The sequence below is a fragment of the Rhizobium sp. CFBP 8752 genome, from assembly GCF_014842035.1.
Classification (GTDB): domain Bacteria; phylum Pseudomonadota; class Alphaproteobacteria; order Rhizobiales; family Rhizobiaceae; genus Neorhizobium; species Neorhizobium soli.
The window spans coordinates 1919464-2034806 of record NZ_JACYUZ010000001.1; the positions used below are offsets into that span (position 1 = coordinate 1919464).

The 115343-nt window shown below is 59.9% G+C and carries 106 protein-coding genes and 6 tRNA genes (1 of these 112 running past the window's edge); 31 read left to right on the forward strand and 81 right to left on the reverse strand.

The window, feature by feature from the left end; translation table 11 throughout:
* The 26 genes from IFT59_RS09245 to IFT59_RS09370 all read right to left on the reverse strand — a co-directional run.
* Window positions 1-627, reverse strand: the 5' portion of a protein-coding gene (locus tag IFT59_RS09245; protein WP_062580269.1) for an adenylate kinase. It extends 24 nt beyond the left edge of the window; the window shows 627 of its 651 coding nt (coding positions 1-627); the start codon lies at window positions 625-627; the stop codon falls past the left edge of the window.
* Entirely contained in the window at window positions 624-1964 is a 1341-nt protein-coding gene (gene secY, locus IFT59_RS09250; RefSeq protein WP_062457722.1) for a preprotein translocase subunit SecY, read from the reverse strand. Before secY ends, IFT59_RS09245 begins: the two co-directional genes overlap by 4 nt.
* Before the next feature lie 230 nt (window positions 1965-2194).
* The gene (gene rplO, locus IFT59_RS09255; protein WP_062457725.1) at window positions 2195-2674 is read right to left on the reverse strand and encodes a 50S ribosomal protein L15; all 480 of its coding nucleotides are present in this window, start codon (window positions 2672-2674) and stop codon (window positions 2195-2197) included.
* 16 nt (window positions 2675-2690) lie between these two features.
* Window positions 2691-2900, reverse strand: coding sequence for a 50S ribosomal protein L30 (gene rpmD / locus IFT59_RS09260; protein ID WP_062457727.1), 210 nt, complete (start codon window positions 2898-2900; stop codon window positions 2691-2693).
* 14 nt (window positions 2901-2914) lie between these two features.
* Window positions 2915-3484, reverse strand: coding sequence for a 30S ribosomal protein S5 (rpsE, locus tag IFT59_RS09265; RefSeq protein ID WP_062457730.1), 570 nt, complete (start codon window positions 3482-3484; stop codon window positions 2915-2917).
* A gap of 125 nt (window positions 3485-3609) precedes the next feature.
* Window positions 3610-3972: a 50S ribosomal protein L18 gene (gene rplR, locus IFT59_RS09270; protein ID WP_062457734.1), complete on the reverse strand. Its 363-nt coding sequence runs from the start codon at window positions 3970-3972 to the stop codon at window positions 3610-3612.
* Between the two features lie 12 nt (window positions 3973-3984).
* The gene (rplF, locus tag IFT59_RS09275; protein ID WP_062457738.1) at window positions 3985-4518 is read right to left on the reverse strand and encodes a 50S ribosomal protein L6; all 534 of its coding nucleotides are present in this window, start codon (window positions 4516-4518) and stop codon (window positions 3985-3987) included.
* A 42-nt stretch (window positions 4519-4560) separates the two neighbouring features.
* Entirely contained in the window at window positions 4561-4959 is a 399-nt protein-coding gene (gene rpsH / locus IFT59_RS09280) for a 30S ribosomal protein S8 (RefSeq protein WP_062457741.1), read from the reverse strand.
* Between the two features lie 12 nt (window positions 4960-4971).
* Window positions 4972-5277: a 30S ribosomal protein S14 gene (gene rpsN, locus IFT59_RS09285; protein WP_062457744.1), complete on the reverse strand. Its 306-nt coding sequence runs from the start codon at window positions 5275-5277 to the stop codon at window positions 4972-4974.
* Between the two features lie 33 nt (window positions 5278-5310).
* The gene (gene rplE, locus IFT59_RS09290; RefSeq protein WP_062457747.1) at window positions 5311-5868 is read right to left on the reverse strand and encodes a 50S ribosomal protein L5; all 558 of its coding nucleotides are present in this window, start codon (window positions 5866-5868) and stop codon (window positions 5311-5313) included.
* A complete protein-coding gene (rplX, locus tag IFT59_RS09295) occupies window positions 5861-6169 on the reverse strand; it encodes a 50S ribosomal protein L24 (RefSeq protein WP_062457750.1) in 309 nt (102 codons plus the stop codon). The genes rplE and rplX overlap by 8 nt, the downstream gene beginning before the upstream one ends.
* Before the next feature lie 12 nt (window positions 6170-6181).
* The gene (rplN, locus tag IFT59_RS09300) at window positions 6182-6550 is read right to left on the reverse strand and encodes a 50S ribosomal protein L14 (protein ID WP_052638136.1); all 369 of its coding nucleotides are present in this window, start codon (window positions 6548-6550) and stop codon (window positions 6182-6184) included.
* A gap of 236 nt (window positions 6551-6786) precedes the next feature.
* A complete protein-coding gene (gene rpsQ, locus IFT59_RS09305) occupies window positions 6787-7023 on the reverse strand; it encodes a 30S ribosomal protein S17 (protein ID WP_062457753.1) in 237 nt (78 codons plus the stop codon).
* A gap of 12 nt (window positions 7024-7035) precedes the next feature.
* Entirely contained in the window at window positions 7036-7236 is a 201-nt protein-coding gene (gene rpmC / locus IFT59_RS09310; RefSeq protein WP_007770142.1) for a 50S ribosomal protein L29, read from the reverse strand.
* A 12-nt stretch (window positions 7237-7248) separates the two neighbouring features.
* Window positions 7249-7662 carry a 50S ribosomal protein L16 gene (gene rplP / locus IFT59_RS09315; protein WP_062457756.1) on the reverse strand — a complete coding sequence of 138 codons (414 nt, stop codon included), beginning with the start codon at window positions 7660-7662 and terminating at the stop codon, window positions 7249-7251.
* Window positions 7663-7700: 38 nt separating this feature from the next.
* Entirely contained in the window at window positions 7701-8438 is a 738-nt protein-coding gene (gene rpsC, locus IFT59_RS09320; protein WP_062457759.1) for a 30S ribosomal protein S3, read from the reverse strand.
* Complete coding sequence (gene rplV / locus IFT59_RS09325) at window positions 8438-8827, reverse strand: 50S ribosomal protein L22 (protein WP_062457763.1); 390 nt, start codon at window positions 8825-8827, stop codon at window positions 8438-8440. The genes rpsC and rplV overlap by 1 nt, the downstream gene beginning before the upstream one ends.
* Window positions 8828-8829: 2 nt before the next feature.
* A complete protein-coding gene (gene rpsS / locus IFT59_RS09330; RefSeq protein WP_062457765.1) occupies window positions 8830-9108 on the reverse strand; it encodes a 30S ribosomal protein S19 in 279 nt (92 codons plus the stop codon).
* Window positions 9109-9124: 16 nt separating this feature from the next.
* A complete protein-coding gene (rplB, locus tag IFT59_RS09335; protein WP_062457768.1) occupies window positions 9125-9958 on the reverse strand; it encodes a 50S ribosomal protein L2 in 834 nt (277 codons plus the stop codon).
* A gap of 11 nt (window positions 9959-9969) precedes the next feature.
* Complete coding sequence (locus tag IFT59_RS09340; protein ID WP_062457771.1) at window positions 9970-10263, reverse strand: 50S ribosomal protein L23; 294 nt, start codon at window positions 10261-10263, stop codon at window positions 9970-9972.
* Window positions 10260-10880 (reverse strand): 50S ribosomal protein L4, encoded by a 621-nt coding sequence (gene rplD / locus IFT59_RS09345; RefSeq protein ID WP_062457774.1) that lies wholly within the window; start codon window positions 10878-10880, stop codon window positions 10260-10262. The genes IFT59_RS09340 and rplD overlap by 4 nt, the downstream gene beginning before the upstream one ends.
* A gap of 14 nt (window positions 10881-10894) precedes the next feature.
* Window positions 10895-11536 (reverse strand): 50S ribosomal protein L3, encoded by a 642-nt coding sequence (gene rplC / locus IFT59_RS09350; protein ID WP_062580268.1) that lies wholly within the window; start codon window positions 11534-11536, stop codon window positions 10895-10897.
* Window positions 11537-11573: 37 nt separating this feature from the next.
* Entirely contained in the window at window positions 11574-11882 is a 309-nt protein-coding gene (rpsJ, locus tag IFT59_RS09355) for a 30S ribosomal protein S10 (protein ID WP_003547547.1), read from the reverse strand.
* A gap of 312 nt (window positions 11883-12194) precedes the next feature.
* On the reverse strand, window positions 12195-13370 hold the full coding sequence (gene tuf, locus IFT59_RS09360; RefSeq protein WP_092662037.1) for an elongation factor Tu: 1176 nt from the start codon (window positions 13368-13370) through the stop codon (window positions 12195-12197).
* Between the two features lie 342 nt (window positions 13371-13712).
* A tRNA-Gly gene (locus IFT59_RS09365) sits at window positions 13713-13786 on the reverse strand.
* 26 nt (window positions 13787-13812) lie between these two features.
* A tRNA-Tyr gene (locus IFT59_RS09370) sits at window positions 13813-13897 on the reverse strand.
* A 202-nt stretch (window positions 13898-14099) separates the two neighbouring features.
* Here IFT59_RS09370 and IFT59_RS09375 point away from each other — a divergent pair.
* From IFT59_RS09375 to cysQ, 3 genes are all read left to right on the forward strand, one after another.
* A complete protein-coding gene (locus IFT59_RS09375; protein ID WP_092662035.1) occupies window positions 14100-14987 on the forward strand; it encodes a TrmH family RNA methyltransferase in 888 nt (295 codons plus the stop codon).
* A 102-nt stretch (window positions 14988-15089) separates the two neighbouring features.
* The gene (locus tag IFT59_RS09380; RefSeq protein ID WP_113167067.1) at window positions 15090-15791 is read left to right on the forward strand and encodes a DUF982 domain-containing protein; all 702 of its coding nucleotides are present in this window, start codon (window positions 15090-15092) and stop codon (window positions 15789-15791) included.
* Window positions 15792-15853: 62 nt separating this feature from the next.
* Window positions 15854-16651 carry a 3'(2'),5'-bisphosphate nucleotidase CysQ gene (gene cysQ / locus IFT59_RS09385; protein WP_174196008.1) on the forward strand — a complete coding sequence of 266 codons (798 nt, stop codon included), beginning with the start codon at window positions 15854-15856 and terminating at the stop codon, window positions 16649-16651.
* 72 nt (window positions 16652-16723) lie between these two features.
* On the opposite strand, the gene IFT59_RS09390 is transcribed toward cysQ, so the two are convergent.
* Complete coding sequence (locus IFT59_RS09390; RefSeq protein WP_192086683.1) at window positions 16724-17761, reverse strand: calcium-binding protein; 1038 nt, start codon at window positions 17759-17761, stop codon at window positions 16724-16726.
* A 249-nt stretch (window positions 17762-18010) separates the two neighbouring features.
* Between IFT59_RS09390 and IFT59_RS09395 the strand changes: the two genes are divergently transcribed.
* Window positions 18011-18538 carry a DUF4142 domain-containing protein gene (locus IFT59_RS09395; protein WP_062453178.1) on the forward strand — a complete coding sequence of 176 codons (528 nt, stop codon included), beginning with the start codon at window positions 18011-18013 and terminating at the stop codon, window positions 18536-18538.
* Between the two features lie 191 nt (window positions 18539-18729).
* Here IFT59_RS09395 and IFT59_RS09400 read toward each other — a convergent pair whose 3' ends face one another.
* A complete protein-coding gene (locus IFT59_RS09400; RefSeq protein ID WP_139283848.1) occupies window positions 18730-19014 on the reverse strand; it encodes a hypothetical protein in 285 nt (94 codons plus the stop codon).
* 168 nt (window positions 19015-19182) lie between these two features.
* Window positions 19183-19258: transfer RNA gene (locus IFT59_RS09405), tRNA-Thr, on the reverse strand.
* A gap of 260 nt (window positions 19259-19518) precedes the next feature.
* Here IFT59_RS09405 and IFT59_RS09410 point away from each other — a divergent pair.
* Window positions 19519-20292, forward strand: coding sequence for an NAD kinase (locus IFT59_RS09410; protein ID WP_062580078.1), 774 nt, complete (start codon window positions 19519-19521; stop codon window positions 20290-20292).
* A 73-nt stretch (window positions 20293-20365) separates the two neighbouring features.
* On the opposite strand, the gene prfB is transcribed toward IFT59_RS09410, so the two are convergent.
* From prfB to IFT59_RS09425, 3 genes are all read right to left on the reverse strand, one after another.
* A protein-coding gene (prfB, locus tag IFT59_RS09415; RefSeq protein WP_192086684.1) for a peptide chain release factor 2 occupies window positions 20366-21494 on the reverse strand; the annotation gives its coding sequence in 2 pieces (ribosomal slippage) (window positions 20366-21424 and window positions 21426-21494; 1128 coding nt in all).
* 121 nt (window positions 21495-21615) lie between these two features.
* A complete protein-coding gene (locus tag IFT59_RS09420; RefSeq protein WP_192086685.1) occupies window positions 21616-24093 on the reverse strand; it encodes a penicillin-binding protein 1A in 2478 nt (825 codons plus the stop codon).
* A 265-nt stretch (window positions 24094-24358) separates the two neighbouring features.
* Window positions 24359-25522, reverse strand: coding sequence for an N-acetylmuramoyl-L-alanine amidase (locus IFT59_RS09425; protein ID WP_192086686.1), 1164 nt, complete (start codon window positions 25520-25522; stop codon window positions 24359-24361).
* 760 nt (window positions 25523-26282) lie between these two features.
* On the opposite strand from IFT59_RS09425, the gene IFT59_RS09430 reads away from it, so the two are divergent.
* From IFT59_RS09430 to aat, 6 genes are all read left to right on the forward strand, one after another.
* Entirely contained in the window at window positions 26283-29369 is a 3087-nt protein-coding gene (locus IFT59_RS09430; RefSeq protein ID WP_192086687.1) for an Rne/Rng family ribonuclease, read from the forward strand.
* Between the two features lie 305 nt (window positions 29370-29674).
* Entirely contained in the window at window positions 29675-30445 is a 771-nt protein-coding gene (locus IFT59_RS09435; protein WP_062580069.1) for a DsbA family protein, read from the forward strand.
* A gap of 144 nt (window positions 30446-30589) precedes the next feature.
* The gene (aroQ, locus tag IFT59_RS09440; protein ID WP_062580067.1) at window positions 30590-31027 is read left to right on the forward strand and encodes a type II 3-dehydroquinate dehydratase; all 438 of its coding nucleotides are present in this window, start codon (window positions 30590-30592) and stop codon (window positions 31025-31027) included.
* A gap of 27 nt (window positions 31028-31054) precedes the next feature.
* Window positions 31055-31516: an acetyl-CoA carboxylase biotin carboxyl carrier protein gene (gene accB, locus IFT59_RS09445; protein WP_062453187.1), complete on the forward strand. Its 462-nt coding sequence runs from the start codon at window positions 31055-31057 to the stop codon at window positions 31514-31516.
* A gap of 9 nt (window positions 31517-31525) precedes the next feature.
* On the forward strand, window positions 31526-32872 hold the full coding sequence (gene accC / locus IFT59_RS09450) for an acetyl-CoA carboxylase biotin carboxylase subunit (RefSeq protein WP_062580065.1): 1347 nt from the start codon (window positions 31526-31528) through the stop codon (window positions 32870-32872).
* Window positions 32873-32977: 105 nt separating this feature from the next.
* Window positions 32978-33595, forward strand: coding sequence for a leucyl/phenylalanyl-tRNA--protein transferase (gene aat, locus IFT59_RS09455; RefSeq protein WP_192086688.1), 618 nt, complete (start codon window positions 32978-32980; stop codon window positions 33593-33595).
* Window positions 33596-33616: 21 nt separating this feature from the next.
* Here aat and IFT59_RS09460 read toward each other — a convergent pair whose 3' ends face one another.
* From IFT59_RS09460 to gatB, 5 genes are all read right to left on the reverse strand, one after another.
* On the reverse strand, window positions 33617-34048 hold the full coding sequence (locus tag IFT59_RS09460) for a DUF2155 domain-containing protein (RefSeq protein ID WP_192086689.1): 432 nt from the start codon (window positions 34046-34048) through the stop codon (window positions 33617-33619).
* Between the two features lie 86 nt (window positions 34049-34134).
* Entirely contained in the window at window positions 34135-34533 is a 399-nt protein-coding gene (locus tag IFT59_RS09465) for an NADH:ubiquinone oxidoreductase subunit NDUFA12 (protein WP_192086690.1), read from the reverse strand.
* Window positions 34534-34635: 102 nt separating this feature from the next.
* Complete coding sequence (locus IFT59_RS09470) at window positions 34636-35097, reverse strand: GNAT family N-acetyltransferase (RefSeq protein WP_192086691.1); 462 nt, start codon at window positions 35095-35097, stop codon at window positions 34636-34638.
* A 25-nt stretch (window positions 35098-35122) separates the two neighbouring features.
* The gene (locus IFT59_RS09475) at window positions 35123-35629 is read right to left on the reverse strand and encodes a GNAT family N-acetyltransferase (protein ID WP_192086692.1); all 507 of its coding nucleotides are present in this window, start codon (window positions 35627-35629) and stop codon (window positions 35123-35125) included.
* A 4-nt stretch (window positions 35630-35633) separates the two neighbouring features.
* Window positions 35634-37136: an Asp-tRNA(Asn)/Glu-tRNA(Gln) amidotransferase subunit GatB gene (gene gatB / locus IFT59_RS09480; RefSeq protein WP_192086693.1), complete on the reverse strand. Its 1503-nt coding sequence runs from the start codon at window positions 37134-37136 to the stop codon at window positions 35634-35636.
* A gap of 145 nt (window positions 37137-37281) precedes the next feature.
* On the opposite strand from gatB, the gene IFT59_RS09485 reads away from it, so the two are divergent.
* Window positions 37282-37605 (forward strand): DUF1294 domain-containing protein, encoded by a 324-nt coding sequence (locus tag IFT59_RS09485; protein WP_192086694.1) that lies wholly within the window; start codon window positions 37282-37284, stop codon window positions 37603-37605.
* Here the strand turns inward: IFT59_RS09485 and IFT59_RS09490 are convergent.
* The 4 genes from IFT59_RS09490 to IFT59_RS09505 form a co-directional block, all read right to left on the reverse strand.
* The gene (locus IFT59_RS09490) at window positions 37602-38111 is read right to left on the reverse strand and encodes a GNAT family N-acetyltransferase (RefSeq protein WP_192086695.1); all 510 of its coding nucleotides are present in this window, start codon (window positions 38109-38111) and stop codon (window positions 37602-37604) included. The two genes, IFT59_RS09485 and IFT59_RS09490, sit on opposite strands and share 4 nt — an antisense overlap.
* A 92-nt stretch (window positions 38112-38203) precedes the next feature.
* A complete protein-coding gene (gene gatA / locus IFT59_RS09495) occupies window positions 38204-39685 on the reverse strand; it encodes an Asp-tRNA(Asn)/Glu-tRNA(Gln) amidotransferase subunit GatA (protein ID WP_174196001.1) in 1482 nt (493 codons plus the stop codon).
* A gap of 57 nt (window positions 39686-39742) precedes the next feature.
* Complete coding sequence (gene gatC / locus IFT59_RS09500) at window positions 39743-40030, reverse strand: Asp-tRNA(Asn)/Glu-tRNA(Gln) amidotransferase subunit GatC (protein ID WP_062453197.1); 288 nt, start codon at window positions 40028-40030, stop codon at window positions 39743-39745.
* A 105-nt stretch (window positions 40031-40135) separates the two neighbouring features.
* Complete coding sequence (locus IFT59_RS09505; protein WP_192086696.1) at window positions 40136-40840, reverse strand: metal-dependent hydrolase; 705 nt, start codon at window positions 40838-40840, stop codon at window positions 40136-40138.
* A 330-nt stretch (window positions 40841-41170) separates the two neighbouring features.
* Between IFT59_RS09505 and IFT59_RS09510 the strand changes: the two genes are divergently transcribed.
* The gene (locus IFT59_RS09510) at window positions 41171-41470 is read left to right on the forward strand and encodes an alkylphosphonate utilization protein (RefSeq protein ID WP_062453199.1); all 300 of its coding nucleotides are present in this window, start codon (window positions 41171-41173) and stop codon (window positions 41468-41470) included.
* 9 nt (window positions 41471-41479) lie between these two features.
* Window positions 41480-41974, forward strand: coding sequence for a Holliday junction resolvase RuvX (gene ruvX / locus IFT59_RS09515; RefSeq protein WP_092662016.1), 495 nt, complete (start codon window positions 41480-41482; stop codon window positions 41972-41974).
* Here ruvX and IFT59_RS09520 read toward each other — a convergent pair.
* The gene (locus IFT59_RS09520; RefSeq protein WP_062453201.1) at window positions 41911-42243 is read right to left on the reverse strand and encodes a DUF6105 family protein; all 333 of its coding nucleotides are present in this window, start codon (window positions 42241-42243) and stop codon (window positions 41911-41913) included. The genes ruvX and IFT59_RS09520 overlap by 64 nt on opposite strands.
* Window positions 42240-42419: a hypothetical protein gene (locus IFT59_RS23280; RefSeq protein ID WP_062453202.1), complete on the reverse strand. Its 180-nt coding sequence runs from the start codon at window positions 42417-42419 to the stop codon at window positions 42240-42242. Before IFT59_RS23280 ends, IFT59_RS09520 begins: the two co-directional genes overlap by 4 nt.
* On the opposite strand from IFT59_RS23280, the gene IFT59_RS09530 reads away from it, so the two are divergent.
* The gene (locus IFT59_RS09530) at window positions 42370-42507 is read left to right on the forward strand and encodes a hypothetical protein (protein WP_156461817.1); all 138 of its coding nucleotides are present in this window, start codon (window positions 42370-42372) and stop codon (window positions 42505-42507) included. The genes IFT59_RS23280 and IFT59_RS09530 overlap by 50 nt on opposite strands.
* Window positions 42508-42541: 34 nt before the next feature.
* On the opposite strand, the gene IFT59_RS09535 is transcribed toward IFT59_RS09530, so the two are convergent.
* Together IFT59_RS09535 and IFT59_RS09540 are read right to left on the reverse strand one after the other, a co-directional pair.
* Window positions 42542-43198 (reverse strand): TetR/AcrR family transcriptional regulator, encoded by a 657-nt coding sequence (locus tag IFT59_RS09535; protein WP_092662014.1) that lies wholly within the window; start codon window positions 43196-43198, stop codon window positions 42542-42544.
* A gap of 202 nt (window positions 43199-43400) precedes the next feature.
* On the reverse strand, window positions 43401-45053 hold the full coding sequence (locus tag IFT59_RS09540; protein ID WP_092662012.1) for an acyl-CoA dehydrogenase family protein: 1653 nt from the start codon (window positions 45051-45053) through the stop codon (window positions 43401-43403).
* A 191-nt stretch (window positions 45054-45244) separates the two neighbouring features.
* On the opposite strand from IFT59_RS09540, the gene IFT59_RS09545 reads away from it, so the two are divergent.
* From IFT59_RS09545 to dprA, 4 genes are all read left to right on the forward strand, one after another.
* Window positions 45245-46183, forward strand: a complete 939-nt coding sequence (locus tag IFT59_RS09545) for an aspartate carbamoyltransferase catalytic subunit (RefSeq protein WP_062453206.1) — start codon at window positions 45245-45247, stop codon at window positions 46181-46183.
* 8 nt (window positions 46184-46191) lie between these two features.
* The gene (locus tag IFT59_RS09550) at window positions 46192-47484 is read left to right on the forward strand and encodes a dihydroorotase (RefSeq protein ID WP_062580256.1); all 1293 of its coding nucleotides are present in this window, start codon (window positions 46192-46194) and stop codon (window positions 47482-47484) included.
* Window positions 47485-47568: 84 nt separating this feature from the next.
* Window positions 47569-48189, forward strand: coding sequence for a glycerol-3-phosphate 1-O-acyltransferase PlsY (plsY, locus tag IFT59_RS09555; protein WP_192086697.1), 621 nt, complete (start codon window positions 47569-47571; stop codon window positions 48187-48189).
* 18 nt (window positions 48190-48207) lie between these two features.
* Window positions 48208-49350, forward strand: coding sequence for a DNA-processing protein DprA (gene dprA / locus IFT59_RS09560; protein WP_192086698.1), 1143 nt, complete (start codon window positions 48208-48210; stop codon window positions 49348-49350).
* Here dprA and IFT59_RS09565 read toward each other — a convergent pair.
* Window positions 49330-49533, reverse strand: coding sequence for a hypothetical protein (locus IFT59_RS09565; protein ID WP_062453210.1), 204 nt, complete (start codon window positions 49531-49533; stop codon window positions 49330-49332). The two genes, dprA and IFT59_RS09565, sit on opposite strands and share 21 nt — an antisense overlap.
* Before the next feature lie 245 nt (window positions 49534-49778).
* On the opposite strand from IFT59_RS09565, the gene topA reads away from it, so the two are divergent.
* From topA to rpmG, 5 genes are all read left to right on the forward strand, one after another.
* The gene (gene topA / locus IFT59_RS09570; RefSeq protein ID WP_192086699.1) at window positions 49779-52508 is read left to right on the forward strand and encodes a type I DNA topoisomerase; all 2730 of its coding nucleotides are present in this window, start codon (window positions 49779-49781) and stop codon (window positions 52506-52508) included.
* Window positions 52505-54868, forward strand: a complete 2364-nt coding sequence (rnr, locus tag IFT59_RS09575) for a ribonuclease R (protein WP_192086700.1) — start codon at window positions 52505-52507, stop codon at window positions 54866-54868. The genes topA and rnr overlap by 4 nt, the downstream gene beginning before the upstream one ends.
* Window positions 54869-54870: 2 nt before the next feature.
* On the forward strand, window positions 54871-55326 hold the full coding sequence (locus IFT59_RS09580) for a DUF983 domain-containing protein (protein WP_113167085.1): 456 nt from the start codon (window positions 54871-54873) through the stop codon (window positions 55324-55326).
* An 86-nt stretch (window positions 55327-55412) separates the two neighbouring features.
* A complete protein-coding gene (locus IFT59_RS09585; RefSeq protein ID WP_062580028.1) occupies window positions 55413-56597 on the forward strand; it encodes an MFS transporter in 1185 nt (394 codons plus the stop codon).
* Between the two features lie 89 nt (window positions 56598-56686).
* Complete coding sequence (rpmG, locus tag IFT59_RS09590; RefSeq protein WP_007626161.1) at window positions 56687-56854, forward strand: 50S ribosomal protein L33; 168 nt, start codon at window positions 56687-56689, stop codon at window positions 56852-56854.
* A 756-nt stretch (window positions 56855-57610) separates the two neighbouring features.
* On the opposite strand, the gene IFT59_RS09595 is transcribed toward rpmG, so the two are convergent.
* On the reverse strand, window positions 57611-58990 hold the full coding sequence (locus IFT59_RS09595; RefSeq protein WP_062453214.1) for a PleD family two-component system response regulator: 1380 nt from the start codon (window positions 58988-58990) through the stop codon (window positions 57611-57613).
* A 14-nt stretch (window positions 58991-59004) separates the two neighbouring features.
* A complete protein-coding gene (locus IFT59_RS09600; RefSeq protein WP_062453215.1) occupies window positions 59005-59376 on the reverse strand; it encodes a response regulator in 372 nt (123 codons plus the stop codon).
* Between the two features lie 133 nt (window positions 59377-59509).
* Between IFT59_RS09600 and IFT59_RS09605 the strand changes: the two genes are divergently transcribed.
* The 4 genes from IFT59_RS09605 to IFT59_RS09620 all read left to right on the forward strand — a co-directional run bounded on the left by IFT59_RS09605 (window position 59510) and on the right by IFT59_RS09620 (window position 63356).
* Entirely contained in the window at window positions 59510-59818 is a 309-nt protein-coding gene (locus IFT59_RS09605; RefSeq protein WP_062453216.1) for a DUF3572 domain-containing protein, read from the forward strand.
* A gap of 1 nt (window position 59819) precedes the next feature.
* Complete coding sequence (locus IFT59_RS09610; protein ID WP_192086701.1) at window positions 59820-60500, forward strand: hypothetical protein; 681 nt, start codon at window positions 59820-59822, stop codon at window positions 60498-60500.
* Between the two features lie 80 nt (window positions 60501-60580).
* Window positions 60581-61873: a DNA polymerase IV gene (locus IFT59_RS09615; RefSeq protein WP_192086702.1), complete on the forward strand. Its 1293-nt coding sequence runs from the start codon at window positions 60581-60583 to the stop codon at window positions 61871-61873.
* A gap of 118 nt (window positions 61874-61991) precedes the next feature.
* Window positions 61992-63356 carry a L,D-transpeptidase family protein gene (locus IFT59_RS09620; RefSeq protein ID WP_192086703.1) on the forward strand — a complete coding sequence of 455 codons (1365 nt, stop codon included), beginning with the start codon at window positions 61992-61994 and terminating at the stop codon, window positions 63354-63356.
* A gap of 21 nt (window positions 63357-63377) precedes the next feature.
* On the opposite strand, the gene dnaE is transcribed toward IFT59_RS09620, so the two are convergent.
* The 24 genes from dnaE to IFT59_RS09740 all read right to left on the reverse strand — a co-directional run bounded on the left by dnaE (window position 63378) and on the right by IFT59_RS09740 (window position 90408).
* Window positions 63378-66869, reverse strand: a complete 3492-nt coding sequence (gene dnaE, locus IFT59_RS09625; protein ID WP_092661998.1) for a DNA polymerase III subunit alpha — start codon at window positions 66867-66869, stop codon at window positions 63378-63380.
* 511 nt (window positions 66870-67380) lie between these two features.
* Window positions 67381-68070, reverse strand: a complete 690-nt coding sequence (locus IFT59_RS09630) for an ABC transporter ATP-binding protein (RefSeq protein WP_062453220.1) — start codon at window positions 68068-68070, stop codon at window positions 67381-67383.
* 6 nt (window positions 68071-68076) lie between these two features.
* A complete protein-coding gene (locus tag IFT59_RS09635; protein WP_062453221.1) occupies window positions 68077-69384 on the reverse strand; it encodes a lipoprotein-releasing ABC transporter permease subunit in 1308 nt (435 codons plus the stop codon).
* Between the two features lie 107 nt (window positions 69385-69491).
* Window positions 69492-70814 (reverse strand): proline--tRNA ligase, encoded by a 1323-nt coding sequence (gene proS, locus IFT59_RS09640; RefSeq protein WP_192086704.1) that lies wholly within the window; start codon window positions 70812-70814, stop codon window positions 69492-69494.
* Window positions 70815-71344: 530 nt separating this feature from the next.
* Window positions 71345-71614, reverse strand: a complete 270-nt coding sequence (locus tag IFT59_RS09645; RefSeq protein WP_192086705.1) for a DUF1467 family protein — start codon at window positions 71612-71614, stop codon at window positions 71345-71347.
* Between the two features lie 219 nt (window positions 71615-71833).
* A complete protein-coding gene (locus IFT59_RS09650; RefSeq protein WP_192086706.1) occupies window positions 71834-73501 on the reverse strand; it encodes a ribonuclease J in 1668 nt (555 codons plus the stop codon).
* An 8-nt stretch (window positions 73502-73509) separates the two neighbouring features.
* Window positions 73510-74280: a biotin--[acetyl-CoA-carboxylase] ligase gene (locus IFT59_RS09655; RefSeq protein WP_192086707.1), complete on the reverse strand. Its 771-nt coding sequence runs from the start codon at window positions 74278-74280 to the stop codon at window positions 73510-73512.
* A 2-nt stretch (window positions 74281-74282) separates the two neighbouring features.
* Window positions 74283-75725, reverse strand: coding sequence for an NADH-quinone oxidoreductase subunit NuoN (gene nuoN, locus IFT59_RS09660; RefSeq protein WP_062580011.1), 1443 nt, complete (start codon window positions 75723-75725; stop codon window positions 74283-74285).
* 18 nt (window positions 75726-75743) lie between these two features.
* Window positions 75744-77255 carry an NADH-quinone oxidoreductase subunit M gene (locus IFT59_RS09665; protein ID WP_192086708.1) on the reverse strand — a complete coding sequence of 504 codons (1512 nt, stop codon included), beginning with the start codon at window positions 77253-77255 and terminating at the stop codon, window positions 75744-75746.
* Entirely contained in the window at window positions 77255-79255 is a 2001-nt protein-coding gene (gene nuoL, locus IFT59_RS09670; protein ID WP_192086709.1) for an NADH-quinone oxidoreductase subunit L, read from the reverse strand. Before nuoL ends, IFT59_RS09665 begins: the two co-directional genes overlap by 1 nt.
* Before the next feature lie 7 nt (window positions 79256-79262).
* The gene (gene nuoK / locus IFT59_RS09675; protein ID WP_062453229.1) at window positions 79263-79571 is read right to left on the reverse strand and encodes an NADH-quinone oxidoreductase subunit NuoK; all 309 of its coding nucleotides are present in this window, start codon (window positions 79569-79571) and stop codon (window positions 79263-79265) included.
* A 27-nt stretch (window positions 79572-79598) separates the two neighbouring features.
* Window positions 79599-80213, reverse strand: coding sequence for an NADH-quinone oxidoreductase subunit J (locus IFT59_RS09680; RefSeq protein ID WP_092661988.1), 615 nt, complete (start codon window positions 80211-80213; stop codon window positions 79599-79601).
* Between the two features lie 139 nt (window positions 80214-80352).
* Window positions 80353-80841 (reverse strand): NADH-quinone oxidoreductase subunit NuoI, encoded by a 489-nt coding sequence (nuoI, locus tag IFT59_RS09685; protein ID WP_062580005.1) that lies wholly within the window; start codon window positions 80839-80841, stop codon window positions 80353-80355.
* Between the two features lie 39 nt (window positions 80842-80880).
* Complete coding sequence (gene nuoH / locus IFT59_RS09690) at window positions 80881-81924, reverse strand: NADH-quinone oxidoreductase subunit NuoH (RefSeq protein ID WP_062454722.1); 1044 nt, start codon at window positions 81922-81924, stop codon at window positions 80881-80883.
* Between the two features lie 7 nt (window positions 81925-81931).
* Window positions 81932-84013, reverse strand: coding sequence for an NADH-quinone oxidoreductase subunit NuoG (gene nuoG, locus IFT59_RS09695; protein WP_192086710.1), 2082 nt, complete (start codon window positions 84011-84013; stop codon window positions 81932-81934).
* A gap of 232 nt (window positions 84014-84245) precedes the next feature.
* A complete protein-coding gene (gene nuoF / locus IFT59_RS09700; protein WP_113111038.1) occupies window positions 84246-85550 on the reverse strand; it encodes an NADH-quinone oxidoreductase subunit NuoF in 1305 nt (434 codons plus the stop codon).
* A 91-nt stretch (window positions 85551-85641) separates the two neighbouring features.
* On the reverse strand, window positions 85642-86574 hold the full coding sequence (gene nuoE / locus IFT59_RS09705) for an NADH-quinone oxidoreductase subunit NuoE (RefSeq protein ID WP_082476136.1): 933 nt from the start codon (window positions 86572-86574) through the stop codon (window positions 85642-85644).
* Window positions 86575-86589: 15 nt separating this feature from the next.
* On the reverse strand, window positions 86590-86838 hold the full coding sequence (locus tag IFT59_RS09710; RefSeq protein ID WP_062453234.1) for a hypothetical protein: 249 nt from the start codon (window positions 86836-86838) through the stop codon (window positions 86590-86592).
* Window positions 86838-88028: an NADH-quinone oxidoreductase subunit D gene (locus tag IFT59_RS09715; RefSeq protein WP_062453235.1), complete on the reverse strand. Its 1191-nt coding sequence runs from the start codon at window positions 88026-88028 to the stop codon at window positions 86838-86840. The genes IFT59_RS09710 and IFT59_RS09715 overlap by 1 nt, the downstream gene beginning before the upstream one ends.
* Before the next feature lie 234 nt (window positions 88029-88262).
* Entirely contained in the window at window positions 88263-88865 is a 603-nt protein-coding gene (locus tag IFT59_RS09720) for an NADH-quinone oxidoreductase subunit C (protein WP_184654921.1), read from the reverse strand.
* A gap of 18 nt (window positions 88866-88883) precedes the next feature.
* Complete coding sequence (locus IFT59_RS09725) at window positions 88884-89465, reverse strand: NuoB/complex I 20 kDa subunit family protein (RefSeq protein ID WP_062453236.1); 582 nt, start codon at window positions 89463-89465, stop codon at window positions 88884-88886.
* Window positions 89456-89821, reverse strand: coding sequence for an NADH-quinone oxidoreductase subunit A (locus IFT59_RS09730; RefSeq protein WP_062453237.1), 366 nt, complete (start codon window positions 89819-89821; stop codon window positions 89456-89458). The genes IFT59_RS09725 and IFT59_RS09730 overlap by 10 nt, the downstream gene beginning before the upstream one ends.
* A gap of 375 nt (window positions 89822-90196) precedes the next feature.
* Window positions 90197-90273 (reverse strand) — tRNA-Asp (locus IFT59_RS09735).
* Window positions 90274-90331: 58 nt separating this feature from the next.
* Window positions 90332-90408: transfer RNA gene (locus tag IFT59_RS09740), tRNA-Asp, on the reverse strand.
* A gap of 279 nt (window positions 90409-90687) precedes the next feature.
* Here IFT59_RS09740 and IFT59_RS09745 point away from each other — a divergent pair.
* A tRNA-Val gene (locus tag IFT59_RS09745) sits at window positions 90688-90763 on the forward strand.
* Between the two features lie 997 nt (window positions 90764-91760).
* Window positions 91761-92552 (forward strand): metallophosphoesterase family protein, encoded by a 792-nt coding sequence (locus IFT59_RS09750; protein WP_192086711.1) that lies wholly within the window; start codon window positions 91761-91763, stop codon window positions 92550-92552.
* On the opposite strand, the gene IFT59_RS09755 is transcribed toward IFT59_RS09750, so the two are convergent.
* From IFT59_RS09755 to IFT59_RS09765, 3 genes are read right to left on the reverse strand one after another with little or no spacing between them, the layout of a single operon-like run.
* Entirely contained in the window at window positions 92549-93322 is a 774-nt protein-coding gene (locus IFT59_RS09755; protein ID WP_192086712.1) for an SDR family oxidoreductase, read from the reverse strand. The two genes, IFT59_RS09750 and IFT59_RS09755, sit on opposite strands and share 4 nt — an antisense overlap.
* Window positions 93323-93338: 16 nt before the next feature.
* Complete coding sequence (locus tag IFT59_RS09760; RefSeq protein WP_062453239.1) at window positions 93339-94772, reverse strand: aminotransferase class I/II-fold pyridoxal phosphate-dependent enzyme; 1434 nt, start codon at window positions 94770-94772, stop codon at window positions 93339-93341.
* Window positions 94769-102205, reverse strand: coding sequence for a type I polyketide synthase (locus IFT59_RS09765; RefSeq protein WP_192086713.1), 7437 nt, complete (start codon window positions 102203-102205; stop codon window positions 94769-94771). Before IFT59_RS09765 ends, IFT59_RS09760 begins: the two co-directional genes overlap by 4 nt.
* 441 nt (window positions 102206-102646) lie before the next feature.
* On the opposite strand from IFT59_RS09765, the gene IFT59_RS09770 reads away from it, so the two are divergent.
* Complete coding sequence (locus IFT59_RS09770) at window positions 102647-103495, forward strand: DUF6030 family protein (RefSeq protein WP_192086714.1); 849 nt, start codon at window positions 102647-102649, stop codon at window positions 103493-103495.
* A gap of 26 nt (window positions 103496-103521) precedes the next feature.
* Here IFT59_RS09770 and IFT59_RS09775 read toward each other — a convergent pair whose 3' ends face one another.
* From IFT59_RS09775 to clpX, 6 genes are all read right to left on the reverse strand, one after another.
* Window positions 103522-106965, reverse strand: coding sequence for an ATP-binding protein (locus IFT59_RS09775; RefSeq protein ID WP_192086715.1), 3444 nt, complete (start codon window positions 106963-106965; stop codon window positions 103522-103524).
* Between the two features lie 4 nt (window positions 106966-106969).
* The gene (locus IFT59_RS09780) at window positions 106970-108205 is read right to left on the reverse strand and encodes a metallophosphoesterase family protein (protein WP_192086716.1); all 1236 of its coding nucleotides are present in this window, start codon (window positions 108203-108205) and stop codon (window positions 106970-106972) included.
* 106 nt (window positions 108206-108311) lie between these two features.
* A complete protein-coding gene (locus IFT59_RS09785) occupies window positions 108312-110501 on the reverse strand; it encodes an esterase-like activity of phytase family protein (protein WP_192086717.1) in 2190 nt (729 codons plus the stop codon).
* Window positions 110502-110692: 191 nt separating this feature from the next.
* On the reverse strand, window positions 110693-110968 hold the full coding sequence (gene hupB / locus IFT59_RS09790) for a DNA-binding protein HupB (protein ID WP_062453245.1): 276 nt from the start codon (window positions 110966-110968) through the stop codon (window positions 110693-110695).
* Window positions 110969-111154: 186 nt separating this feature from the next.
* Window positions 111155-113575: an endopeptidase La gene (gene lon, locus IFT59_RS09795; RefSeq protein WP_192086718.1), complete on the reverse strand. Its 2421-nt coding sequence runs from the start codon at window positions 113573-113575 to the stop codon at window positions 111155-111157.
* 441 nt (window positions 113576-114016) lie between these two features.
* Window positions 114017-115294, reverse strand: a complete 1278-nt coding sequence (clpX, locus tag IFT59_RS09800) for an ATP-dependent Clp protease ATP-binding subunit ClpX (protein WP_062453247.1) — start codon at window positions 115292-115294, stop codon at window positions 114017-114019.
* Between the last annotated feature and the right edge of the window lie 49 nt (window positions 115295-115343).

The window sequence follows — 115343 nt, forward strand, 5'->3', positions numbered from 1 at the left end:
GATATCGGCCGTGACAGTATCCATCTCGGCCATGCCATCGACAACCTTGAGCTTGCCTTTGGCATAGTAGTAACCAATGAGCGGCGAGGTTTCCTTGTAGTAAACCTCGAGACGCTTGGTCATGGTCTCGGCGTTGTCGTCCGGCCGACGCTTGAAGTGGGTCGAGCCACACTTGTCGCACGTGCCCTCCGACGAAGGCTTCTTATCCGAGTCGTGGTAGACCGTCCCGCACTGGGCGCAGGAATAGCGACCGGAGACGCGACGGACAAGCTCCTTATCGTCGACGCGAAGTTCAATCACGACGGAAAGATCGAGCCCCTTGGCAGACAGCATCGCCTCAGTGGCGTCCGCCTGCACGAGCGTGCGGGGAAAACCGTCAAGGATGAAACCGTTCGCACAGTCGGGCGCGTCTATGCGCTCGGAGACGATCGCGTTGACGATCTCGTCAGAGACGAGGTTGCCCGCATCCATGACTGCCTTGGCGCGCTTGCCGACTTCGGTCTCAGCTGCCACGGCTGCCCGCAGCATATCACCAGTGGAGAGCTGCGGAATGCCATGCTTCTCCACGATCCGCTGGGCTTGGGTCCCCTTGCCCGCGCCCGGCGGTCCTAAAAGAATCAGTCTCATCGTCCCCTCTTTCCACCGCGTAGTTTCGACTTCTTGATCAATCCCTCATACTGCTGCGCGATGAGGTGTCCCTGGATCTGCGCAACCGTATCAAGGGTTACACTGACCACGATCAAAAGCGAAGTACCACCAAGGGCTAACGGAACGCCCGTTCTGGCCACCAGGAATTCGGGAAGAATGCAGACCACGACGAGATAGATAGCGCCGACGACCGTGATTCGGGTCAGGACGTAATCGATATATTCCGCGGTACGCTCGCCGGGACGGATGCCGGGAATGAAACCGCCGTGCTTCTTCAGGTTATCAGCCGTATCCTTCGGGTTGAAGACGATGGCCGTGTAGAAGAAGGCGAAGAACGCGATCAGCATGGCGTAGAACAGCATAAACAGCGGCTGGCCGTGGCCAAGAGCTGCAATGATCCCCGTTGCCCAATCTGGCAGCTGTGAATTGCCGGCAAAGCCCGCAGCCGTTGCCGGCAGAAGCAGAAGCGAGGATGCAAAGATTGCCGGAATAACGCCCGCTGTATTGAGCTTCAGCGGAAGGTGCGAGGTATCGCCCTGGAACATGCGGTTGCCGACCTGACGCTTCGGATACTGGATCAAAAGCCGACGCTGGGCGCGTTCAACAAACACGATCAGCGCAATGACGGCGATCGCGACGATGATAACGGTGAGAATCAGAGCCGTCGGCAGAGCGCCGGTACGACCGAGTTCCATTGTGTTGGCGAGCGCGCCCGGAAGACCTGCGGCAATACCGGCAAAGATGATCAGCGAAATACCGTTGCCGATACCGCGCGAGGTGATCTGCTCACCAAGCCACATCAGGAACATCGTGCCGCCAAGCAGCGTGACGACCGTTGAGAGCGTGAAGAACCAGCCCGGGTTGGACACGATGCCCTGACCGCTCGAAAGGCCGGCAGCGATGCCGTAGGCCTGAAGCGCGCCGAGAATCACGGTGCCGTAGCGAGTGTACTGGTTGATGATCTTGCGACCCGCCTCGCCTTCCTTCTTCAGGTTCTCGAGCGACGGGACGACCGAAGTCATCAGCTGCACGATAATCGAAGCGGAAATGTAAGGCATGATGCCGAGGGCGAAGATCGCCATGCGCTCGACAGCACCGCCGGAGAACATGTTGAAGAGGCCGAGAATGCCACCCGACTGACCGCTAAAGGCCTGCGCATAGGCTTCAGGGTTGAGGCCTGGCAGCGGAATATGCGTGCCCAAGCGATAGACAAGAAGCGCTGCCAGCGTGAACCACAGGCGTTTCTTGAGATCTTCCGCCTTGGCGAAAGTTTTGAAATTCAGATTTGAGGCCAGTTGTTCAGCTGCAGAAGCCATGCAATTCTCCGCCCGACCCATCCCCCGGCGGCATGTGCCTTCCGGAACGCAGTCTTGATTCTGTTTTCAGAAAGCTGGGGGCGCGAGATGCTGTCGCAATCGCCTGCCTCACCCATTTTTCCGTCTGATCCCGGTAGCTGACCGGCCGGACTGCCTTGGGGATCGTGAGGCTCACATATGGACATAAAATCACCCGGTGTGAAGCTCACACCGGGTTATTTTCAAACGATTTATTCAGCGGCTGTTTCAGCAACCACGAGCAGCTTGATCGAGCCGCCCGACTTTTCGATCTTTTCGACGGCAGCCTTGGAGGCACCGGCGACTTCGATCGAAACCTTGGTTGTCAGTTCGCCGCCGGACAGGACGCGAACGCCGTCCTTGAGGCGACGGATGACGCCGGCAGCCTTGAGAGCTGCTGCGTCGACAGTCGCGTTTGCGTCGAGCTTGCCAGCATCGATCGCAGTCTGGATACGGCCGAGCGATACGGTTGCGTATTCAGATGCGAAGATGTTGTTGAAGCCGCGCTTCGGAAGACGACGGTAGATTGGCATCTGACCGCCTTCGAAGCCGTTGATCGAAACGCCTGAACGGGCCTTCTGACCCTTGACGCCGCGTCCACCGGTCTTGCCCTTGCCGGAACCGATACCGCGACCAACGCGGATACGGTCCTTCGAAGAGCCTTCGTTGTCCTTGATCTCATTCAGTTTCATGGTCAATTCCTCCGTCTCACTTCTCTTCGACGACGCGAACGAGATGCTGGACAGCACGGATCATGCCACGAACGGAAGGAGTATCTTCCAGAGTGCTGGTCCGATGCATCTTGTTGAGGCCAAGACCGATCAGCGTCGCGCGCTGTTCGGCCGGGCGGCGGATTGGGCTGCCGATCTGCTGAACGGTAACCGTCTTTGCTTCAGTCTTCTGCGTAGCCTTAGCCATGGTTCAGACTCCTCTTATTCTTCCGACGCATTGCCGGAAGCGGCGCGGCGCGACTGCAGGGTGGCATACTTGAGGCCACGCTGAGCTGCTACGTCCTTCGGATGCACCTGGTGCTTCAGAGCGTCGAACGTTGCGCGAACCATGTTGTATGGGTTCGACGAACCAGTCGACTTCGCAACAACGTCATGGACGCCGAGCGTTTCGAATACAGCGCGCATCGGGCCGCCGGCGATGATACCGGTACCAGCCTTGGCCGAGCGCAGCAGAACCTTGCCGGCGCCGTGACGACCATTGACGTCGTGATGCAGCGTACGGCCGTCACGCAGCGGTACGAAGATCAGATCGCGCTTTGCAGATTCGGTTGCCTTGCGGATGGCTTCCGGCACTTCGCGTGCCTTGCCATGACCGAAGCCAACGCGACCCTTCTGGTCGCCGACGACGACGAGAGCAGCAAAACCGAAACGACGGCCGCCCTTGACGACCTTGGCGACGCGGTTGATCGCGACCAGCTTGTCGACGAATTCGCTATCGCGTTCTTCGCGGTTCTGGCGATCGTTGCCCGAACCTCTTCTTTCCTGTGCCATTGTCCTTTTCCTTTTTCTTTTGCGGGTGGAACGGCAGGTTGAGATTATCCGGCGTACCGGACGTGATGCGGTAAAACCGCAAATCGCCCGGCCTCCCCTTCTTCAGGCAGACCGGGCGAAATTTCTTAGAAGCTCAGGCCGCCTTCGCGGGCAGCTTCAGCAAGAGCCTTGATGCGGCCGTGGTAGATGAAGGCGCCGCGGTCGAACACGACTTCCGTCACGCCAGCCTTGGCAGCGCGCTCTGCAACCAACTTGCCAACGGCAGCAGCTGCTGCAACGTCCGCACCGGTCTTCAGCGACTTGCGCAGATCGACGTCGAGCGTGGAAGCGGCTGCAAGCGTGCGGCCGGCCACGTCGTCGATGACCTGAACGTAGATGTTTTTCGAGGAGCGGTGAACCGACAGACGCGGACGGCCATTTGCGACCTTCTTGATCTGACGGCGAACACGGCTCGCACGCTTTGTGAGTGCTTCTTTTCTGGTAGCCATGATCCCGCGTCCTTACTTCTTCTTGCCTTCCTTGCGGACGATCCGTTCCTCAGCGTACTTGACGCCTTTGCCCTTGTAGGGCTCTGGACCGCGGTATTCGCGGATTTCCGCTGCTACCTGACCGACCTGCTGTTTATTAATGCCGGAGACGATGATTTCCGTCGGCTTCGGCACGGCAATGGTGATGCCTTCCGGGGTCTGATAGACCACGTCGTGGCTGAAGCCGAGAGCCAGCTGCAGGTTCTTGCCCTGCAGCGACGCGCGGTAACCAACGCCGTTGATTTCAAGCTTGCGCTCGAAACCGTCCTTCACACCCTTCAGGATGTTTTCGATCATCGTGCGGGACATGCCCCACTTCGAACGAGCATCCTTGGAATCGTTGACCGGAGTCACCGAAATGGCATTGTCTTTGATTTCAAGCTTGATTTCGTCGTTAGCGACGAAGAAAAGCTCGCCCTTCGGGCCCTTGGCAGTGACTTTCTGGCCATCAACCGAGGCCGTGATCCCTGCAGGAACCTGAACGGGCTTTTTACCGATACGAGACATTATTCAATCCTGTCTGTTCGCTAGGGAGATCCTTGCGCAGTCTTAGAAGACCGAGCAAAGAACCTCGCCGCCTACGTTCTGTTCGCGAGCCTGGTGATCGGCCATCACGCCCTTCGGAGTCGAAAGGATGGTGATGCCGAGGCCGTTCGCGACCTGAGGGATGGACTTGACCGAGACATAAACTCGGCGGCCCGGCTTGGACACGCGGCCGATCTCACGGATCACCGACGCGCCTTCGTAGTACTTCAGTTCGATTTCGATCTCGGCCTTGCCGTTGCCGAAATCGGTTTCAGTGTAACCGCGGATGTAGCCTTCAGCCTGCAGCACGTCGAGAACGCGAACGCGCAGCCTGGAGGCTGGCGTCGAAACGGTCGACTTGCGGCGGGAAGCGCCGTTGCGGATACGTGTGAGCATATCGCCCAAGGGATCAGTCATGGTCATCTAACGATCTCCTTACCAGCTCGACTTGACGATGCCCGGCACTTTGCCGAGGCTGCCGAGTTCGCGAAGTGCAATACGCGACATCTTAAGCTTGCGATAGAAAGCGCGTGGGCGACCGGTGACTTCGCAACGGTTGCGGATACGCGTCTTCGAGCCATCGCGCGGCAGAGAAGCGAGCTTGATAGTTGCCTTGAACCGCTCTTCGATCGGAAGTTCCTGGTTCATGATGGTCGCCTTCAATACAGCACGCTTGGCTGCATGGTCCGCGACGGTCTTGCGGCGGCGCTTGTTCTTTTCAACTGCGCTGGTTTTCGCCATATCGGAGTTCCTTTTAAACGCTCGTCGTTACGGTTACTGGCGGAACGGGAAGTTGAACTCTTTCAGGAGAGCCCGTGCTTCGTCGTCGTTGGTAGCCGTCGTGCAAACGATGATGTCCATGCCCCACATCTGATCAACCTTGTCGTAGTTGATCTCCGGGAACACAATGTGTTCCTTGATGCCCATGGCGAAGTTGCCACGGCCGTCAAAGGACTTCGGGTTCAGGCCGCGAAAGTCGCGAACGCGCGGAAGCGCGATGTTGACCAGTCGATCCATGAATTCGTACATGCGGGCGCCGCGAAGCGTAACCTTGGCACCGATCGGCATGAATTCGCGAACCTTGAAGCCCGCGATGGAATTCCGTGCCTTGGTGATAACCGGCTTCTGGCCGGCGATCGCTGCGAGATCGGCTGCTGCAACCGTTGGCTTCTTGCTGTCGGCAGTTGCTTCGCCCACACCCATGTTGATGACGATCTTGTCCAGCTTGGGGATCATCATGTCGTTGGAGTAGGAAAACTGCTCCTTTAGCGCGGCGCGGATGCGGGAAACGTATTCCGCCTTGAGCCGCGGCTCATACTTGGACTCAGCCATCGATCACATCTCCCGTACGCTTGGCGACACGCACCTTCTTACCGTCGACGACCGAGAAACCAACGCGAGTTGGCTTACCGTCTTTCGCGGCAACCGCGATGTTCGACAGATGGATGGACGCTTCCTTGTTGATGATGCCAGCTTCCTGCGTCTGCGACTGACGCTGGTGGCGCTTCACCATATTGATGCCGCGAACGACCGCACGGTCTTCCTTCGGCATAACCTGGATTACTTCACCGGTGCGGCCCTTGTCCTTGCCGGTCAGTACGACGACGTTGTCGCCCTTCTTGATCTTCTGCATATCTCTCGCTCCTTACAGAACTTCAGGAGCCAGCGAGATGATCTTCATGTGGTTCTTGGCGCGAAGTTCGCGCGGAACCGGTCCGAAGATACGGGTGCCGATCGGCTCTTTCTTGTTGTCGATGAGGACCGCTGCGTTGTTGTCGAAGCGGATGACGCTGCCGTCGGCGCGACGGATGTCCTTGGCGGTACGCACAACCACCGCCTTCATCACGTCACCCTTCTTCACGCGGCCGCGCGGAATAGCTTCCTTGATCGAAACGACGATAACGTCGCCGATCGAAGCGTACTTGCGCTTGGAGCCGCCCAGCACCTTGATGCACATGACACGACGTGCGCCGGAATTATCCGCCACGTCGAGGTTTGTTTGCATCTGAATCATGTCAGGTCGCCTTTTTCTAATGACCAACTATCCGCGCGCATGAATACGAACGGCGCTGGCTATGAACACATTTTCAGTATGCGCGGGATCGGTCTTGCCAAGGTGGTTTCCCTAAGTGGGACCTTCCGTGCGCTGAAAGCAAAAGAACGCTCGTTTCCGAGCGTTCTACGCCAGTGGCGTGCTTCTTACAGGATTCTGTGTCCGACGCAAGGGCCTGACGCAAAATCCTGAAGTCTTTAAGCCTGGGCGTTGATAACCGTCCAGGTCTTGTCTTTGGAGATCGGGGCGCATTCCTGAATGGAAACTACGTCACCAACCTTGAACTGGTTGTTTTCGTCATGGGCCTTGTACTTCTTGGACCGGCGAACGGTCTTCTGAAGCAAAGGGTGAGCGAAGCGGCGCTCGACGCGGACAACAACGGTCTTCTCGTTCTTGTCGGAAACGACTACGCCCTGCAGAATGCGTTTCGGCATATTATTCTTCCTTTAGGCCTTGGCTTCTGCCGCCTTCTGGCGGGCAATGGTTTTCACGCGAGCGATATCCTTGCGGACCTCGGTGATGCGCGAGGATTTCTCGAGCTGGCCGGTGGCCTTCTGGAAGCGCAGGTTGAACTGCTCCTTCTTCAGGTCAGCAAGCTTGTCCTTGAGCTGGTCGGCGGTCAGGCCGCGTACGTCTTCGGCTTTCATCGTGCCTTCTCCTTAATCTGCGATGCGCTGTACGAAGCGCGTCGTGACCGAGAGCTTGGCAGACCCGAGGCGAAGTGCCTCGCGCGCGATCTCTTCCGAAACGCCGTCGATCTCGAACATGATACGACCAGGCTTGACCTTGCAAGCCCAGTATTCGACAGAACCCTTACCCTTACCCATGCGCACTTCGGTCGGCTTTGCCGTGACCGGTACGTCTGGGAATACGCGGATCCATACACGACCCGCACGCTTCATGTAACGTGTGATCGCGCGGCGAGCCGCTTCGATCTCACGTGCGTTGACGCGGTTAGGTTCCTGAGCCTTCAAACCGAATTCGCCGAATGCGAGGTCGAAGCCACCCTTGGCAACGCCCTTGATGCGGCCCTTGAACTGCTTGCGGAACTTGGTACGCTTTGGCTGCAACATTTTATTACTTCTCCGAGCTTATCTTTCGCCAGCGCTAATCAAGCGTTTTCACGTTCGCGGCGACGGTCGCCACGATCGCCACGCTCACGGCTTGCCGGACCCTGCGCATCGCCTTCCAGCGCGCGACGTTCCGACGCCATCGGATCGTGCTCAAGGATTTCGCCCTTGAAGATCCAGACCTTGATGCCGCAGATACCGAATGCGGTTTCGGCTTCAGCCGTACCGTAGTCGATGTCGGCGCGCAGTGTGTGCAACGGCACGCGGCCTTCGCGGTACCATTCGGTACGAGCGATTTCCGCGCCACCGAGACGGCCGGCGCAAGTGATCTTGATGCCTTCGGCGCCAAGACGCATGGCAGACTGAACAGCACGCTTCATCGCACGGCGGAAAGCCACGCGGCGTTCGAGCTGCTGGGCGATCGACTGAGCAACGAGCGTTGCGTCGACTTCCGGCTTGCGCACTTCAACGATGTTGAGGTGCGTTTCGGAGTTGGTCATCGTGGAGATCTTCTTGCGAAGCTTCTCGATGTCCGCACCCTTCTTGCCGATGATCAGACCCGGGCGAGCCGAGTGGATCGTGACGCGGCACTTCTTGTGCGGACGCTCGATAACCACCTTGGCGATGCCGGCCTGCTTCAGCTCGGACATCAGGTATGCGCGGATCTTCAGGTCTTCATGAAGCAGCTGGCCGTATTCGGCGTTGTCGGCGAACCAACGGCTGTCCCATGTACGGTTGATGCCGAGGCGAAAACCGATAGGATTGATTTTCTGACCCATTATGCGGCCTCCCCTTTTTCCTCGACTTCGCGAACGACGATCGTCAGATGCGCGAACGGCTTTTCGATCCGCGATGCACGGCCACGGCCGCGAGCGTGGAAACGCTTCATCGTGATCGACTTGCCGACGTAGGCTTCCGCTACGATCAGCGTGTCGACGTCGAGGTCATGGTTGTTTTCGGCGTTGGCGATAGCAGACTCGAGAGTCTTCTTCACCGTGCCTGCGATGCGCTTGCGGGAGAACTCGAGTTCTGCCAGAGCGCGTTCAACCTTCTTGCCGCGGATCATGGCGGCAACCAGGTTTAGCTTCTGCGGGCTGACGCGAAGCGTACGGGCGACTGCCTGTGCTTCGTTGTCCTTCAGCCGGCGTTCGGTCTTTGCCTTCGCCATGATTACTTCCTCTTCGCCTTCTTGTCCGCGCCGTGACCGTAATAGGTCCGGGTGGGAGCGAATTCACCAAACTTGTGTCCGACCATGTCTTCGTTGACGCTGACCGGCACGTGCTTGTTGCCGTTGTAGACGCCGAACGTCAAACCGACAAACTGCGGCAAGATCGTGGACCGACGGGTCCACATCTTGATCACTTCACTGCGTCCGCCTTCGCGCACCTTCTCAGCCTTCTTGAGAAGATAGCCGTCAACAAACGGACCTTTCCAAACTGAACGAGCCATTTAACGACTTCCTCTCTTACTTCTTGACGTGGCGCGAGCGCATGATGAACTTGTCCGTGGACTTGTTCGAACGCGTGCGCTTGCCCTTGGTGGGCTTGCCCCACGGGGACACCGGATGGCGTCCGCCAGAGGTACGGCCTTCACCACCGCCGTGTGGGTGGTCGACCGGGTTCATGACAACGCCGCGGTTATGCGGACGCTTGCCACGCCATACGGTACGACCGGCCTTGCCGTCGTTGATGTTGCCGTGATCGGGGTTGGAGACAGCACCGATCGACGCCAGGCACGAGCCTGGGACGAGACGCTGTTCACCAGAGTTGAGGCGCAGGATCGCCATGCCGGCATCGCGGCCGACGAGCTGCACATAGGTGCCGGCGGAGCGAGCAATCTGACCGCCCTTGCCTGGCTTCATTTCGACGTTGTGAACGATCGAACCAACCGGGATGAACTGCAGCGGCATGGTGTTGCCGGGCTTCACGTCGACAGCCTTCGAGGAAGCGATGACCTTGTCGCCTGCAGCAAGACGCTGCGGAGCGATGATGTAGGCCTGTTCGCCGTCCGTGTAGGTGACGAGCGCGATGAACGCGGTACGGTTAGGGTCGTATTCCAGACGCTCGACCGTGCCTTCAATGTCGAACTTGCGACGCTTGAAGTCGACCAGGCGATAGGTACGCTTGTGACCACCGCCGATGAAGCGGGCAGTGATACGACCGTTGTTGTTGCGACCACCGCTCTTGGACAGACCTTCAGTCAGCGACTTGAGGGGCTTGCCCTTCCAGAGGCCCGAACGGTCGACGATAACCAGCTGACGCTGGCTCGGGGTCGTCGGATTATAGCTTTTCAGTGCCATTTTTCTTTACCTCAGAGACCGGTGGAGATGTCGATCGTCTGACCTTCGGCCAGGGTTACGACAGCCTTCTTGACGTCCTTCTGCTTGCCGATGAAGCCCTTGAAGCGCTTCACCTTGCCCTTGCGGACCAGCGTATTGACGGCAGTGACCTTCACACCGAAGAGAGCTTCTACGGCAGCCTTGATTTCCGGCTTCGAAGCAGTCTTGGCAACGTTGAAGACGATCTGGTTATACTCGGAAACCAGTGTCGACTTTTCGGTGATCGAAGGAGATACGATCACATCATAGTGGCGAATGTCGGTCACTTGAAACGCTCCTCGAGGGCTTCAACCGCAGCCTTGGAAAGCACGAGCTTACCGCGACGCAGGATGTCGTAAACATTGATGCCCTGCACCGGCAGAACGTCCACATTCGGGATGTTCTGGGCTGCGAGCTTGAAGTTGCTGTCGAGCTCAGCACCGCCGATGAACAGCACGTTGGTGAGGCCGAGCGATGCGAACGTACCGACGAGAGCCTTGGTCTTTGCTTCAGAAGCAACCAGGTTGTCGATGACGATCAGATCTTCAGACTTCAGCTTTGCAGACAGGGCGTGACGCAGAGCAAGAGCGCGAACCTTCTTAGGAAGGTCATGCTCGTGGCTGCGGACGACCGGGCCGTGTGCACGACCACCACCACGGAACTGCGGAGCGCGAGCCGAATGGTGACGAGCGCGGCCCGTACCCTTCTGCTTGAACATCTTCGCACCGGTGCGAGCAATCTCGGAACGGCTCTTGGTCTTGTGCGTGCCCTGCTGCTTCTTAGCGAGCTGGTAACGCACCATGCGTGCGAGGATATCCTCGCGTGGGTCGAGGCCGAAAATCGCGTCCGACAGGGAAACCTGGCCGGCGTCTTTTCCCTCGAGGGTCTTGACGTTGAATTCCATAATAGCTGGCTCCCTTACTTCGCGGCCGACTTGACGGCGTCGCGAACTTCAATCCAGGCGCCCTTGGAGCCGGGAACGGCACCCTTGACGAGGATCAGTCCGCGGTCTTCATCCGTCGAGACGATTTCGAGGTTCTGCGTGGTGATACGCGTCTGGCCCATGTGACCAGCCATGCGCTTGCCCTTCCAGACCTTGCCCGGATCCTGGTTGTTACCAGTCGAACCGTGCGAACGGTGCGACACGGAAACACCGTGGGTCGCCCGCAGACCACCGAAGTTATGGCGCTTCATAGCACCGGCAAAACCCTTACCGATCGAAGTGCCGGTGACATCCACCAGCTGACCAGCAGCAAAATGATCGGCCTTCAGCTCAGTGCCAACGTCGATCAGATTTTCTTCGGAAACGCGAAACTCAACGAGCTTCGACTTCGGCTCGACGTTAGCGATGGCGAAGTTGCCACGCATAGCCTTGGAGGTGTTCTTTACCTTGGCGACGCCAGCACCGAGCTGAACGGCAACATAGCCATTCTTCTCAACAGTGCGCTGTGCGACGACCTGGCAGCTCTCCAGCCGCAAAACGGTAACCGGGATGTGCTCACCAGCGTCGTTATAGACGCGGGTCATTCCCACTTTCTGTGCAATTACACCCGAACGCATCGGTTCAATCCTTCTCACTCAGCTCGAGACATAAGCCTCAGAGCTTGATCTCAACATCGACACCTGCGGCGAGGTCGAGCTTCATCAGCGCGTCCACGGTCTGTGGTGTCGGGTCTACGATATCGAGAAGGCGCTTGTGTGTGCGCATCTCGAACTGCTCGCGGCTTTTCTTGTCGATGTGGGGGGACCGGTTAACCGTAAACTTCTCGATGCGAGTCGGAAGCGGAACGGGGCCCCGGACGCTTGCGCCGGTGCGCTTCGCCGTCGACACGATCTCACGCGTCGAAGCGTCGAGAATGCGGTGATCGAACGCCTTCAGGCGAATGCGGATATTTTGGCCGTTCATTCGACGTTATCCTTGTTTCTTGTTTCCACGTGCCAACGTTACAGCACGAGTTGTTCGTTATCCTAAGGCGGGACCACCAGTGTCAAAGATCGAACGGGTGCGCTAACAGCGGCAGTCCGTTCTCGTCTCCAGGCCGAAGGCCCACCTTAATGTCTTTGGCAATTGCCTGCCTCGATAAAACGAAGCAAGGCGCAAATAGCGCTCGCGCGCCATTTGCTACATTTTCATGTCATAAGCAAGTCAGCAGGGCCAACTTGCTTAAAAAAAGTGAACCGGGCGGGACCCGAAGAACCCGCCCTGCCCTCTGATTTGTTACTCGATGATCGAGGCAACGATGCCGGCGCCGACGGTACGACCGCCTTCGCGGATCGCGAAGCGCAGCTTTTCTTCCATCGCGATCGGAACGATCAGCTCGACTTCAACGGTGACGTTGTCGCCTGGCATAACCATTTCCGTGCCTTCAGGAAGCGAAACGATACCGGTCACGTCCGTTGTACGGAAGTAGAACTGAGGACGGTAGTTCGTGAAGAACGGCGTATGACGGCCGCCTTCTTCCTTGGTCAGGATGTAGGCTTCTGCCATGAACTTCTTGTGCGGCTTAACCGAACCCGGCTTGCACAGGATCTGGCCACGCTCGACGCCGTCACGCTGTACGCCACGGATCAGAGCGCCGATGTTGTCGCCGGCCTGGCCCTGGTCGAGCAGCTTGCGGAACATTTCGACGCCGGTAACAGTCGTCTTGGTCGTGGCGCGGATGCCGACGATTTCGACTTCTTCACCAACCTTGACGATGCCACGCTCGACGCGACCGGTCACGACCGTACCACGGCCCGAGATCGAGAACACGTCTTCGATCGGCAGCAGGAACGGCTGGTCGATCGGACGCTCAGGCGTCGGGATGTAGGCGTCGACAGCTGCCATCAGTTCGCGAACGGCGTCTTCGCCGATCTTCTTGTTCGAATCTTCAAGAGCGGCCAGAGCCGAACCCTTGACGATCGGAATGTCGTCGCCCGGGAAGTCGTAGGACGACAGAAGTTCGCGGACTTCAAGTTCGACGAGCTCGAGAAGCTCTTCGTCGTCAACCTGGTCAACCTTGTTGAGGAACACGACGATTGCCGGAACGCCAACCTGACGAGCAAGCAGGATGTGCTCGCGGGTCTGTGGCATCGGGCCGTCGGCAGCCGAGCAAACCAGGATCGCGCCGTCCATCTGCGCTGCACCGGTGATCATGTTCTTAACGTAGTCGGCGTGGCCGGGGCAGTCGACGTGTGCGTAGTGGCGGTTTGGCGTTTCGTATTCGACGTGTGCCGTCGAAATGGTGATGCCGCGGGCCTTCTCTTCAGGAGCAGCGTCGATCTGGTCGTAGGCCTTGAATTCGCCGAAGTACTTCGTGATCGCCGCAGTCAGCGACGTCTTGCCGTGGTCGACGTGACCGATCGTGCCAATGTTGACGTGAGGCTTATTGCGCTCAAACTTGCTCTTTGCCATTGAATGCTTCCTGTGAACATAAGAGGTTGACCCGGCGACCGGGTTTGGTGTCGCCGTTTAAGGCTTTCCCAAGGATTGCGCAAGACATAATTACGCCGCCGCCCCGTACAAGGGGCAGGCCGAAAGATGGCGCTCTATCTGCCTGTATTTCAAGGCCTCGGCGTGTCGCCCTCCCCGTCTGCCGGAAGTATGGTCGCCGCAGAGATGGTGATGGCCTGATACGTAATCCTGACGTCCGATCCGGTTTTTGCGCGTGCCGCACGTGATCAACACGAGCACAAATCGACGCGATGTTTGAATGGATCAAACCGGTCGAATATAGAAATCATTTGTCCGGGATATTGGAGCGGGTAGCGGGAATCGAACCCGCGTATTCAGCTTGGAAGGCTGCTGCTCTACCATTGAGCTATACCCGCGGGGGTGGTCCGATCTCGAAGACGAATGGTGGAGAGAGTTGGATTTGAACCAACGTAGGCGTAGCCAACGGATTTACAGTCCGTCCCCTTTAACCACTCGGGCATCTCTCCATTCGTCTGGATCGTTAGACCAAGTCTGCTGACCGTCTGGCTTGCCGCCCCTCGGTCTGCGCCGCGTATATGACGGCCTCATGTCCGTCTGTCAACACGACCTCTTTGAAAAAAGGAGGAAAAAATTGGATATCGTCATGACATCCGACGAAGGCTCGAGCGGAGGGCTTTGCCGAAACCGCGCTCCTCGATATAAGGCAGCATGAGCACAAAAGATCCTAAAGACAAAACCGCCCGCGACACCCATTACGCGACGCTTCGCCGGAATGTTCGCGATACCAAGCGCGAACGCGGCGAGATCCCGACGCCGCAGCAGGGCCGCGTCAAATCCAACAAGGGCGCCAAGGATTGGACGCCACCGCAGCTGCAGCCGGAACAGGTGCTGCTCTACGGTCTCCATACGGTTCGGGCTGCGATCCAGAACCCGGAGCGCAAGCTGATCAAGCTTTCGGTGACACAAAACGCCTTTATGCGACTGGAGATCGGCGAATCGAGCGAGCTGTCTTTTCCTGTCGAGTTCGTCTCGCCGCAGGATATCGACAAGGTGCTGGGTCCCGAGGCGATCCACCAGGGCGTGATGCTGGAAACGCGGCCCCTGCCCGTACGCCGGCTTGAAGCCCTTAAAGAGAGCCCGCTTCTCCTGGTACTCGACCAGGTAACGGATCCTCATAACGTCGGTGCCGTCATGCGATCGGCCGTAGCGTTCGGCGCAGGCGCTCTCATCACCACTCAGAGACATAGCCCGACCGAGTCAGGCGTGCTGGCAAAATCCGCGTCCGGCGCACTGGAACTCATCCCGTATATCCAGATCACCAACCTCGCCGACGCACTGGAATCGATTCACAAGCTTGGTTTCCAGACGATCGGGCTTGATTCGGAAGGTCCTGCCCCGCTGGAAGGCACGTTCTCCGGTGAGCGGATTGCTTTGGTCCTCGGATCCGAGGGCAAGGGCTTGCGCCAGAAGACCCGCGAAACGGTGAATGCGTTGGCCCGGCTCGACATGCCCGGCGAGATCAAGTCGCTCAACGTCTCGAATGCCGCAGCGATTGCTCTTTACGCGACAAGGCAGCATCTCCTGAAGATCTCCTGAAATCACATCAGCGGCCTGACGAAAACCGTCGAGCCGCTGCGCTCCATCCTGGCGCAAGCTTTATATGAGTATCTCCTAATTATCTTAAATGGGAGAGCTTGGATGGATCGCGGGACCTGGAAGCAACCTGTCATCCTGGAAATCTTCGGCCAACCGGGGCCGATCATCGTGCAAGGCACGCTGGATGCCGCTCTTATGCTGCTCAGCGGATGGCCGGCCGCACGCACAGAAGCGCATATGGCGGCGGTGATGGCGTGCCGCGACGTGCTGACGGGCCGAAGCGTCGCGGCCCTTGCCCGCGCCGATTTCATTGAGGCTGCACTCGAGGCCGGCTTCCATGTTCAACCGCAAACGTTTCTTGCCGATATCGATGCCGAACCAATCAAAGACGTCCCGGCCTCACTTGCGACCCTGCCGATCTCGCCGGACCGCCTCGCCCCCCTCGCACCGTTCCGGCGCCGCCTCAGTAAGTCGCCCCGCTTACGCGGGCTTACCCTTGCTTATACCGAACCCGATGCTGGCGGATCCGATTCACTCCCGTCATATCACCACCCGGTGATTAGCTGGAGCGAGCCGCATTCCGCGGCATCGGGGGCTGGGCCGGCCAGCCCACACACACCCTGCATGCGCGAATTATTGGCAGAGCTCTCGCGGACGATCGGCATGATTGCACGGCTCGGCGCCCGACGCGCCGCGGGCGTGCTGCGGCCCCAGCTTCGCCACGGAGCATCGGATCTTCCGGCCGCGGCGGATGCGCACCTTGGCAATTCCTGGGCCGTCGGTCGTCAGCAACCAATGGCATAGGCACGGTGATGTAGAGGCGAGACGAGCTTGCGCTGCTGAAGGCAAGGCAGTAGATCGTCTTCATGATGAGTATGCTTTCCATATTCGAGACGATCGCGCTCGATGCAGGCCGCACGATTCTTGAGATCCGTGGCCGTGGCGCTCATACCCACTACAAGCCTGACCACTCGCCGGTGACGGAGGCTGACGAAGCCGCGGAAGCGATCATTCTCGAAGCGCTTGCGCAGCATTGGCCGGCGATCCCCGCGGTTGCAGAAGAAGCCGTCGCCGCCGGGCAGATCCCCGATATTTCCGGTGGTCGTTTCTTCCTGATCGACCCGCTTGACGGCACACGTGAATTCATCAACGGCCGCGATGACTTCACCGTCAATATTGCGCTGATCGAAAATGCCCTTCCGACCGTTGGTATCGTGTATGCTCCGGCGCTCAACGTCGGCTATGGCGGCGCACAGAACAAAGCGTCCAAGCTCGCGATCGCCCCCGATTTCACCATCGAAAACCGTCAGGCGATCCGCGCCCGCGTCATGCCACGGCGACCCATCGCCTGTGCCAGCCGGTCCCACCGAACTGTCGAAACGGATGATTTCCTGGCGCAATACGGCGACCTCGAAACCCTTTCCGTCGGTTCATCGCTGAAATTCGGTCTGCTGGCGGAAGGTGCCGCCGACATTTATCCGCGGTTCGGCCGGACGATGGAGTGGGACACGGCAGCCGGAGATGCGGTCCTGCGCGCCGCCGGTGGCAAGACCTGCGCTATCGACGGACAGCCGCTCCGGTACGGCAAGGTCGGTCGATCGGATGAGACTGATTTCGCCAATGGCGACTTCATCGCGACCGGTGCATCGGTTGAAGTCCTGTAGTTTTCCAAATTCTCTCGACCACGAAAAAAGGCGCCTCCTTTCAGAAGCGCCTTCCTAAGACAGCTCGATATCTCAGAGGAAGAAATCGCTGTCGTACATTTTGGTTTGGCCCGCGATCTTGATCTGGAAGTCGGCATAACCGTCGCCGTTCACATCGCCTGAGACGATGCCGCCGCTAAAGCGCAACTCGCCCGCCTCGCCCGAAAAGCCTTTCGAACCGATGAAATCGAAGGACTGATTGCCGCCGAAGGTCGTATCCGCATCGATCGACCGGAGATCGATATAATCGTCTTCGGCGCGGCTGAAGTCCTGGATGATGTCGCGGCTGCTGTTTGCCTTGGAGTCTGCGATCGAGGTGAACACGAACGTATCGGCGCCCGATCCACCATAGAGATGGTCGTTGCCGGATCCGCCGTAAAGCTTGTCGTTGCCGCTTCCACCGTAGAGGTCGTCGTTACCGGCGCCGCCGTAGAGCGTGTCATTACCGCCCTTGCCGTCGATCAAGTCGTTTCCATCATCGCCCCAAAGCTTGTTTGCGCCGGATGAGCCGTAGATCTTGTCGCTCGCACCGGTCGCGATGGCATTCTCGATGCTGACGAGCGTCTCTTTGTAACTGGTTCCGAGCGTCTGCGCCGAACCCTTGCCGAGATCGATGGCGACGCCGAGACCGGCCAGATCATCATCCTCGTCCTGCGTCTCATAGCTGATCGTATCGGTCCCCGAGCCACCGTTGAAATAGTTGCGATAGCCGACCGAGAAGAAGGCGTCATTGCCCGTCTCGCCGTAATAGTCGCTGTGATAGGTGGAGACTTCGAAAGAGTCGTTGCCGCTGCCGGCATAGACGACATCATAGAGCTTGCTCGACGTCGAGAACCCTGTTGCGACGTAGCTGTCGTTGCCGGAGCCGAGATCGATCTTGTTGCCGCCTTCGAAGGAATTTTGCACCAAATCGTCGTCAGCGCCTGCATAGACCGTGTTGAAACCACCGTATTTGCCAACGAGGTTGAGGAAGATCCGGTCGTCGCCGCCATAGGTGTAGACGGTGAGATCAGAATCGTAATCATCCTGGTAGACGGTGTTGTCGTAATCGTTGCCGTAGAATGTGGGCATCCGTTTCCTCCGGTCCGCTCCTGGCATGAGAATCGCCGCGGATTGCTGTGCTTATGCTAGACTACGAATCCTGACGGAATCCGTAATATCCCGTTGTCTGCCATTCAGGTTCGTTAACGCGCAATGGCCGCCTTCGTCATCCCCTCGCTTCGACGCTTTATCTCAATCAGATGAAGTACCACGTTGAAAAATCTTTGCGGAACCTCTTTGATTTCCATGGGTTGGTAGGGCTCACAGGAGATACCGACCATGAAAAAAACAATTCTCACCGCAGCATTTCTCATGACCGCAACGGCAGCTTTCGCGCAGTCGGCTGCAGAAAGCACCGGCGCAAACTCGGTTCTGGGTCGCGCTCCGACCACCGCAGACTTTATCATGCAGGCGTCTGCGAGCGGTATGTACGAGATCGAGTCGAGCAAGCTCGCGCTGACCAAGGGCGACGACGCCACCAAGAAATTTGCGCAGCAGATGATTACAGACCATGAAAAGGCTTCTGCCGAACTCAAGGCGCTGATCGACAGCGGCAAGGTTCAGGGCAATCCTGTCACGGCATTGACCGAAGATGACAAGGAAGATGTCGACGAGCTGGCAAAGCTTGAAGGCGCCGATTTCATCGAGGAATATTTCGACGATCAGGTCGAAGCACATGAAGACGCGGTAGACCTCTTCAAGCGCTACGCTGAAGAAGGTGAAAATGCCGATCTGAAGGCCTTTGCCGCGAAGACACTTCCGGCCCTCGAGCATCACTACAAGATGGCACAGGACATGGATAAGTAAGAACTACCCTTCCACAACTGCCATACGCTAAAGAGACAGCCGCCTGATTCTTCGAGGCGGCTTTTTCTGTTGCTTCGCCCTCAGACCCAACGCCCGGGAGGTCGTTGGAAGCTTACTGAGCAGCGAACCGTCAAACGGATGGTTTTGAAAACGCGAGATAGCGACGCACGAAGGATGCATTGACGTTTCCGTCAGGCCTCAACCGCTGCGTCACGCTTCTTCTTGCCGTCCAATAACTGAGCGAAGAGTTCGGCCTGTCTTTCGGTTGCTGCTCGGATCGCATTGAGCTGCAAAAGCATGCTGCCAAACGCTGCGACGAGCACAGAGCCGATGAAGGCGGGTGCCGCCCAAGGCAGTGCTGCCAAGAGCGCGAGCAGGGCATAGGACCCCTGCCCGGCGCTGGCCATCAGCGCCACGAGGGCGCAGACCACCAGAACGATCCCGATCCAGCCAATCCACATCAAGACTTTTCCCATCAGTCTCCCCTTAAATTTAAGAGATCCTGACAGAGCGCATTCCATGTTGCAAGGATTGGCCGGCACGAGAAGAGATGCCGGAAAGACAACGGAGCGACGTGCGTCACACCCTGCTCTCCTCAGCCCGAGAAAAGCATGATCAACCGATCAAAATGAATGGGATAGAAGTGGTGCCCCCGACAAGGTTCGAACTCGTGACCCCCTGATTACAAATCAGGTGCTCTACCAACTGAGCTACAAGGGCACTTCTGGGGGTGGAATTACCAGATTCTGATTTCGTGTAAAGCGAAAATTCCGTTGATCGCGATAAACACTTTCGAGAAACGAGATACTCGTGGTCTACCCGCAGCCGGAATGGCTGACGAAGTACCGACGCTGCACGGAAGCGGCTTGTTCGTCCTGTCGTTTCTCCTATAGCTACCTGCTGGAAGCCGTATGTTGACGATGCGGTGTTTCAGACCTGTATCCCTGGGCGCATGTCCGCGTCACACCAAAGGCCTTCCCATGTCGATCGCGACCGAAAAGCTCGCATTCATCGCCTCAACGGCACCCGATGCCGAGGCAGCGTTTGACGAGCTGACCCGGCTTTATGGAAACGTTCCCCTGGTGGAGGCCGACGTGGTCGTGGCCTTGGGTGGTGACGGGCTCATGCTGCAAACGCTGCACGAGACCATGCATATCGGCAAAAGGGTCTACGGCATGAACCGAGGCTCGGTCGGCTTTCTGATGAACGATTTCGAAACGGTCGATCTTCCCGACCGAATCGCGCGTGCCGTCGAAAACGAGTTTCACCCGCTAAAGATGACGGCGACCGATGCCTGGGGTGCGATATCCCACTCGCTCGCGATCAACGAGGTCTACCTGTTCCGCCAATCCTATCAGGCCGCGAAGCTGAAGGTGGTGGTCGATGGGCACACAAGGCTGGAGGAACTGATCTGCGACGGCCTGATGGTCGCGACGCCTGCCGGCTCCACCGCCTACAATCTGTCGGCGCACGGGCCGATCCTGCCGCTGGAGGCGCCGCTTCTGGCGATGACGCCCGTCAGTGCGTTTCGTCCGCGTCGCTGGCGCGGTGCGCTTTTGCCAAACCGTGTCTGCGTCGACATCGAGATTCTCGAGCCGGAAAAGCGACCGGTCAACGCGGTCGCCGACAATACCGAGGTGAAATCCGTCATCCATATCCGCATCGCGCAATCGACTGAATTGACGGCACGGCTTCTATCGGATCCCGACCATTCCTGGTCTGACCGGATCTTGGCCGAGCAGTTCAACGACTGACAACCACCCCCAAGAAACGAAAACGGCCGGATCGCGAGATCCGGCCGTTTGTGATTCGTGATGCGTCCAAACCTTACTCGGCGTCGGCGCCAAGATCGGGCTTGCCGCTGATGCGGTGTGCAAGGGCTGCTTCCATAAACTCGTTGAGTTCGCCGTCGAGAACGTCGCTGGGTGCCGTGCTTTCGACACCGGTGCGCAGGTCCTTCACCAGCTGGTATGGCTGCAGAACGTAGGAGCGGATCTGGTGGCCCCAGCCGATGTCGCTCTTCGAAGCGGCTTCCGCATTGGCGGCCGCTTCGCGCTTCATCAGTTCCGCTTCGTACATACGGGCGCGCAGCATGTCCCACGCCTTGGCGCGGTTCTTGTGCTGCGAGCGTTCCTGCTGGCAGGCGACGACGATACCGGACGGAATGTGCGTGATACGCACGGCCGAGTCGGTAGTGTTGACGTGCTGCCCGCCGGCACCCGACGAACGATAGGTGTCGATGCGGCAATCGCTCTCGTTGATCTCGATGTTGATCGAGTCGTCGACCACAGGATAGACCCAGATCGACGAGAACGACGTGTGGCGGCGTGCCGCGCTGTCGTAGGGCGAAATGCGCACCAGGCGATGGACGCCCGACTCGGTCTTCAACCAGCCGAACGCATTGTGTCCCTTGACGAGTATGGTCGCGGACTTGATGCCGGCCTCTTCGCCATCGTGCACTTCCAAGAGCTCGACCTTGTAGCCCTGGCGCTCGGCCCAGCGGGTGTACATCCGCAGCAGAATGTTCGCCCAGTCCTGGCTTTCCGTGCCACCGGCACCGGAATGCACTTCGACATAGGTATCGTTGCTGTCTGCCTCGCCCGAAAGCATCGCCTCCACCTGCCGGCGGTTGGCTTCGGTGCGCAACGTCTTCAGCGCTTCCTCGGCCTCCTTGACGATCGATTCGTCGCCCTCGTCTTCACCCATCGCGATGAGCTCGATATTGTCGTTGAGCTGCTGATCGAGTGCTTTCACGCCGCTGATGCTGTCATCCAGATGCTGGCGCTCGCGCATCAGCTTCTGCGCTTCGGAGGCGTCGTTCCAGAGGTTTGGATCCTCTGCCTTGTCGTTCAACCAGTCCAGTCGTCTTACCGCCTGGTCCCAGTCAAAGATGCCTCCTCAGCAGGCTTATGGCCTGCTTGATTTCGTCGGTTACGTTGATGATTTCCGCGCGCATGGCGTAATGCTTCTCTCGTCTTTTCGTTGTTGACCGAAGTTGCGGTGGACATAGTTGCGCCGGCCCCGGAAGTAAACCCCGGGCCGGCGCGACGATGTCCCAGAGGACGGCAGTATGAGGATCAAAACAGGCCGGAGGCACCGGACGTGATGGCCTGCTGTGCCTGTGGCGAGGAGTCCAGGATCTGGTCCTGCGTCATGTATTCGCCGCCACCGATGACCTGGAAGACATCGGCCGGGCCGGTGCCGGGCTTGAAGGCTTCGGTGATCGTATCCGGCTCGCCTTCCATGGCCATCATGCCCGTCTTGCGGTTGACAGCGACGAACTGCATGCCTTCCGGCACCAGGAATTTTTCAGCCGGCATATGCTTTGCCGCCGCTTCGATGAACTGACCGAAGATCGGCGCTGCAAGTCCGCCACCCGTGCTGCCGCGTCCGAGCGGACCCGGTGTGTCGAAGCCGATGTAAAGACCGGCCACGATGTTCGGCGTAAAGCCGACGAACCAGGCGTCCTTCTCGTCATTGGTCGTTCCGGTCTTGCCGGCGACCGGACGGTCGGTCAGATGGATCTTGCCGGCCGCGCTGCCGCGCTGCACGACGCCTTCCATCATCGACGTGATCTGGTAGGCGGTCATCGGATCGAGAACCTGCTCGCGGTTGTCGGCCAGAACCGGCTCTTCCTGGTTCGCCCAGCTGTTGGCGTTGCAGCCTTCGCAGGTGCGCTCTTCATGACGGAAGATGGTCTTGCCGTAACGGTCCTGGATGCGGTCGATCACGGTCGGCTTGATCTGCTTGCCGCCGTTGGCGATGACCGCATAGGCAGATACCATCCGCATCACGGTCGTTTCGCCGGAACCGAGCGACATGGCGAGAACCGGCAGCATCTTGTCGTAGATGCCGAAGCGTTCGGCATATTCGGCGACCAGTTCCATGCCCATGTCCTGCGCCAGGCGGACAGTCATCTGGTTGCGCGACTTTTCGATGCCGGTGCGCAGCGTTGCCGGGCCGTTGCCGTCCTTGTCACCGTAGTTCGACGGGCGCCAGACCTGGCCCCCAGTGACAATCTCGATCGGCGCATCAAGCACAACCGATGCCGGGGTGTAGCCGTTGTCGAGCGCTGCAGAATAGACGAAGGGCTTGAACGACGAACCCGGCTGACGCATCGCTTGGGTGGCGCGGTTAAATTCCGACTGTGCATAGGAGAAGCCGCCGACCATGGCGAGAACGCGGCCGGTATTCGGGTCCATCGCGACAAAGCCGCCCTGGACCTTCGGAGGCTGACGCAGCCGGAAGGTCTTGGCTTCTTCATTGATCGGCTCGACATAGACGACGTCGCCCGGGCTCAGCACGCCATCGGGACCTTTCGCCGTCCTGCGAGAACCCTTTGCGTCGCGATAGGCCCATTTCATGGCGTCCGCGGGGATTGTTCCCGTCACGCGCTCTTCGGTCACCTTGCCGCCACCATCGGCAGCGGGGCGCAAACCGATCTCGGCGGACTTGGCGGACGCGCTGATCACGACGGCAAGCTGCCATTCCGGGACATCGCGCAGGTCAGGCGCCTTGCCGTCGGTGATCGCCTTGGCAAGCGAGACACCCCAATCGGGTGAAATGTCGACCGTGGTCACCGGGCCCTGAAAACCGCGGCGTTCATCGTAATCAAGAAGCCCGTTCTGCAGCGCGGCGCGCGCAGCAAGCTGAAGCTCGGGATTAATCGAGGTGCGGACGGACAGGCCACCTTCATAGAGCGACTTGTCGCCATAACGGCCAATGATCTGGCGACGCACCTCTTCGGAGAAATAGTCGGACGCGAACAGGTGCGTACCACTCCGGCGCTGCTTGACACCAAGCGGCTGGGTCTTGGCATCGTCGGCGTCCATCTGGGTAATGTAGCCGTTTTCGGCCATGCGATCGACAACCCAGTTGCGGCGATCAAGCGCTGCCTGCTGATGGCGGAACGGATGATAGTTGTTGGGGCCCTTCGGCAGCGCCGCGAGATAGGCTGCTTCCGCCGTCGTCAGTTCCGTCACCGACTTGTCGAAATAGGTCAGCGCCGCACCGGCGATGCCATAGGAGTTAAGGCCGAAGAAGATCTCGTTGAGGTAGAGCTCGAGGATCTTGTCCTTCGAGTAGGCCTGTTCGATGCGGAACGACAGGATCGCTTCCTTGACCTTGCGGTCCATCGTCTGGTCTGCCGACAGAAGGAAGTTCTTTGCCACCTGCTGGGTGATCGTAGACGCACCTTCCGGACGACGGCCTGAGCCGAAGTTCTGGAGATTGTTCACAACCGCGCGGCCAAGGCCGAAGATATCGACGCCGGGATGGTTGTAGAAATTCTTGTCTTCGGCAGACAGGAAGGCCGCCTTGACCCGGTCGGGGATAGCCTGGATGGGGAGGAACAAGCGACGCTCGCGCGCATATTCCGTGACCAGTGCACCGTTGCCGGCGTGGACACGTGTGGCAACCGGAGGCTCATAGGCAGCAAGGACCGCATAATCGGGCAAATCCTTGGATACACCATTCAAATAGATGGCAACCGCTGCAGCAACGCCCAGAAAAAGGACGCAGGCCATTCCAAAGAAGTATCCAATCAATCTGATCATGTCGAAGCTACCGTTCGGCTTTCGGGTTGCTGCGCAAGGCGCAACATCGCATGGTTCTCGGCGTTTTGCACGGTGATTACGCCAGCGCAAGGCGTCGAGGATAAAAGGCGCGTTATCCGCCCTGCCTCGTGCAGCAGGTGTAACCGTCTGAATGTGCGTAAAATAGGGCTTCAACCAAGGTATTTCCGCAACTTAGCTTGTATACGGGGATATTCCCGGGCCGTTGTTGCACGTCAGCCACGCCGCATGCGACGCAGCACTCCCCTCACCCGCCGTTGGCGACAGAGTGACCGCGATACCGATCGACGGCTGCGGCAATCAGGTCTGCAATCCGGTTGCGCCAGTTCTGATCGAGCAGAAGTTTTTCGTCTTCCTGATTGGACAGAAAACCCAGCTCGAGCAGGACGGAGGGAATATCCGGCGCCCGCAGCACCTGGAAGCTTGCCTGCCGATGCGGGTTGTTGATGAGCCCGATCTGCCCCTCGAACGACTTGACGACATTGTCCGCCATGGCGATCGAGAAGGCCTGGGTCTCGCGCCGCGTCAGGTCGAGAAGGATATCCGCCACGTCCGACGGTCCGTTCTGAATGCTGTAGCCGGCGAGCTGGTCAGAAAAGTTTTCTCGCGCCGCAAGGTTCTCCGCCATCCGGTCCGATGCCTTGTCGGAGAGGGTATAGACGGTGGCACCGCGGATATCCTTTTGCGTCAGCGTATCGGCGTGAAGGGATATGAAAAGGTCGGCGCGATGTTCCCGCGCCGTCGCCACCCGCTCGGACAGCGAGAGAAACGTGTCGTCGTCACGCGTCAGAAATGCCTTCACGCCGGATAGCCGGTTCAGGCGCTCGGCAAGCGTCTTTGCGAAATCGAGGGTGATGACCTTTTCCTGCGTCTTCGTCGTCAACGCAGTCGCGCCGGCATCAATCCCGCCATGGCCTGCATCAACCGCAACGGTGAAAACGCCGTCGTCGGCCATCAGTGGCGTCGGCTCCGAGTCAGTTTGCGTCGTGGCGCGCCAGTCCTGGCCTTTCAGGAGAACGGCAAACTCTTCCTTCGAGACGACCTCGGCATCGAGGACGAGACGCCACATGCCGTTCTCCCCCGGCCGAACATCCGCTGTCGAGAGCTTCACTGGCCGGTTGGTGGTCAGCACGATCCGGGCGCTCTGTTCATCCATGGTGCCGAAGCGGATATCCTTGAACAGACCGCGCGGCGATAGATCTTCGGGCGGAAACCCGAAGGCGGTCGCCGAGAGGTCGACAATCACGCGTTCGGGGCCGCCAACATAGTGCACTGAAAACTCAGGCTTCGATTCGAAGTCGATGACAATGCGGCTGCGTGCCGCGTCGCCGGCAATGCGGGCTCCGAATGCGAGGATTGGCTTCGTGGTTGCCGCCATCGCAGGCGCCAACGCTGCCCCAGCAAGCAACATGACCAAACCAAAAGCGATTCGCCTTACGACACCGGTTGCACCGGTCGCGAAATCGTATCTGGACGTCTCATGTGATACACGCAACGCACCCGTCGGTTTGCCCACCCTCACATAAGTCCCCTAACCTGACTTCGCACATTCGGAATGCAGCAACGGCAGCCGCTGCAGCCGCATGTTTTTAACATAGCAATTTCATGCAGATCGGATGCGAATCATCTCGTCCGCCCGTTGTTTTTGCATAGAATGGCAATTCGATCGACAATATGGCAAAGGCGGCTTTTCCCTTGCTATTGTGACAGATAAACCATACAACGCGAGCGAAGGTTGAAGTGTTGACGGGATAGTCTGCCGATAGGCTGCCAGCTGATAATGATCTGGCGCCATGGACCGACAGACATCCGCCGTCGCTACGCTTCATCCTGATACACGATCCGCCCGGCGGTGGCCGGAAACATATCGGGTGGCATGCCACCCACCGCTCCATCGAGCAAATCTCATTGGAGCAAATTCATCGGGCCCCGTTTGGGGCCTATGGTAAAGTCATTCTCGTTTGGTTTTTGATGGCGCGGCACAATTTTCAGAACCGGGAGAGATCAGGGACGCCTTTGGCTCCGTCTTCTTTCCGGTTGCCCGCACAATCCCACCCGACGGGATCCTTTTTATCCGGCGGAACGACCATTTCGCATGACAAGCCTGTTGTCGGGGAAATCCTCGCGGCAGGCTTTTGTGCATTTGCTCGGCGCCGAGGAGCAGAATTTACATGGCAGACAAAATGCTTATCGACGCGTCTCACGAAGAGGAGACGCGGGTAGTCGTTGTACGCGGCAACCGTATCGAAGAATTCGATTTTGAATCGGAACACAAGAAACAGATCCGGGGCAATATCTATCTGGCCAAAGTGACGCGCGTTGAGCCGTCGCTACAGGCCGCGTTCGTCGATTACGGTGGCAACCGCCACGGCTTCCTGGCTTTTGCGGAAATCCACCCCGACTATTACCAGATACCGCTGGCCGACCGGCAGGCGCTGATGCAGCAGGAAGCTGAAGACCAGCGCCGCATTGCGGAAGCTGATTCGGCGGATCCTGGCGATCCGGTGGTCGATCTCTCCCAGCAGGACCAGCCGGATGTCGGCATCGTCCCTGTCAACGCCGTAGAAGAACCGGTTGAAGCTGCAGTTGAAGACGCTCCAGCTCCCGAGGACGCACCGGTTGCAGACGTGGCCGAGAAGAAGGCCAAGCCGAAGCGCACCCGCTCGCGCAAGAAGGTTGTCGAGCCGACTGCGGAAGATGCGCCAGCTACTGAAACTGTCTCCGAAGAAGAAGCGCCCTCCTCCGACGAAAACCCGTCTTCCGACGACGAGGGTTCAAAGCCCGGCGAGATGGCGGCAATGGTCGACACCGATTCGATTTCCGAGGATGCCGGTGGGCGTGGCGGGAACGACGACGATGATGATGGTGACGACGACGATCACCACGAGAAGGAAGAGATCGAATCCGTTGGCGCCGAAGACGCCATGGAAGAGGTTCCGGATCGCATCCAGCGCAAGCCGCGCAAGCAGTATCGCATCCAGGAAGTCATCAAGCGTCGCCAGATCCTGCTCGTGCAGGTCGCCAAGGAAGAGCGCGGCAACAAGGGCGCAGCTCTCACGACCTATCTGTCGCTCGCAGGCCGCTACTCGGTTCTGATGCCGAACACGGCACGTGGCGGCGGCATTTCCCGCAAGATCACCCAGCCGACGGACCGCAAGCGTCTGAAGGAAGTCGCTCGCGAGCTCGACGTGCCGCAGGGCATGGGCGTGATCCTGCGCACCGCCGGTGCCAACCGCACCCGCGTCGAAATCAAGCGCGACTTCGAGTATCTGATGCGCCTCTGGGAGAACGTCCGTACGCTGACGCTCGCCTCGACCGCACCTTGCCTCGTTTACGAGGAAGGTTCGCTGATCAAGCGCTCGATCCGCGACCTTTATAATAAGGACATCAACGAGGTCATCGTCTCCGGCGAAGAAGGCTATCGTGAAGCGAAAGACTTCATGAAGATGCTGATGCCGAGCCATGCCAAGGTGGTTCAGCCCTACCGCGACCTTCACCCGATCTTTTCCCGTTCGGGCATCGAGGCACAGCTCGACCGCATGCTGCAGCCGCAGGTGACGCTGAAGTCCGGTGGCTATCTGATCATTAACCAGACCGAAGCTCTGGTTGCGGTGGACGTGAACTCCGGTCGCTCGACCCGCGAACATTCGATCGAAGACACAGCACTCCAGACGAACCTTGAAGCTGCCGAAGAAGTGGCTCGCCAGCTTCGCCTGCGCGACCTTGCCGGTCTGATCGTCATCGACTTCATCGACATGGAAGAAAAGCGCAACAACCGCGCTGTCGAGAAGAAGCTGAAGGATTGCCTCAAGAACGACCGCGCCCGCATCCAGGTCGGCCGTATCTCGCATTTCGGTCTGCTCGAAATGTCGCGCCAGCGTATCCGCGCATCGGTTCTCGAATCGACCACGCAGATCTGCTCGCATTGCGGCGGCACAGGTCATGTGCGCTCGCAGTCGTCGGTTGCGCTTCATGTTCTGCGCGGCGTCGAGGAATACCTGCTTAAGAACACCACGCATGACATCACCGTGCGGACCACGCCTGACATCGCGCTGTTCCTGCTGAACCACAAGCGCGGCAGCGTGGTGGATTACGAGAACCGCTTCGGTGTGTCGATCTTCATCGAATCCGACGTCACCATCGGTTCGAACCACTTTGCAATCGATCGCGGCGAAGCCGTCGAGAACCCGGTCAAGATCGAAAGCCTGATGCAGTTTGCCGCGATCCCCGTTGAGGACGAGGACGACGACATCATCATCGAGGTTGATGAAGAGGAAGAAGACGAGGAGATCGTCGCTGCCGCGCCTGCCGCCAAGCAGGACCGCGAGCGGACCGAAGGCGATGATCAGAACGGCCGCAAGCGCAAGCGTCGCCGGCGTCGTCGCAACCGCAACGGCGAGAAGAATGGCGAAGGCCAGACGCTCGACGCGGCAAGCGATGCCGAATCGGGTGCCGATGACGAAGAAGATGAAGACGGCGACGAGAACGAAGCAGTTGCTGCCGACGGAACTGCGCCTGTCGCAGACGGCGACGACTCGGATGAGAACTCGCGCCGCAAGCGCCGTCGTCGCGGCAAGCGTGGCGGACGCCGCAACCGGACCGAAGACGGTCAGGAGCTGAACGCGTCCGACGACGAGACCCAAACCGCAGACGCTGGTGACGGTTCCGAAGCCGGTCCGGCCGAGATGGTCGCTGCTGACGCGGGTGCTGATGTCGGTTCTGAAACCGAAGCTGCGCCAGTTGACGTTGCTGCAGCGCCGGTCGAGCCTGCGCCCAAGCCACGCCGTTCGCGCCGTGGCAAGGCGTCTTCTAAGACGGAAGAGGTTTCGTCCGAAGTTGAGGCTGTTGCCGAACCTGATGCCGTCGTCGAGACTGCTGCCGAAGCTCCGGCTCCTGCCCCGGTCGAACTTCCGGTGGAAGCTCCGGTCGCAGCGATCGTCGAACAGGTCGATGCAGCCCTTGGCGAACAGACACCTGCCGAGGCCCCTGAAGCTACGCCGGCCGCTGAAGCCTCACCTGTCGCAGAAGCCCCGCAGACCGAAGAAGCCGCGCCGGTCGCAGAGCCTGCTCCACAGGCTGTCGCTGCCGATGATGCGGACGACTCGAAGCCTGCCCGCGCCAACCGCGCCTCCAACATCTCTTCGTCCAGCGAAGCGGTGGTGAAGAGCTCCGATCCTGCCAAGGCAGCGACCGAGAGCGACGGCGATCCGGCCAAGCCCAAAAAGGGCGGCTGGTGGCAAAAGCGCGGCTTCTTTTGAGCCGTAACCCATCCTAGAAATCGAAACGGCCGCGTCTGACGCGGCCGTTTTTTTGTCTGCGGCATGTCCTCAGAAAATGATTCAAGTCGCTTGCTGATTGATTCCGGAAACGGATCTAAGGCTCTGATTGCAAGTGCTTTTTGTACCGCCTGCCCTGCGGAGTCGGCCACTGTTGCGCAGTCCCGGGCACCCCTGCCGTTTTTACTCTATCGCCTCGCGCCACGCTGGCTTAGTTTTGGCGCAAACAGACATGATGGTGCGGCGTTTCGCGCGAAGCCACGCCCAACAGACCGACGAGGAAACGAATGACCCGCCTTCTCAACCCGATACTGAAGACGCTTGCTGCCGGTTCGATGCTGGCCGCAACGGCGTTTGCCGTTCCGGCCTTTGCCCTGGATGACCAGCAGAAGAAGGAGATGGGCGAATTCATCCGGGAATATCTTATCCAGAACCCGGAAGTGATGATCGAGGTCCAGAACGCGCTGGAGGCCAAGCAGCAGAACCAGCGCGTCGACCAGTCCACCAAGGCGGTCGCGGCCAACAAGGAGGCGATCTTTGCCTCCCCCACCGACATCACGCTTGGCAATCCGAAGGGCGACGTCACGGTCGTTGAATTCTTCGATTACAATTGCGGCTACTGCAAGCATGCGCTGGCCGACATGGACACCATTCTCAAGAAGGACAAGAACGTCCGCTTCGTGCTGAAGGAATTCCCGATCCTCGGCCCGGACTCGATTGCCGCGCACAAGGTTGCCAATGCGGTGCGTCTGGTCGCCCCGACAAAGTATGCCGAGTTCCACCGCACGCTGCTCGGCAGCCGCGAGCACGCGTCCGAAGAGACCGCGCTCTCTGTCGCCACCGCGCTTGGGATCGACGGAGCAGCACTGCGGAAGTCGATGAAGGACAATCCCAACGACGATCTCGTACGCCAGGCCTATCAGTTGGCCACCGCGATCGGCATCACCGGCACGCCGACTTATGTTGTCGGAGACGAGGCCGTGTTCGGTGCTGTTGGCCTCGATACGATCGAGGAAAAGGTCGCCAATGTGCGCGCTTGCGGAAAGGCCAGCTGCTGACGGCCGAGATTTCGAGCGGGATGCTGCATTCTTGCCCGTTCGCCGGTGGATGCATGGCGTTTAGGCGCGTCAGGGGCTTTCCCTTGCCGTCCCAGCGGTTTATACGTGGCCGCTGAATTCTGGGTGGAACAAATAGTTATCTCGATGAGCAAACCGATTTTCGTCCTCAACGGTCCCAACCTCAACATGTTGGGAAAACGCGAACCTGGCATCTACGGCGGCAAGACCTTGGCCGATGTCGAGCAGGAATGTGCGGCCGTTGCTGCCGAACTCGGACTGACTGTCGAGTTTCGCCAGAGCAATCACGAGGGCGTGCTCATTGATTGGATGCATGAGGCCGGCGAGCGGGCTTCCGCTGTCGCCATCAATGCCGGCGCCTTTACCCATACCTCGATCGCCCTTCACGATGCGATCAAGGCCATTTCCGTACCGGTGGTGGAACTTCATATCTCGAATGTGCATGCGCGGGAGGAATTCCGCCACCATTCCATGATTGCACCGGCCTGCAAGGGCATCATCTGCGGGTTCGGCACGCAGAGCTACGTGCTCGCGCTGCACGCCTTGAAGACCACCATCGCCTGACAACATAACAAAACAGTAGGGTTTGCCATGTCTGAGAAGAAAGCCGGTATCGACAAGGGACTGATCCGCGATCTCGCGAACATCCTCAACGACACCGATCTCACCGAGATCGAAGTTGAGCAGGATGACCTGCGCATCCGTGTTTCACGCGCAGGCACTCCCCAGTACGTTCAGGCTCCGATTGCAGCCGCGCCTGCCCTCGCGGCCGCCCCTGCCGCCGCTGCAGCACCCGCTGCCGTAGCCGGCCCGGACCTCAAGAACGCGCTCACCGCTCCGATGGTTGGCACCGTCTACCTTGCACCTGCTCCCGGTTCACGCAACTTCGTAGAAGTCGGCGCGACCGTGAAGGAAGGCCAGACCCTCGTCATCATCGAAGCCATGAAGACGATGAACCAGATCCCCTCGCCGAAGTCCGGCAAGGTTACGGAAATCCTGGTCACAGACGGGCAGCCTGTCGAATATGGCCAGCCGCTCGTCATCATCGAGTAAGGCGATCTCATGATCTCGAAAATCCTCATAGCCAACCGCGGCGAGATTGCACTTCGCGTCCTTCGCGCCTGCAAGGAACTCGGCATCGCGACCGTCGCCGTTCACTCGACGGCCGATTCGGATGCGATGCATGTGCGCCTCGCCGACGAGAGCGTCTGCATCGGCCCGCCGCCTTCGCGTGACAGCTATCTGAACATCCACCAGATTGTTGCCGCCTGCGAGATCACCGGTGCCGACGCCGTTCATCCCGGTTACGGCTTCCTGTCCGAGAACGCCAAGTTCGCAGACATTCTGGAAGCACACGGCATCACCTTCATTGGACCGACCGCCGAGCACATCCGCCTGATGGGCGACAAGATCACTGCCAAGAAGACAGCAGTGGAGCTTGGCATTCCGGTCGTTCCCGGTTCGCCCGGCGAAGTTCTGCCTGAGAACGCGCTCGAAATTGCCCGCGAAATCGGTTTCCCGGTGCTGATCAAGGCGACCGCCGGCGGCGGTGGCCGCGGCATGAAGGTGGCAAAGACCGAGGCCGAGCTCGAGGAGGCCGTGTCCACGGCCCGTTCCGAAGCGCTCGCAGCTTTCGGCAACGATGCCGTCTACATGGAAAAGTATCTCGGCAAGCCGCGGCATATCGAGATCCAGGTCGTCGGCGATGGCGAAGGCAATGCCATTCATTTGGGTGAACGCGACTGCTCGCTGCAGCGCCGCCACCAGAAGGTCTGGGAAGAGGCCAATTCGCCGGCACTCGATGTCGAACAGCGCATGAAGATCGGTCAGATCTGCGCCGACGCCATGAAGAAGATGAAGTATCGCGGCGCCGGTACGGTCGAATTCCTCTACGAAAACGGCGAGTTCTATTTCATCGAAATGAACACCCGTCTCCAGGTCGAGCATCCGATCACCGAAGCGATCACCAATATCGATCTGGTGCACGAGCAGATTCGCGTTGCCTCCGGAAACGGCCTGTCCGTGACCCAGGAAGAGATCCAGTTCCAGGGTCATGCGATCGAGTGCCGCATCAATGCCGAGGATCCACGGACCTTCGTTCCCTCGCCTGGCACGATCACGCATTTCCACGCTCCCGGCGGTCTCGGCGTTCGCGTCGATTCGGGTGCTTATGCCGGCTACAAGATCCCGCCTTACTATGACAGCCTGATCGGCAAGCTCATCGTGCATGGACGCACCCGCGCCGAATGCATGATGCGCCTTCGCCGTGTGCTGGACGAGTTCGTCGTGGATGGCATCAAGACCACACTTCCCCTCTTCCAGGAACTGGTGGACAATCCGGATATCTTGAGCGGCAACTACGATATTCACTGGCTGGAGAACCACCTGGCCGGCGACAAGTCTCACTAGACGCTACCTACCGGATCCACACGATCCGTTAGCGGTTCATAAGATGCTATCGACCATTCCGCGCCAGATGTGGCGCGGAATGTGATGGCCGGATCAAGGAGACCGATGGCAGGGCGTCGTGGCAAATATTACCCGGCAATAACCCCGGAAATTCTGTTGCGAGCCTATTCCATCGGGCTTTTCCCGATGGCGGAAGCCGCCGATGACCCGGAGATATTCTGGGTCGATCCCGAGATGCGGGGTATCCTGCCGCTCGACGCTTTCCACGTCTCCAAGAGCCTGCAGAAGACGGTCCGCAGAAAACCCTTCGACATCCGTTTCGACACCAACTTCGAGGGCGTCATCGCGCTCTGTGCGCAGCCGGCCGATGACCGGCCGAGCACCTGGATCAACGAAACCATCCGCAAGCTCTATCGCGAACTCCACCGCATGGGTCACGCCCACAGTGTCGAGGCTTACGATGGCGACGAACTCGTCGGCGGGCTCTACGGTGTTTCGCTGGGCGCTGCCTTCTTCGGCGAAAGCATGTTCTCCCGCCGCACCGATGCCTCCAAGATTTGCCTGGTGCATCTGGTCGAACGGATGAAGGCCAAGGGGTTCGTGCTGCTCGACACGCAGTTCACCACCGAACATCTGAAAACGTTCGGCGCGATCGACCTTCCCAAGGATGACTATCTCAAGCTGCTGCACGCAGCCGTCAACTCACCGCATCTGGAATTCTGATCAGTCTGGGAATCTTGAATTTCAGTTGGTGGCGCGGGCCGGCGCCGGCACGTCGGAGCTTTGCTTGCAGCCGGTCAGCCAGATATCGTAGATCGGGTGCTCGACGGCGTTGAGGCCTGGGCTGTCTGCGAACATCCAGCCGGTGAAGATGCGGCGGATCTTGCGGTCGAGGGTGATCTCGTCGACCTCGATAAACCCGTCGATCTTCTGGGCTTCCGTCTCGTCGCGGGAGTAGCAGACCTTCGGCGTCACCTGGAGTGCGCCATACTGCACCGTCTCGTTGAGATAAACGTCGAATGTGGTGATGCGACCGGTGATCTTATCGATGCCGTTAAAGACGGCGACGGGATTTTCGATCCGCGCAGCCGAGGCATTTCCCCCTGCCAGAACCGCGACGACGGCCAGAACGACGCCAATCGATCGTGTGCGTAGGGAAAGCTTGGTGCGTGTCATAATTGGTCCCGTCTCGAAAAGGCGTCCTTGGAATGCCCGGTCGAGGACTAGATGTGGAATATGGCTAAAACAGGTGCCAGTCAGGCTCAGTTACCGGGTGTCCAGGCGTCATAGTCGCCGGTTACTCGTGGACGTTCGCCATTGGCCGACAGCGAACCCTGAGGGCGGTATGCAAGCGCCGAGCCGGTCAGATTCGGCTTGTGCGCCTTCTCCCATTCGCGCGCCTTGTAGTCTTCCTTCGACGGAGGCGTATCGGTGCGGTAATGCATCCAGCCGTGCCAGCCCGGTGGAATAGCGGAGGCTTCGGCGTAATCCTTGTAGATCACCCAGCGCTTCGGCTTACCCCAGGAGGTCATCGGGCCTTCGAAATAGACGTTGCCCAATTCATCATCGCCCACCTTCTCGCCATGGCGCCATGTAAAGAAACGCGTGCCCATGGTTTGGCCGTTCCACCAGGTGAAGATCTGCAGCAGGAGATTTTTCATGGGCTTGTCCATAGGATTGGCAAACAGGTGACCAGTCGAACTGGCTCCACCGCTTATGCCGCCAGAGAGCGGTGATGTCCAGCATTTCCGAGATTTCGAGCTCTATTTGAACTTCATCTTGAAGCCTGCATGGCTCTTGGCAAAACCCAGCCGCTCGTAGAAGCGATGGGCATCCGTGCGCGCCGCATTGGAGGTCAGTTGCACAAGCCGGCACTCGCGCCGCTTTGCCTCTTCGATCGCGTAACCGATCATCTGCGCGCCAATGCCCTGCCCGCGCATGTCGGGTCTCGTCTGCACGGCTTCGATGATCATCGAGAGCGATCCGCGGCCGGTCAGCGTTCGGTTGAAGAGGATCTGGAACGTGCCGACCACGTCCCCGTCCCGTTCGACGACGAACAGCTGCTCGTTCTGGGAGGCATCGATCATGTTGAAGGCGCGCAGGTAATCATCGTAGGCGTCCGCATCGGTCGTATCGCCGTGACCACCGACATCGTCGGCAGCAAACATTGCGATCAGTTGGGAGAGGTCCGATTCGCGAGCCCTGCGAATGATGATACCGTCCATGCTACCCTCCCCTGATCCACGCCGTCTATTGCGACAGAAGCCGCTTTTCCATGATGATCGCTGGCAGGCCGGAATTCGGCGCACCCCATTCCTCCATACGATCGACCTCGGCAAAGCCGAGACGTTGGTAGAAGGAGGCGGCGCGCACATTCGGCAGCGACACCTCGACCCGCATGATTTCCGCATCCGGGAAGCAGGTCTCGATTTCGGCAAACAGATCCCGACCAATGCCGTCATTCTGGCAGGCCGGCGCGACGTAGAGCTGATGCAGCATCACGGTCTTTGCCATCTTCGGGTAGACCGCGGCGTAAGCGATGCCGCCGATCTTGCTTCCATCGTCGGCGACGAGAAACTCGCCATCCTTCTTGATCAGGCGCGTGCGGATGGCGACCGGCGAATGCCAGTTCCGCACCATCTTCTCGACGGCGTCTGCACCGTAGAACGGGTCGTAGGACTGATGAAACGTCTCGTCGAGAAGGGCGCGGATCTTCTCCACGTCCTCGTCGCCCGCTGTGCGAATGAAATAGACCAACAGGTTAGTCCTCGATGCCCAGCTTGGCCTTGACCAGAGCCTGGACGGCCTGCGGGTTTGCCTTGCCGCCGGTCGACTTCATCACCTGTCCCACGAACCAGCCGGCAAGCGTCGGCTTGGCCAGCACCTTGGCGACCTGATCGGGATTGGCGGCGATAATGTCGTCCACGGCTTTTTCGATGGCGCCGGTGTCGGTCACCTGCTTCATACCGCGGCTCTCGACGATCTCAGCCGGGTCACCGCCTTCGGAAAAGACGATCTCGAACAGGTCCTTGGCGATCTTGCCGGAGATGACTTCCGACTTGATCAGATCGATGATGCCGCCGAGCTGGGCTGGGGAAACCGGAGTCTCTTCAATGCCTTTGCCCGCTTTGTTCAAGGCGCCCAGCAAGTCGTTGATGACCCAGTTTGCCGCCATCTTGCCGTCGCGGCCCTCAGCCACGGCTTCGTAGTAATCGGCGATCGCCTTCTCAGACACCAGAACCGAGGCGTCATAGATCGAAAGGCCAAGTTCAGCCACGAAGCGAGCCTTCTTGTCGTCAGGCAGTTCCGGCAGGTCCTTGGCAAGCTCTGCGACGAACGCGTCGTCGAAGACGAGCGGCAGCAGGTCCGGATCCGGGAAATAGCGGTAGTCATGCGCATCTTCCTTGGAGCGCATCGACCGCGTTTCGCCCTTGCCCGGATCGAAGAGGCGGGTCTCCTGGTCGATCGAGCCGCCGTCCTCGAGGATGGCGATCTGGCGACGCGCTTCGTATTCGATCGACTGGCCGATGAAGCGGATAGAATTGACGTTCTTGATTTCGCAGCGTGTGCCGAAACCTTCGCCCGGACGGCGCACAGAGACGTTGACGTCGGCGCGCATCGAACCTTCGTCCATGTTGCCGTCGCAGGTGCCGAGATAGCGCACGATCGAGCGCAGCTTCGTCATATAGGCCTTCGCCTCATCGGAAGAGCGCATGTCCGGCTTCGAGACGATCTCCATCAGAGCTACGCCGGACCGGTTGAGATCCACATAGGACATGGTCGGGTGCTGGTCATGCATCGACTTGCCGGCATCCTGCTCCAGATGCAGGCGCTCGATGCCGATCTCGATATCCTCGAACTGGCCCTGGCGGTCGGGGCCGAGCGAGATGACGATCTGGCCTTCGCCGACGATCGGATCCTTGAACTGCGAGATCTGGTAGCCCTGCGGAAGATCCGGATAGAAATAGTTCTTGCGGTCGAAGATCGAACGGTTGTTGATCTGCGCCTTCAGGCCAAGGCCTGTGCGGACAGCCTGGCGCACGCATTCCTCGTTGATCACGGGCAGCATGCCGGGCATTGCCGCATCGACCAGCGAGACGTTGGCATTGGCAGGCTTGCCGAACTCGGTCGAAGCGCCGGAGAACAGTTTCGAATTGGAGAGAACCTGGGCGTGCACCTCCATGCCGATGATCACTTCCCAATCGCCAGTGGCGCCGGGAATGAAGCGTTTCGGATCGGGCGTGCGGACGTCAACTAGGGTCATCTTATGCTCGTTCGGGCTTAGTTTCGAAGTGCTTTGTGGGTAGAGCAAATGTTGGCGAGGTGCAAGCGTAGGCCAAGGCTTGCCGGGTGAAACATCTGATACCACTGAGGATGAATCTTAACCGGAGCGCAGTTAGCTGGGGTTCATGACCCTCAACCTTGCGCTGACACTTCTCGTTCTCTGCATCCTCTTCAACGCAGTCGTCTTTTCCGTCTACTGGATCGACAAGCGGGCCGCCAGGAATGGACGCTGGCGGGTCAGCGAAACCACGCTCCTCCTGCTTGCATTTGCCGGCGGAAGTCTGGGCGCCGTGGCGGCTCAGCGCATGTTGCGTCACAAGACGCACAAGGAGCCGTTCAGGACCATCCTTGCAGCCATCGTCACGCTGCATGTCTGCATGGGTGTCGTGCTGATCCTTGCGGTGTCCGGAATGCTGGCATCGATCTGGACGCTGCTCGTCGGCGTTTAAAAATTCGGCCCGTAGGTGCCCGGATCGTCGGATACGAGTTGCTTGGACAGTCCCATCGACTGGATGTCGCGATCGATCTTCGGCTGATAGGCGCTCGAAAGCCAATGGACGCTGTATCCCTGCTTTTCGAAGAAACCGACTGCCCCATCGTTCTGCGCATGGGTCTCGACCCGCGACTTATCGAACCCGCGACGAACGATATCGGCCTCGATATCGGCGAGCAGCGCCTTGCCGAGCCCCTGCCCCTCAAACTGCGGATCGATCCAGAAGTCGGTGATCAGGTCGTCGCGATTCTCGCAGGCCGCCCAGCCGGCGACCGTGCCGTGCGCCTCGATCACGAGAATCGTCAGCCAGGACGAGGAAACGAAGTCGCGGAATGCGGCAAGCGCACTTTCGCGCATGCTGGACGGATCGCCAACGGCGCCCATCGCTTTTTCCCAGCTGAGCAAGCCGATCTGAACTAGCGCGGCTTCGTCGTCCTGGCGTGCGTTGCGAATGACTGCCATGGAGTCTCCTGTCTCAGGAACAGTAGATCATCGGCGTGCGATTCGGGCTAGAACCGCACTGGGTTGGCAGATGCCGGACAGCCGACCTGCCGCTACCACCATTTCGCAGGCGTGAACTTGCCTGCCGCCTGTTCGATCACGTGCGCTGTGCGGAACAGGGTTTCCTCGTCGAACGGCTTACCGATCAGCTGCAGGCCAAGCGGCAGGCCCTTCTTGTCGAGACCGGCCGGTACGGCGATGCCGGGAAGGCCTGCCATGTTGACCGTCACGGTGAAGATGTCGTTCAGGTACATCGCGACCGGATCGGCAGCGAGTGCCTCGTCGGCAATGCCGAAGGCAGACGACGGTGTCGCTGGTGTCAGGATGGCGTCGACACCGGCATGGAAGCAGAGTTCGAAATCGCGCTTGATCAGCGTGCGGACTTTTTGCGCCTGCAGGTAGTAGGCGTCGTAATAGCCGGCCGAAAGAACGTAGGTGCCGATCATGATGCGGCGCTTGACCTCAGTACCGAAGCCGGCAGCACGGGTCTTCTCGTACATGTCGGAAATGTCCTTGCCGTCGACGCGCAGGCCGTAGCGAACGCCGTCATAGCGGGCAAGGTTGGACGAGGCTTCAGCGGGCGCCACGATGTAATAGGCAGGCAGCGCGTATTTCGTGTGCGGCAGCGAGATATCGACGATCTCGGCACCGGCATCCTTCAGGAAGGCAATGCCCTTCTGCCACAGGGCCTCGATGTCTTCAGGCATGCCGTCGACGCGATATTCCTTCGGAATGCCGATCTTCATGCCCTTGACCGACTGGCCGAGCGCCTTCTCGTAATCCGGAATAGGCAGATCGACCGAGGTCGTGTCCTTGCGGTCGACGCTTGCCATCGACTTCAGCATGATCGCGGCATCACGCACGTCGCGTGCAATGGGGCCGGCCTGATCGAGCGAAGATGCAAACGCGACAGTGCCCCAGCGCGAGCAGCGGCCATAGGTGGGCTTGATGCCGACGGTGCCGGTAAAGGCGGCCGGCTGGCGGATCGAGCCGCCGGTATCGGTCGCGGTCGCACCGGCGCAAAGATGCGCGGCGACGGCAGCGGCTGAACCGCCCGAGGAGCCGCCCGGAACCAGCTGAGTGTTCGAGCCTTCGGCTTTCCAGGGATTGACCACCGGTCCGTAATGCGAGGTCTCGTTGGAGGAGCCCATGGCGAACTCGTCCATGTTGAGCTTGCCAAGCATGACGGCGCCGTCATCCCACAGGTTCTGAGTGACGGTCGATTCGTATTCGGGCTTGAACCCGTCGAGTATATGGCTGCAGGCCTGGGTGTGGACGCCTTTGGTGGCAAACAGATCCTTGATGCCGAGCGGAATACCTTCCAGCGCCCCGACTTGACCCGAAGCCCGACGGGCATCGGATGCCCCGGCCATCTCCAGCGCCATCTCGGGCGTAACGGTGATGTAGGCGTTCAGGACGGAATTTGCAGCGTCGATGGCGCCGAGATAGGCGTTCGTCAGATCGACGGAAGTGAATTCCTTCGATGCCAGTTTGTCGCGGGCTTCGGCAATGGTCAGGCTGGTCAGGTCGGTCATGATTTTTCGTGCTCTCGAAAGGCTAAAACGGGTCGGCGGCGCTTGGGCTAAAGCGGCTTATTCGACGACCTTCGGCACCATGAAGAAATTGCGGTCGGTTGCCGGCGCGTTGGCGACGATATCGTCTGCCTTGTTGCCGTCGGTGACGACGTCGGCGCGCAACCGCATTTCCATCGGCATCACCGAGGTCATAGGCTCGACGCCTGTGACATCGACTTCCGAGAGTTGTTCGACGAAATCGATGATCCCGTTCAATTCGCCAACCATGCGATTGGCCTCATCCTCCGTAACCGCAATACGGGCGAGGCGCGCGACGCGCTTGACGGTGGCGAGATCGACGGACATGGCAGGGCTCCGGTGGTAAAATTCACCTTCGCTATAATGGCCATGCCCGTCCTTCGCAACAGGCAGGGCGCCGGTTTCCTGGCGCGCCTTAACTGAAATGCCCGTTCAGCAGGTCAGCGTCACGCCGACGCCCGGCACCTCGACGGCGGTGCGGCTGCCTTCCATGCCCTTGACGAACTTGTCGGGTGTCTGCTCGATGATCGGGAACGTGCCGTAGTGGCAGGGAATGGCGTGCTTGAAATCGAAGAAGCGCTGGCAGGCAACGGCTGCGACAGCACCGCCCATGGTGAAGCGGTCGCCGATCGACACGATGCCGATATCCGGCTGGTGCAACTCGTTGATGAGTCCCATGTCGGTAAAGATATCCGTATCACCCATGTGCAGAACCGACATCTCGTCGTCGAAATGCAGCATCAGTCCGTTCGCGGAACCGAGCGAGTGGGACACGCCGAGCTCGTCGATCTGGCCGGACGAATGGAGCGCCTGTGTGAAGGTCGCGGTGAAGCCCTCGAAGCCGACTGTGCCGCCGGTATTGCCCATCTCGAGCTTCTCGACGCCTTTTCCACCCAGCCAGGAAGCAAGATCGGCGTTGGCCAGAACGATGGCGCCCTTTTCCTTGGCGATCGCGACCGTATCACCGACATGATCACCATGACCGTGGGTGAGAAGGATATGCGTGACACCTTCGGTCACGTCTTTCAGATCCTGGCCGGCAAAGGTCGGGCTATGGGTCAGGAACGGGTCGATCAGGATCTTTGCCTTTGCCGTTTCGATGCGGAAGGCGGCATGGCCGAGCCAGGTAATTTTCATGGGGAAGTGTCCTTGAGGATGGCAAAAAGAGAGGTGATGACACCAAATCAAAATTCATAGATGGAACTTCGAAAGGGAGGTTTCGAAGCACCGAAAGCGGATGAGACTCTGAACTCAGTTGTCTCACCTCACACCTCATCAAATAACGCGGCGCTTTCACATTTCAAAGGTCTAGGACGATGATTGCGCGAGCAGCGCCCGTATCGGAATTGACACACAGGCGGCGCCACGTTGCCACGGACTTGCCACTGGGTTAAGCGGTCGCATCCCGATATGATCGTCGCATGCTCGCTGCGATTGCGTCACATCCGAACCCCTAAGGAAACCGACATGGCCGACGACGATTATATTTATGACGAGGCTACCGGCGAATGGCTGTCTGCAGCCGATGCGGCTGCGAAGGCTTCCGCTGCATCCGAGGTGCGTGACTCAGCCGGCAATATTCTTGCCGATGGCGATGCAGTCACTCTCATCAAGGATCTCAAGGTGAAGGGAGCCGGTCAGACGCTGAAACAGGGCACCGTCATCCGCTCGATCCGTCTCACCGACAATCCGGAAGAGATCGATTGCCGGCACGATGCGATCAAGGGCCTCGTGCTGCGCACCGAATTCGTGCGCAAGAAAACCTAAGGCCGGCATATGGCAATCCTGACCATCGAAGAACTCGCCGCGACACTTGCGCCCGGCAAGGCAGTTGCAGGGCTCGATCTCGGTACCAAAACCATCGGGCTTGCGATGTCCGATCTCGGCCGGCGGTTTGCCACGCCCCGCACCGTCATCAAGCGCGTCAAGTTCACCAAGGATGCGGAGGTTCTGCTGGCGTTCGCGGAGAAGGAGAAGGTCTCAGCCTTTATTCTCGGGATGCCGATGAACATGGATGGTTCCGCCGGGCCGCGGGCCCAGGCAACCCGCGCCTTTGTGCGGGCGATGTCGGACAAGACTACCATTCCCTTCGTCTTCTGGGACGAGAGACTATCGACGGTCGCGGCCGAACGGGCACTTCTGGAGATGGATGTTTCGCGGGCCAAGCGCGCCGAACGTATCGATTCGGCGGCCGCGAGCTTCATTCTTCAGGGAGCCTTGGACAGGCTTTCGTCCCTTGCCAGAGAAACCGGCAACGACGTCCCCACCTGACGGCTACGCCACCAGGCTGCAATCTGCTTGCGCTTGCGGAAGGCGATGATGGCGAAAACGACAAGACTGTCGAATGCGATTGCGCGGGCAACCAGCGGCGGGATGGTTTCGGGCGGAATTCCGAGGACGTCGCCATAGACCTGAAAGACCAGATCATGGGTCTGACGGGTCAGCATGAAGAAGCCGAAGCTCATGTCGTAATAGGAAAGCCCGTACCAGCTGCCCAGCAAAAGCACGGGCCCTGCCCACAAGATCAAGAGCAACTTCATGCGGTTTCGCCTTCTGGTTCCGCTGGAGACAGGTCCAGCGTTACGACCCATCTCGACAGCGCCATCAGGCTGAGGACCAGAGCAGGAATGGCAATGTCGAGCGCCAGCACTGCAAAGATCGTCGTCATGACGATCAGCAATGCGATGCTCGTTGTGGAAGTTGCATTCTTGCCCATGGACGGCCGCGATTTGGTTAAGAAATCATTAACCAGAGATTTAGGCCGCATGGCGAAAGCTGCAATTCAAAACGCCAAACATGGTTAATTTCCAGAGCGTCGCTGTGGAGAACGTCTGCTGCTCAGCCGTAGATGGCGCGAACCAGGCGGCGGACGGAAGACGCTACCTTTTCCCAGTCTTTCTCGGACTTTAACGGTATGCCGGCGAACTGGCCGCTGACGGCAGACGAGACGACCAGATGCTGGATGGCGGCAAACAGGATGGCATTCGTGGTCGCGACATCGACACCTTTTGGCGGCGTCAGCGAGCCGCGCATCTTGTCGAGCCACTTTGAGAGAGCCTTGGTGCGTGATTCGGTCAGACGCCGCACCTGTGGCGTATCCTGCGAGACTTCCCAGGCGACGATCTTGCAGACGAGCGGATCCTCGCGCAGCGCATCCATGAAATAGATGGCGAGCTTTTCCATCAGGTCGCCGTAGGTCAAAAGAAACATGCCGCCGGTATCTTCGGGAATGCGATCCTTGACCCAGTTGCCGAGGTCGGCACCGATCGCGTCGATGAGGCCGTTCAGCCCGCCGTAATAGCGATAGATCAGCTGCTTGTCGCAGCCGGCGCGCCGTGCGACCGCATTGACGCCGAAGCCTTGAAACCCTTCCTCGGCCAGCAGCGTGCGGGCAGCAATGAAGATCGCCCGCTCCGTGCCGGCCCGGTTGCGCGGACGTATGGCCTGAGCTGATGCAGCACCGGTCTCGGTATTCGTCTCGGCTATCTGAAGCATCGCCCGCCTGTTTCGCAACTCTTTGTTAACTGTTGCGATACCCCGTCGTTTCCCATCATCGCAAGCGCCACACGGGCGCCGTGCACAGGATAGAATACCGAAACCGGGCGCATGCTGCGTTACACAAGAGACAAGTGGATGCGCTGCAGTGGATGCCCTCGCCCCACAGGCAGTCTTCGTCTCTCCTTTCGGCGACTTCTTCTTACGCCGCTGGCGGGTAGAGAAGATCGACGATGTAGCGGGCATCGAAGCGGGCATCGAGCATGCCATAGGTCGAGCGCCAGCCGCCCGCGAGACGGGTTTCGAGGAAGGCATCGGCGATCTTGCCGGCACCGAGGCGCGCAAGCTCTGCGGCGCCGGCGGCCAGCGCCAGCTGCTCTATCAGAAGCCTTGCAGCGCCCTCGTCGCGTTCGCACAGCGCCATCGCGGCACGCAAGACTTCCACGGTCTTCTTGCCGGAAGCGCCGAGGTCCCGCTCGAAGCCGGCCAGAACCGTATCGAACAGATCGCGTCCTCGCGACAGCACGCGCAGAACGTCAAGCGCCATGACACTGCCCGAGCCTTCCCAGATCGCATTCACCGGCGCCTCGCGGTAATGCCGGGCAATCGGACGCTCCTCGACATACCCATTGCCGCCAAGGCATTCCATTGCCTCGGCGATCAGCGATGGCGCGATCTTGCAGTTCCAGTATTTGATGACAGGCGTCATGACGCGGGCATAGGCGGCATCGCCGGGGTTGCCGCGGGCGCGATCGAACGCGTCGGCAAGCCGGAACGACAGCGCTGTCGCGGCCGCGACATCCAGCGCCATATCGGCGAGCACGCGCGTCATCAGCGGCTGATCGATCAGGTTCTTGCCGAACACGGCACGACCGCGGGTATGATGGACCGCTTCGGCCAGCGACGCGCGCATCATGCCGGCAGACGCGACAGCACAATCGAGACGGGTCAGCGTCACCATATCGAGAATGGTGCGGATGCCTCCACCGGACTCGCCGAGCAGATAGCCGAAGGCGTCGGTGAACTCGACTTCGGACGATGCATTGGAGCGGTTGCCGAGCTTGTCCTTCAGCCGCTGGAAGTTCAAGCCATTGGCCGAACCGTCTTCAAGAAGCCGCGGCACGAGGAAACAGCCGATTCCCTCATTTGTCTTTGCCAGCATGATAAAGCCGTCGCTCATCGGCGCCGACATGAACCACTTGTGGCCGGAAAGGCGGTAGATTCCCTCGCCCACACGCTCGGCGGTCGACCGGTTGGCGCGCACGTCGGTGCCGCCTTGCTTTTCGGTCATGCCCATGCCGACCGTGATGGCGGACTTCTGCATGGCCGGCCGATTGGTCGAATCGTATTTGCGCGACAGAACTTTCGGCGCCCATTCCTTGTGGACGCGTGGGGAAGCCATCATCGCCGCAATCGAAGCGCTCGTCATCGTCAGCGGGCACAGATGGCCGCATTCCAGCTGGGCGGACAGATAAAAGCGCGTGGCGCGAACCTTGTGTTCGTGTGCACGCTGCTCCGGAATGGTCTCCCAGATCGACGAATGCAGGCCGCTCTGCATCGAGCGGCGCATCAGGGCATGCCAGGCAGGATGGAACTCAACCGTGTCCTGCCGCTCGCCGCGCGGACCGTGGGTGCGCAGTTTGGGCGGATTTTCGTTCGCCATCCGCGCCAGTTCCTGGGCTTCCGGAGAGGTCACGTAATTGCCGAGCTGGTCGTATTCGTCGCGGATCGCGCGGTTCAGATCGCCGGTCAGGTCGACCACAAGGGGATCGGAGCGGTAGGCATTGATCCCCGACCAGGGCTTCGGCTGGTTCAGTTCACCAAATTTTTCTTCATCGCGCGACATGTCGTTCATGGGGCGGTTCTAGCGGAAGTTAAAGGGCGTGGGAACGGCAGCACAGAAGGAATTTCAGCGTTCTCAACAAACGGCTTGCGGTTGGGAATCCCGGAAACGGGGGAAAACAGCAGTGACATAACCTCCCATCCCGCTTGCGGCCTTTCCCCCCAGACCTTATAGACCGCCGAACGCAAGCGGAGACGCCCCCTATGGTCTTCTTTCCCCACCGCCATCTCCTTGGCATCAAGGGTCTCACCCGGCAGGACATTACGACGCTTCTCGACAAGGCCGACGAGGCCGTGCAGATTTCCCGGCAGCGGGAAAAGAAGACGTCCACGCTTCGGGGCCTCACCCAGATCAATCTCTTCTTCGAAGCCTCGACACGCACGCAGTCCTCGTTCGAGCTCGCCGGCAAACGGCTCGGCGCCGACGTGATGAACATGTCCGTCAGCAATTCTTCCGTGAAGAAGGGCGAAACGCTGATCGATACGGCGATGACGCTGAACGCCATGCACCCGGACGTGCTGGTTCTCAGGCATTCGTCGGCCGGTGCCGCGGCCCTGCTTGCCCAGAAGGTGACCTGCTCGGTGGTCAATGCCGGCGATGGTCAGCATGAACATCCGACACAGGCGCTGCTCGACGCTTTGACCATCCGCCGCGCCAAGGGCAAGCTGTCGGGCATCATCGTCGCCATCTGCGGCGACGTTTTGCATTCGCGGGTCGCCCGCTCCAACATCATCCTCTTGAATGCCATGGGCGCCCGCGTCCGGGTCGTCGCGCCATCGACGCTTCTTCCCTCAGGCATCCGCGACATGAGCGTCGAGGTCTTCCACTCGATGGAAGAAGGTTTGCGGGATGCGGATGTGGTGATGATGCTGCGCCTGCAGCGCGAGCGCATGGCCGGCTCCTTCGTGCCGTCGGTGCGCGAATACTTCCACTTCTACGGTCTCGATGCGGAAAAGCTCAAAGTCGCCAAGGGTGATGCGCTGGTCATGCATCCGGGTCCGATGAACCGCGGCGTCGAGATCGCTTCCGATGTCGCCGACGGTCCGCAGAGCGTCATCGAGCAGCAGGTCGAAATGGGCGTCGCCGTCCGCATGGCGGTCATGGAAACGCTCCTGACCTCCAATCAGGGAGAGCGCGCATGAGCACGACCATGTCCAACGGCACCGTTCTCAGGAACCTGCGCATCATCGATCCATCGCGCAATCTCGATGAAACCGGCACGATCATCATCGGCGCAGACGGCCGCATCCTCGCGGCCGGAAAGGATGCCCAGAACCAGGGCACGCCCGACGGCGCCACGGTCCGCGATTGCCAGGGTCTTGTCGCCACGCCCGGGCTTGTCGATGCGCGCGTCTATGTCGGCGAACCGGGTGCTGAACATCGCGAGACGATTTCTTCGGCCAGCCGCGCCGCTGCCGCCGGTGGCGTCACCTCGTTTATCATGATGCCGGATACCGATCCTGTTCTTGACGATATCGCACTCGTTGAGTTTGTTCAGAAGACGGCTCGTGACAAGGCGATCGTCAATGTCCACACTGCCGCAGCGCTCACCAAAGGGCTTGCCGGCAAGGAGATGACCGAGTTCGGCCTGCTGCAGCAAGCCGGTGCCGTGGCCTTTACCAATGGCCGTCACGGCCTGTCCGATTCGCTGCTGCTGCGCCGCGCGATGACCTATGCGCGCGAGTTCGATGCGGTGATCTCGCTCGAACTGCGCGAGAAATATCTTGGCAACGGCGTCATGAACGAGGGCCTGTTCGCCTCCTGGCTCGGCCTGTCGGGCGTGCCCAAGGAAGCGGAGATCATTCCGCTTGAACGCGATCTGCGCATCGCCGGCCTCACCCGCGCCAAATACCACGCGGCAAAAATCTCGGTGGCGGAATCGGCCGAAGCCATGCGGTCTGCCCGCGCACGCGGCGCCAACGTCACCTGCGGCGTGTCGATCAACCATCTTTCGCTCAATGAAAACGACATCGGCGAATACCGCAGCTTCTTCAAGCTGTCGCCGCCACTGCGGTCCGAAGACGATCGAATCGCCATGGTCGAGGCGCTCGCCGACGGCAGCATCGATATCATCGTGTCCTCGCACGATCCGCAGGACGTCGATACCAAGCGCCTTCCCTTCGCTGATGCCGCCGATGGCGCGATCGGGCTCGAAACCATGCTGTCGGCAGCCCTTCGCCTGCATCATGACGGGCGCGTGCCGCTGATGCGGCTGATTTCGGCGATGTCGACCCGCCCGGCCGAAATCTTCGGTCTCGATGCCGGTACGCTGAGACCCGGCGCAAAGGCCGATATCACGCTGATCGATCTCGACGAGCCTTGGATCGTCGCCAAGGATATGCTTCTGTCGCGCTCGAAAAACACGCCGTTCGAGGACGCGCGCTTTTCCGGCCGCGCCGTCGCAACCTATGTCGGCGGGAAATGCGTCTATAAACTGGGATAGAGATGGGGCGGGCCGACCCCTCGCGCGCTTGCGCGAAATGGTTGGAACGGGGGCAAACCCGACTAGGGGCTTTGGGGGAAACACATGATAACCGACCTTCTTACCTGGCAGATCACGCTGCCGATCGCAGCCGGCGCGCTTGTTCTCGGCTATCTGTTGGGCTCGATCCCGTTCGGCCTGCTTCTCACCCGCGCCGCCGGTCTCGGCGATATCCGCTCGATCGGTTCCGGCAATATCGGGGCGACCAACGTTCTTCGCACCGGAAATAAGAAGCTCGCCGCCGGCACGCTTCTGCTCGATGCCTTGAAGGCGACGGTCGCAGCTCTGATCGGTTGGTACGCCTTCGGGCCGGAAGCCGGACTTCTTGCGGGCTTTGCCGCCTTCATGGGTCACCTCTATCCCGTCTGGCTCGGCTTCAAGGGTGGCAAGGGTGTCGCGACCTATATCGGCACGCTGCTGGGGGTTGCTCCGCTCATGGTTCTGGTGTTTGCCGCGGTCTGGCTTTCGGTTGCCAAGCTCAGCAAGTACTCATCGCTGTCCGCCCTGGTTGCAACCCTTGTCATTCCGGTTGTGCTGTGGTTCATACAGGAACCAAAGATTGCTGCCGTCATGGCTCTCATGACGATCATCTCCTTTATCAAGCACAAGACGAATATCGAGCGGTTGATTGCCGGCACCGAAAGCAAGATCGGCCAAAAGGGCTAGTCCCTTAAAGGACGGATCATGCCGGATAGCAGCGCAAGACGGATAGGAATTGCGCTCACCGAACGGCAGAAGATCGCCTGGCTGCGGTTGATCCGCTCCGACAATGTCGGCCCGGCGACATTCCGGGATCTCATCAATCATTGCGGCTCGGCGGAAAATGCGCTGGCCATGTTGCCGGAGTTGTCAGCGCGCGGCGGATCGACACGGGCAATCCGCATCGCCAGTGCCAGTGAGGCCGAACGCGAGCTGGAGATCGCACGCCGCCAGAACGCACAGTTCATCGGCATCGGTGAACCCGACTACCCTCCCGCGTTGCGACAGATCGAGGCAGCGCCGCCGCTCGTTGCGGCAAAGGGCGATCTCTCCACCGCCACCCGCCCCTCGGTCGGCATTGTCGGCTCGCGCAACGCCTCAATCGCCGGGGCGAAGTTTGCGGCGGCGATTGCCAGAGATTGCGGCCGCGCCGGTTATGCGATCACTTCAGGACTTGCTCGCGGCATCGATGCGGCGTCGCACCGCGCCAGTCTCGATACCGGCACGATCGCGGTTCTGGCCGGCGGCCTCGACCGTCCCTATCCGCCGGAAAACGTCGCCCTGCTCGATGAGATCACCGCCGGCAGGGGCCTTGCCGTTTCAGAGATGCCATTCGGGTGGGAGCCCCGGGCGCGTGATTTCCCCCGTCGCAACCGGCTTATCGCTGGAATTTCGCTGGGCCTTGTTGTTGTCGAAGCGGCTGAGCGTTCAGGTTCGCTGATCACCGCAAGGCTTGCTGCCGATTTCGGCCGGCTGGTGTTTGCCGTCCCCGGCTCGCCACTCGATCCGCGCTGCCACGGTACGAACGGACTTCTCAAGCAGGGCGCCATCGTCACGACCGGCGCTTCGGATGTGCTGGACGCGTTGGCGCCGCTGTCCGATCTCGATAGATTTCAAAATACCGTCATCGAAGAGCCCGGCAGAGGCAGCACACTCCTGCCGCCCGATGACGACGACAGGACGCGCATCATTTCGGCGCTTAGTCCGACACCGGTCGATATCGACGATATCATCCGGCATACGGGTGTTGCCGCGGCCAGTGTCTATCTTATTCTGCTGGAACTCGATCTTGCCGGTCGGCTGCACCGGCACCCGGGCGGCATGGTCTCACTTGCTATGGAAGACTGATCGCGGTCGTCGCCCGGCCTGCACGTCGCCAGCCTCGACATAGGCCATCTCGATGAGGTAGCACAGCATATCAGCCCCCTCGCTGAGCGCGACCTGCCGCAACTCTGCCAGCATCTGCCGGATGTAGGCGATGTTGCGCGAATTCTCGTCGCCCCGTCCGTCCTTGTCACCGTGAGAGACCATTTCACATCCTGTCAAATAGGGCGCGACACCGCCTAATATAACTATTCGTCACCTTATCAGCGCAGCTTAGAGATGTTTATTTAAGATTGCAACTAATTGCACATCACTCTCAGGTTGCAGTTCGTTGTATCCTACTAATTAACGATGACCTCTTGACCCCGGGACAAACGCCCGCCATGTCGGGAGACCAGATTTCCGCCTGGATCGTTACGAGACCGGGCAAAGCTCTATTGCAGAGAAACAAGATGAATGTAGTCATTGTAGAATCTCCAGCCAAAGCCAAGACCATCAACAAGTATCTTGGCTCGGGTTACAAGGTTCTCGCGTCTTTCGGCCACGTCCGCGACCTTCCTGCCAAGGACGGGTCGGTTTTGCCTGACCAGGACTTCGAGATGCTCTGGGAAGTCGACAGCGCATCCCAGAAGCGGATGAAGGATATTGCCGACGCCGTGAAGGGTTCGGACGCCGTTTATCTCGCGACCGACCCGGATCGCGAGGGTGAAGCGATTTCCTGGCATGTCCTCGACCTTTTGAAGAAGAAGAAGGTGATCGGCGATAAGCTGGTGAAGCGCGTCGTATTCAACGCCATCACCAAGAAGGCGGTTCTCGATGCGATGGCCAACCCGCGCGATATCGACGTGCCGCTGGTAGACGCGTATCTCGCCCGCCGCGCGCTCGACTATCTCGTCGGCTTCAACCTGTCTCCGGTCCTGTGGCGCAAGCTTCCGGGTGCCCGTTCTGCCGGCCGTGTGCAGTCGGTCGCGCTTCGCCTCGTCTGCGACCGCGAAACCGAGATCGAGCGCTTCGTTTCGGAAGAATACTGGAATATCTCTGCGCTTCTGAAGACACCGCGAGGCGATGAGTTCCTGGCCAAGCTGGTGCAGGCCGACGGCAAGCGTCTGCAGGGCAAATCGATCACGAACGGCGAGGAAGCCGGCCGCCTGAAGACGCTGCTCGATGGCGCCGCCTATAGCGTCGAGACCGTTGAAGCGAAGCCGGTCAAGCGCAATCCGGGCCCTCCGTTCACCACGTCGAGCCTGCAGCAGGCCGCGTCCTCGAACATCGGCTTCGGCGCGTCGCGCACGATGCAGGTCGCGCAGAAGCTTTATGAAGGTATCGATATCGGTGGCGAGACCGTAGGTCTCATTACCTACATGCGTACCGATGGCGTTCAGATGGCACCCGAGGCGATCGAGCAGGCGCGTAGCGCCATCGTCGAGCAGTTCGGCCCGCGTTACATGCCCGAAAAGCCGCGCTTCTACTCCACCAAGGCGAAGAATGCGCAGGAAGCCCACGAAGCAATCCGCCCGACCGACTTCAACCGCACGCCGGACAAGGTTCGCCAGTATCTTGATGCCGATCAGGCGCGTCTCTACGAGCTGATCTGGAAGCGCGGCATTGCCAGCCAGATGGCATCTGCCGAGATGGAACGCACAACCGTGGAGATCTCGGCGACAAACGGCGCAGATAAGGCTGGCCTGCGGGCCGTCGGTTCGGTCGTGCGTTTCGACGGCTTCCTCGGCGCCTATGTGGACCGCCGCGAAGAGGATGACAAAAGCGAGGACGACGACGAAGACGGTCGCCTGCCCGAGATCAACGCTGGCGAAAAGCTCGACAAGAACAAGGTCAACTCGAGCCAGCATTTCACTGAGCCACCACCGCGCTATTCGGAAGCATCGCTGATCAAGAAGATGGAAGAGCTCGGCATCGGCCGTCCTTCCACCTATGCCGCGACGCTGAAGACGCTGTCCGATCGCGAATACGTGATCATGGACAAGCGCAAGCTGATCCCGCATTCCAAGGGACGGCTGGTCACGGCGTTCCTCGAGAACTTCTTCACGAAATACGTCGAATACGATTTCACGGCCGATCTCGAAGAGAAGCTCGACAGGATCTCGGCTGGCGAACTGGACTGGAAGCAGGTTCTGCGGGAGTTCTGGCAGGACTTCTTCGGCCAGATCGAAGACACCAAGGAACTGCGCGTCACCAACGTGCTGGATGCTTTGAACGAAGCGCTGGCACCGCTGGTCTTCCCGAAGCGGGAAGACGGTTCGGATCCGCGTATCTGCCAGGTCTGCGGCACCGGCAACCTGTCGCTGAAGCTCGGCAAGTACGGCGCATTCGTCGGCTGCTCGAACTATCCGGAGTGCAACTTCACCCGTCAGTTGTCGTCCGAAGGCGGCGCGGATGCGGAAGCTTCCGGCCTCAACGAACCGAAGGAACTTGGGACCGATCCGATGACCGGCGAGCAGCTGACGCTGCGGTCGGGTCGTTTCGGACCTTATATCCAGCGCGGCGACGGCAAGGAAGCCAAGCGTTCCTCGCTGCCCAAGGGCTGGCTGCCTGACGATATCGACCACGAAAAGGCGCTGGCACTGATCAACCTGCCGCGCGACGTGGGCAAGCATCCGGAATCGGGCAAGATGATTTCGGCAGGTCTTGGCCGTTACGGGCCGTTCCTGCTGCATGACGGTGGCTATGCGAACCTGGAAACGATCGAGGACGTGTTCTCGATCGGTCTCAACCGCGCCATCACCGTGATTGCCGAGAAAAAGGAAAAAGGCCCCGGCGGACGCGGTCGTGGCACACCGGCAGCGCTCAAGGACCTTGGCGCGCATCCGGACGGCGGCGCGATCACCGTGCGCGACGGCAAATACGGGCCTTACGTCAACTGGGCCAAGGTCAATGCCACGCTGCCGAAGGGCATGGACCCGCAGTCGGTAACGATGGAACAGGCGATGGCGCTGATCATCGAAAAGGGCGGCAAGGCATCGTCGGACAAGGCCAAGGCGAAAGCGCCTGCCAAGAAGGCCACAGCAAAAAAGGCTGCTGCCAAGACAGAGGCGGACGCAACGACCGAGACCGCCACAAAGAAGTCGCCTGCCAAGGCTAAGACCGCAGCCAAGAAGGCGCCTGCCAAGAAGGCACCTGCCAAAAAGACAACCGCATCGAAGGCGAAGAAGACGGACACGTGAGAGAACCGAACGAGCGATCCAATCGCCAGCAGAAACGCGCCGCGAAGGCTGACCGTGGCGACAGCCAGTCGGCGAGCAGACCGGTAATTGTCCAGGGTGCGGTTCCTCCGCGCGATGTGCTGCTCCAGTTCATCGCTGACAATCCCGACAAGGGCTCGAAACGGGAGGTTGCCAAGGCTTTCGGCCTGAAAGGCGATACGCGGATCGAGCTCAAGGATCTGCTGCATTCGCTCGAGGAAGACGGTCTTCTCACCAAGAACCGCAAGTCGCTCTCGCGTCCGGGCGCCCTGCCCCCGGTCACCGTGCTCGACATCACCACCCGCGACAAGGATGGCGAACTGATCGGCCGGCCGACGGAATGGCCGGAGGATCTGGGTGCTGCCCCTGCCGTGCTCATCCGTCAGTCGCATGACAGCCGCGGAAAGGGCAAGGCGCCAGCCGCGGGTCTCAACGATCGCATTCTGGCAAAGATCTTCCCGAACAAGGACCGCTCAGGTCCGGCCTATACGGCCCGCGTCATCAAGGTCATCGACAAGCGCCGCGGCGCGGCCCTCGGCGTCGTCCAGAGACTGGCTGACGGCGAAATGCGTCTTCTGCCGACCGAGAGGCGCGGCGAGGAAATGGTGATCGAACCCGAGGACATTGGAGACGCCAAGGACGGCGACCTGGTCGAGTCGGAAGTCGTTCGCAACGGCCGGTTCGGCCTGCCCCGCGCCCGCGTCCTCAACATTGTCGGTTCCGTCGGTTCCGAAAAGGCGATCTCGATGATCGCCATCTATTCGCACGGCATTCCGCACATCTTCCCGAACGAGGTGATGGAAGAAGCGCAAGCTGCAAAGCCGGCGAGCATGTCGAAGCGCGAAGACTGGCGCGACGTGCCGCTCCTGACGATCGATCCCGCCGACGCCAAGGATCACGACGACGCTGTTTATGCCGAGCCAGACACCTCGCCCGACAATCCGGGCGGCGTCATCGTCACCGTCGCGATCGCCGATGTCTCCTGGTATGTCCGCACCGGCAAGCCGCTCGACCGCGAGGCGCAGAAGCGCGGCAATTCCGTCTACTTCCCCGACCGCGTCGTACCGATGCTGCCGGAACGCATTTCCAACGATCTCTGCTCGCTGCGTGAGGGCGAAGACCGGCCGGCGCTTGCCGTGCGCATGGTCTTTTCCAAGGAAGGCCGCAAGGCCGGCCATACGTTCCACCGCATCATGATGAAAAGTGCGGCCAAGCTCTCCTACCAGCAGGCTCAGGCCGCCATCAACGGCGAGACCGACGACAAGACCGGTCCGTTGCTGGAGCCTGTCCTGAAGCCGCTGTGGGACGCCTACCGGATCATGACGATCGGCCGCGACCGTCGACAGCCGCTCGAACTCGATATGCCCGAGCGCAAGATCATGCTGAAGCCGGATGGCACGGTGGATCGTGTGATCGTGCCAGAGAGGCTCGACGCGCATCGGCTCATCGAAGAGATGATGATCCAGGCAAACGTCTGCGCCGCCGAAACGCTCGAGAAGAAGAAGCAGTCGCTGATCTACCGTATCCATGATGGCCCCTCGCTTGCCAAGCAGGAGACGCTGCGCGAGTTCCTGAACACGCTCGGCATTTCGATGGCTCGCGGCGGCCAGATGCGCTCCAACTCGTTCAACGGCATCCTGTCGCAGGCACAGGGCACGCCGCACCAGATCATGGTCAACGAGATGGTGCTGCGCTCGCAGAGCCAGGCGGTCTACAGCCCTGACAATATAGGCCATTTCGGCCTCAACCTGATGAAATACGCGCATTTCACCTCGCCGATCCGGCGCTATGCGGATTTGATCGTGCATCGCGCGCTGGTTGGGTCGCTCGGCCTCGGCGAAGGTGGAATCACGCCGGGCGAAGAAGCCCAGCTCGAAGACATCGCGGCAGAGATCTCCACCTTCGAGCGCCGCGCCATGGCGGCCGAACGCGACACGGTAAACCGTCTTGTGGCGCACCACCTTTCGACGAAGATCGGCGAGGAGTTCCAGGGCCGCGTGTCCGGCGTGACCAAGGCAGGCCTGTTCGTGGCCCTGCCGACCTATGGCGCCGATGGTTTCGTGCCGGTGTCAACGATCGGCGACGATTACTATATCTATGACGAGGCGCATCAGGCGCTAACAGGCGAACGTTCCGGTCTCGGCTACCAGATCGGCGATACCGTCGATGTGAAGCTGAAGGCGGCAGTTCCGCTTGCCGGTGCGCTTCAGTTTGAAATGCTGAGCGAAGGCAAGAAGCTGCCGGGCGGCGCCCGCTCGTTCCACAAGTCTGCACGACGAGACAAATCTGGCGGACGGCCCAAAAAGCTAGGTACGCGCCCCTTCCGTGGCGGCAGGAGATAGCAATGCAGTCAGATGGCGAACAGACGGTCCGCTTCGGCGGGTCGGACCCGGTCGATCGACCTCTTGGCCGATCCATCAAACGGGGCCTCACCTGTCGCTGTCCTGCCTGTGGAGAGGGCCGGCTTTTCCGTGCCTTCCTGAAGCCAGTCGATCATTGTTCCGTCTGCGGTGAAGATATCTCCCACCATCGTGCAGACGACCTTCCGGCCTATCTCGTCATCGTCGTGGTTGGTCACGTGCTGATGACCGGCTACATGCTGACCGATATGATCCTGCGTGTCTCTCCTTGGGTCCACCTCGCCATCTGGGCACCGCTTGCGGTGCTTGCCGCCATCGCGACGATCCAGCCCATCAAGGGCGGTGTCATCGGCCTGCAATGGGCAAACCGCATGCATGGGTTCGGCGGCGGCGAGGACGGGACCGATTCGACCAGCGGTCCGAGCAACAGACCGAACTGATCATGGACCACCGTTCGTTACCACCTTCCCGTCCTATTTCATGCGTACGGACGTCCAGTCCGAAGCCGACTTGTAAGGAAGTCTGAATGCCTCAGCCGACGACCGACGAAAACGGCCATGTCGCGGAGATCCACTGGCCATCCCTGATCGCAGCCACCGCCGCCGTCAGCGCCGTGGGAATAGCCATGGGGCTCGGCCTGCCGCTGCTGAGCATCATCCTTGAAAAACGCGGCATCTCATCGACGCTGATCGGGTTGAACGCTGCCATGGCAGGCGTTGCAGCCATGGTTGCCGCCCCGATCACGACGAAATGTGCTCATGACTTTGGTGTGGCGCGCAGCATGATGATCGCCGTGGTGATCGCCGCCGTCAGCGCCATCTGTTTCTACTACGCCGACCAATTCTGGATGTGGTTTCCACTACGCTTTACGTTCCATGGCGCGACCACGGCTCTGTTCATCCTGTCCGAATTCTGGATCAATGAAGCCGCGCCACCCAGACGACGCGGATTGGTCCTCGGCATATACGCAACGGTGCTGGCGGTCGGGTTTGCGATCGGGCCGATGCTGTTTTCGCTTCTCGGCAGCGATGGCGTGCTTCCGTTCATCGTCGGCGCACTCATTATCATGACGGCCATCATACCGATCTTTCTCGCCCGTCACGAAAGCCCGAAGCTAGACAGCAAGCCCGAGCGGCACTTCTTCCACTATATATTCCTCGTTCCCAGTGCGACGGCAGCCGTCTTTGCCTTTGGTGCAGTCTCGGTTGGCGGACTGTCGCTGTTTCCGATCTATGCGTTGCGCGAACAGATGACCGAATCGCATGCGGCCATCCTCTTGACGGTGATGGGACTGGGCAACATGGCCTTCCAGATCCCGCTGGGGATGATTTCGGACCGCATGCGTGACCGCAGGCCGCTTCTGACCGGCCTCGCCGTACTGGGCGTTCTCGGCTCGCTGACGATCCCCTTCCTGATCGGCAACTGGATGATGACCGCGGTTCTCCTATTCATGTGGGGCGGCTGTATCTCCGGCCTCTATACCGTTGGCCTCGCGCATCTGGGCGCTCGCCTTCGAGGTGCCGATCTGGTCGCTGCGAATGCCGCCTTCATCTTCTGCTATGCCGTCGGCACGGTTGCAGGACCACAGGGCATCGGCGCTGCCATGGATGTCGCGGGCAATGACGGCTTTGCCTGGGCGCTGGCCGGTTTCTTCGGCTTTTACGTGGTTGTTTCGGGGGCTCGATGGTTTTTACCAACGAAACAAGGTTGACATTCTGACCGCGATTTGTAATTTCGCCCCAGATTTCGCCGTCGACCGTCTGCGTCCGCGGCTCCACTTTTCTTAAAGGCGCTAAGACCATGGCAAAAGCTACGACCATCAAGATCAAGCTGCTGTCGACGGCTGATACCGGTTTCTTCTACGTAACCACGAAGAACAGCCGTACGATGACAGACAAGATGACCAAGACGAAGTACGATCCGGTTGCCCGGAAGCACGTCGAATTCAAGGAAACCAAGATCAAGTAAGATCTGGTCACTTAAAGGCATGAAAGAAGGCGCAGGCTGATCAGCCGGGCGCCTTTTTCTTTGCCTACTGTTTTCACGCGTGAGTACCAAAACGCAAAAAGCGCCACCGTCATTTCTGACAGCGGCGCTTTGATTGGGGGTCGACCGGCTTGCAATCGCGGCACGAGGAGCCGTTGAAATTGCTTGCCAGTCGACCGACCCCACGACCCAGGAGATGCGGCGGACCTGAGCATCATGGGGTATCTCGACGTAAGCTGAAGGAACCCTTCGCCCCGTTGAAACCAAAATTGCGCAAAATCAATGGAAAATCAACACATACTTAGATCAGTACGAAACTGTTTGGATATGATGGTTAAAATCCACACGCGTCTTTGTAGAAAGACGCTATTCCGGCTCTTCAATTGTTAGGTTTATTCTGAGCCAAAGCGTTTTTAGCTTTATCCACCCTACGGTGTTTGGTGCGAGCTCGAAGATTAGCCCGGCTTCGAGACGGAAGTAAAAGGCGATTATAAATCGTCAGCGAGAAGCAGGACTTTCTCGCTTCTGTGTAGATGCTACCGTATCGTTCGGCAATGCTCAAACAAAGCACCGGTCTTCCATTCCCGTATGCGTTTTATTTGGCTTGAAGCCGCGTACGAATCGTCAAATTTAATTGAGGAAACTGGGGGACGAGCGCTTCTTTATCAAAAAGCCTCGCTGCAAGACGAAAGATATTATATTAGCGTATTTTAATATACGACGATTCTCGTGCAAATCTTAAGCGGCGGCTGCAACGACTCGGTTGCGCCCGCTGTTCTTGGCGTCGTAAAGCGCACGGTCGGCTTGTTTCAACAACTGCTCCGGCGTTTCCGCTCCACTGCGGCTGCAGGCAATCCCAAGCGAAGCTGTGATGTTCAGGCTGGCGCCAGTGCTTTTCAGCACGAACGGCGTCTGCTCGATGATGTTGCGCAATCGTTCGGCAATCAAAGCCGCGGCGGCGCTATCCGTATCGGGCATAACCACCACGAATTCCTCGCCACCGAACCGGCAGGCGAGATCCGCGCCGCGTACCGTGGACCGGATACGGGCCGCAACTTCCTTCAGCACCTCGTCACCGGCGTCGTGGCCGTGCGTGTCGTTGACCGATTTGAATCGATCGATGTCGGTGATGCAGACGGACAGCGGCCGCCCACGGGCTGTTGCGCGGGCAAACAGCACCTTCATGTGATTGTCGAGATAACGGCGATTGTGCAGACCGGTCAGGGCATCTGTCACAGCCAGTTCGATCGTATGGCGCACGCTCAACCGCAGGCGGTCGTTGTAACGCTTACGCTTGATCTGCGTCAGGGTCCGGGCCACGAGTTCATTCGGATCGATCGGCCGGATGATGTAGTCGTTGACGCCGAGATCGAGCGCCCGGACGATGACCTGGTCGTCGCCGTGTTCCGTCACCAGCAGCAGCGGCAGGAATCGGGTCCGCTCCAGCGATCGCAGTTGTGAACAGAGCCTCAGCGGATCGTAGTCATCGAAATTCGTATTGACGATCACCAGATCGAACGGGTTTTCAGCCGCTTCGAAAAGGGCTGCCTGCGGATCGGAGATGGCAGTGATATCCGCGACCGGTTTCAGCGCCCTGACGATGCGTTCCTGCGAGCTTCCGCGGCCATCGACCAGTAGGACCTGCGCGACGTCGTCCTGAGCGTCCTGCCCCGCTGCACTCTTCATCATGTCCTGCAGCGTGAGATCCTGCGCGGTGTCGGACCGGATGCGCAGCTCGTCACTCAGCGTCTTCAGCCGCACGAGGCTTTTGACACGGGAAATCAGCTGCAGGTCGTTGACCGGCTTGGTCAGAAAATCGTCGGCACCGGCTTTCAGGCCGCGCACGCGGTCGGAGGGCTGGTCCAGCGCGGTGACCATGACAACAGGGATATGGGATGTCCGCGGATTGGCTTTCAGCCGCTCGCAGACTTCGAACCCGTCAATGCCCGGCATCATGATGTCGAGCAGGATGACATCGACATGGGCCTGTTCACAGATCGCCAGCGCCTTGTAGCCGTCATCGGCAGTCAAAACGTCGAAATATTCCGCAAGCAGGCGTGCCTCGAGCAGCTTCACGTTTGCGGGAATGTCGTCGACTACCAGGATCCGTGCCGTCATGTCATTCTCCGACCTTACGCGTCGCCAAGATACGTCTTGATGGTCTCGATGAACTTCGGCACCGAGATGGGCTTCGAAACATAGGCTTCGCACCCGCCCTGTCGGATTCGTTCCTCGTCGCCCTTCATCGCGAATGCGGTGACGGCGATGACCGGTATGACGTGCAGTTCGTCGTCTTCCTTCAGCCACTTGGTCACTTCCAGACCCGATACTTCGGGCAGCTGGATATCCATCAGGATCAGATCCGGACGGTGACGGCGGGCAAGATCCAACGCCTCCATGCCATTGCGCGTCTGGATCGTCTCGTAGCCGGACGCTTCGATCAAATCGCGGAAGAGCTTCATGTTCAGCTCGTTGTCTTCGACAATCATGACCCGTTTGGGCATGTCGATCCGTTCCTTAAATCGCGCCTTGCAAGCGTGCGTTCAGTCTATAAGCTTTCCGAACACGAGATTCTTTAAGCCACTAGCGGCACACGTTAAGGGCATTTGGTTGAGAAATAGGTAACTTGAGCAGGCGATGAGGTTCGATCCGTTGAATAACAAGGCACCCGCCGCAGCCCCCGAAGAGACGGCCGGCGCAATCCTCAGCTGGCTTGCGGACGAGCCTGACATGTTCTCCCGGTTTCTGGCGCTTTCCGGTCTCCAGCCCGGCCAACTTCGTTCTGTGATCGACGATCCGGGCTTTCTGGGCGGCATGATCGATTTTCTGATGAGCCACGAGCCAACGCTGATGGCATTTTGCGAAGCGACGAACACGAGACCGGAAACGGTTGCCGCAGCGTCACACTATTATTCCAAGCCTGCACTCGATTCGGGCGACTACTGAGATGGAGAACTCTTCCGGCGTTGCCCTCGATTTCTCCCATGTCCAACTGGGCGACCGCCCGCTGGTCGTATGCGACGTCGATGACGTCGTTCTGGACTTCGCGGCACCTTTCACCGAGTTCATCAAGGCAGAGGGGCTGGAGCTGCTGCCGCGCTCCTTCCGCCTCACCGGCAATATCGTTTCGGTCGAAACGCAGGTCCCTATCGAGGAAGCGGACGTCAAACGCCTGATCGGCGCGTTCTTCGACCGCCAAGAAGACTGGCAGACGCCCTCTGCGCTTTCGATCGAGACCCTTAAGGCGATCGGTAAGGCTGCAGACGTCATCTTCCTCACTGCCATGCCGCCACGCTATCAGGAACAGCGTCGCCGGCTTCTCGACCGGCTCGACCTCACCTTCCCTCTCGTCGCGACTGAGGAAAAGAAAGGCCCTGTCATGCAGATGATCCATGCCGCGCGCCCCCTTCCCTCGGTCTTTATCGATGACATGGCCCACAACCTGCATTCGGTCCGCGACCACGTCGAGAACTGCCTGCTGATCCACATGATGCCGGACAGTCCTCTGCACCAGCTTGCTCCGAAGCCTGATCAACCGATCGTCCGGGCCACAGACTGGCCGCATGCCGCAGAGATGATCGACGCCTACATCCTGTCCCACATCCCGCATCATCGAACCGCAAAATAGTGGTTGAAGGATGTGCGTTCTACTCTTGAGAGGTTGCAGCTTACGGCCTATTGTCGGAATGTTCAACCTTTGTTCCGCCGATGACCGTCGTACCAAATCACAAGCCCGGCTTCTGTCGAGACTGCTTTGCCGAGCAGAAGGCAGAGGTGCGACGGTGTCGCGCCTGCGGCAGTCCACGGCTGGTGTATCACCGCGAACTTCATGACCTGACGCTTGCCCATATCGACTGCGATGCCTTTTACGCCACCATCGAGAAACGCGACGACCCGAGCCTGGCCGACAAGCCGGTGATCATTGGCGGCGGAAGGCGCGGCGTGGTGTCGACCGCCTGCTACATCGCCCGCATCAGCGGCGTCCGGTCGGCAATGCCGATGTTCAAGGCGCTCGAACTCTGCCCGGATGCGGTCGTCATCAAGCCGAACATGGAGAAATACGTCACTGCCGGCCGACAGGTGCGGCAGATGATGATGGATTTGACGCCGCTGGTGCAGCCGATCTCGATCGACGAGGCGTTTCTGGAACTGGCAGGCACCCAGCGTCTGCACCACGATCAGCCCAGCCGCATTCTCGCAAAGCTCGCAAAACGCGTCGAATCCGAGATTGGCATCAGTATTTCCGTCGGGCTCTCCTACTGCAAGTTCCTCGCCAAGGTCGCTTCCGACCTCGAAAAGCCGCGCGGTTTTTCGGTGATCGGTCGCGCAGAAGCCGTGGAGTTTCTGGCCACCCGGCCGGTCACGACGATCTGGGGCGTCGGCCGGGCTTTTGATGCGACGCTTGAGGCGGACGGCATCCGCACCATCGGGCAGCTGCAAGCCATGAAAGAGGCCGACCTGATGCGCCGCTACGGCACGATGGGCCAGCGCCTCTATCGTTTGTCTCACGGTATAGACGACCGCGAGGTGCATCTCAACGACCCGGCGAAAAGCGTGTCGGCCGAGACCACGTTCTTCGACGACATCTCCCGCCACGACGACCTGGTCCCGATCATGCGCCGGCTTTCGGAAAAGGTGTCTAAACGACTGAAGAGCGAGGACCTTGCAGGCCAGACGGTGGTGTTGAAATTGAAGACCGCGGAGTTCAAGAGCCGCACCCGCAACAAGCGGCTGGAAGACCCGACCCAGCTTGCCGACCGCATCTTTCGCACCGGTATCTCCATGCTGGAGCGGGAGACGGATGGTACAAAATTTCGCCTGCTCGGGATCGGCGTCACCGATCTGACCGACCCTGCCCGTGCAGATCCGCCGGATCTCGTGGATGTTCAGGCCGGACGCCGGGCGGCTGCGGAAGCGGCCATGGACAAGCTGCGTGAGAAGTTCGGAGCTGCGGCCGTCGAGACCGGCTATACGTTTGGCGACAAGCGCCGTGACCGATAGTTTCAATCAAACGTGATTAAATTTTTCCTGCTAAACTTGACGAGATCAGCGCGGATGCAAACCTTCGTTAAACCTCGCTCGGTAAAATGCGGCTCAAGTTTTGCGTATGAGGTTTAGCATGATGCGTCGCCTGGTTTTGGGGTTCTGTCTGATGTCTGCGACGATGCTGTCGCCTCCAGCGTTTGCAGCGGACAGTGTTCCCCTGCAGATCATCGTTTCCAAGGACAAGCAGTCGCTGACCGTCTACGAGGGCGAGACCGTGGTCGCCAGGTCGCGGATATCGAGCGGCAAGGCCGGGCACGATACGCCGACCGGCATCTTCTCCATCCTTGAGAAGCGGAAATACCACGAGTCGAACATCTATTCGAATGCACCGATGCCGTTCATGCAGCGAATCACCTGGTCAGGTATCGCGCTGCACGAGGGCAATGTTCCGAACTATCCAGCGTCGCACGGCTGCGTGCGCCTGCCGAGCGGTTTTGCGACCAAGCTTTACGGCCTGACCGAGCGTGGTGCGCATGTGATCGTGACCGATGCGGACGTGGTGCCGCAGCGCATCGAGGACGTCGTGCTGTTTTCGCCGCGCAAGCCTTTGCCTGCCGGCGCGCTGATGACCGATGTCGATCTTCGCACCGCATCGATCAAGGCCTCGCCGAAGAAGCCGGTGGAAGTGGCGATGAATGTCGCGCCGGCCAATCCGAACCGCGCCACGGATGCTCTTCCGACGCAGCCTGATGATCTCGAGGAAGCGCAGACGCACGCGCTGCGCATCCTGATCACGCGGCGTACCGACCGCGAGACGCTGATGGACGTCCAGAAGTTGCTGGAAGAAATGGGCTTTGAGACCGGCGGCTCCGACGGCTATGTCGGACCGCTGACCCGCAGCGCCGTTGCCGGCTTCAAGCGCTGGAAAGGCCTGAAGCAGACGGGCCCGATGATAAGCGGCGAGTTCATCGACGCGCTCTACGCCTCTGCCGGCCAGCCGAAGCCACCCGCCGGCCAGATCATGGTGCGGCAGAATTTCGAACCGCTGTTTGAGGCCCCTGTCGGCATCAAGGCGCCGGAAGTGGCCCTCGGCACGCATCTCTTCACTGTCGACAAGATCGATCGCTCGATCGAATCAGCCGATTGGCACGCGGTGACGTTGCCGAACGTGCTGTCCGATGCGACGATGAAGCGGCTGGGGATCACCGTGGCGGCCGATGCGAAACTGCCGGGTGCCGCAAAAGCCGCACTCGACCGGATCGAGATTTCGCAGGACGTTCGCGACCGGATCGAGACGCTGATGGCGGATGGGACGTCGGTCACGATCAACGACGAATCGCTTGGACCGGAGACCGGCAAGGGCACCGATTTCGTCACGCTGACCAAGTCGTCGAAAAGCGAGATGGTGGCAGTTCAGGATATTGGCTCAACGCCTGCCGCCGAGCCGCGCGCCAAGCGCAGTGTCATCCGTTACCAAGGCGGCGTCGGCCTCTACTGAGGCCAACGCCACCGCGGTCGGTTAGACCAGTTCCACATCCAGCACACCGGGCGCCGCCTTCAGAGCGGCGGCGATTTCCGGCGAGATACGATACCGTTCCGTCAGTTCCACCTCGATCTCGCGCTTGCCATCATCCTTGATGACGATAAACGAGACGAGGCCATCGCCGCGGGCATTAAGATGCCGGGCGACCGTCTTCAGCGGCCCTGAGTCGCGCACGAAGACCCGCAGCGCCTTCTGCATGCGGACCGACTGTTCCTCCAACGACTGCACCGTCTGGATCCGCAGGCCAATGCCTTCCGGACGCTCGTCGGCCTGAACGGTGATGACAAGCGATTTTCCGGGCTCAAGCAGATCGCGGTACTGAGCAAGCGCTTCGGAAAACAGCACCGCCTCGAACTGACCGGTGGAATCGGAAAACATGACGATGCCCATCTTGTTGCCGGTGCGCGTCTTGCGTTCCTGCCGACCGGTGACGGTCCCGGCAAGACGGCCGGCGGTGGCGCCTGCCCTCACCGCCGTCGAGAAGTCGGCGAAGGTCTGGACGCGCATCTTGTCGAGCACCGCACCGTAGGTATCGAGCGGATGGGCCGACAGGTAGAAGCCGAGCACCTGATACTCGCGCATCAGCATTTCCGACGGCATCCACGGATTGAAGGTTGGAAGCACGAGTTTTTCCGGACCGCTGGCCGCGCCCGAGCCGAAGAAATCGGACTGGCCGGAGACCTTCTCCTCCTGGGCGCGCTGGGCATAGCCGATGACGCGGTCCATGCCGGCGCTGAGTTGGGCGCGGTCGAAGCCGAAGCAATCGAAGGCACCCGCAGCATTCAGGCTTTCAAAGACGCGGCGGTTGATCTGCTTCGGGTCGATGCGCAGGCAGAAATCCTCGATCGACGCAAAGGGTGTGTCACCGCGAACCTCGACGATGTGATCGACGGCGTTTTCGCCGACGCCCTTGATGGCAGCGAGCGCGTAATAGATGCGGTTGTCGCCCGTCTCGAAGCGGCGGAACGAGGTCTGTACCGATGGCGGAATGACCTTGATGCCGAGCCGTCCCGCGTCTTCGCGGAAATCGTTCAGCTTTTCGGTGTTCGCCATATCGTAGGTCATCGACGCGGCGAGGAACTCGACCGGGTAATGCGCCTTCATATAGGCCGTCTGGTAGGAGACGATGGCGTAGGCGGCGGCGTGAGATTTGTTGAAGCCGTAGTTGGCGAACTTCGCCAGCAGTTCGAAGATGTTCTTCGCCTGCGGCTTCGACACACCGTTCTTGATGGCGCCACTGACAAAGCGCTCGCTCTGCTGGTCCATCTCGGCCTTGATCTTCTTGCCCATGGCGCGGCGCAGAAGGTCGGCTTCGCCGAGCGAATAGCCCGACAGGACCTGGGCGATCTGCATCACCTGTTCCTGATAGACGATGACGCCCTGGGTTTCCTTGAGCAGATAATCGATCGACGGATGGACCGATTCGATTTCTTCCTCGCCGTGCTTGCGGGCATTGTAGGTCGGGATGTTTTCCATCGGACCCGGGCGATAAAGCGCCACCAGCGCAATAATGTCCTCGATACAGTCCGGCTTCATGCCGATCAGCGCCTTGCGCATGCCGGCGCTTTCCACCTGGAACACGCCGACGGTCTCGCCGCGTGACAGCATCTGGTAGGTCAGTTCGTCATCGAGCGGGATCTTGGCGAGATCCACAACGATATCGCGCTTCTTGCAGAATTCGACCGCGGTTTTCAGAACCGTCAGCGTCTTCAGTCCGAGAAAGTCGAACTTGACCAGACCGGCCTGCTCGACCCATTTCATGTTGAACTGGGTGACCGGCATGTCGGAGCGCGGGTCGCGGTACATCGGCACCAGCTTCGACAGCGGGCGGTCACCGATGACGATACCGGCGGCGTGGGTCGAGGCGTGGCGGTAGAGACCTTCGATCTTCTGGGCGATATCGAGAAGACGGCCAACGACCGGCTCCTTGTCGACCTCTTCCTGAAACTTCGGCTCTTCCTCGATCGCCTTTGCCAAGGTGGTCGGATTGGCCGGGTTGTTGGGCACCAGTTTGCAGATGCGATCGACCTGGCCATAGGGCATTTCGAGAACGCGGCCGACGTCGCGCAGTGCTGCGCGGGCCTGCAGCGAACCGAAGGTGATGATCTGCGCCACCTGCTCGCGGCCATATTTGCGCTGCACGTAGCGGATCACTTCTTCGCGGCGATCCTGGCAGAAGTCGATGTCGAAGTCGGGCATCGAGACGCGGTCGGGATTGAGGAAGCGTTCGAACAGCAAAGAGAAGCGCAGCGGATCGACGTCGGTGATCGTCAGCGCATAGGCAACCAGCGAGCCTGCACCGGAACCGCGGCCCGGACCGACCGGGATGTTCTGCAGCTTTGCCCATTTGATGAAGTCGGCAACGATCAGGAAGTAGCCCGGAAACTTCATCTTCTCGATGACGCCGAGCTCGAAATCGAGCCGTTCGCGATAATCCTGCTCGGTGAAGCCCGCGGTGATACCGAGTTCGGCCATCCGGTTCTCGAGGCCTTCGACCGACTGACGGCGCAGCTCCGCCGTTTCGGCCCGCTCCGCTTCTGCCGGATCATCGGTGGCGCCGGTGAAGCGCGGCAGGATCGGGCTGCGGGTCTTCAGGATGAACGAGCAGCGCTTGGCGATCTCGACCGTGTTTTCGAGCGCTTCCGGCAGATCGGCGAACAGCTTTGCCATTTCGGCACGGCTCTTCAGGTAATGGTCGGGCGTCAAACGGAAACGGGTATCGTCGGATACGATCGCATTGTGCGCGACGGCCATCAGGGCATCATGAGCGTCGTAATCGGACTTGCCCGGGAAGAAGGCCTCATTGGTCGCGACCAGCGGCACATCCTGGTCGTAGGCAAGATCGATCATCCGCTGCTCATGACGGCGGTCGTAAGTGCCGTGACGCTGCAGTTCAATATACAGACGATCGCCAAAGGCCTGCTTCAATGACAGGAGGCGCGCCTTTGCGAGTACGGTGTTGCCATCCTTCATTGCCATGTCGACAGGGCCACCGGCAGCACCTGTCAGCGCGATCAGTCCTTCGGTGCCGCCATCTTCGAGCCAGGCGCGGCAGATATGCGTTGCCGCCTGCCCTTCTCCATCGAGATAGGCACGGCTGACGAGATCCACCAGCCGCTCGTATCCCTTGGCATTGGCGGCAAGCACAACGATTGCCGGCAGCTTCGCCAAATGGCCGTTGCGGCGCTCGTCTGGCTGATCCTCCATGTCAATCGACAGCTGGCAACCTATGATCGGCTGAATGCCATCACCGATGGATTTTTGGGCGAATTCCAGCGCGACGAAGAGATTGTTGGTATCGGTGACGGCGATCGCGGGCTGATTGTCCGCGATGGCCTTGGAGAGGATTTTCTTGAGCGGCAGCGCACCTTCCAGAAGCGAATAGGCGGAATGGACGCGCAGATGCACGAACTGTGGCGTCGCTCCCAAATCCTCCGATTCCGATTGTAAAGTCGCTGCGTCCGCCATCTGATACCCATTCCTTGAATCGGGTCATTGTCCGGCGCGAAGGCTTCAAAGTCGAGTCAAGAATGGTCTTCTCAACCTCTTTCCGCTTGCGCCCGCCGGCTGGGCGAGCACGGACCGGCTCACATCACCAGCATGATCATCGACAAGCTGGCAACGAAAGTTGCAATGGAGGCGAATGCGGCAATATCACGAAGAAGGTCAGTCATCGTCGTCTCACGTGTTCGTTTATGTTGGCACTTTGTTCTCTTTTCGTGCCAACGTCAATAGTAGAACAAAACGGGAATAGAAGTTTCTGACCGATGGTTAATTCTGCTTGCTGGCTGGAGGTAACCAGCGCTCCATAGGCCCATGCCGTTGCCGGCCAACGCAAGCGGTCGGCAGCCAAACGCCAGCCATCGCTGCGGATCGCTGACGTGACGTCATTCCATGGCAGCAGTGTCCATCGCACGCCCCTTCGAGGTGATGATGGACACTATCGGATCAGGGGCAGCTTTGGAAATCAGTGCGTTCGCTAGAACTCGACGACTTTGCCGCCTTCAATCGTGACGCGACGATCCATGCGGGCAGCGAGATCATGATTGTGGGTGGCAATCAGGGCAGCAAGCCCTGACTGGCGCACCAGCGCCTCAAGCGCTTCGAACACGTAGGATGCCGTCTTCGGGTCGAGATTGCCGGTGGGTTCGTCGGCCAGCAAAAGGCGGGGCGCGTTGGCCACCGCACGGGCAATCGCCACGCGCTGCTGTTCACCACCAGACAGTTCCGACGGGCGGTGTTCGCCGCGATGACCGATTCGCATGTAATCGAGAAGCTGGCCCGCGCGTTCGCGCGCTTCCCCCTTCGAAAGGCCGCCAATCAGCTGCGGCATCATGATGTTCTCGATCGCCGTGAATTCCGGCAGGAGATGGTGAAACTGGTAGACGAAGCCGATGTCGGAGCGACGGATCGAGGTGCGCTCTTCATCCGACAAACCGTTGCAGGCCCGACCGCCGATCGTCACATCGCCAGCGTCCGGATGTTCAAGCAGGCCTGCCAGATGCAAGAGCGTCGATTTGCCGGTACCGGACGGGGCGACGAGCGCCACGATCTCGCCGCTCACGAGCGAGAAGTCTGCCCCGTTGAGGATCGACAGGCTCGTCTCCCCCTGGCCGTAGTGACGTTCGACGCCTGAGAGATTGAGGACGGTTTTACGCGGGACAGCCATGGAGACCTATTCGTATCGGAGGGCCTGGACAGGATCGAGCTTCGAGGCTCTCCATGCCGGGAAAATGGTGGCGAAGAAGGACAGGACCAGCGCCATGATGACGACCGAGAAGGTCTCGCCAAAACTCATTTCGGCCGGAAGCTGGCTGAGGAAATAGAGCTCCGGATCAAACAGGATGGTGCCCGAGACCCAGGAGAAGAACTGTCGGATCGATTCGATGTTGAGGCAGACGATAACGCCGAGCGCGACGCCGGCAAACGTGCCAACGATGCCGATAGCAGCACCCGTCATGAAGAAGATCCGCATGATGGCGCCGGAACTCGCGCCCATCGTGCGCAGGATTGCGATATCGGAGCCCTTGTCCTTCACCAGCATGATCAGGCCCGAGATGATGTTGAGTGCCGCGACCAGCACGATCAGGGTCAGGATCATGAACATCACGTTGCGTTCAACCTGAAGCGCCGAGAAGAACGTCTGGTTGCGTTGGCGCCAGTCGGTAATGAAAATCTGGCGACCGGCAGCCTGCTCCACCAGCGGACGCATGTCCTCGACATTGTCGGGGTGATCGATGAACAGTTCGATCGACTGCACCAGCCCTTCGGCATTGAAATAGAGCTGCGATTCCTCAAGCGGCATGTAGATGATCGTCGCGTCGTATTCCGACATGCCGATCTCGAAAACGCCGGACACGGGATAGGATTTAACGCGCGGATTGACACCCATCGGTGTCACGTCGCCTTCGGGCGAAATCAGCGTGATCTGGTCGCCGGCCGAAATGCCGAGCTGCGAGGCAAGCCTGGAGCCGACAAGAACGCCCTGCCCCGACGCGAAGCCGACGATATCGCCCTGCTTGATATTACCAGCAACTTCCGTGACCTTCTCAAGGTCTTCCGGCCGTACGCCGCGCACAAGAGCGCCGGAACCGGCGCCACCCTTGCCGGATGCCAGCGTCTGCCCCTCGACAAGCGGCAGGGCCATCTTGACGCCGGGAACGGCAGCGAATTTCTTGGTCAGTTCGGCGTAATCGGTGAACGGCTGGTCGATCGGCTGGATCACCATGTGGCCGTTGATGCCGAGAATGCGGGAAATGAGCTCGGTGCGAAAGCCGTTCATGACCGCCATCACGATGATCAGTGTCGCGACGCCAAGCATGATGCCGACGAAAGAGAAGCCCGCGATGACCGAGATGAAGGCTTCCTTGCGGCGCGAGCGCAGGTAGCGCCAGGCGACCATTCGCTCGAACGACGAGAAAGCGCCAGCCCGCGGAGACTTGTCGACCTTCTCTGGTTCACCACTCGTCGCGATGCTCGCCATTCACGCTTCCTTACACATGGAGCGCGCGGGAGGCTTCCCGCGCTGCTGTATCAGATATGCCTGCCTAGCCTGTCGTCAGACTGGCCCGGCAAGACGTCGGTGTCCGATCATCCGGCGACGCGGTTGAGCGCCGCTTCGAGCGTCATGACGTCACGGGCTGCGGACTTGCGGTCCTTGACCTCGACCTCGCCGTTGGCGGCGGAGCGCGGACCGACGATTATCTGTACCGGAACACCGATCAGATCCGCTGTCGCGAACTTGGTGCCGGCGCGTTCGTCGGTATCGTCAAGCAGCACGTCCTTACCGGCCTTGTTGAGCTTTGCGTAGAGATCTTCCGACAGACTATCGCATGCCTCGTCACCGGGCTTCATGTTGATCACCACGACATCGAACGGCGCAACGGATGCCGGCCAGATGATTCCGTTATCGTCATGCGATGCTTCGATGATGGCGGGAACAAGGCGTGTCGGCCCGATGCCGTAGGATCCCATGTGGACAAGATGTTCCTTGCCATCAGGGCCCTGCACCTTTGCGCCCATCGGCTCGGAATATTTCGTGCCGAAATAGAAGATATGGCCGACTTCGATGCCGCGGGCAGAGAGGCGATCGGCATCCGGGATCTGATCGAAGGCCGATTCGTCGTGCATTTCGGACGTCGCGGCGTAGACCGATGTCCACTTGTCAAAGATCGCCTGCATGCCGGCGACATCGTCGAAATCGGTGTCTTCGCCGGGAATGTCGAAATTGACGAAGTCCCGGTGCGAGAACACTTCCGACTCACCGGTGTCGGCGAGGATGATGAACTCGTGGCTGTGGTTGCCGCCGATCGGGCCGGTATCCGCACGCATCGGAATGGCGCGCAGGCCCAGCCGATCAAAGGTGCGCAGATAGGCTGCGAACATCTTGTTATACGAATGGACGGCGTCTTCCTTGTTCAGATCGAAGGAATAGGCATCCTTCATCAGGAATTCGCGCGAACGCATGGTGCCGAAGCGCGGGCGGATCTCGTCGCGGAACTTCAGCTGGATATGGTAGAGGTTGAGCGGCAGGCTCTTGTAGGACTTGACGTAGGACCGGAAGATATCCGTGATCATTTCTTCGTTGGTCGGTCCGTAGAGCATCGGCCGCTCCTGGCGGTCCTTAATGCGCAGCATTTCCTTGCCGTAGGCGTCGTAGCGCCCGCTTTCCTGCCACAGCTCGGCCGATTGCAGCGTGGGCATCATCAGCTCGACGGCGCCGGCCCGGTTCTGTTCCTCGCGGACGATCTTGTTGACCTTGTCCAGAACGCGCTTGCCGAGCGGCAGCCAGGAATAGATGCCCTGGCTCTGCTGACGGATCATGCCCGCACGCAGCATCAGCCGGTGCGAAACGATTTCCGCTTCCTTGGGGTTTTCCTTCAGGATGGGCATAAAATAGCGGGACAGACGCATGGACGTTTCCGGTTTCCGAGGCGTTCCCCTGATAACAAGGGAATCGGCCGTTTCTTGGATTAAACTTTGACGGCGTACATAGCTGTTCGGGGGCGCAAATGGAACCCATCGCGCGCGCCGCAGCACAGCAGATTGCGCTTGCAGCGGCTGGAGGCCAACGGTTTAATGACAAGCCCTGCGACAAATTCGTCCACGGGAAATTTTTGCCAAACTGTGTCAAAAATGCAAAAATATCGGGTGACAAAGCACATTCGTTAAGCTAGGTTCAGCTCACAAAAGAGGCAAGGAGTTCAAATTCTTGCCAGTTCGCGGTCAAGTCTTGGGAGGATCAGATCTCTGGCGCGCTCGTCGCAGCCCCGGCAACGGAATGAGTATCACGCGAAACTGAAAAACAAGGCTTAACCGCCTTGTTTTTTTTTGCCCTGCTCACAGGCATGGCTAATCCACTGAATAGCGATCGTAAGACAGCAGTTACCCGCACTAATGCCGGAGCAGTGTGACGGGCGAATGACACGCCTGCTGGCGGCGCCCTACTCGAATGTCGGGATGAAGTTCGGAATGCTGTCGATGCCGAAGCCAAAGTAAGTGGAGGCCAGGTGGTAGGCGAGGTAGAGCGCCGCCGAGATCACGGTCGTCAGCAGAACGACCCTGCCACCACGGAACCGCCCGGGCGCGCTTTCCACCGTCCCTACCATCACGTCCCCATCATCCTGCTGGCTGCGGTACCCGAGCGGCAGAACGGCGAACAGAACCGTCCACCAGAGAATGAAATAGATCGCAGCGACGGTCAGCAATGGCATGAAGTGTCTCCTCTGCACTATCTATAGAACAGAGGGTGGAAAGCACAAAGCCTGGCGTCCGATATTTCCCGACCTGGTGACGCTGCGAGATTGATTCCGCAGACACAGCCAACATGCTGATCAAGCAAGACATCTGCCCCGGCCCCGGCCTCTCTCGTCGCTGAGAGCGAGGAGAAAGTGACGGAGGTCGTGGGGCAGATGTGGGTTTGACGACGGCGCTTAGACCTTCGTGACGAAGACAGTCACGACAGGCTTCTTGCCCCAGGCCAGGTTGGCCGCGGAGCGGACGGAGCGACGCACGGCTTCGCGCAGCATGTCGAGATCCTTGCGGCGCGCGCGTGGAATGCTCTCGATCGCGTTGAGGATCGCGTCATAGAGCGTGTCTTCCATGTCCTCGCCCTCATAGTCGAGCTCGGGCATGCCGAAGGCGACGACATCGGGATCGCTCAGGAAGTCGAAGCGGCTGTCGAGCAGGACGTTGACCGAGACATGACCGGCGAAGGAGAGCTTGCGGCGGTCGCCGATACCCATTTCCTCGAAGTCGCCGATCAGTTTGCCGTCCTTGAAGACGCGGCCGTGCGGTGCATCGTCGATGACCTGGGCCGGGCCGGGTGCGAGACGCAGGATATTGCCGTTGCGTACGCGCGGGATGGTCTTGATGCCGGCGGTGGCGCCAAGCGCTGCCTGGGCGGTAAGGTGGGCTGCCTCACCGTGAACAGGCACGAGGATCTCCGGTCTCGTCCACTCGTACATCTTCAGAAGTTCATTGCGGCGCGGGTGGCCGGAAACATGCACAAGCGCATCCGAGTCGGTGATGATCTTGATGCCCTGTTCGATCAGCGCGTTCTTGATCTCGATGATCGGCTTTTCGTTGCCCGGAATGGTGCGCGAGGAGAATACGACCGTATCGCCAGCTGCGAAGGCGACGTTGCGCATCTCGTCGCGGGAGATCTTGGCAAGCGCTGCGCGCGACTCGCCCTGGCTGCCCGTCAGGATCACGACGACCTTGTCGCGCGGGATGTAGCCGAACTCGTCTTCGGAGATGAAGGGCTTGATGCCTTCCATGATACCGAGATCACGGGCAACGGCAACGACGCGCTTCAGCGACGAGCCGAGCAGCAGCACTTCGCGGCCGGCGGCGTCCGCTGCTTCGGCGATCGAGCGGATGCGGCCGACATTCGACGAGAAGGTGGTGATCGCCACCCTGCCCGCAGCATTTTGGATGACCTGGCGCAGGCCTTCCGACACTTCTTCTTCGGAGGGGGAAACGCCTTCGCGCAGTGCGTTGGTGCTGTCGCACATCAGTGCGAGAACGCCCTCGTCGCCAATCGCGCGGAAACGGTTCTCATCGGTCAGTGGCCCGAGCGACGGCGCATGGTCGATCTTCCAGTCGCCGGTATGGACGACATTTCCGAGCGGCGTGCGGATGACCAGCGACATCGGCTCTGGGATCGAGTGGTTGACGCCGACGGCTTCGATCTCGAACGGGCCGACATTGATGCGGTCGCCAGCCTTGAAGATGGTGATCGGGATTTCGGCGCGCGTGCCTTCGTAATTCCGCTTTGCTTCCAGCATGCCCGCGGTAAACGGCGAGGCGTAGACCGGCACGTTGAGGCCGGGCCACAGATCATTCATGGCGCCGTAATGATCCTCATGCGCGTGCGTGATGATCATCGCCTTGATGTTTTTCTTCTGGGCCGTCAGAAACCGGATATCGGGTAGGACAAGATCCACGCCCGGCAGGTCCGGACCTGGAAAAGTGACGCCGCAATCGACCATGATCCACTGCCGCTTGTCCGGCGTTCCGTAGCCGTAGAGAGCGAGGTTCATGCCGATCTCACCCACGCCGCCAAGCGGCAGGAACACCAGTTCGTCCTGTTTAGCCATTTTTATTGTTATTCCGTTCTTGCAAAAAATACATCGCCTGCTGCGATCGGCATCAAAGAGCCATGGCCGGTATCAAGCAGCAGAAATCCAGTGTCATCGATACCTGCGAATGTACCGTTTAGCGAGCGCTCAGGTAGATTTACCATAATTTTCTCACCAATTCCGCATGCGACGCGGCGCCATCTGTCGACGACTGTGGTAATACCCCGACCCTCGTCCCAATCCTCCAGAACTGTCGCCATCTCCCTGAAAAGATGTGCGAAGATATCCTCTGGCGACGCAGAAGACCCTTGGTCGTGGAGACGTGTGACACCGTAGGGTGCGCTATCGGGCATGTGGCGAATATTGATGCCGATGCCAATCACGAGCGCACGGTGGCCGCCCGGAAGCGCTTCGCTTTCAATGAGGATACCGCAGGTTTTCTTGCGGCCGATCAGGATATCGTTCGGCCATTTGACCTCGAGCGGCTCTCCACCGGTGGGAAGAACGGCCCGCAGGGCGGCGTGAACAGCGACAGCGACAGCAAGCGGGAGCGACGAGAGGCGCTCTGGTGGCGCCGGATCGATCAGCAGCAGCGAGGCATAGAGATTGCCGGGCTCTGACGTCCAGGCGCGGCCGCGGCGACCACGGCCGTCTGTCTGGCGGCTGGCGGTCAACCACAACAAACCGGCTTCGCCCGCACGGGCGCGGGCGAGGCATTCTGTGTTGGTGGAGCCGACCTCGTTCAGGGCTTCGTGACGAAACGCATCGAGCGACAGGCTTCGGCCCCTCAACGTCATCCTCAGAAGAACGACTTCGCTGCAGCGCTGGCGGCCGAGCCGATCGGTCCACCGATCAGCACATAGGCGACGACGAACAGGCCGGACAGACCGAAGATCAGACGCAGTTCGCCGGAGACGCGGGCGAACTGACCCTTCGGCTCATCGAACCACATCAGCTTGACGATGCGTAGGTAGTAATACGCCCCGACAACGGAGGAGAGCACGCCGATGATCGCCAGCGCATAGAGCTTCGCCTCGATCGCCGCAACGAACACGAAGTACTTGGCGAAGAAGCCTGCGAGCGGCGGAATGCCGGCCATCGAGAACATCAGCGCCGTCAGCACCAGCGCCATGAAAGGCTTGGTCGAGGAAAGACCTGCGAGATCTTCGACGGTTTCGACGTAGGTACCGTCTTCGCGGCGCATCGCCATGATGCAGGCAAAGGTGCCGAGCGTCATCACCATGTAGATGGTCATGTAGAGGACGACGCCGGAGACGCCGGTTTCCGTGCCGGCAGAAAGGCCGACCAGAGCGTAGCCCATATGGCCGATCGAGGAATACGCCATCAGGCGCTTGATGTTCTTCTGACCGATAGCCGCGAAGGAACCGAGCAGCATCGATGCGATCGCCACGAAGACGATGATCTGGCGCCAATCGGAAAGGATCGGCAGGAAGGCTTCCGAGACGACGCGGACGAGGATTGCCATGGCCGCAACCTTGGGCGCCGATGCGAAGAACGCGGTCACCGGTGTCGGTGCACCTTCATATACGTCCGGCGTCCACATGTGGAACGGCACGGCGGAGATCTTGAAGCAGGCGCCGGCGAGGATGAAGACCATGCCGAAGATGAGGCCGAGGCCGCGCTCTTCAGACGACAGAACCGTAGCGATTTCGTCAAAGCCGGTATTGCCGGTGAAGCCGTAGACCAGCGACATGCCGTAAAGCATCATGCCCGACGACAGGGCGCCGAGGACGAAGTACTTGAGGCCCGCTTCCGTGGAACGGAGGTTGTCGCGGCTGAAGGCAGCGACAACATAGAGCGCCAGCGACATCAGCTCGAGGCCGAGATAGAAGGCGAGCAGATCGTTGGCCGAGATCAGCACCATCATGCCGAGCGTCGCGAGAACCAGAAGGACCGGGAATTCGAACTTGTCGAGCTCCAGCGCCTTGGCCTGCCCCATCGACATGACCATGGCGGTGATCGATCCGATCAGCGCCAGGATCTTCATGAAGCGGGCGAACGTATCCGATACGAAGGCGCCGCCGAAGGCCTGACCATCGCCGGTCATGAAGATCAGCATGGCGCCCACGACCGCCAGAAGGGCGATCGCAAGACCGGTGACCAGCGGGGCGGATTTCTCGCCGGAGAAGACGCCAATCATCAGAAGGGCGAGCGCGCCTACGGCCAGGATGACTTCCGGCAGGGCCAGACGCAGGCTTTGGCTCAAGAGTTCAGCGGTCATGTCCAGTTTCGTCCCGTCTCAGTGCACGTTGAGTGCAAGGTTCTTTGCTGCGGCCAAGGCTGCGGAGTAATTGTTCACCACGAGATCCACCGAGGCTGCGGTCGCGTTGAGGACCGGCATTGGATAGAAACCGTAGAAAATCGTGAGCGCGACCAGTGGGTAGAGCAGGAACTTCTCTCGCGTCGAAAGGTCGAGAAGTGCCTTCAGCTTTTCCTTTTCCAGTGCCCCGAAAATGACCCGGCGATAAAGCCAGAGCGCATAGGACGCGGAAAGGATGACGCCGGTTGCGGCAAACAGTGCCACCCAGGTGTTGACCCGGAAGACGCCCATGATCGTCAGGAATTCGCCGACGAAGCCGGACGTGCCCGGAAGACCGACATTCGCCATGGTGAGGATCATAAAGGCGACGGCATATTTCGGCATGTTGTTGACGAGACCGCCGTAAGCCGAGATCTCGCGGGTATGGAGGCGGTCATAGACAACGCCGACGCAGAGGAAGAGCGCGCCGGAGACGATGCCGTGCGACAGCATCTGGAAGATCGCACCCTGAACGCCCTGCTGGTTTGCCGCAAAGATGCCCATCGTGACGTAGCCCATGTGGGCAACCGACGAATAGGCGATCAGCTTCTTGATGTCGTCCTGCATCATCGCCACCAGCGAGGTGTAGATGATGGCGATGACGGACAGCGCAAACACCATCGGCGCGAAGTACTCGGATGCCAGCGGGAACATCTGCAAGAGGATACGGATCATGCCGTAGCCGCCGAGCTTCAGCATGACGCCAGCCAGGATGACCGAACCTGCAGTCGGAGCCTGAACGTGCGCATCCGGAAGCCAGGTGTGGACCGGCCACATCGGCATCTTGACCGCGAAGGCCGCAAAGCAGGCAAGCCAGAGCCAGGTCTGAACGCCGGCCGGGAAGCCGAACTTCAGAAGCTCCGTCATATCTGTCGTGCCGGCCTGCCAGTACATGGCCATGACGGCCAGCATCATCAGAACCGAACCAAGCAGCGTATAGAGGAACAGCTTGTAGGAGGCGTAGACGCGATCCTTGCCCCCCCAGACGCCGATGATGATGAACATCGGGATCAGCGTCGCTTCGAAGAAGATGTAGAACAGGACGATATCGAGGCCGACGAAGACGCCGGTCATGGCCACCTGCAGGAGCAGGAAGGCAATCATGTATTCCTTGATGCGCTTCTCGATCGCTTGCCAGCTGGCAAGCACGCAGAACGGCATCAGGAACGTCGTCAGGATGACGAACAGCACGGAAATGCCGTCGACGCCGAGATGATACGAAATCCCGGTGCTCAGCCACTCATGCTTTTCCACCATCTGGAAGCCCGGGTTCGAATTGTCGAAACCGATCCAGATGAACAGAGAGACGATGAAGGTGACGACCGTCGTCAGGAGCGCGATGTTGAGCACGTTGCGGCGACCGTTCGCCCCCTCGCCGTTTGTCAGCAAGAGGAGGAGAACGCCGACCAGCGGCAGGAAGGTGACCGTCGAGAGAATTGGCCAGTCGGTCATTACATTGAGCTCCCGAGCATCATCCATGTGACGAGGGCGGCGACGCCGATCAGCATCGCGAACGCGTAGTGATAAAGGTAACCGGACTGCAGCTTGACCACCCGGTCGGTGATATCGACCACGCGGGCGGCGACGCCGTTGGGGCCGTATTTATCGATGACGGCGACGTCACCCTTCTTCCAAAGGAAGCGGCCGAGAGCTTTGGCCGAGCGAACGAAGAGGAAGTCGTAGAGTTCGTCGAAATACCACTTGTTCAGCAGGAACTGGTAGAGGCCCTGCTGCGAAGCGGCGAGACGCTTCGGGGTTTCTGGCGACTTGATGTAGAAGTACCAGGCGGTGACAAGTCCGATCAGCATGGCGATGAATGGCGACAGCGCCACCAGTGCCGGCACGTGGTGGAACTCGTGCAGCAGTTCGTTCTGCTCCGACGTGAACAGCGCGCCCTTCCAGAAGGCGTCGTAGTCGTGGCCGTAGAAGAATTCCTTGAACACGACACCAGCGAGCACTGCGCCGGCTGCCAGGATGTAGAGCGGCACCAGCATGACGTTGGGGCTCTCATGGACGTGATGCATCACTTCATGGCTCGCACGCGGCTTGCCGAAGAAGGTGAGGAAGATCAGGCGCCACGAATAGAAGCTCGTGAACATCGCGGCAATGACCAGCAGAGTGAAGGCAAAGCCTGCAACCGGCGAATGGGACGCATAGGTCGCCTCGATGATGAAGTCCTTCGAGAAGAAGCCTGCAAAACCGATTGGCGTGAACGGAATGCCAACGCCGGTGATGGCAAGCGTGCCAATGAGCATCATGGCGAAGGTGAGCTTGATGTGGCTGCGCAGGCCGCCCATGTGGCGCATGTCCTGTTCGCCATCGACGGCATGGATGACCGAGCCGGCGCATAGAAACAGTAGTGCCTTGAAGAAGGCATGCGTGAACAGGTGGAATACGGCAGCACCATAAGCGCCGACGCCGAGTGCCACGAACATGTAGCCGAGCTGCGAACAGGTAGAATAAGCGATGACGCGCTTGATGTCGTTCTGCACGAGGCCGACGGTTGCCGCGAAGAAAGCGGTGATCGCACCGATGATGGTGACGATGGTTAGCGCATCTGGCGACAGTTCAAACACCGGCGACATGCGGGCGACGAGGAAGACGCCGGCGGTGACCATGGTTGCGGCGTGAATGAGTGCCGAGACCGGGGTCGGGCCTTCCATTGCGTCCGGCAACCAGGTGTGCAGCAGGAACTGCGCCGACTTGCCCATGGCGCCCATGAACAGAAGCAGGCAGACGACGGTGAGCGCAGTCGCCCGTGTCAGTTCCATGCCGAAGATATTGGCAACGACCTGCGTTGCTTCCGGTGCGCCTTCAGCCGGCAGGTAGTTGGCAGCAGCCGCAAAGATCGTTTCAAAGCTGATCGAACCGAACAGAACGAACAGGCCGGCGATGCCGAGAATGAAGCCGAAGTCGCCGACGCGGTTGACGATGAACGCCTTCATGGCCGCAGCTGAAGCGGAGGGCTTCTTGTACCAGAAGCCGATCAGCAGATAGGACGCAAGACCCACGCCTTCCCAGCCGAAGAACATCTGCGCCAAGTTGTCGGACGTGATCAGCATCAACATCGCGAAGGTGAACAGCGACAGGTAGGCGAAGAACCGCGGGCGATGCGGATCGTGGTGCATGTAGCCGATCGAGTAGATATGCACGAGCGTCGACACGGAGTTGACCACGACGAACATGATCGCGCTCAGCGTATCGATGCGGAACGCCCATTCGACGTCGATGCCGCCGGACTGGATCCACTGCATCACCGGAACCTTGATGACTTCGCCGGCCTCGCCGTGGTGAAGGGCCACGTTGAAGAAGACGATCCAGGAGAGGATCGCCGCGATGATCATCAGACCGCTGGTGACGTATTCGGAAGCCTTGGCGCCGATCTGGCGGCCGAACAGGCCGGCGATCAGGAAGCCGATCAGGGGAAGAAAGACGATTGCCTTGTAGATCATGACCCGATCAGCCCTTCATCATATTGACGTCTTCGACCGCGATCGAGCCGCGGTTGCGGTAGAAGACGACGAGAATTGCAAGACCGATGGCGGCTTCCGCAGCAGCGACGGTCAGAATGAACAGTGCGAAGACCTGGCCGACGATGTCGTTCAGGAAGGATGAGAAGGCCACCATGTTGAGGTTGACCGCGAGCAGGATCAGCTCGACCGACATCAGGATGATGATGACATTCTTGCGGTTCAGGAAGATGCCGAACACGCCGAGCGTGAACAGGATGGCGCTGACCGTGAGATAGTGGGAAAGACCGATTTCCATGTTTGTTGTTCCTTGTTCCCGCTACCTTCAGAGACCCTGGCCGGACTTGACCTTGACCACCTCGACGGCGGTTTCCGGCGTGCGTGCGACCTGCCTCGAAATATCCTGACGCTTGACGTTGGTGCGATGGCGCAGCGTCAGCACGATGGCGCCGATCATTGCGACCAGAAGCACCATGCCGGCGAGCTGGAAGAAATAGACGTAGTTTGTATAGAGCACATCGCCGAGAGCGGCCGTGTTGGTGCGCACTGCAGGGTTCGGGATCGGCATCGTGATGGAACTCGCCGCCTCCGGTGCCAGCACCGAGCCGCCGATCACGACGATCAGTTCAGCCGCAAGGATCAGCCCGATAACGATGCCGATCGGCGCGTATTGAAGAATACCGGAGCGTAGTTCGGCAAAGTCGATGTCGAGCATCATCACGACGAACAGGAACAGAACCGCGACCGCGCCGATATAAACGACGAGCAGGATCATCGCCAGGAACTCGGCCCCGGTCAGCAGGAACAGGCCCGCCGAATTGAAGAAGGTGAGGATGAGGAAGAGCACCGAATGGACCGGGTTCTTGGCCGAGATGACCATGAACGCCGACGCCACCGCGATGAACGCGAAGATGTAGAAAAAGATAGCCTGCAGACCCATCGTGGTGCCTTTTCGTTCCTCATCGGGCGGCGCTTCCAAAAAGCCCCCTGCCCGTCAGAACCCGGCGCATCGAACGCACCGAGATTAAATGACCAATGCTCGCCCGGCGCCCGATCAGAGCGCCGGCATGCTCGCCCCGTTACCGGTAGGGCGAGTCGATCCCGATGTTGCGCGCGATTTCACGCTCCCAACGATCGCCGTTTTCGAGAAGACGTGCCTTGTCGAAATACAGTTCTTCGCGGGTTTCCGTCGAGAATTCGAAATTCGGACCTTCGACGATCGCATCGACCGGGCAGGCTTCCTGGCAGAAGCCGCAGTAGATGCACTTCACCATGTCGATATCGTAACGCACCGTGCGCCGGGTGCCGTCGTTACGGCGCGGGCCGGCTTCGATCGTGATCGCCTGGGCGGGACAGATCGCCTCGCACAGCTTGCAGGCGATGCAACGCTCTTCGCCGTTCGGATAGCGGCGCAGTGCATGTTCGCCACGGAAGCGCGGCGAGACCGGGCCCTTTTCGAACGGATAGTTGATCGTCGCCTTCTGCTTGAAGAAATACCTCATCGACAGGAAGAAGGCGCCGACGAATTCCTTCAGGAACAGCGAGTTGATAGCCTGGGCAATAGCCATCTTATTCTCCAATGATGCCGAGTGACGAGCGGGCCATAATCATGCCCATCCCATCAGTTTCAGCACGAATGCAACGATCACGACCATGGCGAGCGACAGAGGCAGAAACACCTTCCAGCCGAGACGCATGAGTTGGTCGTAGCGATAGCGCGGTACGAAGGCCTTCACCATAGCGAACATGAAGAAGACCATGGAGCCTTTCAGCATGAACCAGATGATGCCGGGAACCCAGTTGAGGAACCAGACGTCTACCGGCGGCAGCCAGCCTCCGAGGAAAAGAATAGTGGTCAGCGAGCACATCATCAGGATGGCGGCATATTCGCCGAGCATCAGCATCATGTATGGCGCTGACGAATACTCGACCATGTAACCCGCGACAAGTTCGGATTCCGCTTCCGGCAAATCGAACGGGGGACGGTTGGTTTCTGCCAGAGCCGAGATGAAGAAGATCACGAACATCGGGAACAGCGCCAGCCAGTGCCAGTCAAGGAACGAAGCCGGCAGACCCATCATCGTGCCGAGGCCGTCATGCTGTGCATTGACGATGTCGGTCAGGTTGAGCGAGCCCACGCAGAGCAGGACCGAAACGATGACGAAGCCGATCGAGACTTCATAAGACACCATCTGCGCCGCGGAGCGAAGTGCGCCGAGGAACGGGTACTTCGAGTTCGATGCCCAGCCCGCCATGATGATGCCGTAGACTTCGAGCGACGAGATCGCGAAGACGTAGAGGATACCGACATTGATGTTGGCGATAACCCAGTTCTGGCTGAACGGAATGACCGCCCAGGTAGCCAGCGCCAGCGTCACCGAAATCAGTGGAGCCAGAAGGAAGACGCCTTTGTTGGCGCCAGCCGGAATGATCGGCTCCTTCAGGATGAACTTCAAAAGGTCGGCGAAGGATTGGAACAGACCGAACGGGCCAACGACGTTCGGACCACGGCGCAGCTGAACGGCCGCCCAGATCTTGCGGTCGGCGAGAAGGATATAGGCAATGAAGACCAGAAGGCAGACCAGGAGCAGAAGAGACTGCCCAACCATGATCAGTGCCGGCCAAACGTAGGTCCAGAAGAACGAATCCATGTTCATATTACTCCGCCGCAACCTGGAAATTGTTGCGGGCCAGTGCCGAGCATTCCGCCATGACGGCAGATGCGCGGGCGATCGGGTTGGTCAGATAGAAATCCTTGATCGGCGTCGTGAAGCCGCCCTTGGAAAGCTCACCGGATTTCAGGCCGAGGGTGGCGATGTCGTTGACCGAGCCGGTCGCGATCTCATCGAGATCCGCAAAATGCGGGTGATCCGCATAGAGCTTCGCACGCAGAGCATAAAGCGAGTCGAACGGCAGCTTCTTGCCGAGCACGTCGGACAGGGCGCGGATGATTGCCCAATCTTCGCGAGCTTCGCCCGGCGCGAAGCCGGCACGGTTGCCCATCTGGACGCGGCCTTCGGTGTTGACCCAGGTGCCGGACTTTTCCGTGTAGGTCGCGGCCGGCAGGATGACGTCGGCGGTATGCGCGCCGTTATCGCCGTGGCTGCCGATATAGACGGTGAACTTGGCGTATTTCGTCGAGAATTCCATCTCGTCGGCGCCAAGCAGGAAGAGAACGTCCATCGACTTCAGCATGGTTGCGGCATTGGCACCCTTGGCACCCGGCACGAAGCCGAGATCGAGGCCGCCGACGCGCGATGCTGCGGTGTGCAGCACGCCGAAACCGTTCCACTCGTCCGTCAGTGCGCCAACGGAACCGGCAAGCTTTGCAGCTGCCTGAAGGATGGCGAGACCATCCGGACGGGAAAGAGCCCCCTGCCCTACGATGATCATCGGGTTCTTCACGCCGCGCAGCTTTTCGGCAAAGCTGTTGCTGCCGGACGAAAGCTCGGCAAGCGAGTCCGGGCCGGCGCCGAGATAGTCGTAGGCGTAGCGGAGTTCGCTTACTTCGCCGATCACGCCGATCGGGAAATTGCCGCGGCGGAAGCGCTTGCGAATGCGGGCGTTCAGAACCGAAGCTTCATAGCGCGGGTTGGCGCCGATCAGAAGCAGACCACCGGCCTGTTCGATGCCTTCGATGGTCGGGTTGAAGATGTAGCTGCCGCGACCAAGCGACGGATCGAGCGCCGTCCCGTCCTGGCGACAATCGAGGTTTTCCGAACCGAGCGAGTTCATCAGCGACTTCAGCGCGTACATTTCCTCGACCGAAGCCAGATCGCCGGCAATTGCGCCGATCTTGTCCCCTGATGTCGCTAAAACAGCGGTCTTGATCGCTGCGAAGGCTTCGGCCCAGCTTGCAGCCTGCAGACGGCCGTCCTTGCGGACATAAGGGCGATCGAGGCGCTGGGTTTTCAGACCGTCCCAGATGAAGCGGGTCTTGTCCGAGATCCACTCTTCGTTCACCTGCTCGTTGACGCGCGGCATGATGCGCATCACTTCGCGGCCGCGGGTGTCGACGCGGATTGCGGAGCCGACGGCATCCATGACGTCGATCGATTCGGTCTTGTTCAGTTCCCACGGACGAGCCGTGAAGGCAAACGGCTTGGAGGTGAGCGCACCGACCGGGCAAAGATCGACGACGTTGCCCTGAAGCTCCGAGGTCATCGCATGCTCGAGATAGGTCGTGATTTCGGCGTCTTCGCCGCGGCCGATCAGGCCAAGCTCGGAAATGCCGCCGACTTCGGTCGTGAAGCGGACGCAGCGCGTGCAGTGAATGCAGCGGTTCATCACGGTCTTGACGAGCGGGCCGATATACTTGTCTTCGACGGCACGCTTGTTTTCGGTGTAGCGCGAGCTATCGATGCCGAAGGCCATCGCCTGGTCCTGCAGGTCGCATTCGCCACCCTGGTCGCAGATAGGGCAATCCAGCGGATGGTTGATGAGCAGGAATTCCATCACGCCTTCGCGGGCCTTCTTGACCATCGGCGTGTTGGTGAAGACTTCCGGCAGTTCGCCATTCGGACCGCCGCGAATATCGCGCACGCCCATCGCGCAGGATGCCGCCGGCTTTGGCGGGCCACCCTTTACCTCGATCAGGCACATGCGACAGTTGCCTGCCACGGACAGACGCTCGTGGAAACAAAAGCGCGGGATTTCGGCGCCGGCTTCCTCACACGCCTGAAGCAGCGTGAAATGATCCGGGACTTCGATTTCCTTGCCGTCTACCTTCAGCTTCGTCATCGTCTTAACTACGCCCTCAGTTCATCCATCAGCTGTTTCGCCGAGGGACACATTCTTACTTCAACAGCGCCCTCGCCTGGCCGACCCAGTCGTCCCGCAAATTGCGCCCATCGAAACCCGATTCTACTTCGAACCGGGCGATATCTGTTTCGGACCAAGGCACGAACCCCGCAAGTCCTGCGACGCCTCTGTCCTTCGAATTCTTTCCAACCTTCGGGCTGATGCCGTCCGGTTACTCCGCCGCTTCCAAAACTGCGCCGTGCGAGGTCGAGTCCTTCGTGTACTGGTCGATACGCGCTTCGATTTCCGGACGGAAATTGCGGATCAGGCCCTGGACCGGCCAAGCGGCCGCGTCACCGAGCGCACAGATGGTGTGACCCTCGATCTGCTTCGACACCTGGAACAGCATGTCGATTTCGCGCTTCTGCGCATTGCCGCGCACCATGCGCTCGAGAACGCGCATCATCCAGCCGGTGCCTTCACGGCAAGGCGTGCACTGGCCACAGCTCTCGTGCTTGAAGAAGGCTGCGATACGCCAGATCGCCTTAATCACGTCGGTTGACTTGTCCATCACGATCATGCCGCCGGTACCGAACGAGGATTTGACCTCGCGCATGCCGTCGAAATCCATGATCGCGTCGGCCATGTCTTCGCCGCGAACGATCGGGCAGGACGCACCGCCGGGAATGACGCCGAGAAGGTTATCCCAGCCGCCGCGGATACCGCCACAGTGATGCTCGATGATTTCGCGGAACGACAGACCCATCGCTTCTTCGAAGGTGCAGGGCTTGTTGACGTGACCCGATACCATGAACAGCTTGGTGCCGACATTGTTCGGGCGGCCGATCGACGAGAACCACGTGGCACCGCGACGCAGGATGGTCGGGGCAACGGCGATCGATTCGACGTTGTTGACGGTCGTCGGGCAGCCGTAGAGACCCATATTGGCCGGGAACGGAGGCTTCAGGCGCGGCTGGCCCTTCTTGCCTTCGAGGCTTTCGAGCAGCGCCGTCTCTTCGCCGCAGATATAGGCACCGGCGCCGTGATGGACGTAAATGTCGAAATCCCAGCCGTTCTTGTTGTTCACACCGAGAAGACCGGCGGCATAGCATTCGTCGATCGCCGCCTGCAGGTCTTCACGTTCGCGCATATATTCGCCGCGGACATAGATGTAGGCGGTGTGCGCATTCATGGCGAAACCGGCAATCACGCAGCCTTCGATCAGCGTATGCGGATCGTTGCGCATAATTTCGCGGTCCTTGCAGGTGCCAGGCTCCGATTCGTCGGCATTGACGACGAGGTAGTGCGGGCGACCATCCGATTCCTTCGGCATGAAGGACCACTTGAGGCCGGTCGGGAAGCCTGCGCCACCACGACCGCGAAGACCGGAGGCCTTCATCTCGTTGATGATCCAGTCCCGGCCCTTCTCGATGATGATCTTCGTACCATCCCAGTGGCCACGGCTCATCGCGCCCTTCAAGGACTTGTCCTTGAGACCGTAGATATTGGTGAAAATGCGATCCTGGTCTTGCAACATGATCTATCTACCTACTCGACCGACTTTATCACATCGGATGTCATCATCAGCATGCCCGTAGTGACGGACCGAAACTTTGCCGCGCCCATCATCAGGAGCTTTCCCCTTCAGGCTTCGGCTTGCGGCTACGCTTCGGCTTCGTCTCGCCCGAGGGAACGCCGAGCTCTGCCGGAGCGCCTTCGGCCTTGCTCCCGGTCGCTGCTGGCGCCGTCTCGGTTGTCGTCGGCGAACCTTCGCCCTTTTCAGCAACCTTGACGTTCTCGGCAGCAGCCTTCGGTGCCGTGACCGGCGTCTTCAGCGACTTGTCGGTCTCAGGCGCCGTATCCTTCGGACGACCGGCATTTGCTGGCGGCACGGATGCGCCTTCGGTCACAGCCTGTGGCTGCGGCTCGAGATTGGTGCGGACCGGCTTGATATCGTCGACCAGCGTGATCGGAGCACCGATCGGTGCCGACTCATGACGGTCGATCTGCGGACCGGTCTTGACCTCGGCGCCCTTGCCTGCCTCGAACGTGTCGATGATTTCTTCAAGACGCTCGGGTGTCAGGTCCTCGTAGGCATCCTTGAAGATGATCACCATCGGCGCGTTGACGCAGGCGCCCTGACACTCGACTTCTTCCCATGACAGCGTGCCGGAAGCATTGAGATGCAGCGGATCGTGATGGATCTTCTTCTGACAGACCTTGATCAGATCTTCGGAGCCGCGAAGCATGCAAGGCGTCGTACCGCAGACCTGGATATGCGCACGGGTCCCGATCGGCTTCAGCTGGAACTGGGTATAGAAGGTCGCGACTTCGAGAACGCGAATATAGGCCATGTCGAGCTTGGCGGCGATATGCTCGATGGCGGAACGGGTGACCCAGCCATCCTGCTCCTGCGCACGCATCAACAACGGAATGACGGCCGACTGCTGCCGGCCTTCCGGGTATTTCCTGATCGTTGCCTCTGCCCAGACCGCATTCTCCTCGTTGAAGGAGAAGTTTGCCGGCTGGAACTGTTCTTCGGCTAGTCGACGAACGGACATGCTTTCAACGCCTTATCAGTTTATGACCCCGCACCGCGATCTCGTGAGTGTCACGAATTCGCAGGCATAGGCCGTCTTGTCTTTCTGCATGAACACGATCAGCTTCGTGCCGTTGAGTACGGATGTCTTGATCTCGTATCCCTCGGACAGGAGCGTAGCCATCGACGCCGAACCGCCGCTGACACTCGACAGCGCCTCCTGCGCCTGCGAGACCGCAGGAGCAGAGAGCACGAGAGCAGCGGCTGCGACGGCGCGAAGCTTCATCAGCGGTCAACCTCACCGAACACGATGTCCAGAGAACCCAACACCGCAGACACGTCCGCCAGCTGGTGTCCGCGACAGATGAAGTCCATCGCCTGGAGATGTGCATAACCCGGAGCGCGGATCTTGCAGCGGTAGGGCTTGTTGGTGCCATCGGCGACCAGGAACACGCCGAACTCGCCCTTGGGCGCTTCGACGGCCGCGTAAACTTCGCCGGCCGGAACGTGGTAGCCTTCGGTGTAGAGCTTGAAGTGGTGGATCAGCGCTTCCATCGAACGCTTCATCTCGCCACGCTTCGGCGGCACGACCTTGCCGTCGGTCGAAGACACCGGGCCGGTCTTTGCGTCGCTGAGCAGACGATTGACGCACTGCTTCATGATCTTGCAGGATTCGCGCATCTCGATCATGCGGATCAGGTAGCGGTCGTAGCAATCGCCGTTCTTGCCGATCGGAATATCGAAGTCGAGGTCGGCGTAGCATTCGTAAGGCTGCGACTTGCGCAGATCCCATGCCGCGCCCGAACCGCGGACCATGACACCGGAGAAGCCCCAGGCCCATGCATCATCGAGACTGACGACGCCGATATCGACGTTGCGCTGCTTGAAAATACGGTTGCCGGTCAGAAGGTCGTCGATGTCGTCGAGCTTTGCCGGGAATTCATCGCACCATTGGCCGATGTCTTCGACCAGTTCCACCGGCAGGTCCTGATGGACGCCGCCCGGACGGAAGTACGCCGCATGCATGCGGGCGCCGCAGGCGCGCTCATAGAACACCATCAGCTTTTCGCGTTCTTCGAAGCCCCAGAGCGGCGGCGTCAGCGCGCCGACGTCCATGGCCTGGGTCGTGACGTTGAGAAGATGCGAGAGGATACGGCCGATTTCCGAATAGAGAACGCGGATCAGCTGACCGCGGATCGGGATCTCGAGGCCGAGCAGCTTTTCGACCGCGAGCGAATAGGCATGCTCCTGGTTCATCGGCGCGACGTAATCGAGCCGGTCGAAATAGGGCAAGGCCTGCAGATAGGTCTTTGTCTCGATCAGCTTTTCGGTGCCGCGATGCAGGAGGCCGATATGCGGATCGACACGCTCGACGATTTCGCCATCCAGTTCCAGCACCAGACGCAGAACGCCGTGGGCAGCCGGATGCTGCGGACCGAAGTTGATATTGAAGTTCCGGACGTTGTGTTCCGTCATTTCAGCGCTCCGCGCTTTGGAAAATGGGCAACCGCCCGAAATTCTGCTTCATCGTCATGTCAATCAATTCAGACGAACGCCGACCCAGTAGGAACCGATCTTTCAGGGAGTGCAACCATGTTGCTGTCCTCTCCTGATATTTTAGACCGATATCACATTACCACGTCTAATCGACCCGCCTGCCCGCTCCCTCAACCAAGTCCACCCAACCCGGCAATTACCAAATCAACCGCGTCAGGTCTTCGCTTTCTCGTCACCGGGAAGAACGTAATCCGTCCCCTCCCAAGGCGACAGGAAATCGAAGTTGCGGAATTCCTGCCGGAGCTCGACCGGTTCGTAGACGACGCGCTTGACGCTGTCGTCGTAGCGAACCTCGACGAAGCCGGTCGTCGGGAAGTCCTTGCGGAGCGGATGCCCCTCGAAACCGTAATCGGTCAGGATCCGGCGAAGATCCGGGTGACCGGTAAACAGGATGCCGTAGAGATCCCATGCCTCGCGTTCGAACCAGTCGGCGCCCGGATAGACCGAGAATGCCGAAGGAACCGGTTCGTCCTCGCCTGTTGCAACCTTGATCCGGATACGCAGGTTCCGGTGCGGCGACAGCAGGTGGTAGACCACATCGAAACGCTTCGCACGGGCCGGATAATCGACGCCGCAGATATCGATGAAGCTGATGAAACCGCATTTCGGATCATCACGCAGGAAGGTCAGAAGCTCGATGATGTTGTCGCTGGTGGCAATCAGGTTCAGCTCGCCATAGGACATCACCGCGTCTTCGACCAGCGTCGAGCGCGATTCGCGAATGTAGGTCGAAAGCTCGCTCAGGGTCTCGGTCATCATATCCTCCTCAAGCCCTCAACGCTCGATCGTTCCGGTGCGCCGGATCTTCTTCTGCAGCAGGAGCACGCCGTAAAGCAGCGCCTCTGCCGTGGGGGGACAGCCCGGCACGTAGATGTCGATCGGCACGATGCGGTCGCAACCGCGAACGACGGAGTAGGAATAGTGATAATACCCACCGCCGTTTGCGCATGATCCCATCGAGATGACGTAACGTGGCTCCGGCATCTGGTCATAGACCTTGCGAAGCGCAGGCGCCATCTTGTTGGTCAGCGTTCCCGCTACAATCATCACGTCCGACTGGCGCGGCGAAGCGCGTGGCGCAAAGCCGAAACGCTCGACGTCATAACGCGGCATGGAAAGCTGCATCATTTCGACGGCGCAGCAGGCCAGACCGAACGTCATCCACATCAGCGAGCCGGTACGGGCCCAGTTGATCAGCTCGTCGGTGGAGGTGACGAGAAAACCCTTGTCGGCGAGCTCATTGTTGATCTCGCCAAAGAACGCGTCGTCGCTGCCAATTGGCTTGCCGGTATTCGGGTCGATAATACCCTTGGACTTCGGCGCGACGAGAGTTGTGCCGCTATCGACTACTCCCATTCCAGCGCTCCTTTTTTCCATTCGTAGATAAAGCCGATCGTGAGGACACCCAGGAACACCATCATAGACCAGAAGCCGAACCAGCCGATTTCACCGAAGGACACAGCCCAAGGGAACAGGAAGGCAACTTCGAGGTCGAAAATGATGAACAGAATCGACACGAGATAGAAGCGGATGTCGAACTTCATGCGGGCATCGTCGAAGGCATTGAAGCCGCATTCGTAGGCGGAAAGCTTTTCCGAATCTGGCGCCTTGTAGGCAACGGCGAAAGGCGCGATCAGAAGCGCCAAACCGATCACCAAGGATATACCGATGAAGATCGCGATCGGGACGTAGGAAGTGAGGAGTTCACTCATGATATTCGATCCCTGCTTGCCTTTAGCGCCGGGCGACGCTCGAACATGAATTCGACAAGCGTACGTGCATTGCAACAAGGCGTGACTAGCGCAGCGTGAGGAAAGGCGCAAGCCCTTTGAGTCCCCCTCACCTACCAATAATACTCCACTGGAAAACACCAGTTCGTTCGCCAACAAATCAGTACCCGACATGTTCCCGGCCAAGGGTCTGCCGACGGTCTTCTAACGATCGAGTTTCATTCAGGATTAGCGATTCGAGAGGCGCGGCGGACGGACGTTGCAACTCTCAGCGCGACAGGTGGGCTCGACGACACGATCATTCCCCATCCCGGTGAGGATAGAGACGCTTGATCAAATGGGAGGAAAAAAAGTAAATGGCGCGAGTGACGGGGCTCGAACCCGCGACCTCCGGCGTGACAGGCCGGCACTCTAACCAACTGAGCTACACCCGCGCATATTGCCGACTTTACGGCGCCGCATCATTTGGACACGACGTTCGAGGAAGAAGAATGGCGCGAGTGACGGGGCTCGAACCCGCGACCTCCGGCGTGACAGGCCGGCACTCTAACCAACTGAGCTACACCCGCACATTTCTTCAGAAACTTTCGTCTCTCACCAGGCAGCCTCGACTGCTCGGTTGGCCGCTTCCTAAGAGGTTCGACGGGAGGTGTCAAGCAAGTTTGAAGACAAAATAATGACGCCACTCACTTTCCCACATCGAGGCCCGTGGTTTGTCGTTAAGAACCCTTATCTGCCACGGATTTTGTCGAAAATTCAAAAATATGTCGTCAAAGCTCTTGCGGTTTTCGCGCGATCCGCATAGATCACGGCCACCGAAGCGGCAGACGAAACGGTCTGCAGTTTAGGGGCGATTAGCTCAGTTGGTAGAGCGCCTCGTTTACACCGAGGATGTCGGCGGTTCGAGTCCGTCATCGCCCACCATTCTTCGGCCTTCCCTACCAGATAATTTCCGTAGAATGCTCTCTCGCTGATAATGGCACATGTTTGCCCATCACTGCCTTTTGGACGATTGCGTTGACCGGAAGTAGGCGGCGGCTCTAAGCGGCTCATCCGCTCCGACAGAATACTGCGCGACATCAACGCCAGGTTCCAACCGATTCGTTATCCAGTCTCAATCATTCGATCACGGGCAAATGACGTTGGCGAGCTACACAATTGTGGTTTGCATCGCTGAGGGGCTACGTTGCAAAAGACTGTCGGCCTGCACGACTATACGCGTTGTAGCATTTGGACGGCCGGCGAACACTCTCCGGTCTCCTGTTTTGTACGCCTGTCCGGCAGCACTTCAACCGGGACTGGCGCAGAGGCGAGCGGCATGCCATTGTCCCGCCATGAAAGCTGCCGCTGTCGCCTTTATTCTGCTCTCCTGCTGCGCCGTCTTCGTCGGCGGCATAGAGCTGTTCAAATATCGCCAAGGGGTCAAGCAACTCGCGGCGACCTACGCGCAGAGGCAGCCTTAGCGACAGCGCAGAAGCTCTCGTGCACTCGAAGCGCTTACCCGTTCAATCAAAGATGCTGAGTCGTTTGCTGATGTTCAGGTTCGGCATCACGCCGTAAGCCTGGCCCGTCCTGTAGGTGGTCTGCAGACAATAGTATGCGAAAATCCACAGGAAAAGGCTTGCCATAATCGAGATGGCAACGATCTGTATCCGCATTTATTTCCCTCCCCCAGCTCCTCCCCTCGATAGTGTTTCAAAATAAAACAACTGTCCATAGCAGCACGAGGACTTGGTGCAGTGCAGCATTATATTTTGCGGAGCGCCGGTTTATACTTTCTCATACCGCAGCGGAGGTGCAGCAGCATCGGGATCGTTGAACGGTTTGCAACGAGATCCGAAAGGGCTTGTTAAACGTCCATTAGGGGCACATTTCCCATTGTATCCTCACGTTCTCTCTCATTCTCGAAACGAACTGTATCATGCGCAAGGTCATCGGGTGGCTCACCCAGAAACGTTCCAGCCAGGGGAGCGTCCCACGTCCCCGTCGGCGTATCGACCTTGGCGTAGACGCGCCGACCTATCCGATCTACGCGATCGGCGACGTGCATGGCTGCCTGGAGCTCCTCAAGGAAGCCGAGGCGAAGATCGCCCGGGACATCGAAGAAACGCGCCGTGCGGGCGTGGTGGTTCTTCTCGGCGACTATGTGGACCGCGGCCCGGCATCCTCGGGTGTTCTCGACTATCTGATCAAGCCGAGCGAATACGGTCTGCGCCGACTGCCGCTATGCGGAAACCATGACGATGTGTTCCGCCTCTTCCTCGATGATCCGGACACGCATGGCGAATGGCTGAGCCTCGGCGGAGAGCAGACGCTGGCGTCCTACGGGCTCGACGTGCATGACCAGAACTTTCGCCAGCGCAGCCGCAATGGCACGCTGAAGCAGCTGCTGGCTGAAGTCGTGCCCGATGCGCACCGCCAGTTCCTCACCGATTTGCCGATCAGCATGAAGGTCGGACAGCTTCTGTTCGTCCACGCCGGCATCCGGCCGGGTGTCGCGTTGAAAGACCAGGAGGAGGCTGACCTGATGTGGATCCGCGATCCATTCCTCGCCAACGGACCAAACCTTCCATCCACCTTCGTGATCCACGGCCACACGCCGCAGGCTGAGCCTTCGCTCGGACCGAACAGAATCGGCATCGATACCGGGGCATTTTATTCGGGCAAGCTGACAATCTTGAGGATTGCGGGCGAAGAGACGCGGTTTATCTAGCGACGTCTGGAAAACCAGGCCGCAACGAACGGCTTTACCAGTGGACCGAACAGGCCAAGGCCAGTGATGGAAAAGCCGAAATAGACTTTCTTCGACCGCCGATCGATGCCGCGAACGATCTTTTCGGCAACGGCATTCGCCTTCCACGGCGGCGCGGCACCCATCAGAGCCCGTGCCTGCGCCGGGCGTTTGGCGAGTTCCCTCTCAAACTGCGGCGTTTCGGTATCCGGCGGGAAGCACAGCGCTATGGTGACGCCATCTCCAACCGACTCAGCCTGGAGGGCCTCGGCGAAGCCCGTGAGCGCCGACTTGGAGGCACAATAAGCTGTGTAGCCGGGTATGCCGATAAGTGCCGCCCCCGAGGACACGATCATGATTGCGCCCTGCCCGCGGCTCTTCATGCCCGCGTAGACTGCGCGTACCGCATTCGCCGTACCGAGCAGGTTGACGTCGATCTGGCGGGAAAAGTCGCTCTGCGATTGCTGGTCGAAAAATGCCGGCTCTACCATCCCGGCCGAGGCCACAAGAACGTCGCACGGTCCGAATGCGGCCTCGCAGGCATCAACAGCACGCGAGATCTCGCTATCGTTTGCGACATCCGCGTTTTCGCATCTGATGTCAGCCTTGCCCGTACTGCGGAGGTCGACAACAGCGCTTTCAAGCATTGCCGCCGTGCGCGCGATGATCGATACGCGCGCACCCCGGCATGCGTAGATCCGCGCCACTTCCAGTCCGATGCCGCTTGATCCACCCGTTACGATCACGTGCATCGTCGTCGCCACAGCCTCAGGTGTTGTCAGGCGACTGGAGAAGCGGCGCAAGCTGCATCAGTTTTTCCGGGCTGAGAGAGGCAAGACCGAAATTCCTGTCCTGCAGGTCCTTCAGGCGTCTTGCTGTCGATTCCACCGCGTGGCGAATCTGCTCTTCCGTATGGTCGCTGGTGATAAAGAAGCGCAACCGGGCCATGCCTTCCGGGACGGCGGGATGAATGATCGGCAAAGCGTTGACGCCATCTTCCAGCAATTCGTTCGACAGCTGGATGGAGCGAAGCGAATCACCGACGAGGATCGGCACGACGGAGAAGCCGAGGCTCAATCCTGTGTCGAGACCGGCTTCCCGGGCGAGCTTCAAAAACAGCGAACCGTTCCGGTGCAACTGCTCGGCCCGATCCGGTTCCTCGCGCAGAATATCGAGGGCCGTGGCTGCAGCCGTTGCCAGAACAGGCGCAAGCCCGACGCTGTAGACGAAACCGCCCGCTTCTGCCTTGAGGATGTCAGCCAGCGCCCGGCTACCGGCAATATATCCGCCGCAGCTCGACGTTGTCTTCGACAGGGTGCCCATCCAGATATCGACGCTCTTCGGGTCGATATCAAAATGTTCAAACGAGCCGCGACCGGTCTTGCCGAGAACGCCGAGCGAATGGGCCTCGTCGACCATCAGCCAGAAGCCGTACCGATTGCGCAGCTCGATCAGGCGCGGCAGGTCGGCGATGTCGCCATCCATCGAATAGACGCCCTCGACAATCACGAGCACGCGCCGGAAATCGCCGGCGAGCGTGTTGAGCACCGTCTCGAGATTATCGACGTCATTGTGCTTGAACAGGCGCCGCGTGGCGCCGGAAAGCTTGATGCCGGCCAGCGCGCTGTTGTGGATGAATTCGTCGTGGATGACGAGGTCCTTGGGGCCGACAACACAGCTGATTGCCGCAACGTTGGTAAGGTAGCCGCTGACGAAACAGACTGCAGCATCAACGCCGTAGACGCTGGCAAGCTTTTCTTCGAGTTCCGCATGCACCGGGCGCTCGCCTGCGACCAGACGGCTGGCGGAGGCGGAAATGCCGAAACGATCGATCGCAGCCTTGGCGGCTTCGGTCACCCTCGGGTCCGTGTTGGTACCGAGATAGTCGTAGGAAGCAAAATTCGCATAGACTTCCCCGTCCATGGTCGTCGTCGCGCCGGCGGCTTCGTCGTGCGAGCGATAGAACGGGTTGTCGACGCCGATGATTTCGCTCGCCTTGCGCTGCACCATGACCCGTTGATATTCGGGCAAGGCGTCAAAACCGACCGGAGGGCGGGCCGGTTGCTGCGGCTGTGCATTGAGCCGCGTCGTGCGATTGCGCCCGACGTTTTCGTTGGCCTTGCGCATCTGGTCGATAAAATTGCCCTTCCCCCCAAGGCTCAGCTTGGAGGGCCGGGTTTCATCCGAACTGCTGTCTGTCACTGCGTTGCGGCTTTCTGCTGCGTCGAATGGCTTTTGACCAGCCGGTCGATCACTTCGTTCTGGACGGTGTCGTCCTCGCCGTTGCGCTTGGCGACACGCTCTCTCAGACGGCTTACCACGTCGCTGACGGACGTGTCTTCCCCTACTCCGCTCAGCGGAATATCAAAGCCCGTCTTCTGCTGGAAGCTCATACCGAGCTCCATCGCCATCAGACTGTCGAGACCGATATCCTTCAAGACCTTTTCCGGCGTGATACTGTCTTCCGTGACACGCAGGATCGTGGCGATTTCAGACGCGACGAGGTTGTGAAGAAGCTGCTGCGCTTCATCCGCCGACTTGCCACGGATCAGATCCTCAAGATCGATCCGGTCGCCATCGGAGGCCGATTGCTGATTGCCAGCCGAACGGATCGCCGTCTCGAAGATCGAGGCGTTGGAAATCGGCAGCATCCGCACTGCCTGCCAGTCGACTTCGGCAATCATCACGGCTGCCGCATCAATGGTGCCGGTGTCTGACGCCATGTAGCGTTCGACCTGCTCCAGCGCATCGCGCGCCTTCATGGCCGTCTTGCCGATTCGCTTGGACAGGATTTCGTTGACCTCGGCATTGCGTGCAAGGAAACCGGTATCGGCAATGGCGCCGAAGCCGACGGCGAGACCCGGCTTGCCGGCCGCGCGACGTGCACGGGCAAGACCTTCGAGATAGCCGTTGGCAATGACGTAGTTGGCTTGGCCCGGGTTGCCGAGCATGGTCGTGGCCGACGAGAAGACGAGGAAGAGATCGAGGTCGTCGCCCGCCGTCAGCTTGTCGAGCAGAGCCGCGCCGCGAACCTTAACCTCGACAACCGGGCGGTTGCGCTCAGGCGTCAGGTTGGACAGAAGCGCGTCGTCGAGCACCATGGCGGCGTGCACGATGCCCTTGATCGGAGCCTGCTTGCGGAGGCTGTCGAGGAGCTTCGAAAGAGCCGGCTCGCTGGTGATATCGCAGGCGTGGACAGATGCCTTCACGCTCTTCGCATGCCACTTGGCGATCGCCGCCTCGGTTTCAGCGTCGGCAACGCCCTTGCGCGAGCAAAGTGCAATCTGCTTGGCACCGCGTGCGGCAAGCCAGTCCGCTGCAACGAGGCCGAAGCCTCCAATGCCGCCGGCAACCAAATAGATGCCATCCGGATCGAAGGCGACCGGCTTTTCGTTTGAAATCACCACCTTGTCCTTGCCGGCAACCGGCGGACGGATGACGATCTTGCCGATCTGGCCGGCATTCTGCATCAGACGGAAGGCACTGCCGATCTCGTCATAGCCGAAGGCGCGATAGGGCAGCGGAGACAGGTCGCCCCGTTCGAACAGGACGCCGATCTCGGTAAAGATCTTCTTCGTGATCGCCGGCAGCTTCACCAGCAACTGGTCGGCGTCGATGCCGAAATAGCTGATGTTGCGACGGAACGGACGAAGGCCGATCTTGCGGTCGGAATAATAGTCGCGCTTGCCGAGTTCGAGAAAGCGACCGAACGGCTTCACCAGTTCCAGGCTGCGTTCCATCGCTTCCGAGAACAGCGAGTTGAGCACCAGGTCGACGCCTTCGCCACCGGTGACGCCGCGCACGCGGGCCACGAAATCCAGCGAGCGGCTGTCGAACACATGGTCTGCACCAAGCGCTTCCAGGAAGCGGCGCTTTTCCACCGTGCCAGCCGTGGCGATGACAATCGCACCCTTCAGCTTGGCGATCTGCAAGGCTGCAAGACCCACACCACCGGCCGCCCCATGGATGAGGATGGTTTCACCAGGTTCGATATGGCCGAGCTGGACCATGGCGTAATAGGCCGTGAGGAATGCCACCGGAACGGTTGCAGCAGCCTCAAAGTCGAGGCGGGCCGGGAACTTCGTAACGCCGTCGCGTCGAACCTTGACGTGGGTGGAGAAGGCGGCCGGGCCGATGCCCATGACACGGTCTCCGGCAACGAGATCCGTCACCGACGCACCGACCGAGATGACGCGGCCGGACATTTCCATGCCGATGGTTGCGCCGGCAAAGCCGTCTTCGAGCGCTTCTTCCGGAAGCAGGCCCATGGCCCACATGACGTCACGGAAGTTGAGGCCGGCCGCTTCCACGGCGAGAACGATCTCGTCGGCATCCGGCACCGGCTCGGAGGCGCTCTCCCAGATGATGCTGTCGACGCGTCCATTCACCGTCTGACGGATCGTGGCCGCGGTGAAGTCGGCGCTTTCTGTATCCTTCGGCCCGAACGGACCGCTCGATGCGCGGATTTCCGACAGCGAACCATGGCGCAGGATCCACTCACGGTTGGTACTGGCGGATGCAAGGATCTCGCCGACATGAAGGCCGAGTTCCGCACTGTCCGTCTCGAGATCGAGAAGGTGCGTGGCGACCGCATCGTATTCGTTCTGAAGAACGCGGGCGAAGGTCCAGAGACCGGCGTTGACGTCATCAGTCGCCTCACCGGCAAGCGGCGAGCCGCCGGGTGCGACGATCACGAGACGGGACTGGTCGCCCGACGCGAGGCTGGCGCTATGGCGGGTGAACGCTTCAACGATACGCTTCAGGTTTTCGAGACGTGCCAGAGCGACATCGGAGGCTTCGCGATCACCCAGACGTTCGGCGAGGAAGATGGCTTGCACGGCTTTGCCATCGAATCGGGCAAGCGACTGCGAAATCGCAAACTCATCCGGATCCGCGCTGAGCAGGACGACGGTGTCGCCGTCACCAAACGCTGCAGCACGGGCAACATCTTCAGCGAAGACGAGCGCCGACGGGATCGACGGCAGCGCCTGCAGCTGGTCGGCCGCGGCCGAGGATGCGCCTGCAACGATCAGCAGCCCTTCGGCCATGTCTTTCTCTTCGACAAGCGGGGCGGCAAAGCCGAGACCGGTCAGAAGGTCGGTTACCTGTTCGGTTGTCGCGAGACGCCCGACCGGAAATTCCGGCGACTGACTTGCGGCAAACCAATCATCCGACAGGCCGAATGCAAAGTCGTTGAACGCCGACGGTGCACGGTCGACGAACAGGAATGCAGCGCCTCTTGCGGCAGCGCCTCGGACAGCCGAACGAAGGCTATCGTCGGCGACCAGAACCGCCTGGCTTTCAAGTCCGGCGGCAACGATCACATCGATGCCGCGGAGATCGGTCAGGGCCTTCGGCTCGATCACCGAGACATGTGCATGCTGTTCGAAGGCGAGTTCGAGTGTACGGCGAACGCTTTCGCGCGGCTCGACGATGGCGAGCGTCGCCGAGTGATCGACGGCAAGCGACGCAAGCTTGCTGCTGACGGATACGGATGTGGAGCCGAGCTCGACAATGACCCGGGTCCGGCCGCCATTGGCCCGACAGGCTTGCTCGACAAGATGCAGCGCCATATCTGAGCGCTTGCGCCCAAGCGGCGAGTGAACAAGCACGTGTTCGAGCGTTGCTTCGCTGGTGTGGCGCGCTTCAGAGACGTCCTCGCCGCTGTGCAGGCCGGCAAGCGACAGGTGTTCCAGAGCATCGCGATAGGCATTGTGCAGCAGAACCGCCTCGGCGATACGGCCGGAATCCTCGCGGTAGATTTCCTGCAGAAGTTCGGAGACGGCCGGCATGGTGAATTCGGACGGCACGCGCCAGCCGGATTCTTCGGACGAGGCGATCCCGGCATCTTCCAGAATAAACAGACAGCTTGCCAGGAAAGCCCGGAAATTGGGTTCGCCCGGGAACTCGGTAACGGACACGAACCCGTCCTGTGATGCGAGCGACAGCGCGATCTCGTGGCAGGCACGGTAAATCATCGCATCCAGCATCAACGACGCAGTGTCCTTGGCTTCTGCATCCGTCGTCGCGGCCAGTAGACCGCCGGCAAACCCGATCCGAGCGAAATTGCCTGACATCGTCGACGGCACGGCTTCGTAATGGAACGCCACCGAGGCCAAGGTGTGATGACGACGCAACGAGGTGCGGCGGAACCGGCAGTCGTCGAACGACGCAACGATTTCGCCATCTTCCCCGAACATGCGGAAGTTGACTTTGATCGAGAAGCCGCTGAACCGTTCGATCTCAATGACTGCACGGGTAATAGGCTTGGCCCGCGCCCCCACCCGAACCGAACCAAATCGTACAGGGATATAGGGAGAGCCGGCATCGCTGCCCGATAACTGGTCGAACATGGCAACAAGGCCATGAAACACCGCGTCCACCGAGAACGGGTTGAGGTTGTAGGTCAGATAGGGGTGGGCCGGAGCCTCGGCCGCTTTCAGATCGACCTCGACGGTGTTGCGACCAAAGACGCGCGCTTCGCGCAGCAGCTGGAAGTGCGGGCCGTATTGCAGGCCGAACTTTTCGGCAGTCCCGTAGACCTCCAGCGAGGAGAGCTTCGCGCTTTCGCCTTCGTTGGCACGCCAGATCTGACGGTCAGATGCATGCTCTACCGGCTTGCGGCAGCGGGCCACCGCATGCACGGTCCAGTCGTCGCTGCTCAGTCGTTCGCGCGAGCGGATCTCGATATCGCCTGTCTCGGGCGACAGGATCGTCGATAGCTCGAGCAGCCGGTCGGTACGAAGTTCGAGCGGACGCACGATCTCCATATTCGTCAGTTCGACGTCGTCGGACCCGAAATGCACCTGGGCGGCTGTGACGGCGATCTCGACAAATCCGCTACCCGGAAGGATCGCACGCGAATCGACTACATGCTCCGCAAGATCAGGGAAGAGCTGCGCGTCGACATGGTTCTTCCAGTGGGCGCTGTTGGGATCGGTGCGCCATCCGAGCAGCGAGTAGCTGCCGCGGTGTTCGCGGCCGAAGATATCGACCTCATCGGTCGTATTCGCCATCTTCAGCACAGACGGCTCGAGCGGCAGGACCGGAAGGCCGGCAAACGCATCACGCTTGCCGCTTTGACGCGACACGCTCGGTGCGATGCCGTGGGCGATGGCGCGGGCAAACGACTGCGCGACCGGGTCACGTCCCTCGATCGGGGTCTCTCGCTGCAGGGTGCCGATCACGACAGCCGAATGCGACGCATGCTTGGCGATTTCACTGACATAGTTCGACAGAATCGAACGTGGCGAAATCTCGATGAAGAGGTTGCAGCCGAGCTCCAGTGCTGTTTCGGCCGCGGACTTGAAGAGAACCGGATCGCGGACATTCCGCCACCAGTAATCGGCATCCAGGCCGCGGCAGTCGTAGATGCCGCCGGTGACCGTCGAAACATAGGTGCAAGCGCCACTCTTCGGCTCGATCGTCGGCAGGTCCGCGAGAAAAAGATCGCGCGCGCTGTCGATGATCGGGTGATGGAACGGGTAGTTGATGTCGAGAACATGGACGACGGTCTGCGCCTTGCGTGCCGCATCGCGAAACGCCTGGATCTCGTCAGTCGGACCGGAAATCGTGACCGAGTTCGGTGCGTTGATGGCGGCGACGCCGATCTCGTTCAGACCATGGGTCTTTGCGAAGGCAAGCGCCGTCTCCTCGTTCATCACAGCGGCAGCCATCTTGCCCTTGCCGGCAAACAAATCCTGCGACTTGGAGCGCTTGGCGACGATCGCCACGGCTTCCGCAGCCGTCAGGGCCTTGGCGGCATAGGCAGCTGCAATTTCGCCCACGGAGTGGCCGAAGACGACATCCGGGCGAACCCCGAGATTAGCGAGGCAATCCGAGATGGACGCCTGGATCGCAAACAGCATAGGCTGAGCGATCTTGGTATCGGCAAGCCTACTGCCGATATCGTCGGCAAACAGCAGATCCGAGAGCTTTTCGCCCAGGTGATACTCGAACAGCGCGCTGAAGGATTGGAAGCACTGGCGGAAATGGCGGCTTTCACGATAGGCTTCAACGCCCATTCCGGCCCACTGCGCACCATTGCCGGAGAATACGAACGCTGTCTTGCCGGCATGGGACGGCGCTTCTCCGCGCTCCCCCTGCGAAGCCGTTCCGGCCAAATGCGTTTCGATCGCCCTAAGAACCCTGCCCTCGTCCTTGGCTTCGACGGCGAAGCGATAACGCATCGGGTCGCGATTGGCGCTGGAGGCGGCGATCATCCGGCGTGCCTTGACAGCATCGGAGCGTTCGAGGGCCGACTGGTAGTTTTCCAGAAGCGACTTCAGGGCGGTGGCGCTATGGGCGCTGGCAAAGAAGAACTGGCTGTCGGCCTTGGCGGGCAGCGCCGGCGTGTCGACCGGATCGGGATCGCCGATCACGACGTGGGCGTTGGTGCCGCCGAAGCCGAACGAGTTGATGCCAGCGAGCCGAGCGCCCTTGGCAGGCATCAGCTTCATCGCGGACATATTGACCCGCACGTTGAGCGAGGCGAAGTCGATATCCTCGTTGGCTTTTTCGATATGAAGCGTCGCGGGCAGGAAATCGTTTTCCAGCGCGATCATCGCCTTGATGAGACCGAAAAGACCCGACACCGGCTCGGTATGGCCGATATTCGACTTGATCGAACCGATCGGCAGCGGAGCCGGACGGTTCTGGCCGATGACAGTGCCAATGGCCCAGACTTCCGCCGGGTCGCCTACACGCGTTCCCGTGCCGTGGCCTTCGATAAAGGCGACGCGGTTCACGTCGATGCCGTTGCCCTGATAGATCGAGCGCAGAAGATCAGCCTGCGCTTCCCGCGATGGCAGACTGATGCCGTTGGTGCGGCCCGAAGAATTCACGCCTGTTGCGTGGATCTTGGCGTAGCTGCGGTCATTTTCCCGCTTCGCGCGATCGCTGCGACGAAGGACGATCGCCACCCCGCCTTCGGCACGGACATAGCCATGGCCGTTGGTGTCATAAGCACGGCAAAGCCCTTCGGGCGACAGCATGCGCGCCTGCGCGAAGCCGACGAAGGAGAGCGGGTTGACCAGGATATTGACGCCGCCGACGATCGCGGTGTCGATATCACCGCGCTCGAGCGAGCGCACCGCCTGATCCAGCGCCACCAACGACGACGAGCAGGCGGTGTCGATGGTCATGCTCGGCCCATTGAGGCCGAAGACGTGCGAAATGCGGTTCGAGACGATCGAGAGCGTGTTGCCCGTCATGAAATACGGGCTACCGGATGCCGGATCCTCCGACGACAGCGTACTGTTTTCGAGACTGGACGCGCCGATATAGACGCCGACCTTTTCCTTGGTGAGCGTGCTTGCCGGAAGATTGGCGTCTTCCAGCGCCTGCCAGACCAGTGTCAGAAGCACGCGCTGCTGCGGGTCCATCTGCATGGCCTCGCGCTGCGAAATGCCGAAAACGGCAGGATCGAAGTCATACAGCCTGTCGATAACGCCTGCGGCAAACGTATAGGTCTTTCCAGCGACACCCTGTGCCGGATGCCAGAAACGTGCCAAGTCCCATCGATCTCCAGGGATCTCCGAAACGGTGCAACGGCCGCCGCTCAGGATCGTCTTGAGTTCCTTGACGGAGCTTGCACCCGGCGCCACACAGGCTCTACCAATAATTTCGATCGTCATTGTCACTCTGTTTTCACAGCTAAAATGGCGGATGCGGAATGCCCGCATCGGACAACTTTAACAACATACTTATTAGCGGATGTCACGAGAAAAGCTAATACACATATGGCCCAAGGCAGGTTCAGGGGTCCGCAAAAAGCACAAAGTTATTGCATAAACAAGCCATTACATAACCTGCCTCCTGTTTATACTAGCATGGGTTGGATCGCCAGATACCTTACAGCAACAATCAACCATACAGTGAACAGAAAGCGGCACCACGCCTGCAAATGGAGTTGAGAAGGCGAGACAGCCTACAGCTCCGACCAGCGTAAACTCGTCCGCCAGGCGCTGATGACCGCCGGTCGAATCGAAAATATGGCGAAGCTCTAGATTTGAAGCCTGTTAGTAATGTGGTAAGCGCAGGCATCATCGCAGGCATTCCTCGATCGGAACAAGACTATGCCGCAAGAGGAGAGGCCCGCAATTTCGACCCCTGCCGAACAGCGTCGCCGACGCGGCGGCCGGTTGTTCGTTCTTGCGGTATTCCTTCTCGTTGTCTTCAGCGGGCTTGCGGCGACCGTCCTTTTCGTCAACGAAGGGCGCAACTATAAGCGTCTGGTGCGCCAGTTCGGCCTGCAAACCTATCTGCTTCCTCCTCCTCCCGCACCGGCTGTTCGCATCGGGCGCCAGCGACGGCTTGCGGCGAGTAGCAAGCAGCTGCCCAGACTGGTCCGGCCGCTGGCGCACGACACGTCGCGTCTCATCCCACCCGTTACGACATCAACCGAGGAACGCTGCCAGGCACTGGCGGGCATAGGCGGCGAACCGCCGAACTTCTTAGCGGGCGCCAATGTATGGGAGTGCACGTTCTTCCTGCCGCTGGGCCCGGGTGAAGATCCCGCGTCTCTGTTCATCCAAGCGAAAGGGGTTGGAGAGGATGACCTGCGTACCTTCCGGATCAAGCTCAGTTTCACGGATGAGCGCCACGACGGTGCGCTGTTGCAGACTGCACTGACCACGCTCGACGGTTACGGCCTGTCGCTGACACCGCAGAGCCGGTCATATCTCGAGGCAAGGCTTTCCGCCCGCACGGCGTTTAAATCCGATCTCGAAAACTACCGCGCCACCTTTGTCCCCGAAATGATGGACCAGAGGCGGTTCAACCTGCTCCTCGTTGCCCATCCCGTTACCACGGCATGCCCGGTACCGACGCCGGAACCTGGCAAGGCGTCACAGCGAGCGATCGTCAGCACGCGGATCGGCTGCCTGACGCTCCCAATGGGGCAAGTTTTTTCGCCGCAAGGCTAGCCACGCTACGCAACCGTCAGATTGCGTTAAATCCTGATCAAGTCCAGCCGCTCGCCGAGTTCGCGCTGCGCCGTTTCCACCAGGCTCAGCTGGTGGGTGAACAGCACCGTCTGGAACTTGTCGCCGGCGGCAGCGAGTGTGCGGATGCCGGCTGCGGTCCGTTCGTCGTCGAATGTCTGGAAGATGTCGTCGAGGATCAGCGGTGCCGGTTCGTTGCGGCTACAGTAATCCTCGAGGAACGCCAGACGCAGTGCGAGATAGAGCTGATCGCCGGTGCCTTCGCTGAGGCCCGATAGCGGAACCTGCTCACCGGTGTTTCGCTCGACAGCCAGCTGCAGCTCGTCCTTTTCGTCATAGAGCTGCACCAGCTTCGCAAACCGTCCACCGGTGAGATCCGCAAATACCTTGCCGGCCCGCTGCATGACCGGATCGGCCTGCTGCTCGCGATAGGTTTCCATCGAGGACGATAGAAGGCTGGCCGCGAGCTTCAGCACCACCCACCGCCGCGCAAGGTCCCTCGCCTCGGTTTCGGCCGCGTGCTTCTGGAACACCGCGCGCTCGGCACCGATGCCGCTTTCCAGTTCGCGGCGACGGCGGGCATTGTCGGCCTCGGCGGTCCTCAAAGTCGAGATACGGTCGATCTGCCTGCTATCGGCGCTTTCCAGCTGTTCGATCTCAAGACCTGCCGTCACCTTGTCGAAATCGACCAGCGCTGAGCGCACTGCCGCTTCATCGTCACCATCAGCGTGCTCGTTGAAACGGGAGCGGCACTGCAGAAGCTGTCCGTTCAGCCGGCTTCGCTGGCGCAATTCTTCCAGCACCTGTTCGAGGTCGGCGACGCCTCGCGAGGCGGATGTGGCAAGCGAAGCGAGCTCGTCCTGCAGGGTTTTTTCCCGCGTGGCATAGCGCTCCAGGGCGAGCGTCGCGCGTTCGAGGTCAGCCGACATCGCTGCCTTGTGCTTGGCGGCGGCATTGGCATCCATTGCCCGATCGTTAAGGAGACCGGCCGCGACGTCTGCCGGCACCGAGATGAGGTCTGGCGCGACCTTGGTGCAGAGGCTGCGGATTTCCTCGTCGAAGGTTTCCATGTCGCGCTGCATGCCGCGCACCCGGCGCCTGCGGTTTTCGCGCTCGGCCAGAAGATCTGGCACGCTGCGCCAGACATCGAGCGCTGCCGCTGCCATTTCGACCGTCGCCTCATCCGGCAGGCCGGCCATGGTCGCAGCGTTGGAGAATGCGGCTCGCCACGTGTCGACTTCACGGCGCAGTACGGTTTCGCGCTCTTCGAGACGTTGCAGCGCATCGACGGCGGAATTGCGCTTGCCTTCCAGCGAGCGGCTTTCCGTCCAGCGTTCCGCGATCTCCGCCAGTCTTCGGTCGAGAGCGCGCGCCAGAGCCGCGGGCGGCAAGGCGGTTGCGGCAAGACCAATCGCGTCGGCAAGGCCGACCAGCACCGGCTTCAGCCGCTCTTCCTTCAGCCGCGCGTTCTGCAGCGCGTCACTTGCATCCTTCAGCGCAGCGACCTGATGCGACAGCGCTTCCACGCCGCGGCGCCATTCGAGCATGCGCTCGGGCGATAGCGGCGAGACCGGCACCGAGCGGAACAGGTCCTCGAATTCGGTGATCGCGTCCGACAGCGCAATATCGCTTTCGCGCGCTTCGGCGCGGGCGTTCGTCAACTGCTGCTCGATCTCGTGCTGGCGCAGGCTGAGTTGTGCGTAGCGGGACACGCGTTCGGCATCGGTCAGGGCGGCGTCAGCCAGTTCGTCAGCGATCTGCACGGCCTTCTGGACATCGGCTAGCTGATCTCCTGAAGGCTTTGCTCCGAGTGCTGCAAGACCCTCGTCGCGGTGCTGGCGCGCTTCCAGGATGTCGGCACGCGAAACGATGCGTCCCTGCCCTTCCAACGCTGACATCTGATCGGCCACGGTCTTGGCTTCGGCCTTCACCGTCGTCAGCGTCTGGGTGATCCTCGCATGCACCGCGCGTGCGTCGTCGATCAGTTTGCGGTGGCTGCTGAGCGCTGCCAGATCCGGCAGCGGGCTCGCAAGCAGGGCGTCGATGTCCTTGACCGGCGGATCGAGTCTTGCAACGGCGGCGGCAAGATCGCTCTCTGCCCGTGTGGCGCGGACCTGCAGGTTTTCGATGCCTGCGAGATCACTGAGTTCGGGGCGCAGCGCCGTGAGCTGCTCGGCCCATGGTTTCGGATCGATCAGGCGGCTGTCCGGATTGGCTTCATCCAGACGCCGCAGCGCCTCGCGCTCTTCTTCCAGACGGAGATGCAGCTGTTTCAGGCTGCGATCGAGTTCGCTGCCTTCGTCGAGCAGTGTCTTCAGCCGCACCAGATCGGCATCGGCAGGCTGGTGGCGTTCGAGGTCGTCGGTCCTGACAAGACCCAACCTGCGCCCCAGCTGCACCAGCCGGGTATCGAAATCCTCGACCTCGCCGCGAACCCTTGCGATATCCTCGCGGGCTTTCAGATAGACGCCCTTGTCGGCGTGGCGGGCGAGAATGCTGCCGGCAGCGGCGATCAGCGCGTCGTCGACATGGAGGGCGGCGATCTCATCGCCCAGCCGCGAGACTTCAGTTTCCGCCGCCCGATGCGCGTCTTCGTTGCGGCGTGCCTCGTCCAGCGCCCTGGCAAGTGCGTCCTCGAAGCCAGGCGGCAGCGAGCCCAGCGCCTGATACTGCGCCAGCTGGTCCTGCTCGCGATCGATCTCGCGAAGCACCGGCTCCAGCCGCATCAGCTTGCGCAGCCGTTCGAGCGTCTGTTTCGTGGTTTCGCGCTCGGTCTGGACCGTCGCGAGTTCCGCTTCCAGCTCGGACTGTTCGGCGAGCAGCTTCTTCCAGTCGCCGGACTTCAGCTCGTTGTCCCGCTCGGCCTTGCGCGCCTCGTCATGGCTGTCGAGCACCTGGTAAAACAACCGGTCCTTGGAGCGGCGCGCCGCGTAGATGGTGTCGGCCTCGGCATCGAAGCTCTTGCGCAGGTCGGAGAGGCCGGTAAGGCCCGACGCTGCAGAAAACAGCAGACTGCCGATTTCGCCGCCGCTTTTCAGCATGCTCTGGCCGCCGGCGCGCAGCGACGCCGAATCAAGCCCGAAAGCGCGTTGAAACACGTCGCGGTTCAGCGTGCCGAGAAAGGGTGCCAGCGCATCCTCGGGCAGCGCCTCTTCCGCCTCGCTTGCCGCGAGCAGCGTGTTCTTGCGGCCGCGACGACGGCGAAAGCCCAGCTTGCTGCCATCGCGTGTCTCGATTTCGGCGCCGACGCGAAGGGCCGTCGCATCGTGGAGAAAACTGTATTCGGCAGCGGTCGGAAAACCGAACAGCAGATCCGAGATTGCCGACAGCGCGGAAGACTTTCCGGCTTCGTTCGGGCCATAGATGACATGCAACTGCGCATCCGGCCGGAACGCAAGCGCGCGATCGGTGAGCGCGCCGTAGCGCAGGATGTCGAGACGGGTGAAACGCATGTGACTACCCTACCCTTGCCGCGCGCGACAGAAGCAGCTCGCGTGCTTCCGCCAACAGTGTTGCCGCATCATCACCTAGCGCCAGGTCACCGGCACCGATACCGCCCGGCAGACGCGCGGCAATTTCGGCAATGCGGGCCTCGGCTTCGCTGACCAGAAGCGGCGAGAACTCCGCCGTCGGCAGCAGGCCTTCGAGCCCGAGCAGATCGGTGGCTTTCCCAGTTGAGGCAATCTCGGCTTCGAGTTTGACCTCCAGCTTTTCCAGCCAGATATCCTCATGACCCCGATGGCACGCGGCTTGCACCTCGTCCCGGAAATCGGCCGCTCTCGCCAAGATCTCGTTGCGGAAGCGACTGCGGCCGCTGATGCGGATGCGCAGTGCCAGCGGCCGGCTTTCCATGGCATCGATCACAGAACCAAGCAGATCTTCCAGCCGCCGCAGGATTGCCGCCGGCGTCTCGTCCGGCTCGACAAGAACAGCGAGTTCAGCAAACCTTGCGCTGTCGGTCACGATACGCTCATAGGCGATGCGTCCGTCCTCGACGGTCACGAGCACGGCGCCCTTTGCCCCCTGCTCGCGGATCGACCGCCCCTGAAGGTTGCCGGGGAACACGACCAGCGGGTCTTCGGCAACGATTTCGAAATCGTGGACATGGCCGAGCGCCCAGTAATCGTAGCCACGCGATCGCAGGTCTTCGACGGAACAGGGCGCGTAGGCTGCGTGCGGCTCGCGGCCGGTCAGCGAGGTGTGCAGCACGCCAATGTTGAACCAGCCCGGTTCCGGCTTCGGATAGGCAAGCGCCAGGTTTTCGTTGGCGGAGCGCTCGGCAAAACCCTGGCCGTGCAGCGCAACCTTCAGGTGATCCAGCTTGAACGTTCCGGGCTTTGCGGTCGGGAATTCGCTGACATTCTTCGGCAGCGTAATTGTCTTGGTGATGACGCTTTCGGCGTCGTGATTGCCCTTCAGAAGAAAGACCGGAATGCCGGCGCGTTCCAGCCGGGCAATTTCGCGGTTGAAGAACAGGCCGATCTTGTTGTCTTTCCAGTCGCCGTCGTAGACATCGCCCGCAACGATAAAGAAGTCGACCTTGCGCTCCACCGCCTCGTCCACCAAGCCCGAGAACGCCTTGCGGCTTGCCTCGATGAAGATATCGGCAAGCTCGGCATCCTTCAGCGCCAGCCCCTGAAAGGGACTGCCTAGATGCAGATCGGCGGCATGGATGAAGCGGAATGAGGTCATCGACTCGGCTGCTGGAACACATCAGGAACGACAGACTTAAGTCACGCATCGGCAATAAAAAAGGCCGGGTGCGGAAACACCCGGCCTTTTCCTGTTGATGAACGGTTTAGTTGGTCGCCTTGATCTCAACCGGGAAGAACAGCGTTTCGCCGGAACTGTCGTCGACGCCGTCATTGTCGGTGATGGCGAAGGCCTTGCCCGACTTGTCGAAGGCGAAACCTTCGAGCTTGTCGACCACATAGCCGTTGGTAGCGTTCTTGAGGTCGGAGAGGAAGTCGTGAACTTCCTGCTTGGTGACGAGCGGCAGCTCTCCGCCAAGCTTTGCGGGCTTCAGATCGGCGATTGCCACACGGTAGAGCTTCTTGAGCTTTGCGTTGTCGCCGATCAGGTTGTCGCGCTCGATGATGTAGAGGTAGTCACCGCGGGCGGTGATTTCCGACAGGCCGACCCAGCCTTTTTCGGTCTTTTCGAGCGGGTAGCGAACGGCGGCCCATTCCTTGGACTTCGGCTTGTAGGACAGAAGCTTCACCTGGCCCTTCGGATCGTCCTTCCATTCGCGCTGGATTGCCATCCAGAGTGTCAGGTCGTCGCCCGAACCCGTTGTGGTGATGCCTTCGAGACCGAAGCGGGTTTCACCTGCCAGAAGTTCTGCCGGCAGCGCGATCTCGGACTTGATCTCACCCTTGGCGCTGACGTTGTAGATGCCGTGACCGACGAACTTGGCACTGTCGCCTTCGGAAGCGAGCCAGAAGCCGCCCTTGCCGTCGAGCGCGATACCTTCGATATCGAGCTTCTGGGCCGGCTGACCGTTGCGGGTCACACGCACCACGCTGGTGATTTCCGCCGGCTTCTTGGTGGCGTCGATGGTGAAGATCGAGGGCTGCATGGCATAGACGCTATCGCTGACTGCATAGAGAATGCCGTCCTTTTCCGCATCCCCGACGAGGCCCGACATGGCACCCCAGCCGAGCGGCTTGCCGTCGATATCCTTGGAGACCAGCATCGGATAGGCCTTTTCGCCTTCGCTAAGCTCGTAGATCATGACATGCGAGCGGGCACCGCCGTCTTCGCCGAGATCGGCTTCGTTGGCGGAGGCAAGCAGGTTGCGGCCGGGAATGGCGACAGCACCTTCAGGCGAGATGCCGGATGGCAGAAGCTGCACCAGTTCCGGCTCCGCACCGGTATCCTTGTAGACCGCGATCATCGAACCGCGTTCCGACAGGACAAAGAAATACTTCTGACCGTTGAAGGTCGCAGCTTCCAGGCCTTCCGGCTCGATGCCCTTGTTCTTGGCACGTTTTTCCGGGAAGTGACCGACGCGGGCTACGGCATATTCGAGCGACGTGCCGGCGTCATAGAGAACCTTGCCGGTGCGGTCGAAAATGGTGAAGCCGCGCGACCCGCCCTTGTAGTCACCTTCGTTGGCGACAACGAAACGATCGGTACCGAGCCACTTCACCGCATCCGGTTCGCGGGGAATGGCCGTGAGCTTGCTGGAGAAGGTCAGTGCGCCGTCGGTCTTGGTGTCAACGCCATCGAGATCAACCGTGCCGGCCGTGAAATGGGCGGTGACCTTTGCGGTCTTGCTGTCGACGATGACGATGTGATTGTTTTCCTGCAGCGTCACGACGATTTCGCCGTTGGCGTTGATGTTGACGAATTCCGGCTCGGGATCCTCAGGGGCGACGGTAGACAGTCCCGTCAGGTCGACGTGACGGATGCTGTCGCAGACGGGCACGCCGTTGTTCAGGGTGACAATCTGCAATTCGCCGGCCGGCAGCTGTGGCAGAGCGCCGTCGTTTAGCTTTTCGTCGCGCTGGTTCTCGATGGCAATGGCCGCAAACGTGCCATCCGGCGAGATGACAACCGAGTCCGGCTGGCCGCCGAGATCGCAGGTGGCCTCGAGTTTCCGGGAGGCGATATCGACCACCCCGAGCTGGCCTGCGGGCTTGGTGAGGTCCTTGGTCCGATCGATGGTGACGAGAACCTTCGCACCGATTGCGGCGACCGAGTTCGGCTCGCCGTCGATCTTGACCGATCCGCCTGCCTTAGGGGCCTTCGCGTCGGTGATGTCGATAAAGCCGATCGTGCCGCCAGGCGCATCGGAATAGATGAGTGTGTTGCCGTCGGCGGTGGCCGTGATAATTTCCGACGAGGTCGCCTTGTCCTCGCCCTTGGGCAGGTTCTGGGCGACCGGGAAGGATGCAATGCGGTTGAAGACTTGCTCGGCGCCGGCAGGAGCTGCAACGGAGCCGAGGAGGAGCGCGGTCAAAGCGGCGCGTGTCGAGAATGTCATGGGAAGCCTCCGTGAAACTACACTCGGCTTGTGCTGCACTGTCATGACAGGCGGATGACACTTTTGGACGCAGAAAGAACGGACCTGCGGATAAGGCTCGAACACGCTTTCTGTTCAACGAAAAAGGCCCGGTTTTCACCGGGCCTTCTCAACGCTTTGCATCCCGGCGGCAGGCCGCCAGATGCTTTCGATCAGCTGTTAACAGCTTCCTTGAGACCCTTGCCGGCCGAGAACTTCGGAACGTTGCGAGCCGGGATATCGACTTCAGCGCCCGTGGACGGGTTGCGGCCCTTGGATGCTTCGCGACGCGAAACGGAGAAGCTGCCGAAGCCAGCGAGGCGGATGTCGCCACCATTCTTCAGTTCGGCCTGGACAGTCTCGAAAACGGCATCGACTGCAGAGGCGGCATCAGCCTTGGAGAGGCCGGCTTTTTCGGCCACTGCGGACACCAGTTCGGTCTTGTTCATATTTCCACCCTTTCAACGGTTTTGGAACGACTCATTTGGTCGGCGCCGACAATAGTTTTGCGTCGGCACTTGGCAACCCAAAGGCTCCGAAAAAGCCTGAAAAACAAGGGGTCTTGGGCATTTTTCACAAAAAAAGCCGGCTTTCGCCGGCTTTTTTATCAGTTCATGGCGGCTTCAAGGCACCGCTTAGTGAGCGATCGTTGTCGACGAGTCGTCGGCACCGTCAACTGTCGCTATGACCGGTGTCTCCACCGTGCCATCCCACTCGATCGGTTCGGGAAGACGAACCAAAGCGTGCTTGATCACCTCGCCCATACGCGACACCGGGATGATCTCCATGCCGTTTTTCACGTTGTCCGGAATGTCCGCGAGGTCCTTCGCGTTCTCTTCCGGGATCAGCACAACCTTGATGTTGCCGCGCAGAGCCGCAAGGAGTTTTTCCTTGAGACCACCGATCGGCAGCACCCGGCCGCGCAACGTGATTTCGCCGGTCATGGCGACATCCTTGCGAACAGGAATGCCGGTCATGATCGAAACGATCGCGGTTGCCATGCCGACACCGGCCGACGGACCGTCCTTCGGCGTCGCACCTTCCGGCACGTGCACGTGGATATCCGACTTGTCGAAGCGCGGCGGCTCGATGCCGAAATCGACGGCACGGGAGCGGACATAGGATGCCGCAGCCGAAATCGATTCCTTCATCACGTCCTTGAGGTTGCCGGTGACGGTCATGCGACCCTTGCCCGGCATCATGACGCCTTCGATGGTGAGAAGCTCACCGCCGACTTCTGTCCAGGCAAGACCCGTGACGACGCCGACCTGATCCTCACCTTCGGCTTCGCCGTGACGGAAACGCGGAACGCCAAGGTAATCCGAGATGTTGGCAGCGGTAACCGCAACCGACTTCGTCTTGCCCTTGATGATCTCGGTCACGGCCTTGCGGGCGAGCTTCATCAGCTCGCGCTCGAAGGAGCGAACGCCGGCTTCACGCGTGTACTGCTGGCTGATCGCCATCAGGGCATCGTCCGACACCGAGAATTCCTTCGGCTGCAGCGCATGGTCCCGGATAGCCTTCGGCAGAAGGTGACGCTTTGCAATCTCGCGCTTCTCATCCTCGGTGTACCCGGCGATGCGGATCACTTCCATGCGGTCCATCAGGGGACCTGGGATGTTCAGCGTGTTCGCCGTGGTGATGAACATCACGTCGGACAGATCGTATTCGACCTCGAGGTAGTGGTCCATGAAGGTCGAGTTCTGCGCCGGATCGAGCACTTCGAGCAGGGCCGACGACGGATCTCCGCGGAAGTCCGAGCCCATCTTGTCGATTTCGTCGAGCAGGAAGAGCGGGTTGGACTTCTTCGCCTTCTTCATCGACTGGATGACCTTGCCGGGCATCGAGCCGATGTAGGTGCGGCGGTGACCACGGATTTCGGCTTCGTCACGAACGCCACCGAGTGCCATGCGCACGTACTCGCGGCCGGTCGCCTTGGCGATCGACTGGGCAAGAGACGTCTTGCCGACGCCCGGAGGACCCACGAGGCAGAGGATCGGGCCCTTGAGCTTGGTGGCGCGGGCCTGCACGGCGAGATACTCGACGATGCGTTCCTTGACCTTGTCGAGACCGAAGTGATCCAGTTCGAGGACCTTTTCAGCCGCGTTAAGATCGGTCTTGATCTTCGACTTCTTGGACCACGGAATACCAAGCAGCCAGTCGAGATAGTTGCGCACGACGGTGGCTTCCGCCGACATCGGGCTCATCTGCTTCAGCTTCTTCAGCTCGGCGTCGGCCTTTTCCTTGGCTTCCTTGGAAAGCTTGGTCTTGCCGATGCGCTCTTCCAGTTCGGCCATCTCGTCACGGCCTTCGTCGCCGTCGCCGAGTTCCTTCTGGATCGCCTTCATCTGCTCGTTGAGGTAATACTCGCGCTGGGTCTTTTCCATCTGGCGCTTGACGCGCGAGCGGATGCGCTTCTCGACCTGGAGGACGGAGATTTCGCCTTCCATGAAGCCGAGGGCCTTTTCAAGCCGCAGCTTGATCGAGACAGTTTCGAGCATTTCCTGCTTTTCGGTGATCTTGATCGACAGGTGCGAGGCAACCGTGTCGGCCAGCTTCGAGTAGTCCTCGATTTGGCTCGCGGCACCAACGACTTCCGGCGAGATCTTCTTGTTGAGCTTCACGTAGTTTTCGAATTCGGAAACCACGGAGCGCGACAGTGCTTCGACCTCGACGGCGTCCTCATCGGGCTCGGCCAGAATCTCGGCCTTGGCTTCGTAGAACTCGTCGCGGTCACTGTATTCGGAGATCTGGGCGCGCGCCTTGCCTTCGACCAGAACCTTGACGGTTCCGTCCGGGAGCTTCAGGAGCTGCAGCACATTGGCCACCGTGCCGACCTTGTAGATCTGCTCAGGCTCAGGATCGTCGTCGCTGGCATTGATCTGGGTGACGAGCATGATCTGCTTGTCGGAACCCATGACCTCTTCAAGCGCCCGAATGGACTTTTCCCGTCCGACGAACAGCGGCACGATCATGTGCGGGAAGACCACAATGTCGCGCAGAGGCAGGACCGGATAGGTCTCAGCGCCGGATGCCGCAGACGTTGAATTCGTCATGTCATTTCCTTTCCATCGTCCCGTTGCCGGGATGGCTTGAGAAATTACCCAAGCACTTCACTCCCGCTAAAAGTGGAGTTTTCACAGATCGTTTTCAAGCCTTGCAAGGTCGCTGCACTGCACCTTGTGCAACCAGCCGTCAGACAAAGCGCCCACGCATAACGCCTTACGCAAAATGTCAGCTCTTCAGCACGGACGCGCCACCGTCCTTGCCGACAAACCTTTTCGAGACGAGGTCCGAAATCAACGGCACACGCACAAAAGATGCGAAGCAGCCGGAACGGAGAGGTTCATCCCTGACCCTGTCTAAATCAAGCGGATTATCTTGCAACTCTTTGCAGTGCAAAAATCGTGTAATACGGCCTAAAACAATAGCCGAGGCTAAAACGAAAAAGAGGCCCCAATGGGGCCCCTTCTCAATGTTGCTATGACCGCTGAGGATCAGGCCGAAACGTTGGCCTTTTCTTCCTGCCTGTCGGCATAGATGTAGAGCGGCCGTGCATTGCCCCGCACCACATCGTCGGAAATGACCACTTCGCGAACGCCTTCCAGCGCCGGCAGCTCGAACATCGTGTCGAGCAGGATCTTTTCCATGATCGAGCGAAGACCACGAGCACCCGTCTTGCGGATGATGGCGCGCTTGGCGATCTCGCGCAGCGCGTCCTCGTGGAACGTCAGTTCGACGTCTTCCATCTCGAACAGGCGCTGGTACTGCTTGATCAGCGCGTTCTTCGGCTCCGACAGGATCTGGATCAGCGCATCCTCATCGAGATCCTCGAGCGTTGCCAGAACCGGCAGACGACCGATGAATTCCGGAATGAGACCGAACTTGACCAGATCTTCCGGTTCGAGTTCGCGCAGCACTTCGCCAACGCGACGATCGTCCGGAGACTGGACGGATGCACCGAAACCGATCGAGGTCTTCTCGCCACGGGCCGAGATGATCTTGTCGAGACCGGCAAACGCGCCGCCGCAGATGAACAGGATGTTCGTCGTGTCGACCTGCAGGAATTCCTGCTGCGGATGCTTGCGACCACCCTGCGGCGGAACCGATGCAACCGTGCCTTCCATGATCTTCAGAAGCGCCTGCTGGACGCCCTCGCCCGACACGTCGCGGGTGATCGAAGGGTTGTCCGACTTGCGGGAGATCTTGTCGACTTCGTCGATATAGACGATGCCGCGCTGGGCGCGCTCGACATTGTAATCCGCAGACTGAAGCAGCTTCAGAATGATGTTTTCCACGTCTTCACCGACATAGCCGGCTTCCGTGAGTGTCGTCGCGTCAGCCATCGTGAAGGGCACGTCGATGATGCGCGCAAGCGTCTGGGCAAGATAGGTCTTGCCGCAACCCGTCGGACCGACGAGCATGATGTTCGACTTCGCAAGCTCGACATCGCCGCCCTTTGAGGCATGCGCGAGACGCTTGTAATGATTGTGGACTGCGACCGACAGAATACGCTTGGCCTGCTTCTGGCCGATGACGTACTCGTCGAGGACCTTGATGATGTCCTGCGGCGTGGGAACGCCTTCACGGGACTTCACCATCGAAGACTTGTTCTCTTCGCGAATGATGTCCATGCACAATTCGACGCATTCATCGCAGATGAATACGGTCGGGCCGGCAATCAGCTTGCGGACCTCGTGCTGGCTCTTTCCGCAGAAGGAGCAATACAGGGTATTCTTGGAGTCGCCGCCGTTGCCGCCGCTGACTTTGCTCATATCACTTTCCTTCCAGCACTCCGCCTATCCGCCTGTCCAGACGGTCGCG

Excerpts from the sequence above, each read along its gene's own strand:
- nuoE (WP_082476136.1), bottom strand. The coding sequence starts at position 86,574 with ATGTCCGTTCGTCGACTAGCCGAAGAACAGTTCCAGCCGGCAAACTTC.
- lon (WP_192086718.1), bottom strand. The coding sequence starts at position 113,575 with ATGACGAATTCAACGTCTGCGGCATCCGGCGCTGAGACCTATCCGGTC.
- tuf (WP_092662037.1), bottom strand. The coding sequence starts at position 13,370 with ATGGCAAAGAGCAAGTTTGAGCGCAATAAGCCTCACGTCAACATTGGC.
- IFT59_RS09580 (WP_113167085.1), top strand. The coding sequence starts at position 54,871 with ATGCAGTCAGATGGCGAACAGACGGTCCGCTTCGGCGGGTCGGACCCG.
- rpmG (WP_007626161.1), top strand. The coding sequence starts at position 56,687 with ATGGCAAAAGCTACGACCATCAAGATCAAGCTGCTGTCGACGGCTGAT.
- rplF (WP_062457738.1), bottom strand. The coding sequence starts at position 4,518 with ATGTCTCGTATCGGTAAAAAGCCCGTTCAGGTTCCTGCAGGGATCACG.
- IFT59_RS09410 (WP_062580078.1), top strand. The coding sequence starts at position 19,519 with ATGTCGATCGCGACCGAAAAGCTCGCATTCATCGCCTCAACGGCACCC.
- IFT59_RS09725 (WP_062453236.1), bottom strand. The coding sequence starts at position 89,465 with ATGGGAGTAGTCGATAGCGGCACAACTCTCGTCGCGCCGAAGTCCAAG.
- IFT59_RS09465 (WP_192086690.1), bottom strand. The coding sequence starts at position 34,533 with ATGAAAAATCTCCTGCTGCAGATCTTCACCTGGTGGAACGGCCAAACC.
- IFT59_RS09535 (WP_092662014.1), bottom strand. The coding sequence starts at position 43,198 with ATGCTTCAGATAGCCGAGACGAATACCGAGACCGGTGCTGCATCAGCT.
- rpsN (WP_062457744.1), bottom strand. The coding sequence starts at position 5,277 with ATGGCGAAAACCAGCGCAGTTGAAAAGAACAAGCGCCGCCGCAAGACC.
- nuoN (WP_062580011.1), bottom strand. The coding sequence starts at position 75,725 with ATGACCGCTGAACTCTTGAGCCAAAGCCTGCGTCTGGCCCTGCCGGAA.
- gatC (WP_062453197.1), bottom strand. The coding sequence starts at position 40,030 with ATGTCCGTCGATCTCGCCACCGTCAAGCGCGTCGCGCGCCTCGCCCGT.
- IFT59_RS09565 (WP_062453210.1), bottom strand. The coding sequence starts at position 49,533 with ATGGTCTCTCACGGTGACAAGGACGGACGGGGCGACGAGAATTCGCGC.
- nuoI (WP_062580005.1), bottom strand. The coding sequence starts at position 80,841 with ATGGCTATTGCCCAGGCTATCAACTCGCTGTTCCTGAAGGAATTCGTC.
- rplD (WP_062457774.1), bottom strand. The coding sequence starts at position 10,880 with ATGGAATTCAACGTCAAGACCCTCGAGGGAAAAGACGCCGGCCAGGTT.
- IFT59_RS09510 (WP_062453199.1), top strand. The coding sequence starts at position 41,171 with ATGGCCGACGACGATTATATTTATGACGAGGCTACCGGCGAATGGCTG.
- IFT59_RS09390 (WP_192086683.1), bottom strand. The coding sequence starts at position 17,761 with ATGCCCACATTCTACGGCAACGATTACGACAACACCGTCTACCAGGAT.
- IFT59_RS09750 (WP_192086711.1), top strand. The coding sequence starts at position 91,761 with ATGCGCAAGGTCATCGGGTGGCTCACCCAGAAACGTTCCAGCCAGGGG.
- IFT59_RS09605 (WP_062453216.1), top strand. The coding sequence starts at position 59,510 with ATGAGGTTCGATCCGTTGAATAACAAGGCACCCGCCGCAGCCCCCGAA.
- IFT59_RS09505 (WP_192086696.1), bottom strand. The coding sequence starts at position 40,840 with ATGAAAATTACCTGGCTCGGCCATGCCGCCTTCCGCATCGAAACGGCA.
- IFT59_RS09490 (WP_192086695.1), bottom strand. The coding sequence starts at position 38,111 with ATGGCAGTCATTCGCAACGCACGCCAGGACGACGAAGCCGCGCTAGTT.
- IFT59_RS09545 (WP_062453206.1), top strand. The coding sequence starts at position 45,245 with ATGGTCTTCTTTCCCCACCGCCATCTCCTTGGCATCAAGGGTCTCACC.
- plsY (WP_192086697.1), top strand. The coding sequence starts at position 47,569 with ATGATAACCGACCTTCTTACCTGGCAGATCACGCTGCCGATCGCAGCC.
- rpsJ (WP_003547547.1), bottom strand. The coding sequence starts at position 11,882 with ATGAACGGCCAAAATATCCGCATTCGCCTGAAGGCGTTCGATCACCGC.
- IFT59_RS23280 (WP_062453202.1), bottom strand. The coding sequence starts at position 42,419 with ATGGGCAAGAATGCAACTTCCACAACGAGCATCGCATTGCTGATCGTC.
- nuoF (WP_113111038.1), bottom strand. The coding sequence starts at position 85,550 with ATGTTGCAAGACCAGGATCGCATTTTCACCAATATCTACGGTCTCAAG.
- IFT59_RS09430 (WP_192086687.1), top strand. The coding sequence starts at position 26,283 with ATGGCAGACAAAATGCTTATCGACGCGTCTCACGAAGAGGAGACGCGG.
- clpX (WP_062453247.1), bottom strand. The coding sequence starts at position 115,294 with ATGAGCAAAGTCAGCGGCGGCAACGGCGGCGACTCCAAGAATACCCTG.
- rplN (WP_052638136.1), bottom strand. The coding sequence starts at position 6,550 with ATGATTCAGATGCAAACAAACCTCGACGTGGCGGATAATTCCGGCGCA.
- IFT59_RS09730 (WP_062453237.1), bottom strand. The coding sequence starts at position 89,821 with ATGAGTGAACTCCTCACTTCCTACGTCCCGATCGCGATCTTCATCGGT.
- IFT59_RS09755 (WP_192086712.1), bottom strand. The coding sequence starts at position 93,322 with ATGCACGTGATCGTAACGGGTGGATCAAGCGGCATCGGACTGGAAGTG.
- rplV (WP_062457763.1), bottom strand. The coding sequence starts at position 8,827 with ATGGCGAAGGCAAAGACCGAACGCCGGCTGAAGGACAACGAAGCACAG.
- IFT59_RS09600 (WP_062453215.1), bottom strand. The coding sequence starts at position 59,376 with ATGCCCAAACGGGTCATGATTGTCGAAGACAACGAGCTGAACATGAAG.
- accC (WP_062580065.1), top strand. The coding sequence starts at position 31,526 with ATGATCTCGAAAATCCTCATAGCCAACCGCGGCGAGATTGCACTTCGC.
- IFT59_RS09780 (WP_192086716.1), bottom strand. The coding sequence starts at position 108,205 with ATGACCTCATTCCGCTTCATCCATGCCGCCGATCTGCATCTAGGCAGT.
- IFT59_RS09520 (WP_062453201.1), bottom strand. The coding sequence starts at position 42,243 with ATGAAGTTGCTCTTGATCTTGTGGGCAGGGCCCGTGCTTTTGCTGGGC.
- IFT59_RS09470 (WP_192086691.1), bottom strand. The coding sequence starts at position 35,097 with ATGGACGGTATCATCATTCGCAGGGCTCGCGAATCGGACCTCTCCCAA.
- ruvX (WP_092662016.1), top strand. The coding sequence starts at position 41,480 with ATGGCAATCCTGACCATCGAAGAACTCGCCGCGACACTTGCGCCCGGC.
- IFT59_RS09680 (WP_092661988.1), bottom strand. The coding sequence starts at position 80,213 with ATGGGTCTGCAGGCTATCTTTTTCTACATCTTCGCGTTCATCGCGGTG.
- rplO (WP_062457725.1), bottom strand. The coding sequence starts at position 2,674 with ATGAAACTGAATGAGATCAAGGACAACGAAGGCTCTTCGAAGGACCGT.
- rpsS (WP_062457765.1), bottom strand. The coding sequence starts at position 9,108 with ATGGCTCGTTCAGTTTGGAAAGGTCCGTTTGTTGACGGCTATCTTCTC.
- IFT59_RS09485 (WP_192086694.1), top strand. The coding sequence starts at position 37,282 with ATGACCCTCAACCTTGCGCTGACACTTCTCGTTCTCTGCATCCTCTTC.
- IFT59_RS09585 (WP_062580028.1), top strand. The coding sequence starts at position 55,413 with ATGCCTCAGCCGACGACCGACGAAAACGGCCATGTCGCGGAGATCCAC.
- IFT59_RS09710 (WP_062453234.1), bottom strand. The coding sequence starts at position 86,838 with ATGAAGCTTCGCGCCGTCGCAGCCGCTGCTCTCGTGCTCTCTGCTCCT.
- IFT59_RS09595 (WP_062453214.1), bottom strand. The coding sequence starts at position 58,990 with ATGACGGCACGGATCCTGGTAGTCGACGACATTCCCGCAAACGTGAAG.
- IFT59_RS09650 (WP_192086706.1), bottom strand. The coding sequence starts at position 73,501 with ATGGCTAAACAGGACGAACTGGTGTTCCTGCCGCTTGGCGGCGTGGGT.
- IFT59_RS09715 (WP_062453235.1), bottom strand. The coding sequence starts at position 88,028 with ATGACGGAACACAACGTCCGGAACTTCAATATCAACTTCGGTCCGCAG.
- rpmC (WP_007770142.1), bottom strand. The coding sequence starts at position 7,236 with ATGAAAGCCGAAGACGTACGCGGCCTGACCGCCGACCAGCTCAAGGAC.
- rpsQ (WP_062457753.1), bottom strand. The coding sequence starts at position 7,023 with ATGCCGAAACGCATTCTGCAGGGCGTAGTCGTTTCCGACAAGAACGAG.
- gatA (WP_174196001.1), bottom strand. The coding sequence starts at position 39,685 with ATGACCGACCTGACCAGCCTGACCATTGCCGAAGCCCGCGACAAACTG.
- nuoG (WP_192086710.1), bottom strand. The coding sequence starts at position 84,013 with ATGACGAAGCTGAAGGTAGACGGCAAGGAAATCGAAGTCCCGGATCAT.
- cysQ (WP_174196008.1), top strand. The coding sequence starts at position 15,854 with ATGATGAGTATGCTTTCCATATTCGAGACGATCGCGCTCGATGCAGGC.
- dprA (WP_192086698.1), top strand. The coding sequence starts at position 48,208 with ATGCCGGATAGCAGCGCAAGACGGATAGGAATTGCGCTCACCGAACGG.
- aat (WP_192086688.1), top strand. The coding sequence starts at position 32,978 with ATGGCAGGGCGTCGTGGCAAATATTACCCGGCAATAACCCCGGAAATT.
- hupB (WP_062453245.1), bottom strand. The coding sequence starts at position 110,968 with ATGAACAAGACCGAACTGGTGTCCGCAGTGGCCGAAAAAGCCGGCCTC.
- IFT59_RS09785 (WP_192086717.1), bottom strand. The coding sequence starts at position 110,501 with ATGACATTCTCGACACGCGCCGCTTTGACCGCGCTCCTCCTCGGCTCC.
- rpmD (WP_062457727.1), bottom strand. The coding sequence starts at position 2,900 with ATGGCTAAGGCTACGCAGAAGACTGAAGCAAAGACGGTTACCGTTCAG.
- rpsH (WP_062457741.1), bottom strand. The coding sequence starts at position 4,959 with ATGACCATGACTGATCCCTTGGGCGATATGCTCACACGTATCCGCAAC.
- IFT59_RS09460 (WP_192086689.1), bottom strand. The coding sequence starts at position 34,048 with ATGACACGCACCAAGCTTTCCCTACGCACACGATCGATTGGCGTCGTT.
- topA (WP_192086699.1), top strand. The coding sequence starts at position 49,779 with ATGAATGTAGTCATTGTAGAATCTCCAGCCAAAGCCAAGACCATCAAC.
- IFT59_RS09770 (WP_192086714.1), top strand. The coding sequence starts at position 102,647 with ATGCCGCAAGAGGAGAGGCCCGCAATTTCGACCCCTGCCGAACAGCGT.
- IFT59_RS09630 (WP_062453220.1), bottom strand. The coding sequence starts at position 68,070 with ATGGCTGTCCCGCGTAAAACCGTCCTCAATCTCTCAGGCGTCGAACGT.
- IFT59_RS09530 (WP_156461817.1), top strand. The coding sequence starts at position 42,370 with ATGACGATCAGCAATGCGATGCTCGTTGTGGAAGTTGCATTCTTGCCC.
- rplC (WP_062580268.1), bottom strand. The coding sequence starts at position 11,536 with ATGCGTTCGGGTGTAATTGCACAGAAAGTGGGAATGACCCGCGTCTAT.
- IFT59_RS09435 (WP_062580069.1), top strand. The coding sequence starts at position 29,675 with ATGACCCGCCTTCTCAACCCGATACTGAAGACGCTTGCTGCCGGTTCG.
- rplP (WP_062457756.1), bottom strand. The coding sequence starts at position 7,662 with ATGTTGCAGCCAAAGCGTACCAAGTTCCGCAAGCAGTTCAAGGGCCGC.
- IFT59_RS09400 (WP_139283848.1), bottom strand. The coding sequence starts at position 19,014 with ATGGGAAAAGTCTTGATGTGGATTGGCTGGATCGGGATCGTTCTGGTG.
- nuoL (WP_192086709.1), bottom strand. The coding sequence starts at position 79,255 with ATGATCTACAAGGCAATCGTCTTTCTTCCCCTGATCGGCTTCCTGATC.
- IFT59_RS09425 (WP_192086686.1), bottom strand. The coding sequence starts at position 25,522 with ATGTTGCTTGCTGGGGCAGCGTTGGCGCCTGCGATGGCGGCAACCACG.
- nuoH (WP_062454722.1), bottom strand. The coding sequence starts at position 81,924 with ATGGATTCGTTCTTCTGGACCTACGTTTGGCCGGCACTGATCATGGTT.
- IFT59_RS09550 (WP_062580256.1), top strand. The coding sequence starts at position 46,192 with ATGTCCAACGGCACCGTTCTCAGGAACCTGCGCATCATCGATCCATCG.
- IFT59_RS09645 (WP_192086705.1), bottom strand. The coding sequence starts at position 71,614 with ATGCCATTGCTGACCGTCGCTGCGATCTATTTCATTCTCTGGTGGACG.
- IFT59_RS09635 (WP_062453221.1), bottom strand. The coding sequence starts at position 69,384 with ATGGCGAGCATCGCGACGAGTGGTGAACCAGAGAAGGTCGACAAGTCT.
- proS (WP_192086704.1), bottom strand. The coding sequence starts at position 70,814 with ATGCGTCTGTCCCGCTATTTTATGCCCATCCTGAAGGAAAACCCCAAG.
- aroQ (WP_062580067.1), top strand. The coding sequence starts at position 30,590 with ATGAGCAAACCGATTTTCGTCCTCAACGGTCCCAACCTCAACATGTTG.
- IFT59_RS09610 (WP_192086701.1), top strand. The coding sequence starts at position 59,820 with ATGGAGAACTCTTCCGGCGTTGCCCTCGATTTCTCCCATGTCCAACTG.
- IFT59_RS09395 (WP_062453178.1), top strand. The coding sequence starts at position 18,011 with ATGAAAAAAACAATTCTCACCGCAGCATTTCTCATGACCGCAACGGCA.
- accB (WP_062453187.1), top strand. The coding sequence starts at position 31,055 with ATGTCTGAGAAGAAAGCCGGTATCGACAAGGGACTGATCCGCGATCTC.
- IFT59_RS09380 (WP_113167067.1), top strand. The coding sequence starts at position 15,090 with ATGGATCGCGGGACCTGGAAGCAACCTGTCATCCTGGAAATCTTCGGC.
- IFT59_RS09665 (WP_192086708.1), bottom strand. The coding sequence starts at position 77,255 with ATGACCGACTGGCCAATTCTCTCGACGGTCACCTTCCTGCCGCTGGTC.
- rpsC (WP_062457759.1), bottom strand. The coding sequence starts at position 8,438 with ATGGGTCAGAAAATCAATCCTATCGGTTTTCGCCTCGGCATCAACCGT.
- dnaE (WP_092661998.1), bottom strand. The coding sequence starts at position 66,869 with ATGGCGGACGCAGCGACTTTACAATCGGAATCGGAGGATTTGGGAGCG.
- IFT59_RS09720 (WP_184654921.1), bottom strand. The coding sequence starts at position 88,865 with ATGACCGAGACCCTGAGCGAGCTTTCGACCTACATTCGCGAATCGCGC.
- rpsE (WP_062457730.1), bottom strand. The coding sequence starts at position 3,484 with ATGGCACAGGAAAGAAGAGGTTCGGGCAACGATCGCCAGAACCGCGAA.
- IFT59_RS09375 (WP_092662035.1), top strand. The coding sequence starts at position 14,100 with ATGAGCACAAAAGATCCTAAAGACAAAACCGCCCGCGACACCCATTAC.
- rplX (WP_062457750.1), bottom strand. The coding sequence starts at position 6,169 with ATGCAGAAGATCAAGAAGGGCGACAACGTCGTCGTACTGACCGGCAAG.
- nuoK (WP_062453229.1), bottom strand. The coding sequence starts at position 79,571 with ATGGAAATCGGTCTTTCCCACTATCTCACGGTCAGCGCCATCCTGTTC.
- IFT59_RS09775 (WP_192086715.1), bottom strand. The coding sequence starts at position 106,965 with ATGCGTTTCACCCGTCTCGACATCCTGCGCTACGGCGCGCTCACCGAT.
- gatB (WP_192086693.1), bottom strand. The coding sequence starts at position 37,136 with ATGACCCTAGTTGACGTCCGCACGCCCGATCCGAAACGCTTCATTCCC.
- IFT59_RS09620 (WP_192086703.1), top strand. The coding sequence starts at position 61,992 with ATGATGCGTCGCCTGGTTTTGGGGTTCTGTCTGATGTCTGCGACGATG.
- IFT59_RS09540 (WP_092662012.1), bottom strand. The coding sequence starts at position 45,053 with ATGAACGACATGTCGCGCGATGAAGAAAAATTTGGTGAACTGAACCAG.
- rplR (WP_062457734.1), bottom strand. The coding sequence starts at position 3,972 with ATGGCTACCAGAAAAGAAGCACTCACAAAGCGTGCGAGCCGTGTTCGC.
- IFT59_RS09420 (WP_192086685.1), bottom strand. The coding sequence starts at position 24,093 with ATGATCAGATTGATTGGATACTTCTTTGGAATGGCCTGCGTCCTTTTT.
- secY (WP_062457722.1), bottom strand. The coding sequence starts at position 1,964 with ATGGCTTCTGCAGCTGAACAACTGGCCTCAAATCTGAATTTCAAAACT.
- IFT59_RS09615 (WP_192086702.1), top strand. The coding sequence starts at position 60,581 with ATGACCGTCGTACCAAATCACAAGCCCGGCTTCTGTCGAGACTGCTTT.
- rplE (WP_062457747.1), bottom strand. The coding sequence starts at position 5,868 with ATGGCTGAGTCCAAGTATGAGCCGCGGCTCAAGGCGGAATACGTTTCC.
- rplB (WP_062457768.1), bottom strand. The coding sequence starts at position 9,958 with ATGGCACTGAAAAGCTATAATCCGACGACCCCGAGCCAGCGTCAGCTG.
- IFT59_RS09765 (WP_192086713.1), bottom strand. The coding sequence starts at position 102,205 with ATGACGATCGAAATTATTGGTAGAGCCTGTGTGGCGCCGGGTGCAAGC.
- IFT59_RS09655 (WP_192086707.1), bottom strand. The coding sequence starts at position 74,280 with ATGACGTTGAGGGGCCGAAGCCTGTCGCTCGATGCGTTTCGTCACGAA.